Genomic DNA, 104701 nt, shown 5'->3' with positions numbered 1-104701 from the left:
CCCGGCCAACGCGAGCGGCCCGCCGCTCATCACCTACATCCACGCCGATCACCTGAATGCACCGAGGGTGGTGGTGGACACCAGCAACCGGGTGCGTTGGCACTGGCTGGCCGAGCCCTTCGGCACCACGGCGCCGGCGAACAATCCGAGCGGGCTGGGGGTCTTCACGCAGAACCTGCGCTTGCCGGGACAGTATGCGGATGCAGAGTCGGGGCTCTGGTACAACTACTTTCGCTATTACGCTCCAGACGGCGGCGCCTATAGGCAAAGTGATCCAATCGGGCTGGCTGGTGCCTCCTTCTCTACATATGCGTATGCCAATAATCAGCCGATAAACATGATTGACTCATCAGGCTTGATGGGGGGCGGTGGCAACCACGCCAAACCCGGAGTTGAATACGCTCCGGATCGCGAATGCATGCAATTTTTGATGAATCAAGACCTTGGCTGGCTTTCAGGCATAGCGAAAGAGTTTAGCGTATTTAGTTTGTACCCCAATGAATACAACGTTGACGATCATTGGATCGAATCTGTTGCTTTGACAGGAGGTGGGGTTGGATCCAAAGTTGCTGCTTATAGGTACATGAGTGCTTCGACGAACATGATTCTTCAGTTTGGCGCGAAGGGTTTGCATTTGTTTGGGGAGACCGCGTCATTGCCAGCAACGGCATTGGCAAGCCTAAAGAATGCAGCGGTCGCCGATCGTTGTGTTTGCCAAGAGAGAAAGAACCCTGGCGCTTGGGCGCGAGCCCGAGAAGAACGGCTCGCTCGCGAGCGCTGGCTCCTAGAGAACTCGCCTGTATATCCAGTAGGTGGCGCAACGCCCATTGGTTTTTGAAAAGGAGATTTATGAAGAATGAAACTCCGCAGAGTAAAAAATTGGAAATGACTTTGTCTTGGCTATTTAGGGGGCTAGCTCTAGGGCTGATGATTAAGGCCGCCTATGCCGGCACTGCAGACGGTTTGAGAATTTTCTTGTTCTGGTTGGCGGCGTCAGCCTTCTTCTTCGGCGCCAGTTTTGACGCGGCAAGTGTTTTCAGGGTGTTGGTGTTGGGGCGGGTCGACTATGCAAATGGCAAGAAGGGTTTGGATTTTCGAGCTCGCATCATATTTTCTTTGGCTGCGATAATTTTATTAATTGCTTGGTTGTCAAAATAGTGTCCGGCCCTGGGAGGGCATGAAGCAGCTCTCGGAACAAGTGAAGTGGTGGTGGCCTCACTGCGCGAAGAATTTGCATCGAATACCTGGAGGCCCTGCTGTCACACCGAATCGCTCAAGAACGTGAAGCTGCTCAAGCGACGGCAGGTGGTCGAGCCGATGATCGGACATATGGAGGCTGACGGATTGCTGGGCAGGAACTTGCACGGCGAACTCGGCGATGCGATGCCCGCGATCCTCTGCGGCGCCGGCCACAACCTGAGAATGATTCAGAGGTACCTGCGGATACTTGGCTGGCCTCTTGCGAGATTAGGAAATGACATCAATTAATATAATATATGGCATATTTCCGCTGGCTTGCGTAGTTTTTGCGCTCGTGTCGAGACGATCGTGGATGCGAACAGCGATTGCTTTGTTGTTGTTCGCGTACCTTTTTCTGACTTGCACATTCGGCCTTGACGCAATCGGCCGTGAGGTGGCCATGCAAGCGCAGAAAAATGGTGAATTTTCATCTGGATTTGTATTGGGTCTAACTAGGCTTAACGATGCTTTTCTAAAGAGTCGGGTGCTGCTGGTGATCATTGGATTTTGCCTGTTGCTATTGGCTCTTTTCCCTCATACGGAAGGGAGAGGCAATAGCCAAAACGAGAGTTCAACCCAGAAATAGCAACAACGGCGAGTTCTTGTCGCAAACGGTTTCGTGGCATCATGGTTAATCGAGTACAACAGCTGACCCGAAGGTGCGTCGCGCCCCAGCGTGATACCGAAGGGCCGAGGGGGCGGGCAGGTCGACGCGCGGTCCAAGCGCCGGCGCGACCCCAGTTGCGCGACCTGAATGGGATGCAACGTCGTCAGGAGGGAACTGCGGATGTGGTTCAGAGTGAAAAGCCCCGCGACGACGGTCCCTTCGGAAGAGGTTGTTCGCCGGCACTCGTTGCGGCATCTGGCCGACGTGTTCGGCGTGCCCGAGGTGTCGCTGTCCCTTGATGCCCGCTTGGGGCAAGAGCTGAAGGCGAACCCGGCTTCCGACTTCAAGGCCAACCAGTTCGACATCGTTGACGGCGACATCAAGGATGTCGCTGACAAGCGCCTTCTCAAAGAGATGGCGCGAGGCAAGTTGGTCATCCAGACCGTCGGCGACTACTGCGAGCACATGGTCCGCTGCAGCCGCATCAATCCCGAAGAGGTCGCTCGCGTTCTTCGGCTGCCAGCGACGGAGTAGCACTGTTCGAGGTGATCCGCCCGGCATCCCGAGCACCTACAACACCGAGGCGACGAGCAACCTGCGACTCGCACAGGACCCTATGGCGGAATCTCGCTGGGTCTTCTTGCAGGCCTCGGCGATGCCCTCGAGAATATCGATCGAGCCGATGCATCGAGTGCAGAGCACGTTCTGAGGAGCAATCGAATGCCAGATCTACCTGACGTTCAACGCACAGAATGCGAGTGCAGAAAATGACGATGCGCAATCCTCAGCGGCAGAACCCATTCGACAACCTCTCCTGGCATTGCCACTTCACATCGTTGCGTCGATCGTCTTCTTCGGCACAGCCTATCTATCTCTTCGGATGAGCACACTGTGGCCTGTTGTAGCGGGGGGAGTCGTGCTCAGTTTCCTGGAGGGTTTGTGGCTCTATTTCCGGCTTCGAAAGTAGATCCGTCGCTGTCTGTGGCCTGAAGTGCTCTGTCGCGCTGAATCAGGAAGGCCGGCGCCCCGCCTTCTTTCGCCCCGGCTTCGGCGCCTCCACCACCGGCCGCACCTTCCCCAGATGACTCGCAATCATCCCCGCCACCGTCCGCGCGACCGCGGTGGCATCGAGCGGCTCGTCGAACAGCATCTCCACCGTCGCATACACCAGCTCCACGACGATCCGGCTGACCAGCTGCAGCTGCGCCGCATCCGCGCCCGGCAGCGCGCTCGCCAGCATCTGCGCCTGCTCGCGCGTCACCGCGGCATGTGACGCCAGCCGCACCTCCTGCAAGGCCGGCACCGCGCGCAGCGCCCGCATGATCCAGACGCCGCCTTCGGTCTGCGCAGTCGCTTCATGCGTCGCGAGGATCAGCCCTTCGAGCGCTCGTTCCAGTTCCTCGGCCGAACCCCCCAGCACCTCCGGCGAAATCCAGTCGCCGATGCGCTCGTTCTGCGCCTGCATCAGCCGCTGTCCCAGCTCGCTCAACAGCGCGTACTTGTTCGGGAAGTAGCGGTACAGCGCCGGCGGCGTCAGCCCGGCGCGTTCGCACACCAGGTTGGTCGACAGCCGCTCGATCCCCACGTCGGCCAGCGTCTGCGCCGTCACCTCGAGGATCCGCTCGTAGGTGTCGGTCGCGCGCTGCTGCGCCGGCTGCTTCTTGGTCGCCAGCGCGGGCTGGTTCTTCCGGGGGGTCGGCATCGTGGGTGGGCTGGTGACTCAGGGATTGTCCGGTGATCGGAGGGCGATCAGGTGGATGACAAAACGATAGTCATCACTATAAACTAGTCATGACTACTGATCAGGAGATCGCGGCATGAAGTTGATGTCTTGCGTGGGCATGGTCTTGGGCCTGATGGCAGTGAGCGCCACGGCCGCCGGCCCGGACGACGCGAAGGGCCTGTGGCAGACCGCCGAGAAAGACGCGGTGATCGAGTTCAAGCCTTGTGCCGACAAGCCCTCCGCGCTGTGCGGCCGCATCGTCTGGGACAAGGACGCCGGCACGCCCGCCGACACCTGCGGCGTGCTGATCGCCCAGCTGGAGCGCTATGACGCCGACGCCTGGCGCGACGGCTGGGTCTACGACCCGCGCGACAAGAAAAAATACAAGGGCGTCGTGCGCGTCAAGTCGGGCGACCTCCACATCCGCGCCTTCGTCGGCGTCGAGGTGCTCGGCCAGACCGAGCAGCTCAAGCGCGTGCCGGCACTGCCCGACACGCCGGTCTGCAAGCTCTGATCCGCCCATCCCGATTCAACCCCCACCCTGGAGACGCCCATGCAACCGACCTTGTTCAGCCGGCCGCCGGTGCCCATCGGCCTGATGCTGCTCGCCATCACCGTGCCGACGTTCGCGGCCGAGAACCAGACGGCCAGCTATGCCGTCGACACCGAGGTGCGCGTCGCCTCCGACCAGCGCACGCGCGGCGTCTCGGATTCGCTCGGCAAGCCGGGCGTCAAGCTCAGCGTGCAGGCCGCGCACGAAAGCGGCGCGATCGGGCTGGTCGAAATCTCGTCGGTCAGCAAAAAGCAATTCCTGCAGGGCGACGGTTTCGGCCTGACGCTGGGTGCGGGTTATCGCGCCGGCGATCCGGAGGGCTGGCACTTCGGCCTCGGCCTCGCCGCCGAGCTGTTCCCCGGTGCGAAGTTCGACGCTCCGCACGGCTTCGACTTCGTCAACTTCGTGCCGACCGACGTTCGCAGCACCAACTACAACTCGCAGTTCGCGGTGCTCGAAATCGGCTGGGGCGCGATCGAAGGCCGCGTGCTGAACGTCATCTCGAAGACCTACCGCGGCGCCGACACCGGCGGCGTCTGCGGCACGATGCTGTCGCTGATGCCCGACCCGACCGCCGGGCTCGAGTGCTACGCCCGCGGCGACCACGATTCGCGCGGCAGCTGGCTCTACGATCTCGACTACAAGCACTCGCTCGACCCGGCCACCACGCTGAACCTGCACGCCGGCTACCAGAAGATCGCCAACTTCAAGGAGGCGAACTTCTCGGACTACCGCGTCGGCATCACGCACAAGCGCTGGGGCTTCGAATGGAGCGCCGACTGGGTCACCACGCACACGCGGGTGCGCGAGCTGTACCTCGCCCAAGATGGCGACGAGCTGAAGGCCACCGACAACAACAAGTTCTTCGTGACGGTCTCGCGCAAGTTCTGAGCACGACCCCGAGATGACTTCCGACGAACGGCTGGTGCTCGCGGTCGACCTCGGCACCTCCGGCTGCAAATGCGCGCTGGTGTCGATCGACGGCACGGTGCAGGCCTGGGCCTTCCGCGCGGTGTCGCTGCACGTGCAGGGCGCCGCGGCCGAACAGGATCCGCACGACTGGTGGACGGCCTTCATCGGCGCTGCCGGCGAACTGCTGGCCGACGAGCGCCTGCGCCGCCGCGTGGTCGCGGTGTGCTGCTCGGCGCAGACCGAGGGCACGGTGTGCGTCGACGGCGCCGGCCAGCCGATCGGCCGCGCGATGACCTGGCTCGATGCGCGCGGCGCCGATGCGATCGCACGCCGGGCGCGCGGCCGCGGGCTCAACATCGAAGGCTACGGCCCGCTGAAACTGTGGCGCTGGCTGCGGCTGAGCGGCGGCGCGCCGTCGCTGTCGGGCCGCGATTCGGCCGGGCACATCGCGTGGCTGCAGGCGCACGATCCCGAGCGCTGCGCGCGCACGCACAAGTTCCTGAACGTGCCCGACTACCTGAACCTGCGCCTGACCGGCCGCTTCTGCGCGACGCAAGACTCCGCGCTGACCAGCTGGGTCACCGACAACCGCGATTCGCACCGGGTGCGCTACGACGCCGGCCTGCTGCGCCTGCTGGGCGTCGATGCCGACAAGCTGCCCGAGATCGTGCGCTCGACCGAGGTGCTGGGCCCGTTGCTGCCCGGCGTGGCGCAAGCGCTCGGGCTGGACCCGCAGACGGTGGTGGTCGGCGGCGCGATCGACACCTCGGCGGTGGCGGTCGGCGCGGCGGTCGGCGACTACCAGGCCCACCTGTACCTCGGCACCTCGTCGTGGCTGGGCGCGCACGTGCCGGCGATGAAGACCGACGTGCGCCACAAGATCGCCGCGGTGCCGTGCGCGGTCGATGGGCGCTACCTCGCGATGGCGCTGCAGTCGACCGCCGGCGCGAACCTGTCGTTCCTGCGCGACCGCATCCTGTACCACCCGGACGAACTCGCCGGCGACGACGAACACCCCGCCGTCTACGAGCTGTTGAACCGCATCGCCGCGCGCGTGCCGCCGGGCGCGCGCGGGCTGCTGTACACGCCGTGGCTGCACGGCGAGCGCACGCCGGTCGACGATCCGCGGCTGCGCGCCGGGCTGCTGAACCTGTCGTTGGAGCATTCGCGCGAGGACATCTTCCGGGCCTTCCTCGAAGGCGTCGCGCTGAACACCCGCTGGATGCTGGAGCCGTTCGCGCGGCTGCTGGGCAGGGACGTGGGTACCGTCACCGCGGTCGGCGGCGGCGCGCAATCGGATGTGTGGTGCCAGATCATCGCCGACGTCACCGGCCAGCCGATCCGCCAGCTCGAAAGCGCGATCCAGGCCAATGCGATCGGCGCCGCGAGCATCGCGTGGGTCGGCATCGGCGCGCTGCAGTTCAGCGACCTGGCCGCGTTGCGCCGCACTCGCCGCACTTACGAGCCGGCCAGCGCGCTGCGCCGGCTGTACGGCGACAAGTTCGAGACCTTCAAGGAGGTGCACAAGCGCCTCGCGCCGCTGTACCACCGGCTGAACGCGCCGCAGGGAGCCGCCGCATGAGCGGCACCGTGGCCGAGCGGCAGCTGGTCGTCGACCTGTGCGTCGCGCTGTCGCGGCGCGGCCACCTGGCCGGCACCGGCGGCAACATCGCGCTGCGCATCGATGCCGAGCGGATCGCGGTGACCCCGTCGGCCACCGACTACCTGACGATGAGCGCCACCGATGTGTGCGTGCTGCGCCTGGCCGACCTCGTGCCGCTCGAAGGAACGCGGCCGCCATCGGTCGAGACCGGCCTGCATGCGCGCGTGCTGCGCGCGCGGCCCGATGTGCAGTGCAGCATCCACACGCACCAGCCGATCGCCAGCGCCTGTGCACTGCTGGGGCAGCCGCTCGACGTGCCCGACGGACCGTGGCGGCATTCGCTCGGTCGCCGCGTGCCGGTCGTCGGCTACGCGCCGTCGGGCACCGCATGGCTCGCGGCGCTGCTCGCGCGCCGCTTGCGCGACGACACCCACGCCTGGCTGATGCTGAACCACGGCGTGCTGTGCTGCGGCCCGAGTGCTGACGCGGCGGTGCGGGCCGTCGAAGACCTGGAGACGCTGGCCTGCATGCACCTGCGGCAGCGCATCGCCGCGCGCGCGGCCCGCGAGCCGGCCCGGCGCGGGGTCTTCGCGCGGCTCGACGCCGAACTGGCCGATGCCATCCATCTCGCGAGCACGAACTCCGCAACCACGAACAGAACGACGCCATGAGCGACCTCGCACCGATCCACTCCGCCGCCGCATCGGCCCCCGCCAGCGCCATCTCGGCCTGGCCAGACGTCGATTCGCTCTACCGTCGCTTCGACGAGCTCGTGAAGCAGCCGATGCGCCCGATCCGCCGCGATGCGATGGCGAGCGTGCTGCGCCACTTCGACGAGCGCTGCGCCGGCTCGCGGCGCCTCGCCGAGCAGGCGCAGGCGGTGATCCCCGGCGGCGTGCAGCACAACCTGGCCTTCAACCATCCGTTCCCGATCGCGGCGGCGAAGGCGCAGGGTGCGCACCTGACCGATGTCGACGGCAACCGCTACATCGATTTCCTGCAGGCCGGCGGCCCGACGCTGCTCGGCTCGAACCACCCGGTGGTGCGCGAGGCCGTCGACCGCGTGCTCGACGACTGCGGCCCGGTCACCGGGCTGCTGCACGAGTACGAGGTGAAGCTTGCCGAGCTGGTGTGCCGCGCGATGCCGGGCGTCGAGATGCTGCGGCTGCTCGGCTCCGGCACCGAGGCGGTGATGGGCGCGGTGCGCCTTGCGCGTGCCTGGACGCGGCGCAAGTGGGTCATCAAGATCGGCGGCGCGTACCACGGCTGGAGCGACCAGCTGGTCTACGGCATGCGGCTGCCCGGCACCGGGCGCATGGAAGCCGTTGGCATCCCGCGCGGCGCGACGGCCCACACGCAGGAATGCCATCCGAACGATCTCGACGCGCTGCGGCGCAAGCTGCAGATCAACCGGCTGCGCGGCGGCACCGCGGCCGTGCTGCTGGAGCCGCTCGGCCCGGAGAGCGGCACCCGCCCGGTGCACCCCGACTACAACCGCCAGGTGCGCGCGCTGTGCGACGAGTTCGGCGCGCTGATGATCTTCGACGAGGTGGTCACCGGGTTCCGTCTCGGCATGGGTGGCGCGCAAGGCTATTTCGGCGTGAAACCCGACCTGACGGTGCTCGGCAAGTGCCTGGCCGGCGGCTACCCGATGGCCGGCGCGATCGGCGGCCGGCGCGACGTGATGATGCTGCTGGTCGGCGGCATCGGCACCACCGCGCGGCGCGCCTTCGTCGGCGGCACGCTGTCGGCCAACCCGCTGTCGTGCGTCGCCGGCTTCCATGCCTTGCAGGAGGCCGAGCGCGTCGATGCGGCGGGCGTGGCGGGCCGCGCCGGCGACCGGCTGCGGCGCGGGCTCGAAGGCCTGATCGCGGCGCGCGGCCTGCCGTACGTCGTCTACAACATCGGCTCGATCGTGCACCTGCAGACCTCGGGCGTGCTGCTGATGGACACCAGCAGCCTCTACAAGCTGTACCGCGCGAAGGACGAGGCCAAGGCGCGCAAGCACATGATGGAAGAGATGGGCGCGGCCTACACCGCGCACGGCCTGATCACGCTGGCCGGCAGCCGCCTGTACACCAGCCTGGCCGACACCGACGAGGTGATCGACGATGCGCTGAACCGCTTCGAAGACGTGTTCAAGCTGGTCTGACATGGCGGCCACGACGCGATGAACACCGACGAGATCCTGTGCACGCAATGGCTGCAATTGCGCGAACGCCTGCAGTTGAAACAGCTGCTGGGCGGCGAGGGCGCGAGCCTGTCGCTGCGCGTGCCGGCGGCGGCGGCGATGTGGTTCGGCGCCGCGCGTGAGGCGGCGCCGCGGCGGCTGCCGCTGAATCAGGACAACGGAGGGAACACCGGAGGGGAAGAGGGCGCCCATGCCGCGGTCTACCGCGCACGCCCTGACGTGGGGGCCATCGGATGGGGTGGCGGGTCGTTCGGCGTTGCGCTCGCCGACTTCGGCGGCACGATGCCGCAGCTGTTCGACGAACAGGCCCGCCACCTCGGCCCGATGGCCCCGGCCACGCCGCCGGGCACGCTGGCACGCTCGCTGCAACATCGCGGCAACGTGCTGATGCTGCAAGGCCGGCCGCTGTGCCTGGGCACCACCGCAACGCGGCTGGCGCTGAACGCCGAGCTGTTCGAGAAATGCGCCAAGGCGCACGTGCTCGCGGTGGCTGCCGGCGGCCGCGTGCAGGCGTTGCCGTGGTGGGTGCGGTGGATCGCCAACGGCCGCATGCGCAAGGATGCAGCGCGGGCCGAAGCCCGCTTCGCGCAAGGCCTGCTGCCCGAAGAGAGCAAGGGATACTGACCGGCCAGAGGCCGTGCAACCGCAACGAGGAGAGCCCCGCATGCCCGCGAACGACGCCCCGCCGATGTCTTCACGCCAGGTCGCCGCGGCGCTGGCCATCGGCACCATCGCGGTGCTGATGATCGGCGTGCAGCCGATCCTGCTCGGCGAGCTGGTCGATGCGAAACAGGTGAGCCTGGAGGGCGTCGGCATCGTCGCGATGGCCGAGATCGTCACGCTCGGCCTCGGTGTCGCGCTCGGCGACGCGCTGCTGCCGGGTGCGCAGTTGCGGCGCATCACGCTGGTCGCCGCACTGCTGGCCGCGTGCCTCGACCTGCTGACGACGCGCGCCTCGGGCGATGCGGCGATGACGGCGGTGCGCGCCGCCGCCGGGCTGGCCGAAGGCGTGCTGGTGTGGGGCACCACCGGCGTCATCGTGCGCCACGCCAACCCGGCGCGCCTCGGCGGCATCTTCTTCGTCGTGCAGACGATCGCGCAGGCGGCGCTCGGCGCGGTGCTGGCCCATGCGGTGATTCCGCGCGCGGGGTGGCAAGGCGGCTTCGCGGCGCTCGCGGTGCTGACGCTGCTGCCCTGCGTGCTGGCCTTCCGGCAGCCGGCGCGGCTCGCGCCGCTGGCAGCGCCGGCGGTGTCGGGCTTCCGCTGGTCGCTGCCGACCGGGCTGCCGCTGGCGGTGGCCTTCCTGCAGCTGGCCACGCTCGGCGCGTTCTGGGCCTACCTGGAGCCGCTCGGCAAGGCCGCCGGCTTCGACGCGCGCGCCGCGCAGACGCTGATCGCCGGCGTGCTGGTGATGCAGGTCATCGGCGGCAGCATCGCCGCGTTCGCGGTCGGACGCTTGCCGGCGCGGGCGACGCTGGTCGCGTGCTCGGCGGTGCTGGCCGCGGTGATGTTCGTGCTGCACGCCTTGCCGGCCGGGCACTCGTTCGATTTCGCGATCGGCTGCGCGCTGTTCGGCTTCGTGTGGATGTTCATGCTGCCGTTCCACATCGGCCTGGCCTTCGGTGCCGACACCAGCGGCCGGCTGGCCGGGCTGGTGCCGGCCGCCCAGCTGCTGGGCAGCGCCTTCGGGCCGCTGATGGCGTCGTTCATCGTCGAAGGTGACGATGCCGGCGCCGTGCCCTGGCTCAGCGCCGCGTTCGCGGTGGCGGCCGCGGCGCTGTTGCTGGCGTTGGCGGCCTTCAGGGCAGCGGCACGACCGCGCCCTGCAGGTAGCGGTTCGCCTTGACAAGCCACCAGCGGTCGTCGGTCAGCGGCTGGTTGCCGAGGCCGATGTTGTCGGTCGAATCGCCGACGCCGGCACCGAACATCAGCGACACCACGCCGGCGTTCTTCGCTTCCTGCAGGTGGCTGCCCCAGGTGATCTGCGTGCCGTTGGACGTCACCTTCGGGTCGCCGGCCGCGTTGGTCTTGTAGTAGCTCGCGGCGAAGATGCTCGGCGTGGCAGTGAAGGTGTCGCCGAAGAAGTAGGTCGGTGCGGTGTCCTCGTAGTGCCGGCTGCTGGCGTTGGTCAGCGTTGCGAATGGCGCGCCGGTGGCCGGGTTGGTGCCCACCGAGCCGTTCACATGGCCGGCCGGCAGCTGCCACAGCACCACCGGCTTCTTCAGCGCGGTGTTCAGCGTCTGCACGTAGTAGAGGTAGTTGTTCCAGTGGTCGGCGTTGAACTGCCACTTCGCGTTGCCGGCCGCGCCGCCGTCGTAGCCGTACTTGTCGAACGAAATGAAGCTCGCGCCATAGCTGGTGATGCCGGCGGCGTTGTAGTAGTTGGCGACGCGTTGCGCGCTGGCGGCGATGTACGGTCGGCCGGCCGCCCAGCCTTTCTCGGCGGTGTCGGTGATGTGCATCAGGCCGTTGGTCGACGCACCGCTCTGCGCGTCGCTCCAGATGTTGATCTGCCAGCCGTACCACGCGTTGCGGCTGCGCTTCTGCACGATGTAGTTGACCGCCTTGACCAAGCCCTCGAGCGTGTTCGGGAACTGCGGGTCGCTCGCGGTCAGCACGCCGGCGGCGTATGCCTGGTCGACGCGCGCGGTGATCTGCGAGGGCTGCAGGCCGGAGTTCTGCATCATGTAGCCGATGAAGTCCGGCTCGATCACGTAGCCCACCGGGTCGTCGCCGGCCTCGGCATTCGCGATGTCGATGGTCCTGACCCAGTCCTTGAAATACGCGCCCATGTAGGTCGCGTCCTGGATGTGGGCGAGGTCGGTCGGGTAGCTCTCGCCGCCATCGGCGATGTTGTAGAACACGAAGACCGGCACCATGCCGAGCTTCTTCGATTCGCGGATGAAGCTGGTCGCGCGGAAGCACGGCACCGTGGTCCAGGTGCACCAGCTGGTGTTGCCCGGCACCGAGGCGCCGCCGTTCAGGTAGATGTAGCGCAGGTCGGCGCGGGTGTTGAGATCGCCGCTGCCGAAGTTCTGCCAGTTCGCGAGCGCGGTGCCGCTGTCGTCCGAGACGGAGCCCACCGACACGTGCGACGGCAGGCCGGGCAGGCTGCCGTCGGCGTTCTTCACTCGCACGCCGACCCAGCGGCCGTTGCCGTTGTTGTCGAGGATGCGGATGCCGGCGCGGCCGGCGCCGAGCGCGGTGACGGTGAGCTTGCTGCCGCTGACCGAGGCGGTCGCGACCTTCGGGTTGTTGGACGCGACGGTGAACGTCGGGTAGGCGACGCCGGCGACGCTGAGGTCGAGCGTGACCGAGCCGGTCGCGAGCGTGCTCTGCAGCGACTGGCCGCCGATGTCCCACTGCTTGATGCCGATCAGCGACGCGTTGCCGACGGTGGTGGACGACGCATCGCTGAGCGTGGCGCCGGCGGCGTTGATCAGCTTCAGCTGGTAGGTGTAGAGGCCGAGCTTCTTGCCGGTGATCTGGAGGGTTGCCGTCTGCGCCGCGTTGCCAACATCGGTCAGCGTGCCGGACTGGACCTTGACGCCGTCCTCGTACAGCTCCCACGTGGTGCCGCTGATGCCCCACCATTTGTTCCAGACGATCGCGAAGTTGCCGGCGTGGTCGTAGTTCTGGATCTGCAGCGTGGGCTTGGCGGGCGCGCCGACGGGGGCGGGAGCCGGTGCTGGCGCTGGCGCGGGAGCCGGTGCAGGAGCTGGTGCCGGCGACGGGGTGGGCGCGGGAGCGGGTGAAGGCGCCGGTGCGGGTGTGGGTGCAGGGGCCGGTGCCGGCGCGGGCACAGGGGCCGGCGCCGGTGCGGGCGGCGTGCCGCTGCTCGACCCGAGGTCCTGCCACAGGCTCGCCGTCGTCGGGTTCCAGCCGGTGCCGGTGTAGTCGGTCTGCGCGACCCAGGCCTTGTAGTCATGCCCGGCGTACGACACGATGGTGCCGGCCGGGTAGAAGGTGTCGGCCTTCCACGCGGGGTAGGCGGCGTGAACCGCTGCGGCGGCCACGGCCAGCGTCAATGCGGCAAGGGTGCGGCGCGCATTGGCGCCCGGCTTCGAAGTGGAATGGACCATTGGAGTTCGCCTTGAAGTTGCAGTCGGGACCCCGAGGGATCCGCGCTTTTACAGCTCTGGCACGAACATAACCAATTAAGTACCAGTCAGGCGATTGTGCCCCCGATCGACAGGCGCCAGCGGCGACTACGGGAACGAGCGAGTAAGCAGGTGTTGGCGGGCCGGACGGCTCACGGCGCCACCGCCAGCTTGCCCGACCCCGCCGATGCCTTGACGGCCGCCTTCACGCTTGCCGCCGGCAGCAAGGCCTTGCCATAGGCGTAGGGCACCGTCCAGCCGACCGCGTTGCTGAAGCTGCAGGCGGACAGGTCGAGTGCCGCCCCGTTCAGCAGCGAACCGCTTTCCTTGATCGCACCGGTCTTGCTCGACGAACCGGGGTTCTTCAGCACGCTGGCGCAGCCACTCGCGCCCTGGATGTCGAAGGCGTTGTTTTCCGAGATGATCTTCGCCTTGTAGGCCACGCCGATGCTGTACTGGTGGGCGTACACCGGGTGCGACTTGCTGCCTTCGTAGTAGTTGTTGTAGACGTGCACGCTGCCGAAGCGCACGCGCGGCGCGCGCTCGGTCACCTGGCTGAACAGGTTGCCGTGGAAGGTGACCGTCAGGTGGGTGTCGTCGCTGGTCGTGCTGTCCGACGAGCCGATCAGGTTGTTCTTGTCGTGCTGGTCGAAGACGTTGTTCGACACCGTCACGTAGTCGGAGCCGTTCTTCACGTCGAGGGCGCCGTCGTGGCACTGCTTGACCTTGCCGTTCTCGACCGGCGACAGGTCGTCGGTCTGCGGCGCGTCGGTGAAGGTGTTGTGGTCGATCCAGACGTGGTTCGAGCCGTCGACCGTGATGCCGTCGTACTCCGAATTCCAGTTGCCGGCGTCGCCGTCGTTCGGGTCCCACACCGGGCCGACGTCGCACGGGTTCACGATGTGCAGGTTGCGGATGATGACGTTCTGGACGCCGCTCACCTGCAGGTAGGCATTGACGAGCCCGGCGTTGCTGCCGGCGCCGATCAGCGTGGTATTGGCCTTCAGCGACAGTCGGGCGCGGGCCTTCTGGTCGCCGGTGCTCTTGAACGCGCCGCCATTGTCGGCCGCGGCCATGTCGATGGTGCCGACCACCTTGACGATCGTGGGCGCGCTGCCGCCGGCCTTCAGCGCGGCCAGCAGCTCGGTGGCGGTCGTCACCTTGTAGACCGCGGTGGACACGGCCGCCGAGCCGCCGCTGGTGCCACCCGCTTCGCTCGCCCAGCCGGTGGCCGGTGCGACGTCGCGGGTGTTGTCGTCGGCAGTCGGGGCGGGTGCAGGAGCGGGCGCCGGCGCTGGGGCCGGAGCCGGCGAGGGTGCTGGCGCGGGAGCGGGAGCGGGTGAAGGCGCCGGTGCTGGCGCAGGCGCGGGAGCCGATGGCGCAGGGGCCGGTGCGGGTGCGGGTGCGGGTGCGGGTGCGGGTGCGGGTGCGGGTGCGGGTGCGGGTGCCGCCGAATTGGGCGCAGCAGCCGCGGTGCTGCCCGAGTCGCTGCTGCCACCGCAGGCAGACAGCAGCAGCGTGCAGAACAGCGCGCTCGCCGCGTGGGTGCGTGAGGAGGAAGGTCGTTGCGTGCTCATCGTGAAAGGTCCCGTCGCGTTGCGCCTGAAATCCGCCGCGATTGTGGGAGTCGCGATTTCGGAAGACTTGACGGAACATTGAAGAAACCGTGATCGCCGCGGCGGCCGTTGGCTCCGCGAGACGCGATGCAACAGGATGCAAGCCGCAGCACATCGCACGACATCGATCCGGCGCGCGCGGGCCGCGAATTGCGCCAAAGCGACAGAAGTTGCAATGGCGCCCGGTTTACCGCGCCGTGGCCTTCGAGGCCGATGCCTCGGCCGCCTGCGCCGACCACCTCGCCATCGTCTGCACGGTCCGCTGGATCGGCTCCGGGCCGATGCTTTCGGAGCCGGCGAACGGCCGGTCCATCGCGGCGATGAAGAAGAACACCAGCCCGAACACGCCCGAAAGCAAGCCCACCGCAGCGAGGTTGAAGGCCGAGCGCGGCAGCACATAGGTGGTCACGAGCGTGAGCATCGTGGCCAGCACGACCACGCTCCACAGCGTGCTCGGCACCTGCGCTTCGCTCGCCTGGGTGCGTTCCCGACGCGCCTTGATCAGTTCGTTGGTGCGGGCCCAGATCTCCGGCATCAACGCCGCTTCGCGCGCGCCGAGCGGGTCGATGCGGCCGACCGCGCGGAACATGTCGTCGAGCAGGTCTCGCGCCTGTTCCGGCAGTTCGCCGCGGCGCATCGCCGACCACTCCTGGTCGACCACCGCCGCGCCGTACTTCTGCAGCAAGTCCCGGGCAACGCGCGACTGCGCGGTGTCGAACACCATCAGGTCGCGGCCCAGCGCCGTCATGATGACCGCCTCGTTGCGCACCGCCTTCTCGGCCGAGCCGAACGACTCCCACACCGAGATCGCCGAGAACGCCAGCAGCAGCGAGTTGATGGTGGCGATCACGCCGAGCAACGCGATCGCGAGGTTGCGGTCGCCCTCGGCGAACGTGACGCGGCAGACGCGCTGGAAGGCCAGGTAGCCGCCGAGCCCGACCAGCACCCAGCCGCCGCTGATCAACAGGCCGAAGAGCCAGTTCGGAAGGTCGTAGAAGGCGAGAGGCATGCCGGCACGATAGCCACGCGTGCCATGGCCGGCCATCAGCGGGATGCTGAGATCGACCTTCGAAAAAACCGCGAGTGGGTCGGCGCGCGGCGGCTCAGCCTAGGCGACCTGCGAGCGCACCCACGAGACGATCTCCTGCGCCGGCAGGGCCCCGCTGCGCCGTGCGATCTCCTTGCCGCCGCGGAACAGCAGCAGCGTGGGGATGCTGCGGATGCCGCAGGCCGCCGCGCTGCGCTGTGCCGCCTCGGTGTCGAGCTTCGCGAAGCGCACCCCGGGCAGCTGCCGCGATGCCGCTTCGAACTGCGGCGCCATCGAACGGCAGGGCCCGCACCACGCGGCCCAGCAATCCACCAGCAGCGGCATCTCGTTGCCGGCCACGTGGCGCTCCAGGCTCGCGTCGTCGACATCGATCGGATGCGCCGGCAGCAGCTTCGCGCCGCACTGGCCGCACAGCGGGTCGTCGGCCAGCCGCGCATCGGGCACGCGGTTGCGGGTCAGGCAGGCGGGGCAGACGAGTTGCATGCGGGACTCCGGGCGGTCCTCAGGCCGCGTAGTTCTCAGGGAAGAAGCGGCGCTCGATCAGTTCGATCAGGATGTGCACCACCTTGATGTGCAGCTCCTGCACGCGGTCGGCATAGCGGCCGCCGGGCGTGCAGACGTAGACGTCGGCGAGCGCCTCGAACGCCGGGTTGCGCTTGCCGGTCAGCGCGATCACCGACAGGCCGTTGTCCTTCGCCGCGCGGGCGGCGCGCAGGATGTTCTTGCTGGTGCCGCTGGTGCTGATCGCCAGCAGGCAGTCGCCCGGCCGGCCGTGCGCCTCGACATAGCGCGAGAACACCTGCTCGTAGCCGAGGTCGTTGCCGACGCAGCTCATGTGGCTGGCGTCGCTGATGGCGGCCGCACCGAGCGGCGGGCGGTCGTCGCGGTAGCGGCCGGTCAGCTCTTCGGCGAAGTGCATCGCGTCGCACATCGAACCGCCGTTGCCGCACGAGTAGACGCGGCCCTTGCGCTCGAAGACCTGGATCAGCAGCTCGGCGGCCTGCTCGACGCTCGCGAGCGCCGGGCCGTCGGACAGCAGCGCGTCGAGCGCGCGCTGGGCTTCGCGCAGGTTGGATTGGATGTGTTCGATCATGGCGGGTGTTCCATCAAGGCATCTGGGGACGGCCAGCCCGTCCGCAATGCCCCGAGGTTAACCCTTGGCCGCACCCAGTCCGACGGCCGCCGGCACCGCACGCCGCAGCCGCGCGGCGTGAACGGCCAGCACGCAGACCGCCCAGCAGGCCCACGCGGTCCACAGCGAGTGGCTCAGGTAGTGCGCGCCGCGCATCACCTGCACCCAGGCGAAGAGGCCGCCGCAGGCCAGCGTGATCGCCAGCCAGCGGCGCGCCGCGATCGGCGCCGCCCGGCGCAGCGCAAACCAGCCGGCGAGGAACGAGAAGGCGGTCGACGCATGCCCCGACGGAAAGCAGCGGCCGGGGCCGCCATCGCGCTTCCAGAACTGCCAGTGCGGCACGTAGTCGAGCACGTCGCCGCCGAAGCGGGCCAGATCCCACGGGCAGCTGGTGGCGCTGTTGCGCTTCAGCAGCGGGATCAGCACCACGCAGGCCAGCGTGGTCGACACCCACCAGACCCGCTCGCGCCGGCTCAGCGCGCGGGCGAACGGCAGCGGCTTCCAGATGCCGACCAGCAGCACGCCGAACAGCGCCCAGGCCGGATAGCGCACGGCGTCGTGGAGCAGCGTGCCGGTGAGCCAGCGGTCGCGCCACGCAAAGCCGTGGGCGTTGCCGAACCAGGCGGTGAGCGTGAAGTCGAGGCCGCTCAGGTCCCACGCGAGCAGCACGGCCAGTGACAGCAGCACGACCCGCAGGTCGGCGCGCAGCAGGTCCGCAGGCCGGGCCGGCGTGTCAGAAAGGACGGGAGACATGGACCGCGATGCTCGCGGGCCAGACTTAGGGCCGCCTTAGCTGCGGCAGTTGCCGACGCGGCGACGCCAACTCCATCACGCCCCTTACGCTGTGCTATGGTCGCGCCGGCACGCTGCGGGGCTCAGCCCACGGCGTGCGGTCCGGTCTCGGCGTACGAAGGAAAGTCGGTCACATCAAGAACCGGCACGGGAGGCGGCGCCTGTCGCAACTCATGGAAACTCCGATGTCGAAAACTTTGGCCCAACTGAAAAAAGAGATTGCCAACCTCACGCGTGAAGCCGAGAAGCTGCAACGCAAGGAAATCGAAGGCGTCGTCGTCCGCATCAAGGAAGCGATCGAGGCCTACGGGCTCACCGCCGCCGACCTGGGCCTCGGCGGCGCGAAGCGCGGCCCGAAGGCGGCCGGCAAGAAGGTGGCCGCGAAGCGCGGTCGCAAGAAGGCGGACGGCGCGGTCAAGTTCCGCGACGAAAACGGCAACGTGTGGGGCGGCCGCGGCCCCCGTCCGAAGTGGCTGCGCGATGCGCTCGCCGCCGGCAAGCAGCTCACGGATTTCGCAGCCTGAGGTAGCAGCCCCTCGGTCGACGGGGACGTCGACCGATCCCCGAAGGGAATGCGGGCCGGCCCGTCGACAGGCTCAGGACAGGCCTGCGGCGACCCGGCGCTCGGCCCGCTTCCGCCGCCACTGCGGGTATTCCCTCTGGCGTCAGTCTCCTGGTGATCCTCAAATAGCAAACGTTCGCGCAAACGTTTGCGTACGGGATGGACCGCCGCAACCAGAACGTGGTGCGAACGCAGTACCGTCCGGGTGTTGATCGTCCCGCCGCCCGGGCAACAATCCACGCTTCGAGGAGACATCGAACATGACGATCGCTTTCAACAGCCGCCAACGCCGCGGCATCGCGGCGGCCGCAGCCGCCCTGGCCGCCGGCTTCTTCCTGACCGCCGCCCATGCCGACGACGCCAAGCCGCGTGTCGGCCTGGTGATGAAATCGCTGGCCAACGAGTTCTTCAAGAACATGACCGAAGGCGCGCTGGCCCACGAGAAGAAGCGTGGCGACTTCTCGCTGAAGGCGGTCGGCATGCAGTCCGAGACCGACTTCGACGCGCAGACCGCGGCGGTCGAGAACTTCGTGACGCAGAAGTACGACGTGATCGTGATCGCGCCGGCCGATTCGCGTGCGATGGTCGCGCCGATCGCGAAGGCGCTGAAGGCCGGCATCACCGTCGTCAACTTCGACGTCGCGCTCGACCCGGCGGCGATGAAGAAGGCCGGCCTCGACCTCGCGTTCGTCGGTCCCGACAACCGCGCCGGCGCGAAGCTCGCCGGCGACGAACTCGCGAAGGCGATCGGCCCGGGCGCCAAGATCGTCATCATCGAAGGCAACCCCGGCGCCGACAACGCGCTGCAGCGCAAGCTCGGCTTCGAGGATGCGGCCAAGGCCGGCAAGCTGAACATCGTCGCATCGCAGACGGCGCACTGGGAGACCGAGGAAGCCAACGCGGTCTTCACGAACATCCTGACGGCCAACCCCGACATCAAGGGCGTGATGGTGGCCAACGACTCGATGGCGCTCGGCGTCTCGAAGGCGCTCGATGCCGCCGGCAAGTCCGGGCAGATCAAGGTGGTCGGCTTCGACAACATCCCGGCCATCCGCCCGCTGATCAAGCAGGGCAAGGTGCTGGCGACGGTCGACCAGTTCGGCACCGACATGGCGGCCAACGCGATCGACTACGGCATCAAGTCGCGCAAGGACAAGCAGCCGCTGAAGGGCTGGGTCAAGACGCCGATCGAGCTGGTCACGGCCAAGAACCTGAAGTAAGCCGCGCTGCCCCCGGAGCCCGCGCGTGGACCACGACGACACCATCCGAACCGGCGCCGGCACGGCCGCCGTCGCCCTCGAGCTGCAGGGGCTGACGCGCCGGCATCCCGGCGTGACGGCGCTCGACGGCGTCGACCTGACGCTGATGCGCGGCGAGGTGCACGCGCTGGCCGGCGAGAACGGCGCCGGCAAGTCCAGCCTGATCAAGATCCTGTGCGGCGCCGACCGCCCCGACGCCGGCCGCATGCGGCTGTTCGGCGAGGCCTACGCGCCGCAGACGCCGCTGGCCGCGATGCGTGCCGGCATCCGCGTCGTGCACCAGGAGCTGCACATGCTGGGCGAGCTGTCGGTCGCCGAGAACCTGCTGTTCGAGCGGCTGCCGCGCACCCGGCTCGGGCTGCTCGACCGCGCTGCGATGGACCGCCGGGCGCGCGAGCTGCTCGCGCTGGTCGGGCTCGACGAGCTGTCGCCGGCGACGCGCGTCGGCACGCTCGGCATGGCGCAGCAGCAACTGCTGGAGATCGCGAAGGCGCTGTCGAACCAGCAGGGAAATCCGCACGAGGGCGCGGCGCGCATCGTCATCATGGACGAGCCGACGGCGACGCTGACCCCGCGCGAGACCGACCGGCTGCTCGCGATCATCCGCAAGCTGCGCGACGACGGCGTCACGGTGGTGTTCGTATCGCACCACCTGCAGGAGCTGTTCGAGGTCTGCGACCGCGTCACGGTGCTGCGCAACGGCCGGCACGTGGCCACGCAGCCGATGGCCGGCACCTCGACCGGCGAGCTGGTCCGGCTGATGGTGGGGCGCGAGCTGGTCGAGCGGCCGGCACGCGTCGCGCCGGTGCTCGATGCGGCGCGCCCGGCCGCGCTGCGCGTCGAGGGCCTGCGCCACGCCGGCCGGCGCGACACCTCGTCCAGCGCGCCAACCATCGATTTCAGCCTGCACTATGGCGAAATCGTCGGGCTGGCCGGCCTGGTCGGCTCCGGCCGCACCGAGACGCTGCGTGCGATCTTCGGTGCCGACCGCGCCGCCGCCGGCCGCATCCTGCGCGACGAGCAGCCGGTGCGCATCGCCAGCCCGCGAGATGCGCTGGCGCACGGCATCTGCCTGGTCACCGAGAACCGCAAGGAAGAAGGCCTGGTGCTCGACATGCCGATCCGCGCCAACCTGAGCCTGGCCCGCCTCGGCGCGGTGTCGCGCGGCGGGCTGCTGCGCGCCGAGGCCGAGAACGTGGCCGCGCGCCGCATGGTCGGCGAGCTGCAGATCCGGCTCGCGTCGATCGCGCAGCCGGTGCGCCAGCTGTCGGGCGGCAACCAGCAGAAGGTGGTGCTCGGCAAGTGGCTGCTGCGCGACCCGAAGGTGCTGCTGCTCGACGAGCCGACGCGCGGTGTCGACGTCGGCGCGAAGGCCGAGATCCACGCGCTGCTCGAACGCATGGCGGCGCAGGGCATGGCGGTGCTGGTGGTTTCGTCCGACCTGCGCGAGCTGATCGGGCTGTGCGACCGCATGCTGGTGATGAGCCGCGGCGTGCTGGTCGGCGAGCTGCCGCGCGCGCAGTTCGATGAAGAGGCCATCCTCGCGATGGCGTACCGCGAATACCTCGTTCGGCCGCAGGAAGCGGCCTGAGCGACAAACGGCACAGGCCTGGATGCAATGCAAGCGATGAACCTGACTTCTTCTTCGACCCCTGCCGCCGCTGCCTCGATGGGCGACCGCGCCGCGCTGGTGCTGCGCGAGGCCGGCATCGGGCTGGCGCTGCTGGTGCTGCTGGGCGTGTTCGCGCTGCTGTCGCCGATCTTCCTGACCGCCGGCAACATCACCAACATCTTCACGCAGATCTCGATCAACGTGATCCTCGCGGTCGGCATGACCTTCGTGATCCTGATCGGTGGCATCGACCTGTCGGTCGGCTCGGTGATGGCGTTCTGCGCGGTGGTCGCCGGCACGGTGCTGAAGCTCGACGGGCTCGACCCGGCGCTGGCGATCGTGCTGGCGCTGGCGGCCAGCATCGCGGTCGGCGCCGCCTGCGGGCTGGTCAACGGCGCGGTGTCGGCCTGGTGGGCCATCCCGTCGTTCATCGTCACGCTGGGCATGCTGAACATCGCCCGCGGCGCCGCGCTGCAATGGACGCAGGCGCGCTCCATCTACGAATTCCCCGATGCCTTCAACAACTTCGGCAGCGCCACGCTGCTGGGCGTGCCGGCGATCTTCCTGGTGGCGCTCGCGCTGGTGCTGGCCGGCTGGTTCGTGCTGAACCGCACCGTGTTCGGCCGCCTGGTCTATGCGATCGGCAACAACGAAGAGGCGGTGCGGCTGGCCGGGCACAGCGTGCGCTTCTACAAGATCGCGGCCTTCGTGATCTGCGGCGCGGCGGTCGGCGTCGGCGCGGTGATCTACATGACGCGGCTGACGATCGCGAGCCCGATCTCGGGCATCGGCTTCGAGCTGAACGCGATCGCGGCGGTGATCATCGGCGGCACCAGCCTGTCGGGCGGGCGCGGCTCGATCATCGGCACGCTGCTCGGCGCGTGCATCATCGGGGTCCTGGCCAACGGCCTGATCCTGATCGGCATGAGCGACTTCCTTCGGCAGATGGTCACCGGTTTCGTCATCATCCTCGCGGTGGTGCTGGACGTGCTGCGCGCACGCCTGGCGCAGCGTGCCGCGCGATGAACGGCCACGAGCGCAGCGGGCGCGAGGCCCGCGTGCCGGCGCGCATCAGCACGATCAAGGACGTCGCGCTGCAGGCCCAGGTGTCGGTGACGACGGTGTCGCACGTGGTCAACGGCACGCGCTTCGTCAGCGACGCGGCGCGCCAGCGGGTGCAGCAGGCCATCGAGGAGCTGCGCTACGTGCCGAGCGCGCTGGCGCGCAGCCTGAAGAGCAACCGGACCCACACCGTCGGGATGATGATCCCGAACAGCTCGAACCCGTATTTCGCCGAGATCATCCGCGGCATCGAGGACACCTGCTACGAGGCCGGCTTCAACGTGATCCTGTGCAATTCCGACGACGACCCGCTGAAGCAGAGCACCTATGTGCGCCTGCTCAGCGAGAAGCAGGTCGACGGGCTGATCGTGATGTCGTCGGGCGCCGACGGCGAGCTGCTCGACACGCTGCGCGACGCCACGATGCCGCAGGTGGTGGTCGACCGCGAGATCGACGACCTGGAGGCCGACCTGGTCGAGGTCAACCACGAGGCGGGCGGCGTGATCGCGACCGAGCACCTGCTGTCGCTCGGGCACCGCCGCATCGCCTGCATCGCCGGGCCGCAGACGCTGTCGTCGGCGCGCCAGCGCGTGCTGGGCTACCACCGCGCGCTGCGCGAGGCCGGCCTCACCGTCGACGACCGGCTGCTGCGCAGCGCCGATTTCACCAGCGCCGGCGGCCATGCCGCGATGGCGTCGCTGCTCGACGGCAACGTGCAGCCGACCGCGGTGTTCGTCTCGAACGACCTGATGGCGATCGGCGCGATCTGCGCGGCCGCGTCGCACGGCTTGCGCATTCCGCAGGACCTGTCGGTGATCGGCTTCGACGACATCGCGCTGTCGGCCTACAGCAACCCGCCGCTGACGACGGTCGCGCAGCCGAAGCACCGCACCGGCGAGCTGGCGGCGCAGCTGCTGATGCAGCGCATCGCCGACCGCGGGCGGGCGCTGCAGCGCGAGATCCTGCAGCCGTCGCTGACGGTGCGGCAGTCGACCGGGCCGGTGGCGCCATGACGGGGCCGATCGTCGTGCTTGGCAGCGTCAATGCCGATCTGGTGCTGCGCTGCGAACGCTTGCCCGGCCCCGGCGAAACGGTGCACGGGCGTGAATTCAAGGTGCTGCCCGGCGGCAAGGGCGCGAACCAGGCGGTGGCCGCGGCGCGCCTCGGCGCGGCGGTCAGCTTCATCGGCTGCGTCGGTGCCGACGACCATGGCCGCGAGGCGCGGCGCCGGCTGGCGGCCGAGGGCATCGAGCTCACGCACCTGGCCGAGGTGGCGCAGCCGACCGGTGTCGCGATGATCCTGGTCGACGACCGCGGGCAGAACAGCATCGCGCTGTCGGCCGGCGCGAACGCGGCGCTCGGCGTCGCGCAGGTCGATGCGGCGGCGGCGCTGATCGGGTCGGCGGCGCTGCTGGTGTGCCAGCTCGAATCGCCGCTCGCGGCGGTGGCGCGGGCGATCGGCATCGCCCATGCGGCCGGCGTGCCGGTGCTGCTGAACCCGGCGCCGGCGCAGGCCTTGCCGGCGGCGTTGCTGCGGCAGGTCGACATCCTGGTGCCGAACGAGAGCGAGGCGGCGGTGCTGCTCGGCGCGGCGCTCGCGCCGGCCGAGGCGGCGGCGCGGCTGCACGAGCGCGGGCCGTCGACGGTGATCGTCACGCTGGGTGCCGAGGGCGTGCAGTGCGCCGACGAGCGCTCCAACCTGCACGCACCGGCGCCGCGCACGCAGGCGGTCGACACGACCGGGGCCGGCGACACCTTCATCGGCGCGTTCGCGGCCGCGCGCTGCGCCGGCGCGCCGCTTCATGCGGCCATCGCGCACGCGCAGCAGGCGGCGGCGTTCAGCGTCGCGCGGCCCGGCACGATCGACGCGATGCCGTACGCGCGCGACCTGCAACCGGCGCTTTCGCCCTCGTGAAGAAGACCGCGCTACTGCACGTCGGCCTGTCGCAGCTGGTGGCGGGGCTGGGCCATGGGGACCTGGTCGTGATCGCCGATGCCGGGTTGCCGGTGCCGGCCGGCACGCCGTGCATCGATCTCGCGCTGACGCGCGGCGTGCCGTCGTTCGACCAGGTGCTGCAGGCGCTGCTCAGCGAGATGCAGGTGGAACGCGCCGCACTGGCCGACGAAGCGGTGCAGCGCAGCCCGGCATTCGTCGCGCTGGCGGGCGAGCGCCTGCCGGGCGTGCCGGTCGAGCGCCTGTCGCACGACGAATTGAAGCGGCGCAGCGCCTCGGCGCGCGCGATCGTGCGCACCGGCGAGTTCACGCCGTACGCGAACCTGCTGCTGTACGCTGGCGTCGTGTTCTGAAGAAATGACCCCCCCACGTCACTGCGTTCCTGCCCCCCGAGGGGGCGCTCAGCCGCCTTGGGGCGGCCCGGCGCCGGCTGAGGTCCCGGCAGGCGCGGTAGAGTCGTGGCCCATGGACATCGCCACCGAACTGTCGAGCCTGCACCAGCCGCTGCTGCGTTTCGCGCAACTGCAGCTGCGCCACGACAGCCTGGCCGAGGACGTGGTGTCCGAAACGCTGCTGGCGATCCTCGAGACGCCGGAGCGCTTCGAGGGCCGCAGCTCGCTGAAGACCTACGCGACCGGCATCCTGAAGTTCAAGATCATCGACGTGCTGCGCCGGCGCGGCCGCGAGATCCATGTGGAGCCGCTGGCCGAGCAGAGCGTCGACGACGCGCTCGATGCGCTGTTCGCGGCGGACGGCCACTGGCGCGAGGCGCCGCCGGCCTGGCAGCACCCGGAGCGGGCGCTGGAGCAGGCGCAGTTCTTCGACACGCTGCAGCTGTGCATCGACAACCTGCCGCCGAAGCTCGCGCGCATCTTCATGATGCGCGAGTGGCTCGAGCTGGAGATCGACGGCATCTGTGGCGAGCTGCAGATCACCAGCAACAACTGCAGCGTGATGCTGTACCGCGCCCGCATGCAGCTGCGCGAGTGCCTGCAACTGCGCTGGTTCGAGGACGCGGCATGAGCGAGACGACCAAGGACGACGACATCGACTGCCGCGTGGCATCGCACCTGCTGAGCGCGGCGCAGGACGCGCCATTGCCGCCGAACGACGAGCGGCGGCTGGTCGAGCACCTGGGCGTCTGCAGCATGTGCCGTCACGTGCAGGGGCAGCTGGGGGTGTTGCGCGACGCGGTGCGCCAACTCGGCAGCTCGTAGATCACGCGAGCATCACATTTCGGAACGGGTGCATCCAACGGGTAAGTGGGCCGGTTTCCCTTCGACGAACCGCAGCGCCAAGGCTTTGGCGCTGCCCACATCACTCGAAGGAAACAACATGCACCACGCCAGGAACCTTTCAAGCCACCGCGTCGCGCTGCTCGCCACCGCGCTCGCCGCCACGCTGCTCGTCGCCGCCTGCGGTGGTGGCGACGACGATGCACCGACGCCGGCCCCGCCGTCGGTGCTGTCGAACCAGCTCTACACCGAGACCAACGAGACGGCGAACGCCGTCGTGCACTTCACCCGCCGGGCCGACGGCACGCTGCTGCGCGGCGAGACCACGCCGACCGGCGGCGCCGGCACCAACGCGGTCAATGCCGCCGGCAACACCGTGCCCGATTCGCTGGTCAGCCAGCACAGCATCATCGCGAGCCCCGACGGCGCGCTGGTGTTCGTCGTCAACGGCGGCGACGATTCGATCTCGGTGATGTCGGTCAACCCCGGCACCGGCGCGCTGACGCTGAAGAAGCGCAGCACGACGGCCGCCGGCCACATTCCGAACAGTCTCGCGCTGAACCACGGCGTGCTGTACGCCACCTTCATCGGCGGCGCGTCGCAGCTGGCGGCCTTCAAGGTCGAGGCGGATGGCGGGCTGACCCAGCTCGGCAGCTACGACCTGGTGGCCCTCGGCGGCCTCGCGAGCGCCGCGCCGACGCAGGTCGTCGTGTCGCCGGACGGCGGCTTCGCGGTCGTCAGCGCCGGCACCGGCAGCAACGCGATCCTGTCGTTCCCCATCGCGGCCGACGGCACGCTCGGCACCCCGGTCACGTCGGCCGGCGTGCTGGCCACGCCGTTCGCCGGTGCCTTCGTGCCGGGCGCCGCGTCGCCGGTCTACCTGTCGACCGGCATCTCGACGCAATCGCTGAACGCGTTCTCGTTCTCGGCGACCGGCGCGCTCGCGGCGCTGGGCCAGGCCAGCGCGCCGGGCACCGCGGCGCCGTGCTGGCTGGTCGTCACGCCCGACGGCAAGACGGCGTTCGTCGGCAACGGCTCGGGGTCGGTCTCGTCGTACGCGATCAGCGGCAACACGCTGACGCTGCTCGACGCCACCGCGGCGCTCGAGCCGCCTGCGCAGGCCGGCGTCAACAGCGTCGCGGCCGATTCGTGGATCAGCCCGGACGGCAAGTTCCTGTACACCGCGTACCTCGGCGACGACAAGGTCGTCGCGTACGCGATCGGGCTGAACGGCTCGCTGGCGAAGCTGGGCGAATCGGTGATCGGCACCGCGACGCACCTGAGCCTTCAGGGCCTGGTCGGGATCTGATCGAACAACGCCCGCAGCGGCACCGCGTCGGCCATCGCGCGGTGTCCGGCGTCGCCCGGGTGCAGGTGGTCGCCGGAGTCGAAGGCCGGCTGCAGGCGCGACGGTTGCGACGGGTCGCGCAGCAGCGCGTCGAAGTCGAGCACCGCATCGAACTCGCCGCTGTCGCGGATCCACGCGTTGAGTTGCTGGCGCAGCGCGTCCTTGGCCGGCTGGAAATAGTCGGCGAGCGGCGTGCCAGCGAGGGCGCCTTCGAACGGCGTCAGCGTCGCGCCGAGCACGCGCACGCCGCGCCGGTGCGCGCGGGCGATCAGCTGGCGGTAGCCGGCGACCAGTTCGGCGAGCTCGGGCGGCCGGCGCTGCGGGTCGAAGGCCGTGCCCGGCCAGCTGATGTCGTTGATGCCGATCAGCACGATCACGCTGCGCACGCCGGGTTGCATCAGCACGTCGCGGTCGAAGCGGGCGAGCGCGCTCGGCCCCATGCCGTCGCTCAGCAGGCGGCCGCCCGAGATGCCGGCGTTCAGCACCGCCACGCGCTGCGGCGCGAGCCGGGCCGCCAGGAAATCGGGCCAGCGGGTGTCGGCGTCCATCGTCGCGCCGTTGCCGTCGGTGATCGAATCGCCGAGCACGACGACGCTGCCGTCCGGCGCGTCGGCTTCGACCGCGATGCCGCTCAGGAACAGCCGCGCGCTGAGCCCTGGCGTGGGCGGCAGCCGTGCGGCCGCCACCTGGTTGCCGGGCACGACCGACGCGGCCTGCCGGCCATCCCAGTGGAAGGTGCGGGTCGGTGTCGGGCCGGGCAGGTAGAGGCTGACGGCCAGGGGGGCGAGCGCGGGCACCGTCAGGGCCACCGGGTCGCTCAGCACCGAGGCGCCCGGCGGCACGACGATGCCGGCCTGTCCGCCGAAGCGGACCACCCGACCGCGACCGGGGTCCGCTGCCAGTGCCACCCGCGCCGCACCGATCACCAGCGGCTCGCGGCCGTACTCGTTCGACAGCTGCAGCCGCACGCGGCGCCCGCCGAGGCTCAGCCGCACGACCTGGCGCAGCGTCTGGCGGTCGAGCAACGGCGGCGTGCCGGTCGGCAGCGCGAATTCCGCGCCCCAGCTGGCCTCGGGGCTGGCGGTCCAGCTGGTGATCCATGCGGGCTCGGCGCGCGTCGGCGTCGCCGCGAGGCAGGCGAGGGCGCTGATGGTGGCGAAGACGGTCGCGGCGAGGCCGCGCCGCAGCGTGCGGCGTGCAGTCATGGGGTCTCCCGGGTCAGGCGTTGGCGGAGGAAGCGATCGGCGCCGGCGCGCGGTCCAGCGCCATCGCCAGCGCGGCGATGGCCAGGCCCGCCAGCGGCAGCAGTGCGGCAACCCACGCGAGCGAGCCCAGCCCCGGCCCGTTCGCGATCACCGCGCCGCCGAGCCACGCGCCGAGCGCGTTGCCCAGGTTGAAGGCCGCGATGTTGAAGCTCGACGCCAGGCTCTGCCCGGCGCCCTGGGCCTTGTCGAGCACCCACATCTGCAGCGGTGCGACGGTTGCGAACGATGCGGCACCGAGCAGCCCGACGAAGAGCACCGCAGCCACCCGGCTGTGCAGGGCCCAGCCGGTCAGCGCGAGCACCACCGCGAGCACCGCCAGCGAGCCGAGCACGGTGCGGGCGAGGTGCCTGTCGGCCAGCTTGCCGCCGGCCAGGTTGCCGATCACCAGACCGCCGCCGAACACCAGCAGGATCGGCGACACCGCCGCGGCGCTGAAGCCGCTGACCTGCGTCAGCAGCGGCGCGATGTAGGTGAACAGCGCGAACAGCCCGGCGAAACCGAGCACCGTGGTTGCGAAGCCGAGCAGCACCGGGCGGCGCAGCAGCGCGTCGAGGTCGGCGCGCAACGAACTGCCGTCGCGGCTGGCAGGCTGGGCCGGTACGAACAGCGCGAGCGCCGCCATCGCGAGCAACCCGACTGCGCCGACGGCCCAGAAGGTGGCCCGCCAGCCGACCTGCTGGCCGAGCCAGGTGCCGAACGGCACGCCGAGGATGTTGGCGACGGTGAGCCCGGTGAACATGATCGCGATCGCCGACGCCCGCTGCTGCGGCGGCACCAGCCCGGTCGCGACGACCGAGCCGACGCCGAAGAAGCTGCCGTGGGCCAGCGCCGTCAGCACGCGCGCCGCCATCAGCAGCTCGTAGCTCGGTGCCAGCGCGCAGCTCAGGTTGCCGAGCGTGAAGATCGCCATCAGCGCCAGCAGCAGCGTCTTGCGCGGCCAGTGCTGCGTCAGCGCGGTCAGCAGCGGGGCGCCGACCACCACGCCGAGCGCATAGCCGGAGATCAGCAGCCCGGCCGCCGACACCGAGACGCCCAGGTCGGTGCCGACGTCGAGCAGCAAGCCCATGATCACGAATTCGGTGACGCCGATGCCGAAAGCGCCGACGGTCAGCGCATACAGCGCCAGTCTGGTGTTCTTCATGTTGTGAATTCAAATGCCATCGAGTGGGGAATGATGAGTTCGAATCCATTCCTGGACTAGACTGCCCGCCGGAAAAACACTTGTGAACCGAGTTCAACATGGCACGGCTGGAGGTGAACCGTTCTGGCGAGATGGAGGTGTTCGTGCGGGTCGTCGAGCTGGGCGGCTTCTCCGCCGCGGCACGGGCCTTCCGGATGACGCCGTCGGCGGTCAGCAAGCTGGTCGGCCGGCTGGAGGCGCGGCTCGCGGTGCGGCTGGTCACCCGCTCGACGCGGCAGGTGCAGCTGACGCCGGAAGGCTGCGTGTTCTACGAGCGCGCGGTGCGCGTGCTGGCCGACCTGGACGAAGCCGAGCGCGGCGCGGCCACCAACGATGCGCCGCGCGGGCGGCTCAGCGTGAATGTCAACGTGCCGTTCGGCGAGCATTTCCTGCTGCCGCTGGTGCCGGCCTTCCTGGCGCTGCATCCCGAGGTCACGCTCGACCTGGTGCTGACCGACGAGGTGATCGACCTGCTCGAACGCCGCACCGACGTTGCGGTGCGCGCCGGGCCGCTGAAGAGCTCGCGGCTGCTGGCCCGCAAGCTCGGCGAGACGCGCAAGCTGATCGTCGGTTCGCCGGCCTACCTGCAGCAGCGCGGCACGCCGATGACGCCGGCCGACCTGGCCTCGCACAACCGGCTGGGTTTCACCTATGCCAGGGCGCTGGAGGGCTGGCCGCTGCTGCACGACGGGCAGGTCGTGCCGGTGCCGCTGAACGGCAATGCGCAGGTGAGCGACGGCGAATCGCTGCGCCGGCTCGCGGTGGCGGGGCTCGGGCTGGCGCGGCTGGCGGCCTTCCAGGTGCGCGACGACCTCGCTGCCGGGCGGCTGGTGGCGGTGCTGGAAGCGTTCAACCCCGGCGATGTCGAAGAGGTGCACGCGGTGTTCGTCGGCCAGGGTGGTCACCTACCGTCACGGGTGCGGGCGCTGCTGGATTTCCTGGTGGAGAACGTGCGGATCGGCTGACCGCGCGGCACCGGGGGGAGCGCCCGGCTGGCCCGGGCCAGGGTGCCTAGAATGCCCAGCCTGTCCGGGTGCTTTCTGTTTTCCCCCGGCGCACGAGAGGAAGGCCGTCATGCAGCAACTTTCCGGCATCTGGGTACCCGTCGTCACGCCGTTCGCGGCCGACGGTCGGGTCGACCATGAACGGCTCGCCGCGCTGGTCGCCGGCCTGGTGGCCGACGGCATCCACGGCCTGGTGGCCTGCGGCACGACCGGCGAAGCGGCCACGCTCGACGAGGCCGAGCAGGCCGCGGTGCTGCGCACCGTGCTGCAGGCGGCCGGCGGACGCAAGGTGCTGATGGGCGTCAGCGGCATCGCGCCGCGCGAGGTCGCCGCCGCCTGCCGGCGCTTCGGCGAGCAGCCGGTCGCGGGCTTCCTGGTGCCGCCGCCGTCGTACGTGCGGCCGTCGCAGCAAGGCATCGTCGAGTTCTACCGCGAGGTCGCGGCCGCCGCACCGAGCGCGATCGTGGTCTACGACATCCCGTACCGCACCGGTACCGAGATGAGCCTGGCGACACTGCGCAGCATTGCGGCGATTCCCGGCGTGCGCGGGCTGAAGGATTGCGGCGGCGACCCGCGCAAGACGCAGGCGCTGATCGCCGACGGCCGGCTCGCGGTGCTGTCCGGCGAAGACCACAACATCTTCACGACGCTGTGCCAGGGCGGGCAGGGCGCCATCGCGGCCAGCGCGCACCTGCATCCGCGGCGCTTCGTCGAGATGTATGACGCGGTGCAGGCGGGCGACCTGCCGCTCGCGCGCCGGCTGCACCATGCGCTGGCGCCGATGGTCGCTGCGCTGTTCGCCGAGCCGAACCCGGGCCCGCTGAAGGCACAGCTCGCGGCGCTCGGCCAGGTCGGCCCGGCGCTGCGCGCGCCGATGACCGCGGCCAGCGCGCCGGTGGCGGCCGCGCTGCGCGAGGCCTGGCAGCAGGCCGGGGTCAGCCTGTCGGGCTGATCGACTTCAGCGCCTGCTGGCAGGCGGCGTCGCGCTCGGCCTGCGGCCTGGCCTTCAGTTCCTCGAACGCGAGGTCGCCGTTCAGGCGCCCCTGCATGAACAGCTTCAGGATGTTGATGTCCAGCTTGGCCAGCAGGTCCTGGCGGCCGCGCGCCTCGGCCTCGAAACGGTCCTTGTAGGCGTCGAGCGCGGCATCGCTCGCGCCGCAATGCTGCGCCAGCTGGTAGCGCTGGCCGGACTGCAGCCCGCCTTCGACGACGTCGTCCTTCGACGCGACGGGTTGCGCCATGGCGGCGCAGGAGAACCACAGCAGGCAGGCGATCGGCAAGAGGCGCATGGGACGGGTCGGAGTTGCAAGGTCCACGAGGTTAACCGAGCCTGCGCCGGGCCCGGGCGACGCGGCCTGCGGTCCGACCGTAACGCGCGTCACCGGCTGTTGCTTTCGACGCTAGCATCCGGCGATGGTCGACGCGTCATTGAGGTTCCTGGAGCGAGGCGGTGAGATGGGCGAGCGCATGCGCGCGTTCGACTGGGCGCGCACGCCGCTCGGCGACCCGCGCGGCTGGCCGCAGAGCCTGAAGACCATCGTGCGGGTGATGCTCGACTCGCGCTTCGCGATGTGGATGGCGTGGGGCAGCGAGGCCACGTTCTTCTGCAACGACGCCTACCTGCCCACCGTCGGCATCAAGCGCGACTGGGTGCTCGGCGCGCGCGCCGACGTGGTCTGGGTCGAGATCTGGCACGACATCGGCCCGCGCATCGGCCAGGTGCTGAGCACCGGCACCGCCACCTGGGACGAAGGCCTGCAGCTGTTCCTGGAACGCAGCGGCTACCTCGAGGAAACCTTCCACACCTTTTCGTACAGCCCGGTCTACGACGATGCCGGCGGCGTGGCCGGCATGCTGTGCGTGGTGGTCGAAGACACCGGGCGAGCGATCGGCGAGCGCCGGCTGCGCCTGCTGCGCGAGCTGGCCGCGCTGCCGATCCGCGAGCTGCCAACGCTCGCGGCCGCCGCGGCGCAGCTCGTCTCGACGCTGGGCAACAGCCCACAAGACCTGCCGTTCGCCGCGCTGTACCTGTCCGATGCGGCCGATGGCCGCGGCCCGGAACTCGCCCGCGTCACGCAGACCGCCAACGTGCCGCCCGACGCGCTGCCGCGCCGGCTGGCGCGCGACGCGACGTCGCCGCTGCCGGTTCGCCAGGCCGAACTGAGCGGGCTGCCCCAGCTGGCCGACGGCATCGCGGCGCACTTCGGCGAGATCCGCGGCGCGTGGACCGAGCCGGTGCTGCAGGCGGTCGTGCTGCCGCTGGTGGTGGCCGGGCAGGCGCCGAACGTCGGCGCGCTGGTGGTCGGCATCAGCCCGCGCCGGCGGCTCGACGACGACTACCGCAGCTTCCTGTCGCTGGTCGCCGCGCAGGTCGCGTCGCGGCTCGGCGAGGTGCGCGCGCGCCTGGAGGAGCGCCAGAAGGCCGAGGCGCTGGCCGAGCTCGACCGCGCGAAGAACCTGTTCTTCAGCAACGTGAGCCACGAGCTGCGCACGCCGCTGACGCTGATGCTCGGGCCGCTGCAGGATGCGCTGCTGCGCCCGGACCTGCCGCCCGACGTGGCCGAGGCGCTGCGGCTCGCCCACCGCAACGGCGAGCGGCTGCGCAAGCTCGTCAATTCGCTGCTGGAGTTCTCGCGCATCGAGGCCGGGCGCGTCGAGGCCAGCTACCAGCCCACCGACCTGGCGGCGCTGACGCGCGATTTCGCGTCGGCCTTCCGCTCGGCGATCGAGCATGCCGGGCTTCGCTTCGTCGTCGACTGCGAAACGCTCGCGAACGAGGTGTTCGTCGATGTCGACATGTGGGAGAAGGTGGTCCTGAACCTGCTGTCGAACGCGTTCAAGTTCACCTTCGACGGCGAGATCGCGCTGTCGCTGCGCACCGAGGCCGGCGAGGCCGTGCTGGAGGTGCGCGACACCGGCATCGGCATGGACGACGACGCGCTCGCCCATGTGTTCGACCGCTTCCACCGCGTCGACGGGGCACGCTCGCGCTCGCACGAGGGCACCGGCATCGGCCTCGCGCTGGTGAAGGAGCTGGTGCGCCTGCACGGCGGCAGCGTGACCGTGACGAGCGCGCCGGGGCGCGGCAGCCGCTTCACGGTGCGCGTGCCGCTCGGCGCGGCGCACCTGCCGGCGCACCGCGTGGGCGTTGCGCCGGCGGCGGTGGGCGCATCGGCGGCACTGGACGCGTTCGTCGAGGACGCACTGCGGGCCGGCCATGCGCCGCCGGTGGCGCAGCGCCCGGAGCAGGCCGCCGACGCGTCGCGGGCGACCGTGCTGATCGTCGACGACAACGCCGACATGCGCAGCTACATCGCCGGCGTGCTGGGCGCGCGCTGGAACGTCGAGGCCGCGGCCGACGGCCTGCAGGCGCTGGCCGCGATCGCCCGGCACCGGCCCGACGTGGTGGTGACCGACATCATGATGCCGGAGCTCGACGGCTTCGGCCTGCTCGAGCGCATCCGCGCCCACGACGCGCTGCGCACGCTGCCGGTGATCCTGCTGTCCGCGCATGCGGGTGAAGAGGCGCGGCTGCAAGGGCTGGCCCGGGGCGCCGACGACTACATCGTGAAGCCATTCTCGTCGCGCGAACTGGCGGCGCGCGTCGAGGTGCTGCTGGTGCGCGAGCAGATGCATGCGGTCCGCGATGCGGCGAACCGCCGGCTGGTCGCGGTGTTCGACAACGCGCCGGTCGCGGTCGCGCTGCTCGACGGGCCGCAGCATGTGTTCAGCTATGCGAACGACGAACAGCGGCGGCTGGTCGGCGACCGTCCGCTGCTCGGACTGCCGCTGATGCAGGCGCTGCCCGAGTTGCAGGGGCTGGGCCTGCAGGAGGTGCTCGCCCGCGTGATGCACACCGGCGAACCGCATTTCGAGAAGGCCTTCGAGGTGCGGCTGCCCGGTCCGCGCTTCTTCGATTTCGTCTACCAGCCGCTGACCGAGCCGGACGGTGCCGAGCCGGTCAAGATCGCCGTCGTCGCCTACGAGGTGACCGAGCAGCTGGGCGCCCGCCAGCAGGCCGAGGACGCGAGCCGCGCGAAGGACGAGTTCCTCGCGATGCTCGGCCACGAGTTGCGCAACCCGTTGGCGCCGATCCTGACCGCGCTGCACCTGATGCGCATGAACTGGCAGGACGCGGCGGTCAAGGAGCGCGGCATCATCGAGCGCCAGGTGCGGCACATGGTGCGGCTGGTCGACGACCTGCTCGATGTCGCGCGCATCACGCGCGGGCGCGTCGAGCTGCAGCGCGCGCCGATCGACCTCGGCACGGTGATCGGCCAGGCGGTCGAGACGGTGAGCCCGCTGTTCGAGCAGAAGCGCCAGCGCCTGCAGGTGCTGGTGGCGCAAGACCTGCCGCTGCAGGGCGATGCGGTGCGGCTGGGGCAGATCGTCGCGAACCTGCTGACCAATGCGACCAAGTTCACCGAGGTCGGCGGCCATGTGACGCTGCACGCGCAGCGCGACGGCGACGATGCGCTGCTGGAGGTCGAGGACGAAGGCATCGGCATGTCGTCCGACGAGCTGGCGGTGGTGTTCGAGCCCTTCGTGCAGGGCAAGCGGCAGGCGCTGAACCGGCCGCATGGCGGGCTCGGCCTGGGCCTCGCGATCGCGCGCAGCCTGGCGGCGCTGCACGGCGGCACGCTCGGTGCGCAGAGCGACGGACCGGGGCGCGGCAGCCGGTTCACGCTGCGGCTGCCGCTGCAGGCCGCCGATGTGCGGGCCGAAGCGCCGGCTGCTGCCGATGCGTGGCGCGTCGCCGCGAACGACAGCGTGCGGCGCGTGCTGGTCGTCGACGACAACCAGGACGCGGCGACCACGATGGCCACCTTGCTGGAGGCACTCGGCCATCGGCCGCTGGTGGCGCACGACGGACCGTCGGCGCTGCAGCTGCTGGAGCAGCATCCGGTCGACATCGCGGTGCTCGACATCGGGTTGCCGGTGATGGACGGCTACGAGCTCGCGCAGCGCATCCGGGCGAAGGCGGGCGGCAGCGCGCTGAAGCTGATCGCGCTGACCGGCTACGGCCAGGCCGAGGACCGGCTCAAGTCGGCCGCGCACGGCTTCGACGAGCACCTGGTGAAGCCGGTCGACATGGAGACGCTGCTGGAACTGCTGCGCTGAGGGCGGTCGGCGAGCCGGCGCAGGGTCAGACGCCCCACGACAGCCACAGCGCCAGCGTGCGCACCTCGCGGTACGCGAACGGCGAGTTGTTCGGCCGGAAATCGGGCAGGCTGTCGTGGTTGAGCTGCTTCAGCGCGACGCCCAGTTCCACCGACTGCGGCAGGCGATGGCGCCAGACCAGGTCGAGCACGCCGCGCCCGGGCGAGGCGCCGAAGTTCAGGTCCGACCGGGCACGCAGGCCCACTTCGACCGACTGTCTTTCGTCGATCTCGTACAGCGCCCGGGCCTTGAACGAATTGCGCGGCGTCGCGCCGAAGTAGCCGGCCTCGGTGGCCAGCGTCGCGGTGCGGTTGTCGGCGATGTCGAAACGGGCCCGCAACGCGGTGAACGATGCATCGAGCTTGACGCGCGGCATCGCCTGCCAGTGCAGGTCGCCCTCGATGCCATGCACGCGCAGCCGGGTGTCCAGCGGCGGCGGGGATCCCGGCCCGGGCGGCGGCTGCCCCGGTCCGCCGGTTGCGACCGGCACCGACAACGACGAGAAGCGCTGCTCGAACACCACGCCGTTGACCTGCAGGCCCGGACTGGCGTGCCAGCGCAGGCCGGTCTCGAACGACGGGATGTCCAGCTTCTGGCCGCCGTTGGGCGAGGTGCCGGAGCGCGACAGGCCGGCCCACAGCGAGAGGTCGGGCGTCGCGGCCCAACGCAGCCGCAGCGTCGTGGCGTAGATGTTGTCGACCTGCGTGTCGGTGAACTCGCGCTGGGCCTGCGCACCGACGATCAGTGCGCCGCGGTCCCCGCCGAAATGCCATTCGTCCTGGGCGTAGACCTGCAGGTCCTGCTCCTGCGTCTCGGTCGTCAGCCCGGTGGCGCCCGCCGTGCGCCTGACCACGGTGGTGTGCACGCTGCCGCCGGCCATCGCGTCGTGGGCGCCCAGGCGCCAGAAGCGTCGTCCGGACAGGTCGTTGTTGCGGCGTGCCGACTGCCCGCCGCCTTCGGTCCGCACCTTGATGTCCTGGACGTAGCCGGCCAGCTCGATCTGGCCGCTGTCGGCCTGCGGCACCGTCAGCCGGGTGCTGGCTTCGCGCTGGGCCGTGCGCTGTTCGCGGCGCACGTTGGCGCGGCCGACGATCGCGCTGCTGCCGCCGGCGTCGTCGTAGGTGTTGATGTTGAAGGCCGCTTCGCTGCCCCCTTCGACCGCCAGGCGGGCGGTCGCGTCGAGCGAGCGGCCGTCGACGTTGTCCCAGTCGTCGCGCCCGGCGAAGGTGTCGGTGCCGGGCTGGTGGTTGCCGGCGATCCAGAACGAGGTGCTCCAGCCGGACGCCGATCGCATTCCCCATTGGGCGGCGGCGGCCCGGCGACCGTTGCTGTCGGCGTCGACCGCGCCGGTGTTGCTGTCGCCCGCGCTGCGGGTGACGATGTTGATCACGCAGTTGGCGGCACTCGATCCCCACAGCGTGTTGCCCGCGCCGCGCTGGATCTCGATGCGCTGCACATGCTCGATCGGCATGTTCAGGAACGCCCAGGGCGGGCCGCCGCCGGCGCTTTCCTGCGCGCGGCCGTCGCGCATGATCAGCGTGTTGTGCGCGATCAGCGAACTCCCGTCGCCGCGCGTGGCCACGCTGGTGGTGCGGCCGTTGAAGGCCGAGACCGACACGCCCGGCATCCAGTCCAGCGCATCGAGCACGGTGCGCGCGCCGCCACGGCGCAGGTCGTCGCCGGAGAGCACGCTGGTGGCGATGGCCAGGTCCTGCTCGGGCTGGACCCGGCGCCCGAGCGTCGTGAGTCGCACGTCCATCAAGGCCTCGAGCGGTTGGTCGAGCAGTGCCTCGGCGCGCAGGCCGCCGCTGCAGGCCAGCGCCGCGAGCAGTGCGACGGCGCTTCGGGAGAATGGAAATCGGCCGCGGGAGGCAACGGACGTCGGGGTGCCGTGGTGGGCTCGCATACAACCTCGCTCACTCCATGTTGTGAAACAAAGTGTAGGAAGGCTTCCTTCGAATCAACTACGGCGAAACCCACAAGGGACGTTTGTCTGACCCCTTGATCAAGGGACAGGGCCGCTCCGGCGTGTGGAGAGTGCGCGCGATTCGTCACCCCGGCCCGGGCACGATGTCTGCATGGACGCAAACCATTGCGCAACCAGATCTTCCGGATGCATCCACATGTGCCAGCTTCTCGGCATGAACTGCAACAGCAAGGCCTCGATCACGTTCTCGTTCACCGGCTTCCGGCAACGAGGCGGGCGCACCTCGCACCATGTGGACGGCTGGGGTGTCGGTTTCTATGAGCCGGGCGGCTGCCGGGTCTTCCACGACGACCAGCCGGCGAGCGAATCGCCGTTGGCCGCCTTTCTCGGCGACTACCCGATTCCGTCGGCGATCGTCATTTCCCATCTGCGCCGCGCGACGCAGGGCGTGCGGTCGCTGGCCAATTGCCATCCGTTCCAGCGCGAGTGGATGGGGCAGCCGTGGCTGTTCTCGCACAACGGCGACCTGCGGGGGTTCGAACCCCCGCTGACCGGCCCCTACCGCCCGATCGGCGGCACCGACAGCGAGCGCGCGTTCTGCTGGCTGCTGCAGGAGCTGCGCGCGCAGTTCGCCGACCGCGTGCGGCCGGTCGGCTGGGCCGAACTGGCGCCGCAGATCGCGCTGCTCACCGAGCGCATCGCGCGCCACGGCAACTTCAACTTCCTGCTGTCGAACGGCGAGGCGCTGTACGCCCACTGCTCGAGCAAGCTCTACCTGCTGCAGCGCCAGCACCCGTTCCCGACCGCGCGGCTGCTCGACTGCGACATCAGCCTCGACCTCGGCCGGCTGAACGGCGTCGACGACCGCATGGCGCTGATCGCGACCGAGCCGCTGACCGATGCCGAGCCGTGGGTGCGGCTCGCGACCGGCGAGATGCGGGTGTTCGTCGGCGGCGAGACCGTCTGGCGGCAGGTCGATCCGCGCACCCAGGCCTTCGCGCCGGCCGACGAACGCGAGGCGGTGGCGACGACCTGACCGGGCTGTTGCATTTCATACAGCGTTTGTATGATGCGCAACATGGCCACCGGCATCCAACCGAAGGACGTCTGGGCAGCGTGCGACGCGCTGCTGCTGGCCGGCGAGCGCCCGACCATCGAGCGCGTGCGGCGCCAGCTGGGCCGTGGATCGCCGAACACCGTCAGTCCCTTGCTCGACGACTGGTACCGCCACCTCGGCGGACGCCTGAAGGATCCCGGCGCGTTCGGCGTGCCGCCCGACGTGCCCGAGCCGCTGATGCAGGCGGCGCGCCATTTCTGGGAGGTCGCGCAGGCGGAGGCCCGGCGCGATGTCGACCAGCGGGTCTTCGAGCAGCGGCTGCGCGAGGCCATGGCTGCCGCGGTCGCCAATGTCGAGGCCGAGAAGGAGCGGGCGGCGATTGCCGACGCGGCCGCGTTCGAGGCCGCCGGCAGGGCGGTTCGGCTGCAGGCCGAACTGGCCCGGCGTGACGCGGCGCTGGCCGAGGCCCACAAGCGCATCGACGAACTGCTTGGTTCTCCCGACGCGCGCCGAGGTACTTGATCCAGCGGCCGCCGCGGAACCGGCTTTGCCGGGCCGCTGGCGGCGCCCCCTTGAGGGGGAGGCGCCGAAGGCGCTTCGGGGGTGGGCCGTTTATTTCCCGAAGAGGCCCTTCACCATCCCGCCGAGGCCCTTGACCATGCCGGACAGGCTGACCCCGAGGCTCTCGGCCATGCCGGACGCGATGCGGGTCGCGAGGTTCTCGTTCAGCGAGAAGGCCGGGTCGTCGAGCCGACCTTCGAGCGTGAACTTCACGTCGATCTTGCCGTCCTTCGACATCGCCGCCAGCACCGCCTGGCGCGGCACGCCGGCGAAGGTCGACAGCGCGCCGTCGCTGGCGAACTCGAGGCCGGTCAGCGTCAGCTTGCCGGGCGCCTTCAACTGGTTGCGCACGACGGTGGCGCGCAGGTCGAGGTCGAGCGTGCCGCGCTTGATGCCCTTGTCGGCCACCTTCAGCAAATAAGGCTGCAGCGCGACCAGGTCGACGTCGTTGAAGCGGGCATGGATGTCGGCATCGCGCGACGCGACCGTGTAGTCGCCGTCGATGCGGATGCGGCCGTCGCGCTGCACGCCCTTGAACACGCCGTCGAGTTGCACCTGCAGCGGCTTGTCGAGCTGCGGCAGCACCAGCGGGCCGACGTCGGCATCGACCGCATCGAGGGTCAGGCGCAGCGCCGGCTGGCGCACCGAGCTGTCGAAGAACTCCACCTGCGCGGCGTCGAGCGCGACACGGTTGATGACGAGCAGTGGCTTCGCCTGCGGGTCGGGCTTCGCGGCAGCGGACGCCGGCCTGGCCTTGTCCTGCGGCCGCTCCAGCAGCGACGGCAGCACGCGGGTCTTGCCGTCGCGGGTGCGCAGCACGGCCAGGTAGGCGCCTTCGACACGCACCTGCGCAATCCGCCACGGCCCGCCGAACAGGCTGCGCGGATCGGGCGTGATGCGCACGCGGCTGGCGCGCAGTTCATCGGCGGCAGGCCAGCCGGACGGGCCCTGGATTCGCAGGTCGAGCACGTCGATGCCTGTCCACCCGGGGCGGATCGCGCCGATGCTGGCGCGTGGGCCGAGCGCCAGCGCCACCTCGGCCTGCAGCTGGCGCGTCGCGATCTGCAGCGCGATGACGGCGAGCACGAGCAGGCCCAGGAAGATCGCGCCGGCGATGGCGACGCGGCGCTGGAGGCGGGTGAGGGTCGGGAGGCGGGCGAGCATCGGGGCAATCATGGGCGGGCGCCATGCTACCCAATGCCGGCGGTCAGCGCGGCGCGGGGGCGACGCTGCCGTCGCTTTCGGTGCCGTCGTCCACGGTTTCGCGGTCGAAACGCCAGGCGCCGTAGAGCGCCGCGCCGGCCGTCAGCACGTTGGCCGCCATCTGCTCCCAGGCCTCGTAGCTCCACGCGTGGTACATCCACAGCGCCGAGATCGCGAGCATCGAGTAGCGCAGCGTGCGCCCGGTCATGTAGAACATCGCATAGGTGGACCACAGCGAGGCGGCGATCAGGAACAGCGTGCCCCAGCCGTTCCAGGTCAGCAGGCCGGTGGCCACCGTCAGCACGCCGAAGGCGGCCAGGCCGAGGCTGCGTGCGCCCGCGCCGTGCTGCAGCGTCGCGGCCGAGGTGGCCGTGCGGCCGGCGCTGACCAGGTTCAGCGCTGCCGCGGTGTGGGCCCCGATCAGCACGTTGTTGAGCGCCCACAGCAGGCCGGCGAAACCGGACTGCACGCGCAGCGATTTCTCGCAGCGTCGCAGCATCGCGAAGGCGTTCATGGCCAGCGCGGCGAGGCCGGTGGCGTGGATGAGCAGGTCGTCGATCAGCATGGCGGGTGACGACAGTCTCCGGCCGCCGCCCGGCCGGCGGTCCGCGGAATCGAACCCGGATGACGGCGCATCTCGCCGCCGGCGCCGGCTGGGTGGGTAGGATGTCGCATGACCCGACCCAGCCCCGCGCAGACCGTGCTCGTCACCGGCTTCGAGCCGTTCGGCGGCGAAACCCTCAACCCGTCGTGGGAGGCCGCCCGCGCGCTCGACGGCGAACGCGTCGGCGATGCGGTGTTCGCGGCGCGCCGGCTGCCGTGCGTGGTCGATGACGCCGGGCCGGCGCTGATCGACGCGATCGAAGCGCTGAATCCGACACTGGTGCTGTGCCTGGGCCTCGCCGGTGGGCGCACCGATGTCTCGATCGAGCGGGTGGCGATCAACATCGTCGATGCGCGCATCCCCGACAACGCCGGCCGGCAGCCGGTCGACGAGCCGGTGGTGGAGGGCGGGCCCACCGCGTACTTGTCGACGCTGCCGATCAAGGCGATGCTGCGCGCGCTGCACGACGACGGCATCCCGGCGTCGATCTCGTCGACGGCCGGCACCTATGTGTGCAATGCGGTGTTCTACGCGCTGTCGCACTACGTCGCGAGCGAACGGCCCGCGCTGCGCGGCGGCTTCATCCACGTGCCGTACCTGCCGGCGATGGCGACGCGCCACGCGGGCGCACCGAGCCTCGCGCTCGAGGCGGTGGTGCAGGCGGTGCGGGTGATGGCAGCGACGGCGCTCGCTGTCGAGCGCGACATCCGGCTGGCCGCCGGGAGCACGCACTGATCAGGGCGGCAGCATGCCCTTGCTGCGCAGCGCCTGCCGGCCTTCCTCGCTCGAGAGGGCCTTCAGGAATTCGGCCGCTGCCGCCCGGTGCGTGCCGGCAGTGCCCAGCGCGCCGGCATAGGTCGTGTAGTTCTGGATCTCCGGCGGCAGCATGCCGACCAGGTCGACGCCGGCCACCGGCAGGATCTCGCTGACCTGCTGGATCGCCAGGTCGGCCTCGCCGCTGACCAGTTTCTCGGCCGACAGCCCACCGGCCACCAGCACCGCCTTCGGCCTCACCACCTGCGCGACGCCGAGCTTCTCGAACAGGCCGTCGAGGTAGATGCCGCTGGTGCCCCCCGACGCGGGGTCGATGTAGGCGATCTTGCGCACGTCGATCAGCGCATGCCTGAATTCCTCGACGGTGCCGATGGCCGGCTTTGGTGCGCCGGCCTTCACCGCGACGCCGATGCCCACCTTCGCGAGCGGCGCGATGCTGTCGGGCAGCACCTTGCCGTCCTTCGCGAGCGGCTGCAGTGCCGCCGGCGTCAGCACCAGCACGTCGAAGGCCTCGCCGCCAGCCACGCGCTTCGCGAGCGCGCCGGCGGTGTCGTTCGCGACCTCGACCTTGTGGCCGGTGCGTGCCTCGAAGGCCGGCACCATCGCGACGACCACCGGCTTGAACGCGCCGCTGGTCAGCACCTTCACGGTGTCGGCCGCGGCCGGGGCGGCGGCCAGCACCAGCCAGGCCAACGCCAGTGACGAGAGGGATCGGTGCATCGCAAGACCTCCTGGAAGCGGCAAGGCCCGCAGTGTGCCCCGACCGGGCGCGGCGTGTGTCAGCGTGTGCGTCGGCTCATGGCGGCCAGTGTCAGCGCGCCGGCCGCTTGACCACCGCGCCCGCCTTGCAGGCCGCAGCATCGAACTGCGTCGTGCCCGGCGCGCCCGGCCCGCCACCGAAGCCGGCGGCCGGCGTCCATTCGTTGACCAGCGGGTAGCCGCCGGTGCCGAGGTCGGCCACGCGGATCGCGGTCAGCTTCGCCTGCCACTTCGAGCCGAACGGCGTGTTGAACAGCTGCAGCTTCGCGAGCCCGCCGTGGCCGGTCGGCAGGTTCACCGCATAGCTCGCGAAGTTGTCGCCGCTCAGCACGTCTTTCGCGCTCGGCCGCACGTCGCCGTCCATCACGTGGTAGCCCATCGACAGCAGGTTGCGCAGCACGGTGCCGTCGGCATAGGTCGCCACCAGCGTGTAGTCGCAGCCGTTGTAGACGCAGTAGTAGCCGCCCCAGGCGCCGGGCGCGCTGCCGAGCGTCAGGTCCAGGTCGGCCTGCACCGTCGGGTCGAGCTGCTTCGGCAGGTTGCCGGTCCACGCGGGCGTCACCACCATGCCGCTGGCGGTCGGCGACAGGTTGAAGTGCGACACCGTGCCGATCACCGTCTGCACCGATTGGCCGGTCTTCACGACGTCGGTGCCGATGCGGGCGCGGTCGCTGGCGGAGAGCTTCTCGAACGCACCGGTGCCGCGGTTCCAGCGCTTGTAGCCGCCGTCGTAGCTGTCGTCGGGGAACACCTTGTCGAGGAAGCCTTCCTGCATCTGCGCCGCCTGGTAGTCGGAGAACGCGTTCCAGCGGTAGGTCTTGCCGTCGCGGTCGTCGTCGCCGCCGGACATCGGCGTGCGCTGGAAGCAGGTGCCGTCGACGGTGCGGCCGTCGCACGACTGGCCGCTGTACTCCAGCGTCGTCAGCAGCTGGTTCTTCAGCGCGTCGTAGCCCCAGGTCGAGCCGCTCTTCGTGCCCATCGGGTACGGGTAGTCGCCGGCATCGGCCGCGGCGTCGGCATGCGGCAGGCCGTAGGCATGGCCCATCTCGTGGTTGAAGATGGCCGAGTAGACCGGGTCGGGCCGGTAGTCGCCGCCCGAGGTGCCGACGCCACCGCCGCCCAGCCCGCCGCCGGTCGACGCGGCGACCTGCCGGCCGCCGTCGACCGTCTGCACGAAGCCGTAGAAGCCGTCGGCGAACGAGCCGTTGCGGTTCGCGCTGTTGCCGCGCATGTCGGACAGCAGCCGGTAGATGCGGGCGTTGGTGTCGCCGCCGGCGGCCTTGAAGTCGGCCCATGAGCCGAAGGTCATCGCCGGGTAGCAGAACTGGTCGTCGTTGCGCGGGCCGACGGCGAGCTGGTCGATCGTGACGGCGCCGGTCGTCACCTGCGCGAGCTTCGCGATCGGCAGCTTCTGCTGGTACTCCTGGTCGAGCGTGTAGCCGTTGGTCGAGGCCGACGACAGGGCCCAGTCGGGCACCACCGACTGCGCGGCGCGCGCGCCGAACAGGTAGACCGGGATCGTGTGGTGCGTCAGCGTGGTGGCGGGCGTGACGCTGAGCGCGACGCTGCGCGGCGACGAGAAATCGCCCTGGCCGACCTCGAGCGACGCGCCGATCTGGATCCATTCGCGCGGCAGCAGCACGCTGTACTTGACGCTGGAATAGGCCGGGCGGCCGCCGTCGGTGGCGGGCAGCTTCGCCGGCGGGTTCATCGCCAGCGGGCCGAGCGTGCGGCCGTCGGCGAGCTTCGCGCGCACCAGCAGCGAGCTGACGCTGGCGGCCGGCTGCACCATCAGCAGCGCGGCCCGGTCGGCCACCAGCAGCAGGCGCTTCGTGACCTTGTTCTTCACGTCGTTCGGCGACTGCATGCTGCGGCCGGTGGCCGGGAGCGCATGGGTCTGCGCGAGCTCGACGCTGGTGAGCGCGGGGGTCGGGGCCGGGGCGGGGGCGGGTGCCGGAGCAGGCGAGGGTGCGGGCGCGGGCGAAGGCGCCGGGGAAGGTGCCGGAGAAGGTGCGGGCGCTGGTGCGGGCGTTGGTGCTGGTGCTGGTGCGGGAGACGGTGCCGGCGATGGAGCCGGCGCAGGCGCGGGGGCCGGAGCCGGCGCAGGGGCCGGCGAGGGCGTCGACACCGGCGGCGGCGCGGAGGTGTCGCCATCGTCCTTGCCGCCGCACGCGGCGAGCGCGACGGCAGTGAACAGCAGGGCGATGCGGGTCGTCGTGGGCAGGGGCAGGCGCTTCATGCTTCGGGGTCCGGGTTGGCAGCGCCGCGATGATCCGCGAAGAATCGTGAAAGCGCATTCACGACGCCTTCCCCTTTTCTGCTTTTACACCCGCTTGCAACTGAAGGCGCGTGTCATCAAGCCGTGTTCTCATCGCGGGCTGCCGCGCATGCATCACAGGAGGAGCCCCCATGCCCATCACCTACGGAGCCCAGCAGAACGGCCTGCTGTGCGGCTACCGCTTTTCGCCCAGCGCCTGCGGCGAGCCGATCGACCTGGCCCAGGCCGTCGAATGGCTGAAGACGCCGCCGGCCGTCCGGCCGGGTGACGGTGCCTTCATCTGGCTGCATTTCGACCTGACCTCGGCGACGTCGCAGGCCTGGATGCAGGCCAACCTGCCGCTCGCGCCGGAGTTCTTCGAGGCGTTGCAGCAGGGCTCGCGCTCGACGCGCATCGAGGACGCGCAGGACAACCTGGTCGCCGTCGTCAACGACGTGGCCTATGAATTCGCGTTCGACCCGTCGGAGATCGCGACGCTGTGGATGAGCGTCGATGCGCGGCTGGCCGTCAGCGCGCGGGCGCATCCGCTGCGCTCGATCGACCGGCTGCGCGAGGCGGTGAAGCAGGGCGTGCGCTTCGGCTCGTCGGTCGACCTGCTGAACCACCTGCTGAAGGACCAGGGCGACGTGCTGGTGCGCATCGTGCGCGAGGCCACGCTGAAGGTCGACGGCATCGAGGACAGCCTGCTGCGCGGCCGCCTCGACCGCCGCCGCGCCGAGCTCGGCCAGCTGCGCCGCGTGCTGGTGCGGCTGCAGCGCCTGCTGGCGCCGGAGCCGGGCGCGCTGTTCCGGCTGCTGCGCCAGCCGCCGCCGTGGGTGGCGGCCGACGACCTCGACGAGCTGCGCCAGGCCACCGAGGAGTTCTCGCTGGTGATCCGCGACCTGGCGGCGCTGCAGGAGCGCATCAAGCTGCTGCAGGAAGAGATCGCCGCCGAGGTCGGCGAGCAGACCAACCGCAGCCTGTTCACGTTGACGATGGTCACGGTGCTCGCGTTGCCGATCAACATCACGACCGGCTTCTTCGGCATGAACGTCGGCGGCATCCCGTTCGGCGAGCACAAGCACGGCTTCCTGGTGGTGGTGCTGCTGGTCGTGGTGTTCACCGCGCTGGCGGGCTGGCTGGCCTTTCGCAAGAAGGACTGAACTCAGCGCCAGAGGCGCACCGCCAGCGCCAGGGCTGCCGCGCCCGCCGACAGCGCCGTGACTGCCATCCACCCCCAGTGCGCGAGCGCCACGCTGCCCAGCGCCGAGCCGGTCGCCATGCCGATGAAGACGGTGGTGAACAGCACCGCGTTCAGGCGGCTGCGGGCGCCGGGGTCGATGCCGTAGACGATGGTCTGGTGCGCGATCAGCGCGACCTGGAGGCCGAGGTCGAAGCCGACCGCGCTCGCGACCAGCAGGCCGAGCTGCGCCTGCGGCGCAACGAACGGCATCAGCCCCATCACCGCGAACGACACCAGCACCAGGGCCGCGCCGACGCGCGTCACCAGCTCCGGCCCGCGGCGGTCGGCCATGCGGCCGGCGATCGGTGCCGCGAGTGCGCCCGCCGCGCCGGCCAGCCCGAATGCACCGGCCGCCGAGCTGCCGAGGTGGAAGGGCTCGCCGTGCAGCATCACCGCCAGCGTCGACCAGAACGCGCTGAAGCCGACCGACAGCAGCCCTTGCGCCAGCGCCGCGCGGCGCAGCGCACCGTGCTTCAGCCACAGCTTGCCGAGCGAGCCGAGCAGCGCGCGGTAGGCCAGGTGCGTGGTCGGCTTCAGCCGCGGCAGGCCGCGCCACAGCGCGACGCCGAGCAGCGCGATGGCGGCCGCGGCGGCGATGAACATCGTGCGCCAGCCGAAATGCTCGGCGACGAAGCCGCTGACCACCCGCGACAGCAGGATGCCGAGCAACAGCCCGGTCATCACGCTGCCGACCACCTTGCCGCGGTGCGCGTCGGGTGCGAGCGTCGCGGCGGCCGGCACGATGTCCTGCGCCATCGTCGCGGCCAGCCCGATCGCGAGGCTGGCGACCAGCAGCACGCCGACCGACGGCGACGCGCCGGCCAGCAGCAGCGCTGCGCACAGCACGGCTGCCTTCGCGAGGATGATGCGGCGCCGGTCGTAGCGGTCGCCGAGCGGCGCGAGGAACAGGATGCCGAGCGCATAGCCGAGCTGCGTCATCGTCGGCACGAAGCCGATGGCCTGGCCGCCGCTCGCGCTACCGCCGATCTCGGCGCCGAGCACGCCGAGCATCGGCTGGCTGTAGTAGAGCGACGCCACGCCGAGCCCGGTGCCGGTGGCCAGCAGCAGCACCATCGGCAGCGGCACATTGCCGGACGGCGTCAAGGCGATCGGTGCGGCATGCGTTGAAGGAATGGTGGACATCTCGCGTAAACCCTGAGTGCTTGAACGAAGGGCTGCAGTGTCTCCAGGACGACCGCGTCTGGGTAGCCCGGTGGTCCGCAGAATTGCTATACGCTCAGCGCATGAGCAAGCACAGCACCGCGAGCCCCCCGGCCGACCGCATCGAGCTGATGGAAACCTTCGTTCGCATCGTCGAGGCCGGCAGCCTGTCGGCCGCGGCGGCGCAGATGGGCACCACCCAGCCGACGGTGAGCCGGCGCCTGCAGGCGCTGGAGCGATCGCTCGGGCTGCGGCTGCTGCAGCGCTCGACCCACGCCATGACGCTGACCGCCGACGGCGAGCGCTGCTACGAAGGCGCGAAGGAGCTGATCGCGAGCTGGCGGGTCTTCGCGTCCGAACTGCGCGGCGCGGAGGACGAGCCCGAGGGCCTGCTGCGCGTGGTGGCGCCGCATGCGTTCGGCCAGCAGCTGCTGGTCGGCCCGCTGTCCGACTACATGCGCGACCACCCGCGCGTCACGGTCGAGTGGCTGCTGTACGACAGCACCCCGGACCGCACGCCGGACTTCGTCGGCGACGGCATCGACTGCGCGATCCAGGTCGGCGAGGTGACCGATCCGTCGGTGGTCGCGATCAAGCTGTCGGAGGTGCCGCGCATCGTGGTCGCCGCACCGTCGCAGATGGCCGGGCGCCCGATGCCGGTGCATGCACGCGAACTCGCCGCGCTGCCCTGGTTGAGTGCGCGCAACTTCTACCGCACCGAGGTGCTGCTGAGCCACGTCGACACCGGCGAGGCGCATCGCGTGACCTTCCGCCCGCGCTTCACCACCGACAGCTTCTACGCGCTGCGCAGTGCCGCGGTGCGCGGCATCGGCATCGGGCTGATGTCGACCTGGATGCTCGCCGACGAGATCGCGGCCGGGCGGCTGCTGCACCTCGCACCGCAATGGCGCGCCGCAGCGCTGCCGGTGCACCTGATCTATCCGCCGTCGCGCTTCCATCCGGCGCGCCTGCGCCGCTTCATCGAAGCGATGCGGGCGAAGTTGCCCGCTGCGCTGGCCGAGGTGACGCGGCCGGTCTGATTCCCCTGACGCAAAAAGGGGATGGACAGCGGTCGGCCGGAGCCGCGAAAGTCGGTCCCGCGGCACCGCGTGGATGCCGTCTCAAGGAGGATCATGAAAAACATCAAGCGACTCAAGCTGTCCGACCGGTTCCGACGAACCACGCGGCGCGCTGCGACAGCGGCCACGGTGCTGGCCCTGGTGGGCGCGTTCGGCGCGGCCCACGGCACCACCGTGCAACCCGGCCTCGGGCAGTGGGTGGCCTTCGACGTCGACGAGCAGACGGCCGCATCGTCCGGCCTCGAATGGATGGACATCAGTGACGGCTCCCTGCTGTCGTTCAGCTTCTCGATCACGACACCGACCTGGCTGCGCGTGGTCGATGCGGGCTATGCCGGCGACAGCTTCAACGTGCAGGTGAACGGCCGGAACTGGTCGACCAGCGACGTGCCGGCCGGCAGCGTCGGCAGTTCGCCGAACGTCGGCCTGAACTTCGATGCGGCCTGGGCCAACCCGGCCTACAGCCATGGCGCGTGGCTGCTGAGCGCGCCCGGCGACTACACCGTCACCGGTTCGCTGCTGCACAGCGTCGGGCTCGACGGCACGCCGCTGAACGCGACCGTCGGCGCGGTGATGCTGACGCCGGTGCCCGAGCCGGCCGCGTGGGCGCTGATGCTCGCGGGGCTGGCCGCGGTCGGCCTCTTCGCGCGCCGTCGCACCTGAAAAACGCACCTGAAAAACGCGCGTCCCGGATGGGCATCCGGGCTGCGAGCCGTGCGTCCCCGGACGCCCATCCGGGATCGCATCATCCAACAAGGACCTTCATGCATTTCCTTCGCAACCTGATGGCGGCCGCCGCCGTCGCGCTGTGCGCCTGCGCGCCGGTCACCGCGACGCAGAGCAGCGCGCCCGTCCACGTCAAGATCATCGGCTTCAACGATTTCCACGGCAACCTGCAATCGCCCGGCAACTTCAGCCCGGCCACGCAGAGCTCGACCAGCGGCGCCGGCCTGGTGCCCGCCGGCGGCGCCGACATGCTGGCCGGCTTCGTCGCGCGGCTGAAGGCGCAGAACCCGCTGAACGCGGTCGTCGGCGCCGGCGACATCGTCGGCGCATCGCCGCTGGTGTCGGCGCTGTTCCACGACGAGCCGACCGTCGAGGCGATGAACCGCATCGGCCTCGAATTCAACGCGGTCGGCAACCACGAGTTCGACCACGGCTCGCCCGACCTGCTGCGCCTGCAGCGCGGCGGCTGCGCGACGCTGCCCGGCGGTGCGGCCGACCCCAACAGCTGCCGCGGCGCGCAGGTCGGCACGCCGGTGCCGTTCGAAGGCGCGACGTTCAAGTGGCTGTCGGCCAACGTCTACGTCAGCGCGACCGGCAAGACGCTGTTGCCGGCCTACGGCATCAAGAGCTTCGACGGCGTGCGTGTCGCCTTCATCGGCATGACGCTGCGCGACACGCCGACCATCGTGACGCCCAGCGGCGTCGCAGGGCTCGAATTCCGCAACGAAGCCGACACCGTCAACGCGCTGGTGCCGCGGCTGCGCGCGCTCGGCGTCGAGGCGATCGTCGTGCTGGCGCACCAGGGCGGCTCGCAGGTCGGCAGCAACGACATCAACGGCTGTGCCGGCGGCCTGGCCGGCTCGGCCATCGCCGACGTGGTGCGCCACCTCGACAACGCGGTCGACCTGGTGGTCAGCGGCCACACCCACACCGCCTACAACTGCCAGCTGCCGAACGCGACCGGGCGGATGATTCCGGTGACGCAGGCGGGTGCGTTCGGCCGCGTCGTCAGCGACATCGACCTGACGATCAACCCGGGCAACGGCGACGTGACGGCGGTCAGCGCGACCAACCGCGTCGTCGACCGCAGCGATGCGGCGACCACGCCGAATGCGGCGGTGGCGGCGCTGGTGTCGGCCTACGGCACGCTGGTCGCGCCGATCGCCAACCAGGTGATCGGCAGCATCACGCAGGCGCTGCCGGTGACGGCCGATGCGGCCTGCAACACGCCGGCCGGCGAGCTGGTGGCCGATGCGCAGCTCGCGGCGACCGCGGCACCGCAGTTCGGTGGCGCGCAGTTCGCGTTGATGAACCGCGGCGGCGTGCGCAGCCCGGGCTTCAACTTCGCGTCGAGCGCGGTCGGCGAGGGCGACGGCAACATCACCTACGGCGAGGCCTTCACGGTGCAGCCGTTCGGCAACAGCCTGGTGACGCTGACGCTGACGACGCAGAACGTCAAGGACGTGCTCGAACAGCAGTTCGCCGGCTGCCGCGGCCAGCTCGCGACGGCGACGCGGCTGATGGTGCCGAGCGCCGGGCTGCGCTACAGCTGGGACGGCAGCGCGGCCTGCGATGCGCGCGTGCGCGGCGTGACACTGACGACGGCGGCCGGCACCGAGACGCTGGTCGATGCGGCCGGCACGGTGCTGAACCCGCAGAAGACCTGGCGCGTGACGATCAACAACTTCATGGCGACCGGCGGCGACGGCTTCTCGACCTTCCTGCAAGGCAGCTCGCTGCTCGGCGGCGCGCAGGACATCGATGCGCTGACGGCCTACCTGGCGGCGTACAAGGCCCCGAACGCGGCCTACGATCCCGGTGCGCCGGCGCTGGGCAAGCCGCGCGTGCTGCGCGTCAATGCGCCGGCCGGGGGCGGCACCTGTCCGCTGGGGGCCGATGTGAATCCATGAGCCGATCCTTGATGCAGCGCAAGCCAATCCCGACCCGCGAGGGTGGAATGGCCGGTGTACGAAGCCGGCGGGTTTTTATAATTTTTGCTGCTGCATCGCAGCAACCCACCCCGCACCACCTGCACAAGGAGCCGAGATGGAAGTCGACAAGCTGGTCACCGTCTATGGGTATTCGCTGTTCGACGTCGAGTCGGGCCAGCAGCTGCCGTCCACGTTCAAGGCGCCGCGGTCGGTGATCGAACACGACTTCCTTGGTGTCGTGATGGAAGGCACCGCCGAACTCGTCAATGCGGAGGCGCTCGACGAACAGGGCCGCTTCCGCCGGGTCGCGACGGCGTGGGGCGAACTGAGCTGACCTGAGCCCGGTTCGGGCTCAGGTCCGGTTCACGTCAGGCCTTCGAGGCGCTGCCGTCTGCCTTCGGGCGGCCGGTCTTCAGGCTGGGCACCTTGGTCAGCGCCTCGAGCAGGGGCTTGTCGGCCATCGCGTTCAGGGCCGCGATGCCGGCACGCAGCAGCTCGCTCTTCTTGGTCGGGCGCTTCAGCGCGGCGGCGCGCAGCTTCAGCGCGTCGAGCAGCTGGTATTCGGACTTCGGGATCGTGAAGCTGTCGCGCACCAGCTTGTGCTTGGGCTTCTCGGCCACCGGCGCCGGTGCTGCGGGCTTCGTCGGCTTGCGGGCGACAGCTTTCCCGGCGGTGGCTTTCTCCGGGGCGGCCTTCTTGGCTGCCGGCTTCCTGGCCGGCACCTTCTTCGCTGCCACGGCAGCCTTCTTCGCCGGTGCGGTGGCGGTCTTGGCAGCGGCCTTCGTGGCGGTCTTGCGTGCGGTCGGTGTCGTGGTCATCGGCTTGACTTCAATGGTTTATACGATATATACCGTTTATATCAGATCTCGGCGTCGCGCCAGGTCGGGGTGCCCCGAGATCCGGTGGACGGGAGCAGACCATGGAGACAAGACGGCTTCGCGCGCGGCTCGGCCTGATGTCGATCGGCGCGTTGATGATGGACCCGCAGTTCGTCCGGCGAGCGGCGCAAGACCGCGGCGACGAGCTCGCCTCGTCTGACAGCGAGGCCGGCAGTGCAACGCCGGGCGATGATCCGCCGACGCTTCGCGCGCGCTGGCACACCGGTTGGGACCGCTGGCGCACGCGCCTGACACGAGAGAAACCTTGATTCCCCATGCATGAGATCGAACTGAAGTTCCAGATTCCCGAGACCCGATTTGCGCCGTTGCGCCGGCAGTTCCTGCAAGGACCCACCGAGGCCGTGCGGATGCAGGCGCACTATTTCGACACGGCCGACGGGCTTCTGGCCCGCCACGAGATCGCGTTGCGCCTGCGGCTCGAAGGCACGCAATGGGTGCAGACGCTGAAGGCCAGCGGCGCGCATGGCGTGTCGCGGCTCGAACACAACGCACCGCTGCCGGCCGACGCGGCCACCACCGGCGCGCCGGCCCTCGACATCGACCGCCACCGCGGCTCGCCGGCCCACCAGCGGCTGGTCGACGTGCTCGGCGATGCTGCGCTGCACGAGGTGTTCCGCACCGAGGTCGACCGCCTCGTGCACGTCTTCACGCTGCCCGGTGGCGTCGAGATCGAAGCGGCGCTCGACACCGGGCGGGTCGTCGCCGGCAGTGCAACCCATCTGCTGCGCGAGATCGAATTCGAATGGAAGGCCGGCCCGCTGCACGGCCTGTTTGCGCTGGCCTCGGAATGGATCGACGCACACGGCCTGTGGCTGGACATCGTCTCGAAGGCCGAACGCGGCACCTTGCTGTCGCGCGGCCAGGCGCATCCGGCGGCGGCGCGCGCGAAGCCGTTGCAGCTGTCCGTCGATGCCGACGGCCCGGCCCTGGCGCGCGCCGCCATGGGATCGTGCCTGGCCCAGGTGCTGCGCAATGCGAGCGCCATGGCTGCCGGCAGCCGCCAGCCGGAGCATGTGCACCAGCTGCGCATCGGCCTGCGGCGCCTGCGCGTCGTGCTGCGCGAGATGGCGCCGCTCGACTGCGGGCTCGACCCCGGTTGGGAGGCGCCGATCGCGGACCTTTTCCGCGCGCTCGGCGTCGACCGCGACCAGCAGATCCTCGAAGACGAGACCGCCGATGCGCTGGTCGCCGCCGGCTCGCCGCCGTTGACGCGCCCACGGCCGTCTTCCGATGTCGAAGCGTTGGCCGCGAGGGTGCAGCATGCCGACGTGCAACAGGTGCTGCTGGCCGTGCAGGCCTACGCGATGCAAGCCTCCGACGTCGGCGGCGGCGCGCACGACGGGCCCGCGGTGGACGCGATGGCCGAACGTCTCGATGCGCTGTTGCACCGCCTGGTCGCCCATTCGCGCGGGTTCGTCGAGGCGTCGGTCGACGACCAGCATGCGGTGCGCAAGGAACTGAAGCGCCTGCGCTACCTTGCGGAATTCATTGCGCCGCTGTACCGCGACAAGCCGGTTGCGCGCTTCTTCGACGCGCTGGCGCCGGCGCAGGATGCGCTCGGCCGCCACAACGACCTGGCGGTGGCACGGGCGGCCTACCGCGAGCGGGCCGAGTCCGAACCCGAAGCCTGGTTCGCGGTGGGCTGGCTGGCCGCGCAGCAGGCGCGTTCGGCCCGCGCGGCGCGCAAGGCGTTGAAGCAGGCCGGCGCGGCGAGGCCGTTCTGGCACGGCACGCCGCGGCGCTGAACTTCAGCCGGCGAGCGCGCCGTCGACCACCCGCTGCGCCTCGTCGAGCAGCCGCTGCAGATGCGCCGCATCGCGGAAGCTCTCGGCGTAGATCTTGTAGATCTCTTCGGTGCCCGACGGCCGCGCCGCGAACCAGCCGTTTGCGGTGACCACCTTGATGCCGCCGATTGCCGCGTCGTTGCCCGGCGCGTGGCTCAGCACCTGCACGACCGGATCGCCGGCCAGTTCGGTCGAGCGGATCTGCTGCGGCGACAAGGCCGCGAGCTGCCGCTTCTGCGCCGCGGTGGCGGCGGCCGACACCCGGCCGGCGACCGGCCGGCCGAGCGCGCCGGCCAGCTCGTCGTAGACGGCGCCCAGGTCCCGGTGCTGCGTCGCGGTGATCTCGGCCGACAGCAGCGCGGCGGCGATGCCGTCCTTGTCGGTGCTCCACGCCGCGCCGTCGCGGCGCAGGAAGCTCGCGCCGGCGCTTTCTTCGCCGGCGAAGCCGAGGCTGCCCTTCAGCAGGCCGTCGGCGAACCACTTGAAGCCGACCGGCGCATCGAACAGCGGGCGGCCGAGGCGCGCGGCGATGCGCTCGATCAGTTGGGTCGTCACGACGGTCTTCGCGATGCCGACCTCGCGGCCCCACGCCGGGCGCTGCCGGAACAGGTGCTCGATCATCAGCGACAGGTAGTCGTTCGGCGGCAGCAGCCCGGCGCCGGGCGTCACGATGCCGTGGCGGTCGTGGTCGGTGTCGCAGGAGAACGCGATGTCGAAGCGATTCTTCAGCGCGACCAGCCGGTGCATCGCATGCGGTGACGACGGGTCCATGCGGATCTGGCCGTCCCAGTCGAGCGACATGAAGCGGAAGGTCGGGTCGACCTCTTCGCTGACGACGGTGAGGTCGAGGCGGTAGTGCTCGGCGATCGCGCGCCAGTAGTGCACGCCGGCACCGCCCAGCGGGTCGACGCCCATGCGCACGCCGGCGGCGCGCACCGCGTCGAGGTCGACCACCTGGCCCAGTTCGCCGACGTAGTGGTGCAGGTAGTCGTGGCGGCGCGTGGTGTCGGCGCGCAGCGCGCGCGCGGCCGGCATGCGCTTCACCTCCTTCAGTGCGGTCTCGAGGTGGCGGTTCGCCGCGGCCTGGATCCAGCCGGTGACTTTTTCGTCGGCCGGGCCACCGTGCGATGGGTTGTACTTGAAGCCGCCATCGCGCGGCGGGTTGTGCGACGGCGTCATCACGATGCCGTCGGCCAGGCCCGAGGTGGTCTCCGAGCCCCGATGCCGACGGTTGTGTACCAGGATCGCATGCGACACCGCCGGCGTCGGCGTGAATTCGTCGCCTTCGGCCAGCATCACGGTGACGCCGTTGGCCGCCAGCACCTCGAGCGCGGTGAGCGCGGCGGGTGCCGACAGCGCGTGGGTGTCGACGCCGAGGAACAGCGGCCCGTCGATGCCGGCCTGCCGCCGGTGGTCGCAGATGCCTTGCGCGATCGCGAGCACATGCCATTCGTTGAACGAGCGGTCGAGCGACGAGCCGCGGTGGCCGGAGGTGCCGAACGCGACGCGCTGTGCCGGCACCGAGGGATCGGGCCGGTCGTCGGCGTACGCGGCGAGCAGCCGGCCGACGTCGACCAGCACCGAGGCGGGTGCCGGCTGCCCGGCGAGTTCGTGCGTTGTGCTCATCGGTCGATGATAGGGAGCGAGCTTGCGGCGCGGGTGTCGCCGTGTGGCGGGCAGGGGCTTTTCGGATTCCAGGCGGCAGCTTCGGATCGCGCGCGGGGGTGGCCGCAGGCCCGCTCCTAAGGTACCGAACCGTTCGCCGGGTTTCCATCGCTGCGCCGCAGCGTGCCTGGGCGATGCGTCGAAAGCGTCTCGATCATGAAGATTCCGTTCACCCAACTGCTTCAGGCCGGCGCCCATTTCGCACCGGCCCACGGTGTCGCCGGGTTGCCGGCCGAAGGCATGCCGGGCATGCCCGGACAGCAGGGCCTGGCCCTGCACGGCGGCCAGTCGCACGGCGCCTTCATCGACCAGGTGATGGGCGGCCTGCAGCTTCCCGGGCTGTCCGAGGGGCTGGGCGCGGAGCCGCAACAGGCCTTGGCCTTGCACGGTGGCGGTCGACCGCCGTGCGGCGCGCAGATGCAGGGCGGTGCCCAAGGCGCCGCGATGGGCGGCCTGCAGATGCCGAGCTTCGCGGTCAGCAACGACGACGAGGGCGGCGACCCCGGCATGAGCTCCGCGTCGCTGTCGGCGATCACGAAGCTGCCGTTGATGCCGCAGTCGCAGCAGGCGCTGGCCGTGCCGCAGGGCGGCCAGGGCGCTGCCGCGCAGGGTGCGCAGGGCGGTCAGGCGTCAGGCGGGCCGGCGATGCCGTCAGCCAACGACAAGGCGGCGCCGGGCGCCTCGGCGCAAAGCATCGTCGATGGCAACCCGACGCTGAAGAACCTGGGCAACCAGAGCGGCGTGAAGGACAACCTGAAGAAGCAGTGCGGCGACTGGGACGATCCGTCGAAGAGCCCGCAGGAGCGCGCCGACGCGGCGCAGCGCGCGTCCAACGTCGTCGACTGGGTCAAGAACGCGAAGGACCGCGACGGCGACGTGCGCGACCCGGGGCTGGTCAAGAACGGCAAGATCGAAGGCTTCACGAAGGACGGCGATGCCCGCCACGGCACCGAGGCCGGCCTGCTGCAGGACTTCGGCAAGTACGGCTACGGCCACCTGAAGGCGGACCAGCGGCTCGACCAGACCAACGACGGCCATGTGAAGAAGAACGGCACGAACATGGACAACGCCGAGTACATCGGCCACAAGATCCTCGACGGGCTGTCGAAGGCCTTCAACTTCATCGGCGACCTGATCAAGAACACGATCGGCAAGATCCCGGGCCTCGGCAAGGTGTTCTCGGCGCTGGCCGAACTCGGCACGAAAGCGATCGGCGGCGCGCTGCACGTGGCCGACACCGCGGTGATCGGCGGCGACGTGAAGAAGGCCGGCGTCGAGATGGGCGCGAGCCTGACCGAAACCGCAGTCGGCTTCGTGGACCCGACCGGGCTCGGCGCGAACGCGGCGGGCGACGCGGTGCGCGGCAGCTACAAAGGCTGACGCTGCAGATACTGTGCTTGCACACAGCACTGTATGAAGATACAGTTTGCGCCTCGGAGGTCACTCATGTACGCACAACTTCGCCAGAACTATCGTCCCCGAGGCCAGCGCGTGCCGGCCTGGCTGGTCCGCGTGTGGCGCTGGCTGTGATCAGCGGTTCAAGGCGTCGACCTGCCGTTTCGCTTCATCCACATCCTTGCTGAGCTCGGCGAGGTAGCGGCTTCGCTCCTCGCTGCTCCATTCGGCATCTGAAAAACTGTCGAGCGCATAGGCCTGGCTGGTGTGCACGGCGCCGGCCTGCCGCGGCAGCATCGCGCGGTCCGGAAAGCGGTCGGGCAGCAACAGGAATCCCTGCACGTCACGCAGCGTCAGCGGAAATGCCGGCCGGCCGTCGCGCACCAGCTTGCCGAACAGCCGCAGCCTGAATTCCTGCTCGCCGACCGCCACCTCGTCGTTGAAGCTCAGCAGCGCGAACGGCTTGCCGGTCGCATCGTCGACGCGCGCGCTGACGACATAGCGGCCGGGCTGCGCGACCCTCGCCTTCAGGAAGAAGTCGAGCGAGCCGGCCTGCAGCGCCTCGCGCACGCCGGCCCATTCGGCGGGCACCAGCGGGTTGTAGACCACATCAAAGTTGACGTTGCCCAGCTGGCCCGCCTGGTTCAGGTAGGCCTGGATGCGGATCGTGCCGGCGAAATCCGAGAAGCCCTGGGTCGACGGCTGCAGCACCGCGGCGAGGCTGCCGTCCGCTGCCTCGGTGAAATTCACCGGCACCTGCGGCCGACCGGCCGGCCGGCGTGCGTCGGGCAGGTCGAATGCGACCGCGCGCGTCACCAGCAGCGGCAGTGGGCGATCGTCGTCATCGACGGCGCGCACCGTGACCCGCACCGATTCGGCACCGCTCGCGAACACGCGGTCCTGCGTGCTGCGCACATGCACGCCCTTGGCCGGCTGGCCGCCCGGCGTGCGCAGCGGCATTTCCTCGGCCACCGGGTCGAACGGGCGCAGCTGGTCGGGATGCTCGGCCAGCGGCCGCGCCTCGTGCGGGTAACGTGTCGACGTCTTGTATTTGGTGAGCGTGTCTTCGGAGCGCGCGAGCCGCTGTTGCCACAGTTCAAGTTGAGCGCGTCGCGCCTGCACCGCGCTCGCACTGAACGACACCGCGGGCGGTGCGATCGGTGCTTCGACCGCGGCCGTGACCACCGGAGCAGGCAAGGGCGCCGGCACCCCCGCCGGCGCATCGCGGCCGAAGCTCAACGCCACCATCAGCGCGACCCCGATCGCGCACGCGGCAGCGACCAGCGCCGGCTTGCCCATTCGTCGTTGCCTCTTGAAGCCGTCAGCGGGCGTTCGTCATCATGTCGGCGCGCACCTTCGACACCACGCCTTCCCAGTTCTTGTTCGTGTAGTGGTTGAAGGCCTCGGCGTCGTCGCGGAACACCACCGAATGGTTGCTCCACTTCGCGCGGCCGCCTTCGTTGTTCGCGGTGCCCAGCGTCAGGTCGTTGCAGAACCAGTCGCCCGGGTTGCAGTAGCTGCCGCCCGAGCTGCCCGACACGCCGCCGCTGGAGTGGTAGGCCACGACCTCGTCGTCCTGCCCCGGCAGCACGAAGGAATACAGCGTGCCCTTCGAGCCGGCGTGCATGTAGAACCAGGTCGAGCGGGTGTTGTTGTGGTCATACAGCGCGCGGGCGGTGCTGGTCTTCAGGTCGGACACCAGCGGCTCCGAGACCGCCCAGTCGCCCGCATCGGCAAGCTCGCTGCCGCCGCCGGCACCGGCCGCGATGTCGACCCACTTGATGTTCCAGCCGACCTGGGGCGTGCCGTCGCTGTTGCCGCATTCGCCGGTCGAACCCGGGATCGCGTTCTTCTTCGAGCGCGCGGTGCCGCCGTACAGCGACAGCGCGTAGCCGATCATCAGGTCGCCGGCGCTGTGGGCGGCGACATAGCACCAGTTCGGGCCGGTGCAGTAGCAGTCGAGCGCATTGCGAACGAGGTAGTTCTGGTCCGAGACGTGGTTGAAGCCGTCCCAGTTGACCGACTTCTTGTTCACGCCGGCCTCGACGGTCGACGGTCCCCAGTAGGTGAAGTCGGCGTAGTTGCCGAGGATGCCGCCGCCGGTGCGGCCATTGATCCACAGCGAGTAGTTGGTGGCGAACGCTGCCGTCGCCAGGCCGACGAGTCCAGCAACGATCCCGGCCAGGCGCAGCCGCGTGAGGTGTCGCATCGGGTTGTCTCCCTGTGTGTTGTGGAAACCGGTTGATGTGAAACCGATCTCGCGAGGCCCGAAAAGTACGCTCGTGCGGAAAAGACCAGAAGCCCGAAGTTCCCCTCTTGACGCGGCGAGGGCGCGGCGCGATACGCGCGCCGGTCAGCCCGGCGGCGGCGTCGTTGCTGCTTCCGGGTAAAGATTCGGAAAGAGGATGCTCAGCGAGTCCAGAGGGAATCCGATTCCGACCTCCCCCTTCGGGTTGTCGGCGACCAGCAATCCATCCGCGAGCAGCCGGCTCATCAGCTTGCGTGCCGTGCGCTCTGCCAGTCCCGACATCTGCGTGAAGTCGGCGCGCGAGACGGGCCCCGCCGCGAGCACATGGTGCAGTGGCAGGATCGCCTCGCGCCGGTAGTCCGAATGGGCCGTGCTCTGGCTGCGGATCAACACCAGCGCGGCGATGCGCTCACGCAGCAGGCGCAGGTCGAGCATGTCTCCCATGAACCGCGCCTGATCGCCGCAGAGCTCGATGAAGAAGCGGCACCATGCGCGCAGCATTCGTTCGCTGAGATCGCCGCGACCGTCAAGATCGCCTTGGCGTGGCATGTCGGCGTTCGACAACAACTCGTAGTACCGCGCCCGTTGGCGCGCAAGGCCTCGGCTGACGGACCACAGTCCCCCGCTCAACGGCAGCAGCGCGCAGTGCGTCTGCAATCGGCATGCGCGGCCGTTGCCATCGCCAAACGGATGTACCCACGTCATGCGGTGATGCACGGCGGCAACGGTGTAGATGCGTGCGTCGAGTGCGACACGGCGCGCGTAGATCGTGTCGGCGCGCTCCAGGAACTTCGGAAGCGAGCACCAGGTGGGTGGTTGGTGCCTGCCGACCGCAACGTCTTGTTGGCGAAGCAGGCCGGGTTCGACGACGTTCCCGTCGGTCGTCCGGCGGTCGTCGGCCGACAGGCGGCCATAGAGGCTGGCATGCGCGCGCAGCAGGAACGACGCACTCAGCGTCATCGTTTCATCGGTCGCCTGCGCTTCGAGTTCTTTCTCCGCGTCGATGTGGGCCAGTGCGATGCGCTGCCGCTGCGCAATGTCGGGGGTTGCCGAGAAGTCGTGGCGGAGTGCGCGATCGATGTAGGCCGGGTGAGTGCCTTGGCCCTCGATCAGGTTCGAGTAGTACGAATTCATTGCCCTGAGCAATTCATGCAGGCGAGCGCGGCTGGCCGGATGAATGGCTGCCTGCAGCGCCAGGGCTCGCTCGGTGACGGCGCGGGTCTCGAGCGCAAGTTCACCGAGATCGTGGGCGGCATGGATTGCCGATTTTGAGACCGGACGCCATTTATCTGAAATCCTTTCTAAAACATGGAGTTGCCATGCTTTTTCTGCGCGACGCATCCTCAATGTTGCCGATCATTCTTCCGGTGTTTCTGCCCACCATGTCCACGTCGACCGGCAGGTGCGTCGGATAATCGCGCCGCGCTCTTTCCTCTCTCTTCCACCCAAGGATTCCCATGTTCCAACGTCCGACAGCCCTTCTCGCGGCTGCATGCGCCTTGCTGATCGCCGGTTGCGCCACCGAAAGCTCCCGCACGCTGGAGGTCGCGAAGACGCAGGCGGCCGCGGCGCCGTTCAACGGTACGCGCCTGCCGGTCTCGGTCGGCAAGTTCGACAACCGCTCCAGCTTCATGCGCGGCGTGTTCTCCGATGGCGTCGACCGCCTCGGCAGCCAGGCCAAGACGACGCTGGTCGCGCACCTGCAGCAGTCGCAGCGCTTCTCGGTGCTCGACCGCGACAACCTGTCCGAGACCGGCCAGGAAGCCAAGCTGCAGGGCGCGGCGCAACAGCTGCGCGGCGCGTCGTACGTGGTGACCGGCGACATCTCCGAGTTCGGCCGCAAGGAGGTCGGCGACCACCAGCTGTTCGGCCTGTTCGGCCGCGGCAAGACGCAGATCGCCTACGCGAAGATCACGCTCAACATCGTCAACAGCCTGACCGCCGAGGTCGTCTACTCGGCCCGCGGCGCCGGCGAGTACGAGTTGTCGAACCGCGAGGTGCTCGGCTTCGGCGGTACCGCCAGCTACGACGCGACGCTGAACGGCAAGGTGCTCGACCTCGCGATGCGCCAGGCTGTCGACGACCTCGTCGCCGCGAAGGACGCCGGCCAGTGGGGCAAGGAGGGCGCCAAGTGAGGCTGGGCCTGTGGGTCGCCGCCTGCGCGGTGGCGATGCTCGCCGGTTGTGCCAAGCCGCGCCCGCCGCTGTACCTGTGGGAGTCCTTCCCGCGCCAGCAGTACGACGCGCTGCAGCGCGGTGGTGCCGGCGCGCAGGAGCAGATCGCCGCGCTGGAAGAGCATGTCGTGAAGGCGCGGGCGCAGAACGCCGCGCTGCCGCCCGGCCTGCGCGCGCACCTCGGCATGCTGAAGCTGTCGATCGGCGACCCCGGCGAGGCGCGCCAGCTGTGGCAGGCCGAGAAGCTGGCGTTTCCGGAATCGGCGCCCTACATGGACCAGTTGCTGAAGCGCCTGGACGGCCCGGTGACCAAGGCGGAGAAGCCGGCATGACGACCCTTCGATCGATCTGTCTGTGGGCATGCGTGGCCGCCGCGGCGCTGCTCGGTGGCTGCGCCACCTCGCCGGGCTACGACTACACCGCGTTCAACCGCGCCAGGCCGGCCTCGCTGCTGGTGCTGCCGCCGCTGAACGAATCGCCCGAGATCAGCGCGACCGCGTCCGTCTGGAGCCACGCGACCCGGCCGCTGGCCGAAGCCGGCTACTACGTGCTGCCGGTCACGCTGATCGACGAGACCTTGCGCCAGAACGGTGTCGACACCGCGCACGACGCCCAGGAGATCTCCGCCCGCAAGCTGCGCGAGTTCTTCGGTGCCGACGCGGCGGTCTACATCAAGGTGCGCAAGTACGGCGCCAGCTATGCGGTGCTGTCCAGCGAGACGCGCGTCGAGGTCGAGGCGCGCATCGTCGACCTGCGCAGCGGCGAGCTGCTGTGGAACGGATCGGCCGTGGCCAGCTCGTCCGAGGAGCAGCAGCAGTCGCAGGGCGGCCTGATCGGCGCCCTGGTGGGGGCGCTGGTGCGGCACGTCATGAGCAACGCGACCGACGAGTCGTACCGCTGGGCGGGCGTGGCCGACGACCGCATGCTGGGCGGGCCTCGCCGCAACGGCGTGCCGCCGGGGCCGCGTTCTCCGCTGCACGGGCAGCCGATGCCGGTGCAGTAGCCGCACCCGTCGACCCGCTCGGCTGCGCCCGCAGGCCCCAGGCCTGCGTGGCCAGCCGGAACGCCAGCAGCGCCACCGTCGTGCCGGCGAAGACCCAGGCCGACACGTGGCCCAGCTTCGCCTGCAGCACGCCGTGCAGCGCCGCGAGCACGGCGGCGGCATACACCAGCCGGTGCAGCCGCAGCCAGTGCCGCTTCAGCCGGCGGATCGCCGCGCGGGTCGACGTCAACGCCAGCGGCAGCAGCAACAGCAGCGCCGCCGAGCCGAGCGCGATGAACGGCCGCTCGGCCAGGTCCTGCGCATACGCGTGCAGCGTGCGGGCATCGACGCCGATGTCGAAGCCGATATACAGCGCGAGGTGCAGCACGGCATAAGCGAAGCTCCACAGCCCGAGCTGCCGGCGCTGGCGGATCAGTGCGTTCCAGTCGCCGATGCGCCGGCCGAAGCGCAGCGCCACCGCCCGCGACAGCCACACCGACATGCGGCGCAGCGGCGTGACCGCGAGCGTGGCCAGCAGCAGGCTCATCGCCCACCAGCCGCTCGCATGCGTCAGCGCGGCGATCGGGTCGGGGCCGAGCGCGCCCGCCGCGAACCCGATCGACCCGCGCAGCGCCGGCACTGCGCACAGCACGAAGGTCAGTGGCGTCAGCACGCCGGCCTGCAGCAGTCGGCGCAGCAACGCTGCCCTAGAACTGCCGCGCGAGGTCCATGCCGGCATACAGCGACGCGACCTCGGCCGCGTACCCGTTGAAGGGCAGGGTGGGGCGCTTGGCGAGTTCGCCCAGCCGCAGCTCGCGGCGTTGCGACCAGCGCGGGTGCGGCACCTCGGGGTTCACGTTGCCGAAGAAGCCGTACTCCGATGGCGCGGCCTGCATCCAGGTGGTGACCGGCGGCTGCTCGACCAGCCGGATGTGCGTGATGGTCTTCGGGCTCTTGAAGCCGTACTTCCATGGCACTGCCAGCCGCAGCGGTGCGCCGTTCTGCGGCGGCAGCGCGCTGCCGTACAGGCCGGTGGCCACCAGCGCCAGCGGGTGCAGGGCCTCGTCGATGCGCAGCGCCTCGGTGTAGGGCCAGTCGAGCGTCGACCGGCGCTGCCCGACCATCTCCGACGGCCGCAGCGCCGAGGTGAACTGCACATGGCGTGCGCGCGAGGTCGGGGCGACGAGCTTCAGCAGCGCGGCGAGCGGGAAGCCGCGCCACGGCACCACCATCGACCAGCCCTCGACGCAGCGCAGCCGGTAGATGCGGTCTTCCTGCGGGAAGCGGCGCAGCAGGTCGTCGAGGTCGAAACGGCGTGGGCGCTCGACCTCGCCGTCGACGGTGACGGTCCACGGCGTCGTGCTGAACTCTTCCGCGAGCTTCCAGACGGCGGCCTTGTCGGGCGAGAACTCGTAGTAGTTGTTGTGCCGGGTCGCGGCTTCGCGCGGGGTGATGTCGTCGGCGGTGAGGTCCGGGGCCGGAGCCGCGGCGACCGGGTCGGCCAGCGCCGCGCCGCTCAGCGCGAGCATCTGGCGGCGGTCGAGCCACAGGCGCTGCGGCGTGATCTCACTCGGGGACGGGTTCATGCGGGGCGCTCGTCGAAGGTGGCGGACCTCCGGGTCTTCGACCGGCGGCTGGCATCGGTGCAGGGGACATTTGTCCCGAATCGCGTGGCCGATCGCCCCTTCCCGGGGAAAGGTGGCTACAGTGCGGGAAGCTTCTCGTTGTTCTCCTCCATAAGCCATTTAAAAAGCTTTTAAACGCTGAGAAACTTGATAATGGACATTTCACTGTCCATTGTTGAGCTCTCATGATCGACATGAAATTCGCCACCCCCGACGAGCTGGTCCGCGAGCTCGGCAGCCGCCTTCGCACCCAGCGCCTCGCATCGCGCGTCACCCAGCAGGAGCTGTCGCTGCGAGCCGGCGTCGCGTTGGGTGCCGTCAAGAAGCTGGAGTCCGACGGCAACACCACGCTGCAGACCTTCGTGCGCGTGGTGCAGGCGCTGTCGCTGAGCGGTGACCTCGAGCACATCCTCGAGCTCAAGCCGCACACCAGCATCGCCGAGATGGAACGCGCCGCCGCGGCACCTCGCCAGCGCGCCCGCCGGCCCGCGCTGCCGCGATGAAGGCACTCGACGTCCTGTTCCGCGGCTGGGGCCACGACTGGCTGCTCGGCCGGCTGGCCGACAACAGCGCGCAGCTGCTGTTCGAGTACTCGCCCGAAGCGCTGCGGCGCGGCGTCGAGTTCTCGGCGATGCAGCTGCCGCTGCGCGCCGAGGCCTACGGCGGTTTCCCCGGCTTCCAGTCGCAGCTGCCGGGGCTGCTGGCCGATGCGCTGCCCGACGGCTGGGGCCTGTTGCTGATGGACAAGCTGTTCCTGAAGAGCGGCCGCGATCCGGCGCGGCTGTCGCCGCTCGACCGGCTGGCGTTCATCGGCGAGCGTGCGATGGGGGCGCTGGCGTTCCGTCCGGCCGACGCCTTGGAGCCGGCTGAACTCGACCTCTCGCTGCTGCAACTGGCCACGGCGGCGCAGACGGTGGTCGAAGGCGACGACGTGGCGGCCTTGAATGCGCTGGTGATGATGGGCGGCTCGCCGCAGGGCGCGCGACCGAAGGTGCTGCTGCGCTTCGACCCCGACACCCGCCGGGTCAGCACCGACGAGCGCGCCGGCGCGGGCACGCCGTGGCTCGTCAAGTTCCCGGCGCGCGGCGAGCACCCGGAGGTGTGCGCCGTCGAATACGCCTACTCGCTCGCGGCGCGCGCCTGCGGCATCGCGATGCCGCGCACCGAGCACTTCCGTCTTGGCCGCGCGATGTCGGCATTCGGCGTCGAGCGATTCGACCGCGCCGGCCCGATGCGCGTGCCGGTGCATTCGTTCGCCGGCGCCTTGCAGGCCGATTTCCGGCTGCCGTCGCTCGACTACCAGACCGTGCTGCGCGCGACCCGCTTCTTCACCCGCGACGAGGTCGAGGTGAGCCGGGCCTTCCTGCGCTGCGTCTTCAACGTCGTGTTCCACAACCGCGACGATCACGCGAAGAACTTCGCGTTGCGCATGAACGAACGCCTGATGTGGCAGTTGTCGCCGGCCTACGACCTCGTTTTCAGCCACGGTCCGCGCGGCCATCACCAGACCTCGGTGATGGGCGAGGGCCTGGCGCCGGGGCGCTCGCAGTTGCTGGCGCTGGCGCGCGCGGCGCAGGTGCCGCAGCGCCTGGCGCTCGATGCGCTGGAGCGTGTCTGCACCGAGGCCGCGCTGCTGCCGCAGCGTCTCGACGAGGCCGGCGTGCGCCGCGCGACGCGCCAGGCCATCGCCGCCGCGGTGCGCGCGAACCTGCACCGCTGCGCCGCCTGAAGCGTGCTGAAAACTGCTGAACCGTGTCAGGGCATCTGCTGACACGGGCGATGTCGCGTGTCCATAATCGTCTCGTCGTCCGACAACAGGACGACCGCCTGCGGGCGCCAACAAATCGCCAGGGAGCGAAAAATGAGAGCACGAGTCGAGCCGACGGTCCGGTTGCTGCCGGGGACCGGGTGTCGAGGCCGCCTGCCGGCACGCGGCCACGTGTCGCCCCGGCTGCTGCCGCGGCAACTCGCCAGGCCTGCGCGGGGTCACCTGCGCACGCTGGCCTACGAGATCACCGTCGCCGAGGCGCGAGAGCGCGAGCGCATCGCGCTCGGCCTGCACGACGAGATCGGCCAGTTCCTGACGCTCGCGCGTCTCAAGCTCGGTGCGTTGCGGGACAGCCCGCCGGGTGCCGACGCGAGCGGACTGCTCGACGAGATCGCCTCGCTGCTGGCGCAGGCCTCGCGCGCCACCCGTTCGGCCACCTTCGACCTCAGCAGCCCGGTGCTGCGCCTCGGCCTGGAGCAGGCCTTGCGCAGCCTGGCCGACCGGCTCGCCGCCGACAGCCGCCTGCAGGTGACCTTCGATGGCGCGCTGCCGCCGCTCCGCTTGCCCGAGGCGGTGCTGGCGGTCGTGTTCCGCGGCGTGCGCGAGCTGTGCCTGAACGTGCAGAAGCATGCGCATGCGGCATGCGTCAGCATCAGCGCGTGGAGCGACGGCCGCAGCCTGAAGCTGTGCGTTGCCGATGACGGCGTCGGCTTTCGCACCGATGCGTCGCGCGACGTGTTCAGCCGCACCGGCGGCTTCGGGCTGGCCAGCACGCAGGCGCAGATCCAGGCGATCGGCGGGCGGCTCGAGATCTCGTCCAGCGCCAGCCTGGGCACGCGCATCACCATCCTGCTGCCGAATGCCGTCAACGCGGCAGTGAAAGCCGCTGGCTGAACGCATCTGGTCGCGCGCCGCGCGGCCTCAGACGACCCCGAGAGGACGGACCATGGGCATTCGCATCGTGCTGGCCGACGACCACCGCATCGTGCGCGACGGGCTGTGCGCCCTGCTGTCGCGCGAGAAAGACATCGAACTGATCGGCCAGGCCGACGACGGCCTCGGTGCCGTGCGGCTGGCGCGCGAGCTGCGGCCCGACATCGTCGTCACCGACGTGTCGATGCCGGGGCTGAACGGCGTCGAGGCGACGCGGCGCATCCGGGCCGACGAGCCGTCGGTGCGCGTGCTGTGCCTGTCGGTGCATGCCGAGAGCCGCATGGTGCTCGCGGTCCTCGAGGCGGGGGCGTCGGGCTATGTGCTGAAGGACTGTTCGTACGACGAGCTGGCGCTGGCGATCCGCAAGGCGATGTCCGACCAGATCCACCTGAGCGCCGAGCTGGTCGGCCTGGTCGTCAAGGAGGTGCGCAGCCGCGGCCAGCCGCCGTCGGCCGGCAGCACCGCGGCGTTGACGCCGCGCGAACGCGAGATGGTGCAGCTGTTGTCGGAGGGCTTGTCGACGCAGCAGATCGCCGACCGGTTGCACGTCAGCATCAAGACCGTCGCGACGCACCGCGAGCACGTGATGCAGAAGCTCGACATCTCCAGCCTGGCGGAGCTGACGCGCTACGCGCTGTGCGAAGGCCTGAGTTCGCTCGACCAGCCGTGGCGCAACGCCGCACGTGCGCCGGCCTGAGGGCGGCAGGCTTGCGGAACGGACCTTTCCCTGCGAGGCCCCGAACAGAGTGGGGCTTCTCAGATTCCGCGCACGCCCGTATCAGCCGTTTCCTGATGGCGCAGCGCCTCGCAGCGGTTCACGCTGCGCTCCACGATGGCCGTTGTTGCGCCCCCCCTGACCCTGTTGCTGGCCGACGACCACGCGGCCTACCGCGCCTGCGTGGCCGATCTGCTGCGCCCGCACGGCTTCGTGGTCGCCGGCGAAGCGCCTGACGTGCCCGCGCTGCAGGCGTGGCTCGCGCAGGCGCCCACGCTCCCCGACGTGCTGCTGATGGACGTGCAGATGCCCGGCGGCGGCCCGGCCGCGCTGGCCGCGCTGCTCGCGCAACACCCCCGGCTGCGCGTGCTGGTGCTGTCGATGCACGACGAGCCCGCGATCGTCGACGCGATGCGGGCCGCCGGCGCCTGCGGCTACGTGTTGAAGGACGACCCCATCGCCGAGTTGGCGCAGGCGATCCGCGCCGTCGCCGCCGGCGCGCGCGATGTCGGCCGCATCAGCCGGCCGCCACCGCCGTCTCAGCAATGAGGAGGCGCAAGTTCAGAGATTGACCGATGGGCGCGGGCGGCCCGCGTCCCTATCGTTGGCGCATTCCTTCACCGCCATCACCAAGGTCCCCATGATCGACGCGGCCATCGCGCACGTTGCCAACCAGCTGAACAACGCCTTGCGGCGTTCGTTCCAGCTGGGCGAAGAGCTGGTCGTGGTGTCGAGCCCATACGAGCCGGACGGCAGCGTCGCCGCCAACATCGGCAACAAGCTGGCGGTGTTCCTCGTCAACATCGAGCGCGACACGATGCCCGGCCACCGCGCGCGGTCCGAGGCCGGCGTGGGCCGCCTGGCGCGGCTGCCGGTGCCGGTGTCGCTGAACCTGATGGTGATGTTCGCCGCCAACTTCAGCGCGGCCAACTACCCCGAGGCGCTGAAGTTCATCTCCAGCACGATCGCGCATTTCCAGTCGTGGCCGGTGCTCGACCACCAGAACACGCCCGACCTCGACCCGCGCATCGAGAAGCTGACGCTCGACATCGAGAACCTCAGCGTCAGCGACCTGAGCAACCTGTGGGGCCTGTTCAGCGGCCGCTACCTGCCGTCGGTGCTGTACCGCCTGCGCATGGTCACCTTCGACGCCGGCCAGCTCGACGCGCAGCTGCCGGTGATCCGCCGCGCACAGGCCGGGGTGGGGGCCTGAGCATGATCGACCTAGGCCCCTACGTCCCGCTGTTGCGCGTCGACTTCGCGCACGGCTTCTTCGCCGACGGCCGCTGCCCCGGGCTGCGCTTCGTGCCGGTGGGCGATACCGCGGCGTGGCTGCGCGCCACCGATGCGATCGAGCGCCACACCGGCAGCGCGCTCGCGCTGTTCGGCCCGGCGCAGGCGCTGACGACGGAGCCGGGCGCCGTGCTCGCGTGGCAGGTGCATGCCACCGACGAGGCCTTTCCGACCTGCACCGACAACCCGGCGCAGTGGCCCGCCGAACTGCTGTGGCTCGATGCCGGCGACGCGGTGCGGGACGGGGTCGGCACGCCGCTGCGCCTGCACGCGGGCGAGACCGTCTCGCGGGCCGACGTGCGTCCGCTGACCTGGCCGCTGGTGTCGCAATCCCTCGGCGCGCAGGCACCGAACGGCGCCCGCCTGATGCCGCCGCTCGCGCTGCTGCGCGTGCCGCCGGCCGCCATGCCGCCGGCCCCGCTCCTGTGCACGGTGCGGTTCGCGCCGCGCGAGACGGTGTGGAAATACTGCCTGCACGGCGACTGGCCCGAGCCGCAACTGCAGGTCGTCGACCTGGCCAGCGGCATCGAGTTCGGCGAGCCCGAGCCCGGTTGCCTCGACAACGGCGCGCCGCTGCTGGCCATCCGTTCGCGCTCGCCGATCGCGCTCGCGCAGCGCAGCGAACGTCGATTCCAGTTGCGCAGCCGCCAGCGCGGCGGCGACAAGGTGCTGGTCAAGCGCCTGCCGGTGGCGGCAGCGCAGTTCCTGGCGCGGGAGCAGGTCGGCAGCGAGAGCCGCCTGGTCTCCGAGATCCATGTGCATCGCTAGGCCCCGTCAACACTAACCGCAGAGGAGGCCGCCATGGCCATGAAGACCCCCGGCGTCTATATCGTCGAGAAGAATGCCTTTCCGAACTCGGTGGTCGAGGTGGCCACCGCGGTCCCGGCCTTCATCGGCTACACGGATCGCGCCGAGAACGCCGGCAAGTCGCTGAACATGAAGCCGTGGCGGATCGGTTCGATGGCCGAGTACCACCAGTACTTCGGCTTCGGTCCGGCCCCCAAGTTCGGCATCGTCGAGAAGACCGATGCGAACGCGGTTGCCGCCTTCAAGGCCGGCGACAAGGAATACCTGCTGACGCAGGCCGACGGCCAGGCGGGCGGCCGCTTCCTGCTGTATTACGGCATGCTGCACTTCTTCCAGAACGGCGGCGGCCCGTGCTATGTGGTGTCGGTCGGCGAGTACGGCAAGTCGGCGCTGATCGAGCCCGACAAGCTGATGGCCGGCATCGAGCCGCTGGTCAAGGAGCAGGAGCCGACGATGGTCGTCGTGCCCGATGCGGTGCTGTTGTCGGCCAGGGACTGCATCTCGGTGCAGCAGGCGATGCTGCAGCACTGCGGCGGGCGCATGCGCAGCCGGGTGGCGATCCTCGACGTGTGGGGCGGCCACCTCGACCGCAAGAACCCGACCGGCGTCGATCCGATCGAAGGCTTTCGCGGCGCGCTCGGCGTCAACTTCCTCGATTTCGCGACCGCCTACTACCCGTGGGTCAACACCACGGTGGTGCAGGACAAGGACCTGGACTACACCCGCGTGGCCAACCCCGACGTGCTGATCCAGCTGCTGATGGCGGAGCTCGCGCTGCCGGCCCAGCTCGACCCGAAGACGCCGGCGCGCACCGCGCAGCAGTGGCAGGCGGTGCAGGACGTCGCGAAGACCGACGACCAGTGGGCGGCCGGCATCACCGCCGACGTCAACGCATCGGACAAGACCGACGACGAGAAGCAGAAGCTGCTCGCACCGGCGGCGCTGAAGCTGGCGGTCGAGACGCACAAGGCCTTGCTGAACAAGAGCCTGGGCGCGTCCAGCACCTTGTTCAACACCATCATGGCCGAGGCGCGCAACCGGCTGAACCTGATGCCGCCGTCGCCGGCGATGGCAGGCATCTACACGATGGTCGACAACACCCGCGGCGTCTGGAAGGCGCCGGCCAACGTCAGCCTGAACGGCGTGGTGTCGCCGGCGGTGACGATCTCGCACGAGGACCAGGAGGACCTGAACGTCACGACGCAGGGCAAGTCGATCAACGCGATCCGCTCGTTCATCGGCGAGGGCGTGCTGGTGTGGGGGGCGCGCACGCTGGACGGCAACAGCCTGGACTGGCGCTACATCAACGTGCGGCGCACGATGATCATGCTCGAGGAGTCGTGCCGCCTGGCGGCCAAGGCGATGGTGTTCGAGCCGAACGTGTCGAGCACCTGGGTGACCATCAAGAGCATGGTCACCAACTTCCTGACCGGCATCTGGAAGCGCGGCGGGCTGGCCGGCGCAGTGCCGGACGATGCGTTCAGCGTGCACGTGGGGCTGGGCGAGACGATGACGCCCGAGGACATCCTCGAGGGGATCCTGCGCGTGACGGTGCTGGTGGCGATCAGCCGGCCGGCCGAGTTCATCGAGATCACCTTCCAGCAGCAGATGCAGAAGTCGTGACCCATCCCCGCAATCCGCACGAATCAATTGACCCTTCAGGAGGCAGACCATGGCAGACGACGGATCCGCGCAATCGACCACGGTGTGGCCGCTTCCCAAGTTCCGCTTCTCGGTGAAGTGGGACTCGACGGAGATGCACTTCCAGGAGGTCTCCGGCCTCGACGTGGAGGCGCAGCCGATCGAGTACCGGCACGGCGACAGCCCGGCCTTCTCGGTGATCAAGATGCCCGGCTTGAAGAAGTACAGCGACGTGACGATGAAGAAGGGCGTCTTCAAGTCCGACAACAAGCTGTGGGACTGGTTCAACGAGATCAAGATGAACGTGATCAAGCGCAAGTCGGTGACGATCAGCCTGCTCGATGAAGCCGGTGGCGTGACGATGGTGTGGACGCTGGCGAACGCCTGGCCGACCAAGATCACGGGCACCGACCTGAAGGCGCAGGGCAACGAGGTGGCGGTGGAGACCATCGTGATCGCCCACGAGGGTCTGACGATCGCCAATGCCTGATGGCGACCGCGATCCCGCCCGCCCCGCCGCTGCCGCCGCCGAAGGCCCCGCCCAGGCCGGCACCGCCGCCCCCTGCGCCGGTGGCGGTCGGGCTGAACCCGCCATCGCTGCAGGCGGCCAAGGCGAAGCTGCGGGTCACGAAGCCGCTGGAGTTCTACCCGCCGCCCGCATTTCATTTCGCAGTGAGCTTCGGCACGCAGCCGAAGGATGCGGACGGCGCGTTCCGCGAGGTCAGCGGGATCGGTCCCGAGGTCGAGACCGAGACGGTGAACGAAGGCGGGTTGAACGGGTTCGCGCATGTGTTGCCGAAGTCGATCAAGCACCCGCGGCTGGTGTTGAAGCGCGGCATCGCGGTCAGCGATTCGCGGCTGGTGCAGTGGTGCCAGGCGGTGCTGGACGGCGGGTTCGTGAAGCCGATCTTTCCGAAGCTGGTGCACGTGTTCCTGCTCGACCACGGCGGTGATCCGTTGCGTTGCTGGTCGATCGAGAACGCCTGGCCGGTGAAGTGGGAGATCGACGGGTTCCAGTCCACCCGCAACGAGGTGGCGATGGAGAAGATCGAGCTGGCGTATGCCCGCTCGAACCGCATCTACTGAACGCTTTTGCAAAGGATTCAGATGAGCATCGAGGTGCGTCAATTGCTGATCCGCTCGCAGGTCCAGGCGGCGCCTGTCGTTCCCCAGCGGCAGGGGCTGGCGTCGGCCGAGCTCCAGCGTTTGCGGGAGCAACTGCTGGCCGAGTGCAAGGCCTGGCTGGTTCAGCAGCTGCGGTCGCAGCGGGAGCGATGAGATGTCGTTCTGCGGCGTTTTGAGCGGCAAAGGCGCGTGGGGGGAGGCCATGGCGCGCCGTCGGGGGCGGTCCTCGGCCCGTGGGGGCCGAGGACTTCCCTGCGCTGACTGGCTTCGTGGCCCGTCGCCGAAACTCCCTCCACTCACTTCGTTCGTTGTGGTCAAACAGTCGGCGACAGTCAGTTCACGAAGCGTGCTGCGCACGCGGGCCACGAAGCCAGCCAGCTCCGGCGCCCCCNTGTGGTCAAACAGTCGGCGACAGTCAGTTCACGAAGCGTGCTGCGCACGCGGGCCACGAAGCCAGCCAGCTCCGGCGCCCCCTCCTTATTGGCGCGCCATGGCCTCCCCCCACGCGCCTTTGCAGCCACACCGAGCCCATCGTCGAACACGCACACCCAGCCCCCCAACACACTCGGTTCGGGGGCGGTGCGGGCGGGGACAGGCTGGGGGGCGATTTCTGGGGCGACGAAGAAGGTCGGCTTCGGGGGTGGCGTGCGCAGCACGCTTCGTGGACTGACTCATCGGCACTGTTTGACCACAGCGAACGCAGTGAGCGGAGGGAGTTTGCCGATGCACCCCCGAAGCCGAGCTTCTTCGTGGAGTCGGCCCGCCAGGGCCGACCGCCCCGGCATGAGTCCCCCAGCCTGTCCCCGCCCGCACCGCCCCCGCGCCCCGAGCCAGAGCACCACACCATGCCCACCGACCGCCTAGGCCAACTCACGCACCTGGTGATGACGCGCTTCACGCGGGTGGACGGCACAGTCAAGCTCGACGATTCGGCGACGTTCACCGTGCAGATCAACCCGGCCGACTTCAAGCACACCAGCGGCATCACCTACGACAAGAAAAAGACCCAGGCCGATGCGCAGGGCAGCCCGAAGTTCAGCTCGGTCGGCGACGAGCATGTCTCGTTCTCGCTCGTGCTCGACGGCACCGGCGTCGTGCCGCCCGGCGCCAACGGCCAGCGCGAAGACGTGCGCACGCAGATGAAGAAGCTCAACGCCGTGGCTTACCAGTACCAGGCCGACACGCAGGAGCCGCCGTACGTTCGCCTGCTGTGGGGCAGCCTGATCTTCTTCGGCCGGCTCGAATCGCTGAACACGCAGTACACGCTCTTCAAGCCCAGCGGCGAACCGCTGCGTGCCCGCGTCGAGCTCAACTTCCTCGGCGCGATGAGCAAGGAGGAGTCGAAGCTGGTTTCCAACCGCACGCCGCCCGGCGGCGCCAGGAGCGTCACCGTGATCGACGGCGACACGCTGCCGCAGATCTGTGCCGAGCACTGCGGCGATGCCGACATGGCGGCCGAGGTCGCGCGCGCGAACAACCTGCCCACGCTGATGTCCGTCGCACCCGGCTCCCAGCTGCTGGTGCCGGCGTCGAGGTAAGCCGTGCCTGCCGTCTCCCCCCTCGACGACACGGATGGCGTCGTCCGCCTGTTGCTCAGCGCCGATGGCGTCGCGCTCGACGAGACCGTCGAGGTCATCTCGGTGTCGGTGCGGCGCGGCGTCAACAGCGTGCCGTCGGCCCGCATCGAACTCGCCGATGGCGACATCCCCAGCCGCACCTTCCCGCTCAGCGACTCCGCGCATTTCAAGCCCGGCGTGCTGCTGTCGATCAAGGCCGGCTACCAGTCCGACCCCACGGCCGTGCTGTTCGAAGGCCTCATCGTTCGCCATGGGCTGCAGGTGCGCGGCGACAACGACGCACGCCTGATCGTCGAATGCCGCGACAAGGCCGTGCTGATGACGGTCGGCCGCCGCAATGCCAATTTCATCGACCAGACCGACAGCGCCGTCATCGAGGCGCTGGCCGGCGAGCACGGCCTGGCGATCGACGTCGACGCCACCGAGCTCAGCCACACCGAACTCGTCCAGCACTACTGCAGCGACTGGGACTTCATGCTGTCGCGCGCCGAGGTCAACGGCCTGCTGGTGGTCGCAACAGACGGCAAGCTTGCCGTCAAGGCGCCCGAAGTCGATGCCGAAGCCGCGCTGAAGGTCGCGTACGGCGACGAACTGATCGAATTCCAGGCCGACCTCGACGCGCGCAGCCAGTTCGCCAGCGCCCAGGCCTTCTCGTGGGACATCAAGGGCCAGGCGGCGCTCGAAGGCAGCGCGAGCGCACCGGTCACGCTGCCGGCGCAGGGCGACCTCGATTCGGCGACGCTCGCCGGCGTGATCGGCCTGCCGACCTGGCGGCTGCAATCCGGCGCGCCGCAGCCGCTCGCCGCGCTGACGAGCTGGGCCAAGGCGCAGCAGCTGAAGTCGGGCCTCGCACGGCTGCGCGGGCGCCTGAGCTTCCAGGGCTCGGCGCTCGCGAAGGTCGGCGGCCTGATCGAGCTGAGTGGCGTCGGAGCGCGTTTCAGCGGCAAGCTGCTGGTCACCGGGCTGCACCACGAGATCGCCGACGGCAACTGGGTCACCGAAGCCGAGTTCGGCCTCGCGCCCGACTGGTTCGTCGAGCGCGCCGACGTGATCGCGCCGCCCGGCGCCGGCCTGCTGCCCGGCGTGCACGGCCTGCAGGTCGGCATCGTGATGAAGCTCGACGCCGACCCCGCCGGCGAGCAGCGCGTGCAGGTCAAGCTGCCGATGCTGCAGGCGGCCACCGAAGGCATCTGGGCGCGGCTGGTGCAGTTCCATGCCAGCAACGCCTTCGGCGCGTTCTTCCTGCCGGAGGTCGGCGACGAGGTCGTGCTCGGCTACTTCGCCGACGACCCGTCGCACCCGGTCGTGCTCGGCAGCCTGTACAGCAGCAAGCAGGCCCCGCCGTACCCGCTCGAAGCGGCCAACGACATCAAGGCCATCGTCACCCGCTGCAAGTCGAAGCTCGAGTTCAACGAGGCCGACAAGGTCATCACCATCACCACGCCGGGCAACAACAAGATCGTGCTGAGCGACAAGGACCAGTCGATCCTGCTGCAGGACCAGAACGGCAACAAGGTCGAACTCGCGCCCGGCGGCATCACGCTCGACAGCCCGGCCGACATCAAGATCACCGCCAAGGGCACGATCACGCTCGATGCGGTCGGCGCCATCAGCGTCACGTCCAAGGCCGACGTCAAGCTCGCCGGACTGAACATCGCCGCGCAGGCCCAGGTCGGCTTCACCGCGAAGGGCAATGCGAGCGCCGAACTCTCGGCCGCCGGCCAGACGGTGGTCAAGGGCGCGATGGTGATGATCAATTGACCCCCGGCTCACCCGAAAGACGCCTCATGCCGCCCGCCGCCCGCCTCACCGACATGCACGTGTGCCCGATGGTCACGCCGGGCCTGCCGCCGATCCCGCACGTCGGCGGACCGGTGGTCGGCCCGGGCGTGCCCACCGTGCTGATCGGCAGCCTGCCGGCCGCGGTGCTCGGCGACAGCGCGGTCTGCGTCGGCCCGCCCGACACCATCATCCAGGGCTCGACGACGGTGCTGATCGGCAGCCGGCCGGCCGCGCGCATCGGCGACCCGACCGCGCACGGCGGCAGCATCGCGATGGGCTGGCCCACCGTGCTGATCGGTGGCTGAGCGGCAGGCACCCATGGGCATCGACAAGCGCTTCCTCGGCACCGGCTGGGCCTTCCCGCCAGCCTTCGACGGCCGCACGCTGCATGCGGTGACGGTGTCGGAAGACCAGGACGTGCGCGAGAGCCTGCGCATCCTGCTGTCCACCGCACCCGGCGAGCGCGTGATGCACCCGACCTACGGCTGCGGCCTGCGGCGCATGGTGTTCGAGAACATCACCGAAAGCACGCTGACCGAGATCCGCAGCCTGGTCGAGAAGGCGGTGCTGTTCTTCGAGCAGCGCGTCACGCTGGAGCAGGTCGACATCGACACCACCGACCTGTACGACGGCCTGCTGCGGCTGCAGCTGGACTACACGATCCGCAGCACCAACGCCCGCGGCAACATGGTGTACCCGCTGTACCTGCGCGACGGCGCGCTGCAGGAGGGGCCGCAATGAGCCGTGGCACCTCGCAGCGCGAGCGTTTCCCGGCCGCCTTGGCCGACGGGTATTTCCGCGTCGACGAGTTGCCGTTCGAGCAGCGTGTCGCGATGACCGCGACGCTCGCGCGGCAGCTGCGCTTCATCGACCTCGACAACCGCGAGGCCGGCGACTGGCGCGCGATGTTCGCCAGCGACATCACGATGGTGCTGGCGCGCATCGCGAGCATCGACCTGGGGGCGCTGCAGGACGCGTTCCTCGCCGATGTCGACTCGGCGCCGTTGGCGCGGCTCGCGCAGCAGGTGGTCGACCTGGCGCAGTGGATCGACCTGTGGTTCAAGTCGCTCGACGGCCGCGGCGAGCCGCAGGCGCATGCGTTCCGCGAGCGCATCCGCCAGCTCGTCGACCAGCAGCTCGGCGAAGACCTGCGCTGGGTGCACGGCAGCTTCGGGCAGCACCGCTGGCAAGGCCGTGCGGTGGCCCATGCGCAAGCCCGGCTCGACGCCATCTGGGACAGCGACCGGCCGCTGCTCGCGACGCTGGCGGCCGGCCGCAGCCCGCGCGAGCTGCTGCGCGAGCGCTACTTCGCGTTCCTGAGCGCGATCGACGGGCTGCAGGGCCTGGCGCGCGAGCTGCTGCCGGCCACGCTGCACACCGGCACCCACGAGGCGGCGGTCGGGCTGCTGATCGCATTCCTGAAGGTCTGCGAATCGGCGCAGCGCGAGGTCAATCGCTTCACCGCGCGGCATGTCGACTTCTACTACCGCGACTGCCTCGGCTTCGGCCCGGCCGGGCCCGAGGCCGACGAGGTGCACCTGGCCTGCGCCCGCGATGCGCGCGGCGAACGCCTGCTGAACGTGCCGCAGGACACGCTGTTCGACGCCGGCAAGGACGCGGCCGGCCAGCCGCTGCGCTTCCACAGCGCGGCGCCGCTGGTGGTGACCGATGCGCGCGTCGCGGCGCTGTGCACGTTGCGGCTGGAGCGCGACGCGCTGATCTCGCCGGAGCGCGAGTTCGGCTTCGTGACCCGTGCGAAGGCGGCCCGCCTGGTGCCCGACGGCAGCAGCGCGTGGCCGCTGTTCGGCGGCGGCCGCGGTGCCGACGACGCGCGGCTCGGCCTGGCCATCGTGTCGCCCTTGCTGCTGCTGCGCGAAGGCGAGCGGCAGGTCCGGCTCGAACTCAGCGTGGCCGGGGCCGCGACGCCGGTCGACGACGAGAAGGCGCTGGACCTGCGCGTCGACGAGGTCACCTTCGCGACCGATGCACGCACGCTGCGCGAGGCCTTCGGCCGGCTGCTCAGCCAGTGGCTGCTCGGCGGGCGCGCCGATTTCACCGACGCGCAGCTGCGCCGGCTGCGGCTCGCGGCGCGCCGCGTGCTGCGCGAGCGGCTGCCGCAACCCGGCAGCCTGGGCGACCCGCTGACGCTGCTGGCCGGCACGCAGGCGCCGCAGCGCGAGCTGGTGTTCGAGCAGCTGTTCCACGGCCTGCTGAAGCTGCACCTGAGCGCGGCCCACGGCTGGCTGGAGGTGACCGATTCCGACATCGACCGCGCGGCCGACGGCGGCGTCGCGATCACGCTGCGGCTGCGCGCCGAGGCGCCGGCCATCGTCGGCTGCGACCCGCTGCTGCATGGCGCCGACTGGGGCACGCGGCTGCCGATGCTGCGCATCGAGCTGGGCACGCAGGGGCGGCTCTACCCGTACTCGCTGCTGGCCGACCTGCCGCTGGCCGAGGCGCGGCTGAACGTGCGCGCGAGCGGCGTGCGCGACGTGGTGCTGCACAACAACCTCGGCCGGCTCGACCCGACCAAGGCCTTCCACCCATTCGGGCCGCTGCCGACGCTGTCGTCGTACCTGGTGGTCGGCGCGCGCGAGATCGCGTGCAAGAACATCCAGCGCCTGTCGATGCAGCTCGAATGGGGCGGCCTGCCGGCGGATGCCGGCGGCTTCGCGACGCACTACCGCGGCTACCCGGTGGAGCAGCGCGACGGCGATTTCCGCGCCGCGCTGGCCATCCTGCGCGACGGGCTGTGGCAGCCGTGCGCCGGGCTGTCGGCGCAGCAGCCGCTGTTCGCGCCGCTGGACGCCGCCGGCTGCCTGCAGCCGATGCTGGACATCGAGGTCGACCCCGGTTCGGTGCGCAAGCACAGCCGCGCCGGCGACCCGGCCGAATGGGACGGCGCGATGCCGCGCAACGGGCTGGTCCGGCTCCACCTCACCCACCCGCGCGGCGCGTTCGGCCATGCCGCGTACCCGATGGTGCTGGCCGACACCGTCACCGCGAACGCCCGCAAGAACCTGCGTGCTCGCTGGCGCCAGCCGCTGCCGAACCCGCCGTACACGCCGCTGATCGAACGGCTGACGCTGAGCTACGAGGCCAGCGGCGTGATCCGGCCCGCGGCGATGCAGGCGGCAGGGCAGGGGGAGACGCACGCGAATGCGGACGTCGAGCGCCTGCTGCACCTGCACCCGTTCGGCGTCGAGACGCTGCATTCGGCCGCCGCCGGTTCGGGCCACGGGCTGCTGGCCCGCGCCGACGACGACGGCAACCTCTACATCGGCCTGTCGGCCAGCGACCCGGGCGGCACGCTGACGCTGCTGTTCTCGCTGCGCGAATCGGCCGCCGACGCGACCCGGCCCGACGCAGTGCGCGCGCGCGTGCGCTGGGCAACGCTGGCCGACGACCACTGGCGCGCGCTGCCTCCGGCGCGCGTGCTGGCCGACAGCACCGAGGGTTTCCTGACCTCGGGCATCGTCACGCTCGACCTGCCGGTCGACCTGACGCGCGACAACCAGGTGATGCCGGCCGGCCTGTACTGGCTGCGCGCTTCGGCCGCCGAAGGCTTCGCGGGTTTCGCGGCGCTGCAGTCGGTGCAGGCGCATGCGCTGCGCGCGCGGCGCGTGCTGCCGGAGTCGCAAGGGGCGCCGCTGGCAATCGTGCCGCACGGCCGCATCACGCGGTCGCTGGCGTCGGTGCCGGGGCTGGCCGGCGTGCAGCAGGTCGGCCCGTCGTTCGGGCTGCGCAGCGCCGAAGACGCCGGCCTGCTGTACACCCGTGCCGGCGAGCGGCTGCGGCACAAGCAGCGGGCCTGCGTCGCCTGGGATGCGGAGCGGCTGCTGCTGGCCCGCTTCCCCGAGGTGTTCAAGGTGCGCTGCCTGTCCGGCGACGAGATCGCGATGACCGGCCAGCCGCGCCCGCAGGCCGGGCAGGTGGTGGTGGTCGTCGTGCCGCAGGTGCCGCGCAACGACCCCGACTTCGCCTGCGCCGCGCCGCGTTTCAACGCGATCCAGCTGAGCCGCATGGCCGAGCACCTGCGCGAGCGCGCGTCGCCGTTCGCGAAGATCGTCGTGCGCAACCCGGCCTACGACCGGCTGCAGCTGCGCTGCACCGTCGGGCTGGTGCGCGGCGCGCATGAAGGCGCGTCGCTGCAGCGCATCAACCGCAGCGTGGTCGAGACGCTGTCGCCGTGGTTCGACGACGGCTGCGGCGCCGAGTTCGACTGGGTCGTGCGCGGCGAAGACCTCGAGGCCCGGCTGCGCGCGCTCGACTGCGTCGACTACGTGACCCAGCTGTCGCTGCTGCACGTGGCCTGCAGCGACGACGGCGTCTACACGCTGGGCGACACCGCGCGCCGCGCGCCGGCCCCTCCCGGCGCCAACACCGAAGGCCGCGGCCATGCGACCTCGCTCGCGCCGTGGAGCCTGGCGCTGCCGATGGCCACGCACATCGTCAGCGCGGCCACCGCGTTTCCCGACCCGGCGCCGCAGCCGACGGGCATCGCGCGGCTGTCGGTCGGCAGCACCTTCGTGATCGGCACGCTCGACGGAGGCGGCGCATGACGATCCGCAACCGAGAGACGCTGCGCCACTTCTTCGACGAAGGGAAGCTGCCGACGCGCGACCACTTCGGCGACCTGATCGACTCGATGCTCAACATGAGCGACGAGGGCTTCCGCAAGTCGGCCGAGAACGGCATCGAGGTGTCGACGCCGGCCGGCTACGACGCGCTGGTCAGCTTCTACCGCGAGCAGAGCGCGCGCACCGCGCTGTGGTCGATCAGCCATGGCGGCGACCGCGACCAGCTGCTGTTCCACCGCGCCGGCGTCACCGCGTCGCGCGGCCGCGCGCCGGTGCTGGCGCTCGATCCGCGCGAGCGCGTGGGCATCGGCACGGCCGAGCCGAGCCAGGCGCTCGACGTGGCCGGCGTGGTCGCGTCGCAGGGCCGCGTCGGCTCGTGCCGCTGGCCGGGCCTGGCGCCGGCGCTGGCCGACGGCGAATGGCACGACCTGACCGGCCCGCTCGCCGGCTGCCAGGCCTTCGAGGTGATGGCCGGTGCCGGGCACCCGGGCGGCGGCCGCTTCGCGCTGATGCATGCGATCGCGATGAACACCTACAACCCGGCGGCGGGCTGGCTGGACCTGCTGTCGCGGCGCAAGCGCATCCGCTGCGACAACGCCTGGTATGGCCGGCGCTGCGACAAGCTCGAACTGCGCTGGGACGGCAGCAGCGGGCGCGATGCCAGCTACCGGCTGCAGGTGCGCTCGAAGTGCGACTACGGCAGCGGCGTGAGCATCCGCGCGACGCTGACGCGGCTGTGGTTCGACGAGACGATGGAAGGCTCGGCGCCATGATCTCGAACCCATTGCCCCAACCTCAACCCCAGCCCCAGCCCGGACCCGCCCGGCCGCGCGCCAGGGAGCGCGGCGAGGCGAGCTTCGCGCGGCTGCGCGAGCAGGGCCTCGAATGGCTGCAGGCCGTCAGCGGCCAGACCTGGACCGACCACAACCTGCACGACCCCGGCATCACGCTGCTGGAACAGCTCTGCTACGCGCTGACCGACCTGGTGTACCGCGCCGATTTCCCGGTCGCCGACCACCTGACCGGGCCCGACGGCACGATCGACTACGCGGGGCTGTCGCTGCACCCGCCGGCCGACATCTTCCCGTGCCGCGCGACCACTCCCGCCGACATGCGCCGCGTGCTGCTCGACGCCGTGCCCGGCCTCGACGACGCGACGCTGCAGCCGCGCGCCGACGGCGTGCTGCGCCTGGTGCTGCAGCTGTCGCAGGGCGCGGCCGACGGCACGGCGCAGCGCATCGCGGCCGCGCGCGAGGCCTTCCATGCGCAGCGCAACCTCGGCGAAGACCTCGACCTGGTCGTGACCTGCGTGCGCGACGTGGCCTGCGAGCTGCATGCGCAGATCGAGATCGACGGCCCGCGCGACGCCGCCGACGTGCTGGCCGAGGTGTACGACCGCTGCGACCGCTTCATCGCCCGCGCCGCCACCTGCCGCAGCCTCGACGAGCGCCGGCGCGCCGGCGCGTCGCTGGAGGACATCTACACCGGCCCGGCGTTGAAGCACGGCTTCATCGACGACCTGCCCGAGGGCCAGGACGGCACGCAGCGGCTGTTCCTGTCGGACCTGGCCGCGGTGGTGCAGGCGGTGCCGGGGGTCGCGCTCGCGCGCCTGTCGGAACTGCGGCCGGCCAACGACGTGGCCAGCAACGGCTCGGTCGCGTGGCGCGGCGACGGCTGGGCGCTGCGGCTCGCGATGCCCACCGACGGCGCGCCGGCCACCATCGCGGTCACGCGGCGCGGCAACCGGGTCGCGGTGACGCCCGACGACCTGCGCCGCAAGCTCGACGACCTGCACGCCGCCGGCCGCTCGAACCGCTCGCGCCAGCAGGCCGACCAGGCCGGCCGCGCCGCCGCCGCGCTGCCGCGCGGCCAGCACCGCGACCTGCAGCGCTACCACTCGGTGCAGCGGCTGCTGCCGGCCATCTACGGCGTCGGCCGGCATGGCGTGCCGCGCTCGGCGCCGCCGCAGGCGCGCGCCCGTGCGCAGCAGCTGCAGGCCTACCTGCTGATGATGGAGCAGGTGATCGCGCAGGGCCTGGCCCAGGTGCAGCACCTGCGCGAGCTGTTCTCGGTGAACGGCGGCTCGCGGCAGACGCTGTGGTCGCAGATGATCGGGCCCGACAGCGTGCCCGGCGTCGAGCGGCTGCTGCTCGCGCCGGCCGCGCAGGTCGAGCGGGCGATGTACCCGCCGTTCGACCGCTCGGCGCGGCGCAAGAGCCGCGCGCTCGACCACCTGCTGGCGCTGTACGGCGACACCTATGCGCAGAGCTCGATGCGCCAGTTCTGCGGCCACCATTCGCCGCAGGAGCTGGAATCGCTGCTGCTGGAGAACAAGGCGGCCTGGCTGCGCGACGTGGTCGGCCTGACGCGCGACCGCGCCGGCGGCTTCGACCTGGGCCGCGACGCCTGGGACACGCCGGACAACGGCAGCGGGCTGCAGCGGCGCGTGGCGCTGCTGCTCGGCCTGCGCATCGGCCACCCGCGGCCGCTGACGAAGGCGCTGCAGCAGCAGCGGCTGCGGCTGGTGCCGCAACCGCTGCCGCAGCATGCGTCGCTGCAGCTCGCGCCGCAGCAGGCGCAGGCCGCCGGCGCGGCCGGCCAGGCGACGGCGCCGCCGACCCGCGCCGAGCTGCAGGCCGACCTGCAGCGCATGGCCGTGCTGCGCGGCGCGCTGCCGGCGGGCGTGTTCCACGCCGGGCTGTGGCGCGACCGGTACCGGCTGCTGGCCGGCGGCGATGCCTCGCCCGACGCACCGCACCGGCTGCTGCTCGGCCCCGACGACGACGGCCGCTGGTGGGACCTCGGCGAACACGCCGATGCCGCGAGCGCGCGCCGCGCCGCCGGCAGCCTGCGGCTCTTCCTGCTGCACCTGCACCAGGAGAGCGAAGGCCTGCACGTCGTCGAGCACGTGCTGCTGCGGCCGCTCGCCGACGGCGGCCGCGCGCATGCGGCGCTGGAGCTGCCGGCCGATTTCCATGCACTGCGCATCAGCGTGCTGATGCCGGGCTGGACGGCGCGCACCCGGCAGCCGGCGTTCCGCCGCTTCGCGCAGGAGACGCTGCGCATCAACTGCCCGGCCCACCTGTCGCTGCGCTGCCTGTGGCTGGAGGTCGATGCGATGCAGCGCTTCGAGGGGTGCTGGGTGCCGTGGCTGACGGCGCGCAGGAACCTCGCGGCCGCGCCCGGCAACGCGCAGCTGGCAGCACTGGCCGACGAAGCGGCGTGCCGCGTCATCCAATGCCTGCGCCAGCCCGGCGACGACGATGGCGACGCTCGGGACGGCGAGGGCGACGAGCCCTGGCTGCAAGGCCATGCCTGACGCCCACCTGGTCGAGCACCTGCACGTCGAGGTCGGCTTCGGCGGCGGGCTGGAGGTGCCTGAGGCCGAGGCGCGGCTCGCCGCCTTCGTGCAAGGCCCGGCGCTGCGCATCATCGATGCGCTGTTCGACGCCGCCTGCGGCCCTGACGAGGTGTGGCGCATCGACGAGCTGGCGATCGACCTCGGCGAGGTCGCGCTCGACGGCCTGGAGGAGACCTGGGCCGAGCGGCTGCGCGAGCGGCTGCAGGAGCGGCTGGCCGACCTGCGCGGGCCGGGCGGAGCGGCCGCGGCGCGCACCGGCCCCGGCGGCGTGCGGCGCAGCCTGCCGCAGGCGCGGCTCGAGGCCTTGCTGCATTTCCTGCGGCACGGGCACCTGCCGTGGCAGGGCCGTGGCGAAGACCCGGCCACGCTCGCCGCCGAGGTGCTGCGCCACGGCGCGGCCGCGCTGGCCGACGCGCTGCGCGCGATGGACGACCGGCCGCGCCTGCTGCGCCGGCTGGTGACGCAGTTCGACGCCGGCTGGCTGGGCGCGCTGGTGCATGCGCTGATGCCCGGCGAACCGGCCGCGGCCGACCGGCTGCTGAAGGCCGCGGCGCTCGGCACCGCGGCGCTGTGGGAGGCGGTGCTCGGACAGGCGCTCGCCCATGCGGCCGCGCCGCAGGCGACCGGGCGGGCGCTGCTGCGCGCGCAGCTGCTGGCGGCGCTCGAAGCGGATTCGGCGTATTCAGCCAGCAGCGATCCGCTGCAGTCGGTCGCGTCCGCCTGGGCGCCGCTGCTGAGGGACGACCGCGACTGGCTGAAGGCCACGCTGCAGCGGCTGGGCGACCGCGCATCGTTGCGCCAGCGCATCGTGCGCGCGCTGCCGGCGGCGTTGCTGCACCAGGTGCTCGGGCTGTGGCTGGGCAGCGGCGTGACGGCGGCGGTCGACGACTGGATCGCGGCGGTGGCGTCGGGGGGGCCGGCGTCCGCCGACGAACGCGCCGAGCGCCGGCAACTGCTGTGGCAGGCGACGCTGCAGCATGCCTGGCAACGCGGCGCGGCGCCGTTCGACGCGTGGCGCTACGTCGACCATGTGCGCTCGCAGGTCGCCGCGGCCAGCGTGCCGGCGCTGCCGCCGTCGTGGTTCGAGCGGGTGGTGCGCGCGGCCACGTCGGTGCTGGCCTCGGCGGTCGCCGCGCTGGCCTCGGCGGTCGCCGCGCTGGGCTTCGGGCGGCGTGCAGCGGTCGAGCCGCCGCACGAGCCGGTCGCCGGGGCGGTGCGGGAGCCCGAGGTCGATGCGCCGCCGCCGCCGGTCGAGCTGCTGCCGGTCGGCAATGCCGGCCTGGTGCTGGCCGCGCCCTACCTGCCGCGGCTCTTCATGATGCTGGGCCTGTCCGACGAACGCGCCTTCGCCGGCCCCGAAGCCGCCGAGCGCGCCGCGCTGCTGCTGCAGCTGGTGGCCACCGGCGAGGCCGCGGCGCCCGAGCCGGCGCTGGTGCTGAACAAGCTGCTGTGCGGCATCGACCTCGCGGCGCCGGTGATGCGCGCGCTGCAGCCGACCGATGCCGAGCGCAGCGCGGTCGACGGGCTGCTGGCCGCGATGATCCTGCACTGGAAGGTGCTGGGCAGCACCTCGGTGGCCGGGTTGCGCGAGACCTTCCTGCAGCGCGACGGCCGGCTGCAGCATGCCGACGAGCACTGGCAGCTGCATGTCGCGCCGCGGCCGTTCGACATGCTGATCGACCAGCTGCCGTGGGGGTATGCGACGGTGCGCCACCCGTGGATGAAGGAGGTGCTGCATGTCGAGTGGCGCTGACCTGCGGCAGCTGCGCGTCGAGCTGAACGCGCGCGTGGTCGGGCGCGAGCTGGCGTGGCTGGAGCGCGTGCTGCAGGCGCGCATCGGCCTGCATTTCGGCCAGGCCGATGCGCCGGCGGCCGCGTCGATCGCCGCGCCCGCGCTGGCGCGCGACGACGGCGACTATGCCGAGCTGGTGCATACCGCCGGCCTCGGCCATGACGAGCGGCTGGTGCTCGCGCTCGCGCTGGCGCCGCACCTGAAGCCGCAGCTGCTCGACATGCTGTTCGTGCGCAACCGCAACCTCGACCGCGGCTTCAGCGAATTCGGCGGCTGGAAGGGGCGCTCGCACGGCGGCTTCCTGCCGACGTGCGAGACCGCGGCCTTCCTGGTCGCCGGCGAAGACCTGGCGCGCCGTTTCGCGCTGCAGCGCCTGCTCGACGAAGAGCGTCCGCTGCGCCGCCACGGCCTGTTGCGGCTGCAGCACGACGGCCCCGGCGAGCCGTGGCTGAGCGCTGCGCTGCACGTGAGCGGCGACGCGCTGGAGCGGCTCGCGACCGGCGAGGCCCGCAAGCCCGACTACGGCATCGGCTTCCCGGCGCGGCTGATCACCACGCGCCTGGGCTGGAGCGACCTGGTGCTCGACGCCGAGGTGATGGACGAGGTGCAGGCGATCGTCACCTGGTTCCGCCACGGCCAGCGGCTGCTGCGCGACTGGCGGCTCGACAAGGCGCTGAAGCCCGGCTACCGCAGCCTGTTCTACGGCCCGCCCGGCACCGGCAAGACGCTGACCGCGACGCTGATCGGCCAGGAGGTCGGCAGCGACGTCTACCGCATCGACCTGTCGATGGTGGTCTCGAAGTTCATCGGCGAGACCGAGAAGAACCTGGCCCAGGTGTTCGACCAGGCGCAGAGCCGGCAGTGGATCCTGTTCTTCGACGAGGCCGATGCGCTGTTCGGCAAACGGACCGCGACCTCCAGCTCGAACGACCGCTATGCGAACCAGGAGGTGTCGTACCTGCTGCAGCGGGTCGAGGACTTCCCCGGCACGGTGATCCTCGCGACCAACCTGAAGGCCAACATCGACGATGCGTTCGCGCGGCGCTTCCAGTCGCTGGTGCACTTCCCGATGCCGGACGCCGAGCAGCGGCGCCTGCTGTGGGAGGGCATGGTGCGCCACACCGGCCGGCTGGCCGACGACGTCGACCTGCCCGGGCTCGCCGAGCGGCACGAGCTGTCGGGCGGGGCGATCGCGAACGTCGTGCGCTTCGGCGCGCTCGGTGCGCTGCAGGCGGGCCGCGAGCGCATCGATGCGTCGGACCTGCGGCGTGGCGTCGCGAAGGAACTGCGCAAGGAAGGGCGGACTGCCTAGCTGCCATGGACACGCATCGAGATCAAGCCTTCCCACGCGCCGCACCGTGCGCGCGCTGCCGGCGGCTGCGCATCGCGCTGGCCGGTGCGGTGCTGGTGATGGCCGCGAGCCTCGGGTTGCGCGCCGCGACGGTGCCGCCGGCGGCGCCTGCGTCAGCGCCTGCTGGCGCGCCCCACACCGCGCCCCACACCGCGCCCGACACCGCGATGGTCCCGCTGGCCGCGTGGCCGGCGGCGTCGGCGATCGACATGCGCCTGGTCTACAAGACCGTCACGTTGCCGTCGGCACGCCGCGGCGCGCCCTACGGCCCGCGCGAGGTCGTGAAGGGCGGCACGCCGCCGTACCGCTTCACGGTCGACGGCAAGCTGCCACCGGGGCTGGTGCTGACCGAAGACGGCCGGCTCGGCGGCCTGCCGGCCGAGAACGGCAGCTTCCGCTTCGTGCTCGGCGTGCAGGACGCCGAATCGCCGCCGCGCGCGGCACAACAGGCCTATGTGCTGAACGTCTACACCGCCGCGAGCAAGCCGGCCGCGGCGGCATCGGCCGCGTCGGTGCCGGCGGCACCGCGTGCGATGACGACGCTCGGAACCGCCGATGCCGAGGCCACCGCGAACACCCGCGCCGGCCAGCCCGCGACCTACAAGCTGACACCGGCCGACCAGGCCGGCCTGGTGCCCGAGGCGGCACCGCCCGCCCCGGGGCTGGTGCCGGCCCCGGAGACCGGGCCGGTGCCGGCCGACGGCCCGGCGCCGCCCGCGGCGGTGGCCCCCGGCGACCCTGCGCCGGTGGTGCCGAGCGCCGAGCAACTGCAGGCCGTGCTGCTGCCGCTGACCGACGTGGAGTACCCGACGCGCGCGCTGTTCGTCGATGCGCTGGAGCAGAGCCGCTGCGACTACTACCGCGTGCATGTGAACGAGATGGCGCTGAAGAAGCAGCTGAGCGTCGACACCCGTTGCCCGCCGCAACCCGCGCCGGCGCCCGCATCGGCCCCATCGCGCAAGCCCGCGGCCACCGGCCTGAGCCTGCGCGAGTTCTACGACGACCTGCTGCCGGCGGCGCTGCGCGACGACATCGTCAAGGTGGCCGAGAAGCGGCATCCGTTCACCGACGTGAAACCGCTGCGCCTGACCGGTGCCGGCTGCGGCTGCACGCCGCAGCGCACCGACAACGAGGTGATCGGCTTCGTGCCGTACTGGCTCGCGACCGAGGCACCGCTGGCGGTCGACTTCAGCCTGTTCACCCGCCTCGAGTACATGGGCGTGGTGCTGGGCGACAGCGGCAACTGGGTGCTGCCGCCGGGATGGGACGGCCAGTCGGGCGGCTTCGCGCGCGAGACGCGGCGCCACGGCACGCGCGTCGACCTGGTGCTGTACCGGCGCGATTGGGCGTCGCTGCTGGCACTGCCCGAGGCGCAGGCCGATGCGGTCGCGCGCAACGCGGCACGCAATGCGGTGGTGCTGGCCGACACGCACCACACCGACCTGCAGTCGCGCTTCGACGGGCTGCTGCTGCCGCAGTGGCGCGAATCGGCCTACGTGTACGACGGCATCACCGTGTTCTTCGAGGATTCGCCGACCGAGGGGCCGCAGCAGAAGGCCTTCGCGCGCTTCCTGAAGCTGTTCCTGCAGCGGCTGGTGGCCGAGATGCAGGCGTCGGGCCGCAGCTACCAGGCCAACATCGTCGTGCCCGACCACCTGCTGGGCGACACCGGCGCCTACAACTTCTCGGACCTGATGGACGTGCTCGAAAGCGCCGAGCCGCGGCGCAGCAGCAAGGGCGTCGAAGAGGGCGCCAAGGTGCGCTACCGCGGCACCACCGACCTGACGGTCGACTTCCTGGTGCTGCTGAGCGAGCCGACCGGCGCCAGCACGATGGCGCTGCGCGCGCAGATCGACGCCACGCCGAACCTGGCCGGGCACCGCCGCATCGCCTTCCTCGAGAGCGTGGTGCCGATCGAGTTCCACCAGCGCGGCGACAAGCCGGTGCTGCTGGCCCCGCCGGAGCGCGACCAGCTGGACCGCGACCTGGCCTACATCAAGTGGACCTACGGCGGCATCGGCTTGTGGCCGCTGCCGACCACCGGACTCGGCAGCGGCGAGACCGTCAGCGGCCTGCTGGCGCACAACTACACGGTGCCGCGCGGCGCGCTGGCCGGGCTGTGCGAGTTCGCGTGCCCGAACCGGCTGCCGCTGCGCCTGCTGTTCGAGGCGCTGGTGCTGGCGGAGTGCCTCGGCATCGCGCTGTACGCATGGAACTGCCGCGTGCGGCGCATCGGCCGGCGCTACCTGCTGATGCTGTGGGCCGGCGCGCTCGCGACACTGGCGCTCGCCTTCGTCGTGTTCAGCTGCGACCCGGCGCTGCAGCACTGGCGCGAGCAGAATTACCTGCTGTACGGACTGATCCTGCTGCTGTTCGCCGCAGGCGTTTACGTGACGTTCAAGCCGAGAGTGGAGGCCCCATGAAGGTTCAACTGCATGCCAATGACCGGGACGCCGACGGTCCCTCGACCGCCGCGCACCGCCCGACGGCCGATCCGTTCCACGACAGCCCGCGGATGATCGCGCAGCGCGCGCAGATCGACGCGGCCTTCGGCGAGGCCGCGCAGCGTGCCGAAGACCTGGGCGCATTCGAGGAGGAAGAAGAACCGATGCAGGCCAAGGCCGACCCCGGCCATGGCGGCCTGCCCGCCGGGCTGCAGGCCGGCATCCAGGCGCTGTCGGGCATGGACGTGTCCGACGTGCAGGTGCACCGCAACTCGTCGCAGCCGGCACAGCTGAATGCGCTGGCCTACGCGCAGGGTAACGACATCCACCTCGCGCCGGGCCAGGAGCAGCACCTGCCGCACGAGGCCTGGCACGTGGTGCAGCAGCGCCAGGGCCGGGTCGAGCCGACGATGCAGATGGCGGGGGTTGCGGTCAACGATGACGCCGGGCTCGAAGAGGAGGCCGACCGGATGGGCGCGCAGGCCCTGCAGGGCGCGGGGCTGGAGACGGACGGGCTCTGAGCGCCCCGGCCGGCGGCCGAGCCAGGCGCCTCGCCGTCAGATAGCTTGCGCCGCGATGGATGCGTCGCGGCCGATGCGCATTCGGTCACGCCTGGGGCGCCCAGCCATCTCCAGTTCGACGCGGCGATGCCGAAAGCCCGGGGGAGTGGACGTGGAAAAGGCCAAGCCCTGCTGTGGCCACCGCGATCCGCGCTGTACCTCCCTCTCACTCCGCTCCTGCATCACATGACCACCTTCCTCCGTTCGCTCGCCGCTGGTTTCACCGTCATCGCCGCCGTGGCCCCCGTCGCCGCCCAGGCGCAATCCAATCCCGACAAGATCACGCTGTGCCACTCGCACGAAGAAGCCTATCCGTGGCTGATCAACGGCAAGCCCGGCTACAGCGCGCTGATGATGCAATCGATCGAGAAGCAGCTCGGCGTGGCCATCAAGCTCGCGCCGATGCCGTGGAAGCAATGCATGGCCGAGGTCAAGAGCGGCGCGATGGACGGTGCCATCAACGCCAGCTTCGCGGCCGACCGCGCCGAATTCGCGGTGTACCCGGTCAAGCTCGACGGCGAATCCGACGCCACCAAGCGCATGTACCGCGCCACCTACGCGCTGTACCGCATCAAGGGCTCGGCGGCAGGCTGGGACGGCCAGAAGCTGAACGGCGTCGACGGCACCATCGGTGCGCCGACCGGCTACTCGGTCATTGCGCAGCTCACCAAGCTGGGCGCCAAGGTCGATGACAGCGCCAACGCCACCGGCGAGATCCTGAAGCGCCTGGCGGCCGGCCGCTACCAGCTGGTCGCACTGCAGACCACCGAAGCCGACGACACGCTGCATGCCGAGGCCGACCTGCGTGCCAAGGTCGAGCGCATCAACCCGCCGCTGGCCGAGAAGCCGTACTTCACGATCTTCTCGAAGGTGTTCTATGCGAAGTACGGCCCCACCGCGAAGGAGGTGTGGAAGCTCGAAGGCAAGACGCGCGACTCGGCCGAATTCAAGAGCGCCGTCGCCCACCTCGTGAAGTCGGTCGACTGATCCGCGGAGGCCGCCGTGAAAGTCAAGAGCACCATCTGGCTGTTGCCGGTGTTGTCGGCCCTCGTGTTCGCGCTCGGGGTGATGGTCGTGTTCGCATTCTCGACCCGCACCTCGCAGGCGCTGGATGCGGTCGGCCAGACGCACTACCCTTATCTCAGCGCGAGCCAGCAGCTGGGCAGCCGCTTCGATGCGCTGGTCGTCAGCCTGCAGGGCGCCGCGTCCGACGGCGACAAGAAGCACCTCGAAGCCACCGGCGTCCAGGCCGAGCAGATCCGCGCGCTGCTGAAGGCCACGCAGGCGATCCCGGCGCGTGCCGCGGCGGCGCAGCGCCTGCATGCCGAGTTCGATGCGTACTACGGCTCGGCGGTGCAGGCGATCGGCATCGTGATCGGCAGCCAGCAGGGCGACGAAGCGGCCGCGCTGTCGAAGATGCAGGCGGCGCAGAAGCTGTTCGCCGCGTCGGTGCAGCAGGCGCATGCCGAAGCCCAGGAAGGCTTCGACACCGCGCTCGCGGGCGCGAAGAAGAGCACCGGCGCGACGCTGGTGGCGATTCTGGCGAGCGCGGGCCTGGTGCTCGTCGGCCTGGGCATCGGCTCGCGCTGGGTGGTCCGCCAGGTGTGGCGCCAGCTCGGCGGCGAGCCCGAGTACGCCCGCGATGCGGTGCTGCGCGTGGCGCAAGGCGACCTGTCGCACGACATCGCGGTGCAGCCGGGGGCCGACGGCAGCCTGCTGCATGCGGTGCGCGACATGGTGCAGCAGCTGCGCAGCCTGGTCGGCGACGTGCAGAACGGCGCGCAGTCGATCAGCCATGCCACCACCGAGATCGCGAGCGGCAATGCCGACCTGTCGAACCGCACCGAGCAGCAGGCGAGTGCGCTGCAGCAGACGGCGGCGTCGATGCAGCAGATGACCGATTCGGTGCAGCTGAATGCGGGCAATGCGCAGCAGGCGAACCAGTTCGCGGTGTCGGCGACGCAGGTGGCCGATCGCGGCGGCGTGGTGGTGACCCAGGTCGTCACGACGATGACCGAGATCAGCGCGAGCTCGCGCAAGATCAGCGACATCATCGGCGTGATCGACGGCATCGCGTTCCAGACCAACATCCTGGCGCTGAACGCCGCGGTGGAAGCCGCACGTGCCGGCGAGCAGGGCCGCGGCTTCGCGGTGGTCGCGAGCGAGGTGCGGTCGCTGGCCCAGCGCAGCGCGCAGGCGGCGCGCGAGATCAAGACCTTGATCAATGCGTCGGTCGAGAAGGTCGACAGCGGCACGCGGCTGGTCGGCGAGGCCGGCAAGACCATGACCGAGATCGTCCAGCAGGTGCGCCGCGTGACCGACCTGATCGCCGAGATCAATGCGTCGACCACCGAGCAGACCGGCGGCATCGCGCAGGTCAACCAGGCGGTGACGTCGCTGGACCAGGGCACGCAGCAGAACGCTGCGCTGGTCGAGCAGAGCGCCGCTGCGGCCGAGAGCCTGGAGCAACAGGCCGGTGACCTGATGCGACTGGTCTCGGTGTTCAAGATCGCCCCGGCGCACCGAAGCATCCACGCCGTCTGAGCCGTATCCGATGTGACGTCCCTGGGTGAGGACGGCGCAGGCCTTGCTGCAGCAGGCGCGCGCCGCCTGCGCGCCGCACGCCCAGCGTCAGCTCGTCAGTCGCGCATCGTGAAGTTGATGCGGAACGGGTACTGCATCGCGCAGGGCGCGCCGTCGCAGCGGGCCGGCTTGTACTTCGCATTCATCAGCACGCCCGCGGCATATTTCGTGAGGAGAGGATCCGGTGAGACCAGCACCGAGACCGACTGCGCCTCGCCGCGGCTGTCGACATCGACGAGAAGCGAGAGGTGGCCGCGCGCACGCAGGTGGTCCTGCCCGGCCGCCATCGCCTTGTAGAGGCTCTGTGGCCCCTTCAGCGGGTAGGGTGGCTCGTCGTTCGTCCCCATCGCCTCGTATTGCGACTTCACGATGGCCTGCTGTTGCGGCGACAGCTCGCCGTAGGGCTTGTCGAACGGCACATGGCTGCCGGTGACGACATCCCGAAGGATGTGCGAGCCGGTGTCCGGCCGGTCCTGCTTGATGGTGTAGCGCGGCGGCGTTGCGGGGTCGGCGGCGCAGGCGATCCACGGCGTGGACAGCAGCAGCGCAGCGGCCAGGGGCGTCAGGAGGTGTCGCATTTGCAGAGCATAGACCATGCACCCGGTGCGACGCGTCATCAAGCGGGCGGATGCGTGCGGCGGCGCGGCGCGCTATCAATGCGCACCCGTTCGACGAAGGATCCGAGCCATGTTCGATCTGCACGACCCGGGCGGCAAGCGGCCGTCGGAACACTTCAGCGGTGCGGTCGGCGCCGGCCTGGTGCTGGTGTTTCTTCCGAGCATGACGCTGGTCTGGAAGCTGGAGGTCTTTCGCCACAACCCGACCTTCGGCTACCCGATCCTCGCGATCTTCGGGATCATGATCCTGCTCGGTGCGCTGGCGCTGGTGTCGACGCTGTTCAATCGACTCGGGCTGTCGGCAGCTGGCGAGGCGCTCGCGCTGCCGCCGGGCTCGATCCGCGCGACGATTGCGCTGTCGCTGATCGTGCTGTTCGCGCTGCTCGCGGTGATGCTCTACCAATCGCTGAGCAGCCCCGAGCCGATCGTCTTGCGCGGCCTGAACGAGGCCGCGAAACAGCAACTGGTGTCGGATCCGGCGAATGGCTCGGTGCAGGTGACGCCGGTGGCCTGCCCGACGGCCACCGCGGCATCGGGCGCCGCGAGCGCGGCAGCCGCCGTCGCATCGGCGGCGAGCACGCCCCGCAGCCTGCCCGACCCGTGCGCGGGTGGCGCGTTGTTCAAGTACGACGTGCAGATCGGCCACGTCGTCTCGAATGCCGCGGTCGATTTCGCCAAGCAGCTGCTGACGCTGATCGGCACGCTGATGACCTCGGTCGTCAGCTTCTACTTCGCGGCCAAGAGCACCGAGACCGTCGCGACCAAGGCGATCGAAACGATGAAGGCGCAGGTGGCCGACGCGAAGGCCGCGGATGGCGCGGATGCCGCAGCGGCTTCGACCACGGCACCGGACGGTGACGCCGAGCATGAGCACGGTGGCGTGAACTCACCGACCGACGACATGGACTTGCCGGCGGCGCAAGGTGGCGTGGCCAAGGACGGGCCGGCCGCGCCGGCGGCCGGCTGACCGGGGAGCGCGACATGAGCTTTTCACTCACCTGGATGCCCGACGTGCTGCTGCACGCGGGCCTGAAAGTGGCGCCCGATCCCGGATGGGAGAACCGCGGTCGGCGCGAGATGGGTTCGGTGCAGGGCGTGCTGTGCCACCACACCGCCGGGCCGAAGACCGGCAACATGCCGACGCTGCGGCTGCTGAGGGAAGGCCGCTCCGACCTGGCCGGGCCGCTTGCGCAGCTCGGGCTGGGACGCGACGGCACCTTCTACATCGTGGCGGCCGGCCAGGCCAACCATGCGGGCAAGGGCAGCTTCCGCGGCATCGGCGACGGCAATGCGCACCTGATCGGAATCGAGGCCGAGCACACCGGGCTGAAGGGCGATCCGTGGCCCGACGTCCAGCTGCGCGCCTACCAGCACGGCGTGGCGGCGCTGCTGGCACACGTCGGCGTGTCGTCGGATTTCTGCATCGGCCACAAGGAATGGGAACCCGGCCGCAAGCCCGATCCGACCTTCGACATGGATGAATTCCGCATGCAGGTTCGGGCCGTGATGTCGGGTGCGGCGCCGGCGCTGGCGCCGATCCCGCTGCAGGAGCCGCAGCCGGCAGCGGGCCAGCCGCAAACGCGGCCGACCTTGCGCCGCGGCATGGTCGACGACTGGGTCAAGGTGATCCAGGCGAAGTGCCGGCTGAAGGAAGACGGCTGGTTCGGCGCGGCCACCGAGGCGGCCGTGCGCGAACTGCAGCGGGCCGCCCGGTTGGTGCCGGACGGCATCGTCGGGCCGCGCACCTGGGTGGCGGTGGATGCGAAGTGAATCGTTGATCCGCGCATCCCGCGCGGGTACTCCTTCCTGGCCTGTTTCGTGGCTTTGGTGAATATTCACATGGCCTGTTGAAAAGACCCGGCGCATCGCTAACATGCGTCGCGTTGCGGTGGATCCCGATGCGGATCCATCGCAGCACCGGGGCCCGGCAGGGCCAGCGCTGCAGACCTAGCGGCGCGGACTGACCGACTGCCCCCCGAGGAGGATTTCTTGCAGCATTTCACCCCCATCGCCGCGTGGGCGATCAGCCGCGTGCGCGTCGCGCTTTTCTTCGTGCCCCTGGTTGGCGCACTCACACCGTTGGCATCGGCCCAGACCGCCGTCACGATCCAGCCGCCGAACCTGTCGGGTGCGGTGTCCGGCAGCCTCGCCGGGCGGGCCTCGGTGGGCGCCGGTGCGGCGACGTACTCGGTGTCGATCGCGGTACCGCCGGGCACGGCGGGCATGGCGCCTGGCGTGTCGCTGAACTACTCGAGCCAGTCCGGCACGAGCACGCTCGGGCGCGGCTGGGCGCTCGGTGGCCAGTCGAGCATTGCGCGCTGCGGCAAGACGCTGGCGATCGATGGCGTGCGCACCGCGGTGTCGCTCGATGCGAACGACCAGTTCTGCCTCGACGGCCAGCGGCTGCTGCCCGCGACCGGCTCGAACGGCAGCGAGTACCGCACGCGCATCGACGGCTTCAGCAAGATCGTGCCGACCATCACCGACGTGGCGAAGGGCCCCGACGCGTGGACGGTCTACCTGAAGTCCGGGCAGGTGATGACCTACGGCGGCACGGCCGACGCCACATTTGACGTGCAAGGCGGCACGCGCAACCTGCGCTGGGCGCTGTCGCGCTCGCAGGACCGGCGCGGCAGCTACTCCACCATCAGCTACGCGAAGAACAGCACGCTCGGCGAGATGGTGCCGACACGCATCCGCTACACCGGCAACGACAACACCGGGCTGGTGCCGTACAACGCGGTCAACTTCGTCTACGAGACCCGGCCCGACCCGTGGCAAGGCCATGTGGCCGGCAACCTGCTGAGCCGCGCGCTGCGGCTGACGGCGATCCAGACGCGCATCGACACCGCGGCCGACGGCAGCGGCGGCACGCTGGTGCGCGACTACCGCGTCGCCTACAAGACGAATCCGATCAACGGGCGCAGCCTGGTCGATGCGATCAGCGATTGCGATGGTGCGGGCAACTGCCTGCCGGCGACGCGCTTCGGCTGGACGGTGCGCGACGCCGCGGCAGAGACTTTCGCGGCGGCCAGCAGCGGCAACTGGGGCGGCCCGGTGCCGCAGCTGCAGGAGCTGATTCCGTCGAACCAGAAGCTCGGCAGCAAGACGCAGCAGGTGCAGACACAGGTGCTGATGGGTGACTTCGACGGGGACGGCGCGGCCGACCTGGCTCGCTCGGACGGTACCGGCAACTGGCAGGTGTGCCTGTCGCGACGCACGACCTTCGCTTGCCAGTCGTGGGCCGGACCGGCCAACGGCGATCGAGGGGTGGCGCAGGGCGACTTCAACGGCGACGGTCGCATGGACATCGCGTGGAGTTCCGTCGTGGGTTCGTCCACCTGGAGCGTGTGCCTGTCGACCGGCAGCGGCTTCTCGTGCAGCGACTGAGCGGGCCCGAGCTTCGGCGGCCCGGTGGCCGACTTCAATGGCGACGGGCGCGACGACATCCTTGCCGTCGACAAGAACGGCAGCAAAGGCGGCTCCAGGTTGTGCACCGGCGTGGCCACGGGCGGCGGCTGCATCGCCTACGACACGAGCGAGTTCGTGCTGGCCACGCTGACGGATTGGGAGAGCGGCCCCAACATCAAGAAGGTGACCGGGGACTTCAACGGTGACGGGCGCGCCGACTTCCTCATCACCGAGAAGTCGGGCGCATGGAGCGACGCGAGCGTGTTCCTGTCGACCGACCAGGGTCTGGTGAGGTCCACGCCGATGGGGCAGACCAACTTCTTCCTGCCGGTGATTCCCGATCCGGGCACCACGGTTCTGTCGGACCAGAACGGCGATCCGTACGACAGCTACAGCGACGTGCTCGAATCGCATGTCCTCAATGGCGTTGCGTCCGGCAAGGTGTGCCGCTCCACCGGCGTGTCGCTGTCGTGCTCTCCGATCCAGGGCTTGACCAGCGGCATCGGGTTCTCGAACGTCGGTGACTTCGATGCCGACGGCCGCGCCGATGCGTACCGCGGTGGGGCGGTGTGCCAAGTGGGCGACAGCGCGCCGTACCAGCTCGGCGACACCTACGGCGGCAGCGTCAACATCGCCTGCCGTGCGTGGACGCCGGCCAGCCCTGGCACTGCAACCGCCAGCTACGTCGGTGACTTCAACGGCGACGGCATCCCCGACCGGGCGTACTACATCGCCGCCAGCAACTCCGCCGGCAGCTGGTACGTGGCCTTGACCGGCAACGGCGGCAGCAGCGACCTGCTCGAATCGGTGACCGACGGCGAGGGCCACCAGACGCAGTTCAGCTACAAGCGCATGGACGACGCCAGCGTCTACACGCGCGGGGCCGACGTGGCTTGGCCGCTGCGCAACGTCGTCAGCGGCCCGCCGCTGGTCGCGCAGCGCCGTGTCGCCAACGGCCAGGGCGGCTGGCTGAGCACCGATTACCGCTACCAGGGCCTGCGCAGCAACCAGCAGGGCTTGGGGTCGGTGGGATTCGAGACGATCCAGTCGACCGACGCCTCCACCGGCGTGACCACACTGAGCCGTTTCAAGCAGGACGACCCGTTCATCGGCATGCCGGTGCAGACCAGGGCGACTCAGGCCAACGGCGTCGTGCTGAGCCAGGTCGACATCACCCCGGCGTCGTTCGCGACCACCGGCGGCGCGCTGTTCACCTACACGAGCAGCAGCACCAGCGCCACGCGCGACCTGGACAACTCGGCGATGACGACCCGCACGACGCAGGTCAACCCGAACGGTATCGACGCCTTTGGCAACATCACGTCAAGCAGCGAGACGGTGAGCGGCGGCGACAGCTTCACGACCACCACGACGAACAGCTACGACAACCTCCAGGGCAGCTGGCTGATCGGGCTGCTGCGCAAGACGGTGGTGGCCAAATCGGCGCAGCAAGCGGGCGACGTGGCCGCGACGCCGTCCGCATTGACCTTCTCGGCCTGCAACACCTCGAGCCCGGCCGCCCTCCCGGCGCTGGCGTGGATGAGCTGCACGCTGGGCAACACCGGCCAGACGGTGGCCGCGTCGATCGCCTACGCGGCACCTGCGGGCATGACGGTGACCGGCCCCGTCAACTGCTCGGCCAACACTGCCGACTGCGGCGCGGTGGTGCTGACCTCGGGCGCGGCCGCCGGCACCTACAGCGGCACGCTGAGCGCGACGCCGTCGCCGGCGGGCGGTGTGGCATCGAAGGCGGTGTCGCTGACGGTGGCGCCGCCGCCGTTGGTCTTCGTGCCGGCGGCGACGCAGTGGGGCACGATCGGTGCCGCGTCCGACTCGGGCGACTGGCCGACGATCAAGAACAACAGCAGCGTGTCGCTGCTGATCACGGCGCACACGACCGCCGCAGGGCCGGCGGGCATGTGGTCGTGGCAGGGCCAGGCTGGCTACTGCGTGCCGGGCAGCACGGTGCTCGCGCCCGGCGCGTCGTGCCAGACCTTCTTCGGCACCGGTGGCCTGGCCACGCCGGGCAGCTACGCGGCGACCGACCAGATCGGCTACCAGGTGGTGGGTGCCACCGGCACGACCTACACCGTGCAGCAGAACTACGCGTTCTCGCTGGCGAGCACCACGCCCAGCGTGGGCAGCCTGTCGTTCGGCAACGTGCCGGTGAACACGACGAGCACCGCGCAGAGTTTGACGCTGACCAACAACGCGACGAACGGCGGCACGCTCGCGAACCTGTCGATCGCGCTGAGCGGCACGAAGCCGGGCGACTTCGCGCTGACGCACACCTGCGGCACGGCTCTCGCGGCAGGTGCCGCCTGCACGGTGACGGTGAGCTTCAAGCCGACGGCGATTGCCAACGGCATTGGCGCGAGCGTACAGGTGCTGGGTTCATATCCGCGAATGCAGGGCGGCGCCGATGGAGGGATCCAGCGTGCGAACGGCGTCAACTTGTCCATCTCGGTGAGCGGCAATGGCACCGGCACGATCGCGACGCTGACCTCGGCCGCCAGCCTCACCATGCCCGCGACCTGGTACGGCGGCGGAACGCAGACGGTGACGGCCACCTACCGCAACGATGGCAACCTGCCGATGAGCCTCGGCTCGCCGGCGCTGGCCGCGCCGCTGAGCGTGGCAAGCAACGGCTGCAGCGCCGTGGCGGCGGGCGCGAGCTGCAATCTGGTGATCGCAGCAACGACCAATGTGCCGGGGATCAACCAGAGCCAGGCCTTTGCACCGAGCGGCGCCACGACGGCACCGGTTGCCACGACGGTGACGTGGACCACGCAATCGGCGGTGCCGCGCTGGAACCCGACGAGCCTGGCCTTCGGCAACGTGGGCGTGGGGGCCTCGGCTTCGCAGAACCTGACGCTCGTCAACGATGGCAACGTGGCCTACAACTGGGCCGCCAATTCGGGCATCGCGAACCTGCCTGCCGGGTTCAGCGTGAACACCGGCGGCTGCGGCAACGTGGCGCCGGGTGGCAGTTGCACCGCGACGGTGAGCTTCACGCCGAGTGCGGCGACGAGCTACGGCGGCAGCGGCATTTCGATGAGCGCGGTTTCGTACAACAGCAACACCTTCAGCGTCTCGGGCACCGGCTACGTCATTCCGGTTCTCACGGCTCCGAGCACCTCGGTCAGCGCCACGTCGACGGCACCCACGCCGGCGGTCGGCTACGCGATCTACATCAACAGCACGCCGACGCCGACGACCCTGAACCTGTCGTTTAGCAGCAGCAGCCTGACGCTGGGCAGCACGACCATGACCTGTCCCGCCTGGTCGGCCCTTGGCGGCGGGTACTGCAGCGGCGTGCGGATCGACTCGCCAGCCACCGCCGGCACCTACACCGGCACGATCACCGGCACCTCGTCGATGGGCGGCAGCGTGCCGCCGATCTCGGTGACGCTGACGGTGCTGCCGGCGCCGAGCAACACGACGATCACGTTGAGCCCTACGGCGCTGGACTACGGCGCGCAGGGGCTGGATCGCACGTCGGTGGCGAAGACGGTGACGGTGTCGAACACGGGATCGGCGCCCGCACCGATGACGACAGTGTTCCCGTCGGGCTCGGGCGGCTGGTCGTTCGAGCGGCAAGGCGGCACCTGCCCGGTCGACGGGCAGCAGCTCGCGGCGGGGGCGTCGTGCACGCTGGGGGTGGTCTTCGTGACGGGATGCACCTCGGGCAGCGCGGCGGGTGACCTGAAGGTGCAGGGCGCGAATTTCACGACTGCGACCGCGCGCCTGACCGGCACGATCAAGACGGGGAAGTGCACATGAGCACGACGAACAACAAGATGATTCGCGCCGCGTTCTCGGTTGCGTTGCTCGGGTTGAGCGTTGCAACGCAAGCCCAGACGGCCGGCCAGACGGTCACGCGCACGGTGACTTACGAGTACGACGCGTACGGCACGCCGATCAAGCAGACGGTGGAGCCGGACGACGCGCGCTACACGGTGAGCACCGCGATGGAGCCGGACGCGAACTACGGCGTGACGCGCAAGCGCACGGTGACCTGGCGCGACCCGGTGACCGGCGAGACAAAGACCCGCACCGACGGCACCGACTACGACAGCCGCTACCGCTACGTCGAGAAGAGCACGAACGCGAAGGGCCACCCGACGACGAGCACGCACGATGCCGGCACCGGCAACGTGCTGAGCGCCACCGATGCCGACCTGTTGACCACCCGCTGGCAGTACGACGGCTGGGGCCGCAAGCTGCGCGAGAGCCGCCCCGACGGCAGTGCCACCAGCACCGCCTACCGCCAATGCGTGGACAGCTGCGCGAACGGCGCGGCGTCGGTGACGATCACCCAGCAATGGGGCGGCCCGGGTGAAGCCAGCCAGACGGCGAGCCCTACCGAAGCCTTCGAGGACACCGCAGGGCACGAGGTGCTGACGCGCCACTGGGGCTTCGACGGCGCAGCGGTGTTCAGCCAGAAGGTCTTCGACGCCCGGGGCCGCGTGCAGTTCCTCTCCCGTCCCTATGCGGCCGGACAGAGCCCGGTGTGGACGAGCTACGACCGCGACGCGCTCGGCCGGGTCTGGCAGATCAACACGCCGAACAAGGCCGGCAGCGGGGTCGACAGCGCCACCTTCAGCTACAACGGCCTGAGCCGCACCAGCCGCAACGCGAAGGGGCAGCTGCGCACCGAAGTGCGCAACGCGGCCGGCCAGCTGGCCGCGGTGACCGACGCGTACGGCGCGACGACGCGCTACGTGTACGAGGCGTTCGGCAGCCTGGCCCGCACGATCGACCCGAAGGGCAACCGCATCGAGATCGGCTACGACCGGCTGGGCCGCAAGACCACGCTGGACGACCCGAACCTCGGGCACTGGACCTACGTGGTCGACCCGCTCGGGCAGACCCGCCAGCAGACCGATTCGAAGCAGCAGACCACCAGCTTCGAGTTCGACGTGCTCGGGCGCATGACGCGCCGGCTGGAGCCGGACCTGGACAGCCGCTGGGAGTACGACACCGCCGCCAAGGGCACCGGCGAGCTGGCCGAGACGTACACATGGGCCGCCAATGCGAAAGACTACCGGCGCGTGCACAGCTACGACGCGCTCGGCCGCCCGAGCACGACGGTGACGAGCCTGGACGCGGACTACGCGAGCACGGTGACGTACGACGCCTTCGGCCGCCCCGACCGCACGACCCACAGCCGCTCGGCCAGAGGGGCCGGTGCCACGGGTGCGGTGGCCGCGTCGAACACCTTCCAGCAGCACTACAACGCGGTCGGCTACGCGGACCGCATCGACCGCTACGAGGGCGCGGCGACGACGCCGATCACGCTGTGGACGGCGCAGGCGATGGACGCCGAAGGCCGGCTGACTCAGGAGCAGCTGGGCAACGGCGCGGTGACGCGCCGGGGCTACAACGCGTACACCGGGCGCCTGAACAGCATCCGCAGCGGGGTGTCGGCGGCCGATGCGCAGTTCCAGAACGACAGCTACGACTACGACGTGCTGGGGAACCTGGAGAGCCGCAGCCAGTTGATGGCCAATGGCGGTGCGGCGTTGAACGAGAGCTTCACGTACGACGCGCTGAACCGGCTGTACACCAGCACGATCGGCGGGGTCACCAAGACGACCACCTACGACGAGCTGGGCAACCTGACGAGCAAGACCGGCGTCGGGCTGTACCGCTACCCGCCGTCGGGCGCGGGCAGCACGGCACCGAATGCGGTGGTGTCGGTGCTGGGCACGGTGGCCGGGCTGGCGAACCCGGAGTTCAACTACGAGGTCAATGGCAACCTGAAGAAGGGCATGGGCCGCCGCTATGCGTGGACGGCGTACGACATGCCATCGAGCATCGACAAGCTCGATGGTGCGAACCCGGTGCAGCGCACGGCGTTCCTGTACGGCCCGGACCATGCAAGAACCCGACAGACCATCAGCCCGATGAGCGGTGAGGTGGCGGGAAGCCCGACCACGACGATCTGGTACGGCGGCGCCATTGAAAAGGAGATCGACGCCGCGGCCAACACGACGACGATCCGCACGGTGCTGCCGGCGCAGCTCGGCTTCATCGAGGAGAAGTTCAGCGGCACGGCCATCGCACCAACGGCGGACGGTGCGCGCAACCTGCGCTACTTCCTGACGGACCACCTCGGCTCCACGCTCGCCGAGATGGACCAAGCCCAAGCCGTGCTGCAGCGCATGAGCTACGACGCGTGGGGGCGCCGGCGCAACGCGGACGGCAGCGACGACGGCGGCCCGCAATGGGGCAGCCTGAAGAACGCGCAGGACCACAGCGGCTACACCGGGCACGAGCACCTGGACCAACTGGGTCTGGTGAACATGAACGCGCGGATGTACGACCCGCTGCTCGGACGCCACACCAGCGCCGATCCAACCGTGCCGGATCCGACGAATGCGCAGGCGTTCAATCGGTACAGCTACGTGCTGAACAACGCGCTGTTCTTCACCGACCCGACGGGGCTGGCACCGAACGAGACGCCGGGTTTTCTGGACAAACCGTGCGCCGGGGGGTTCTTTTGCAGCGTGAATGGCAATCCGGTGGGCATCGAGCAGAAAAACCCGGCAGGATCCGGACTGCGCCTGTCAGGTCAGGACAAGGGTGTGCGGCTTGGGCAGGGCAGCGGCGCAATGTCTCAGAGCGGGCAGGATTCGTCGAGCTTGGGCAGTGCATTGCTCGACACGGCAAAGGCGGTCGGCAACGTTGGAATCGAAGCGAATCCGCTGGTCGGCGCAGCCAGCGCATTTGCCACGGCATTCAATGTCGGCTTGCAGATAGGCGGGCAATCCGGCGGCGCGATGCCTGTGCTGTCAGACTACATCCGTTTCACATACGACTCGCCGGTCTTCGGCACGACCGTTGAGATCGGATTTGGGCTGTTGGCCGGCAGAGGAGCCGGCGGCATCGGTTCGGCGACTCGCGCAACGGAGTCATTGGTGTTGCGAGAAACCTTCGCGCTGTGCTTCGTGGCCGGTACGCTGATTCACACTGCCGATGGTCTGAAACCGATCGAAGACATTCGTGTCGGAGATCTCGTGGCCGCGCGCGATGAACTCACAGGCGTGACGCGGTGGCAGCCCGTCGTGCGACTCTTCCATCACAAAGACCAGCAGACGTTGGCGATCAGCTATGTCGATTCACAGGGCGACTTGGAGACCTTGGGCGTGACTGACGAGCACCCGTTCCGCGTCGAAGGTCGAGGGTGGGTCGCTGCGGCAGCGTTGGTGGCGGGAGATAAGATCCACCGGATCAGCGGCGGCTGGTTGACGGTCACCGCCGTGAGACGGAACACCGTACCGCAGGACACGTACAACTTCGAGGTGGCGGAGTTTCATACGTACTTCGTTGGCGCGCTCGGGGCGTGGGTGCACAACGCTTGTCAATTGAATTTTGGAACCGCAAAGGGACTTGGCCCAGCTTTGGACAAGGCTGGAAACCAGATTGGTCGGATCGTCGTGGACTCCAAGGGCAACGCGTTGATTGAACCTCTTGGAGGACGTACGGTTGCTGCTGGAAAGGGGGGCGTTGACACACACACGCTCTATCCCAATGGTTCGAACTATCAAAGGCTGAACCCGCAAGGTCACGCGAATGACCCTACCCCCCACGGGCACGGGCACGCGCTTGGCACTGCTTCCGGAATGAAAGGTCAAGGTTCTTCGCTAGACGTGAACGGGAGTGTCGTCCCCTGGAACAGTCCCGCTGCTCATTGGCCTATCAATTGATCATCATGGACATCATTGAATTTTTGAAGACGATTTACATCGGCGATCGTGGTTGCAAAACAATCTTGATTGACGGCTGGAACTCCGAAGTCAAGGTGCAGGCGACTTGCATCTCTCGTGTGCGATCAGCCACCTGGGACTACTACACAGCTGAAGACTTGCCCGATGGATTCATCGTCTTCGAAGGTGTGACCAGTGTGGTCTTCGAGCCCAGCGGTGCGATTCCCAACGATTCGATCAACGACATCAGAGCGGAACGGCTGGCAGGTGAGAGTGCCAAGTATTTGATTGTCATGAGTATCGATGCCGTCGATTCGGCCGGCAATCACGTGGAAGTCGAGATGCAAATCCATGCGAACTCGATGGCGCTGGAGGACCATCGCAAGCCGGGGCAAAGGATCACGCGATGATGAAGGCAATGCTCGGGACCGACGCGATGAAGAGTCTCGACCTTCCTGCTGAAGAGAAGCGGCCGCTTCCGCTGGCTGGGAACATCGAAGCCGCTTTGCCAGCCTCTATGACTGGTTACGGCGTGCAGTCGACGATTTCATCGAGTTCGATTGTTGAGCCTCAGGCCCACAAGAACTCCGCCGGAACCTGATCGGTCAGCCACACGCCGTTGTCCGCCATGAAGAACGTGAATCCCTGCGCCTGCATCCGAAGCGCATCGACTTTGAGGACGAGTGGCGTGCCATGACGCTGGCCAACACGCTGCGCCGTGGCTTCGTCGATGGACAGATGCACATGCTGACGCTCCTGCGGCTTCAAGCCTTCCGACATGATCGATTCGACGAAGCGCGTCGCGGTCCCGTGGTAGAGCACCGGTGGCGGTACCTGCGGTGAGAGGCCAAGCTCCACCGACACCGAGTGCCCCTGTGCGGCACGCACACGCAGTTCGTCGGGCGACACTGAGAACCGCTTCTTGTCGCTGGTCTTGACGACCTGCAACAGGTCCTCACGGCCAAACGGCGTCCCGGCTGCGTTGGCTTTCTCGATCAGTTCGTCAATGCTGGCCCAGCCTTGCGCGTCCAATACCAAGCCGATGGCATCAGGCTTGTGTCGCAGGACGAAGCTCAAGAACTTGCTGAGTTGAAGGGAATCGACTGGCATGCAGAGTTACAACCAACCCGGGAAAATGCGGTGGAGGGCGAACCACGCGAGTCCCACCGCTGGCACAGCGATCGCATAGACATTGAGCACCTGCTTCCAGTGGAGTGGCACTCGATCCGCCTGGAACCCTTGGCTGGTTCTGGAGGCGTCGCCGATGATGTAGTCGACCTGACCTTCGCCCGTCGGGTAAACACGCCAGGAGCTCAGTGGAATGATGGGCACCCAAAGAATGAGAGCCTGTCAGTAATTTTGTGTGCGAGGCATAGCATGACGACCAGGAGCATGTATGCCAAGCAAGACGAAGACGAAGAACGAGGCGATCGCTGCG

93 protein-coding genes and 2 pseudogenes are annotated in these 104701 nt (G+C 70.0%); 70 read left to right on the top strand and 25 right to left on the bottom strand.

The window, feature by feature from the left end; translation table 11 throughout:
- The 4 genes and pseudogenes from ASC98_RS29500 to ASC98_RS15230 all read left to right on the top strand — a co-directional run.
- A partial coding sequence (locus ASC98_RS29500; protein WP_162252894.1) for an RHS repeat domain-containing protein occupies positions 1–838 on the top strand: 838 nt, incomplete at its 5' end.
- A gap of 11 nt (positions 839–849) precedes the next feature.
- Complete coding sequence (locus ASC98_RS30445) at positions 850–1158, top strand: hypothetical protein (RefSeq protein ID WP_157597941.1); 309 nt, start codon at positions 850–852, stop codon at positions 1156–1158.
- A 138-nt stretch (positions 1159–1296) separates the two neighbouring features.
- Positions 1297–1488, top strand: a pseudogene (locus ASC98_RS15235) (hypothetical protein); the annotation flags it as partial.
- 538 nt (positions 1489–2026) lie between these two features.
- Complete coding sequence (locus ASC98_RS15230) at positions 2027–2380, top strand: hypothetical protein (protein ID WP_056809944.1); 354 nt, start codon at positions 2027–2029, stop codon at positions 2378–2380.
- Positions 2381–2855: 475 nt separating this feature from the next.
- On the opposite strand, the gene ASC98_RS15225 is transcribed toward ASC98_RS15230, so the two are convergent.
- Positions 2856–3548 (bottom strand): TetR/AcrR family transcriptional regulator, encoded by a 693-nt coding sequence (locus ASC98_RS15225; protein ID WP_056809942.1) that lies wholly within the window; start codon positions 3546–3548, stop codon positions 2856–2858.
- A 115-nt stretch (positions 3549–3663) separates the two neighbouring features.
- On the opposite strand from ASC98_RS15225, the gene ASC98_RS15220 reads away from it, so the two are divergent.
- From ASC98_RS15220 to ASC98_RS15190, 7 genes are read left to right on the top strand one after another with little or no spacing between them, the layout of a single operon-like run.
- Entirely contained in the window at positions 3664–4083 is a 420-nt protein-coding gene (locus tag ASC98_RS15220; RefSeq protein WP_056809940.1) for a DUF2147 domain-containing protein, read from the top strand.
- 39 nt (positions 4084–4122) lie between these two features.
- A complete protein-coding gene (locus ASC98_RS15215; RefSeq protein ID WP_082541932.1) occupies positions 4123–5013 on the top strand; it encodes a TorF family putative porin in 891 nt (296 codons plus the stop codon).
- A gap of 13 nt (positions 5014–5026) precedes the next feature.
- The gene (locus ASC98_RS15210) at positions 5027–6616 is read left to right on the top strand and encodes an FGGY-family carbohydrate kinase (protein ID WP_056809938.1); all 1590 of its coding nucleotides are present in this window, start codon (positions 5027–5029) and stop codon (positions 6614–6616) included.
- Entirely contained in the window at positions 6613–7308 is a 696-nt protein-coding gene (locus ASC98_RS15205; protein ID WP_056809936.1) for a class II aldolase/adducin family protein, read from the top strand. The genes ASC98_RS15210 and ASC98_RS15205 overlap by 4 nt, the downstream gene beginning before the upstream one ends.
- Positions 7305–8789, top strand: coding sequence for an aspartate aminotransferase family protein (locus ASC98_RS15200; RefSeq protein WP_056809934.1), 1485 nt, complete (start codon positions 7305–7307; stop codon positions 8787–8789). The genes ASC98_RS15205 and ASC98_RS15200 overlap by 4 nt, the downstream gene beginning before the upstream one ends.
- 18 nt (positions 8790–8807) lie before the next feature.
- On the top strand, positions 8808–9452 hold the full coding sequence (locus ASC98_RS15195) for a class II aldolase/adducin family protein (protein WP_056809931.1): 645 nt from the start codon (positions 8808–8810) through the stop codon (positions 9450–9452).
- A gap of 40 nt (positions 9453–9492) precedes the next feature.
- A complete protein-coding gene (locus ASC98_RS15190; protein WP_056809929.1) occupies positions 9493–10674 on the top strand; it encodes a hypothetical protein in 1182 nt (393 codons plus the stop codon).
- Here the strand turns inward: ASC98_RS15190 and ASC98_RS15185 are convergent.
- The 6 genes from ASC98_RS15185 to ASC98_RS15160 all read right to left on the bottom strand — a co-directional run bounded on the left by ASC98_RS15185 (position 10628) and on the right by ASC98_RS15160 (position 17477).
- Positions 10628–12910 carry a carbohydrate-binding protein gene (locus ASC98_RS15185; protein WP_056809927.1) on the bottom strand — a complete coding sequence of 761 codons (2283 nt, stop codon included), beginning with the start codon at positions 12908–12910 and terminating at the stop codon, positions 10628–10630. The two genes, ASC98_RS15190 and ASC98_RS15185, sit on opposite strands and share 47 nt — an antisense overlap.
- A gap of 170 nt (positions 12911–13080) precedes the next feature.
- A complete protein-coding gene (locus ASC98_RS15180) occupies positions 13081–14505 on the bottom strand; it encodes a polysaccharide lyase family 1 protein (protein WP_082541933.1) in 1425 nt (474 codons plus the stop codon).
- A 226-nt stretch (positions 14506–14731) separates the two neighbouring features.
- Positions 14732–15553 carry a DUF4239 domain-containing protein gene (locus ASC98_RS15175; protein ID WP_162249281.1) on the bottom strand — a complete coding sequence of 274 codons (822 nt, stop codon included), beginning with the start codon at positions 15551–15553 and terminating at the stop codon, positions 14732–14734.
- 99 nt (positions 15554–15652) lie between these two features.
- Entirely contained in the window at positions 15653–16075 is a 423-nt protein-coding gene (trxC, locus tag ASC98_RS15170) for a thioredoxin TrxC (RefSeq protein WP_056809923.1), read from the bottom strand.
- A 19-nt stretch (positions 16076–16094) separates the two neighbouring features.
- On the bottom strand, positions 16095–16685 hold the full coding sequence (locus tag ASC98_RS15165; protein WP_056809921.1) for an SIS domain-containing protein: 591 nt from the start codon (positions 16683–16685) through the stop codon (positions 16095–16097).
- 57 nt (positions 16686–16742) lie between these two features.
- Positions 16743–17477 carry a phosphatase PAP2 family protein gene (locus tag ASC98_RS15160; protein ID WP_082541934.1) on the bottom strand — a complete coding sequence of 245 codons (735 nt, stop codon included), beginning with the start codon at positions 17475–17477 and terminating at the stop codon, positions 16743–16745.
- Between the two features lie 134 nt (positions 17478–17611).
- Here ASC98_RS15160 and ASC98_RS15155 point away from each other — a divergent pair, with 134 nt between their 5' ends.
- From ASC98_RS15155 to ASC98_RS15110, 10 genes are all read left to right on the top strand, one after another.
- On the top strand, positions 17612–18040 hold the full coding sequence (locus tag ASC98_RS15155) for an H-NS family nucleoid-associated regulatory protein (RefSeq protein ID WP_235581281.1): 429 nt from the start codon (positions 17612–17614) through the stop codon (positions 18038–18040).
- Between the two features lie 298 nt (positions 18041–18338).
- On the top strand, positions 18339–19298 hold the full coding sequence (locus tag ASC98_RS15150) for a sugar ABC transporter substrate-binding protein (RefSeq protein ID WP_056809917.1): 960 nt from the start codon (positions 18339–18341) through the stop codon (positions 19296–19298).
- Between the two features lie 25 nt (positions 19299–19323).
- Positions 19324–20928: a sugar ABC transporter ATP-binding protein gene (locus ASC98_RS15145; RefSeq protein ID WP_082541935.1), complete on the top strand. Its 1605-nt coding sequence runs from the start codon at positions 19324–19326 to the stop codon at positions 20926–20928.
- Between the two features lie 36 nt (positions 20929–20964).
- The gene (locus ASC98_RS15140) at positions 20965–21975 is read left to right on the top strand and encodes an ABC transporter permease (protein WP_200953021.1); all 1011 of its coding nucleotides are present in this window, start codon (positions 20965–20967) and stop codon (positions 21973–21975) included.
- A complete protein-coding gene (locus ASC98_RS15135) occupies positions 21972–23024 on the top strand; it encodes a LacI family DNA-binding transcriptional regulator (RefSeq protein WP_235581280.1) in 1053 nt (350 codons plus the stop codon). Before ASC98_RS15140 ends, ASC98_RS15135 begins: the two co-directional genes overlap by 4 nt.
- A complete protein-coding gene (gene rbsK, locus ASC98_RS15130) occupies positions 23021–23926 on the top strand; it encodes a ribokinase (RefSeq protein WP_200953022.1) in 906 nt (301 codons plus the stop codon). Before ASC98_RS15135 ends, rbsK begins: the two co-directional genes overlap by 4 nt.
- Complete coding sequence (gene rbsD / locus ASC98_RS15125) at positions 23923–24318, top strand: D-ribose pyranase (RefSeq protein ID WP_056809913.1); 396 nt, start codon at positions 23923–23925, stop codon at positions 24316–24318. Before rbsK ends, rbsD begins: the two co-directional genes overlap by 4 nt.
- 112 nt (positions 24319–24430) lie before the next feature.
- Positions 24431–24988: a sigma-70 family RNA polymerase sigma factor gene (locus tag ASC98_RS15120; RefSeq protein ID WP_056809911.1), complete on the top strand. Its 558-nt coding sequence runs from the start codon at positions 24431–24433 to the stop codon at positions 24986–24988.
- Positions 24985–25182 carry a zf-HC2 domain-containing protein gene (locus tag ASC98_RS15115; protein WP_056809909.1) on the top strand — a complete coding sequence of 66 codons (198 nt, stop codon included), beginning with the start codon at positions 24985–24987 and terminating at the stop codon, positions 25180–25182. Before ASC98_RS15120 ends, ASC98_RS15115 begins: the two co-directional genes overlap by 4 nt.
- Before the next feature lie 118 nt (positions 25183–25300).
- Positions 25301–26509 carry a beta-propeller fold lactonase family protein gene (locus tag ASC98_RS15110; RefSeq protein ID WP_056809907.1) on the top strand — a complete coding sequence of 403 codons (1209 nt, stop codon included), beginning with the start codon at positions 25301–25303 and terminating at the stop codon, positions 26507–26509.
- On the opposite strand, the gene ASC98_RS15105 is transcribed toward ASC98_RS15110, so the two are convergent.
- Positions 26488–27753, bottom strand: coding sequence for an SGNH/GDSL hydrolase family protein (locus ASC98_RS15105; RefSeq protein ID WP_082541937.1), 1266 nt, complete (start codon positions 27751–27753; stop codon positions 26488–26490). The genes ASC98_RS15110 and ASC98_RS15105 overlap by 22 nt on opposite strands.
- A gap of 13 nt (positions 27754–27766) precedes the next feature.
- Positions 27767–28954 carry an MFS transporter gene (locus ASC98_RS15100; protein ID WP_056809905.1) on the bottom strand — a complete coding sequence of 396 codons (1188 nt, stop codon included), beginning with the start codon at positions 28952–28954 and terminating at the stop codon, positions 27767–27769.
- Positions 28955–29052: 98 nt separating this feature from the next.
- Here ASC98_RS15100 and ASC98_RS15095 point away from each other — a divergent pair, with 98 nt between their 5' ends.
- Together ASC98_RS15095 and dapA are read left to right on the top strand one after the other, a co-directional pair.
- Complete coding sequence (locus ASC98_RS15095) at positions 29053–29958, top strand: LysR family transcriptional regulator (protein ID WP_056809904.1); 906 nt, start codon at positions 29053–29055, stop codon at positions 29956–29958.
- Positions 29959–30067: 109 nt separating this feature from the next.
- The gene (dapA, locus tag ASC98_RS15090; RefSeq protein WP_056809902.1) at positions 30068–30949 is read left to right on the top strand and encodes a 4-hydroxy-tetrahydrodipicolinate synthase; all 882 of its coding nucleotides are present in this window, start codon (positions 30068–30070) and stop codon (positions 30947–30949) included.
- On the opposite strand, the gene ASC98_RS15085 is transcribed toward dapA, so the two are convergent.
- A complete protein-coding gene (locus ASC98_RS15085; protein ID WP_056809901.1) occupies positions 30933–31286 on the bottom strand; it encodes a hypothetical protein in 354 nt (117 codons plus the stop codon). The genes dapA and ASC98_RS15085 overlap by 17 nt on opposite strands.
- Before the next feature lie 166 nt (positions 31287–31452).
- On the opposite strand from ASC98_RS15085, the gene ASC98_RS15080 reads away from it, so the two are divergent.
- Positions 31453–35118 (top strand): ATP-binding protein, encoded by a 3666-nt coding sequence (locus tag ASC98_RS15080; RefSeq protein WP_200953023.1) that lies wholly within the window; start codon positions 31453–31455, stop codon positions 35116–35118.
- A 25-nt stretch (positions 35119–35143) separates the two neighbouring features.
- On the opposite strand, the gene ASC98_RS15075 is transcribed toward ASC98_RS15080, so the two are convergent.
- Positions 35144–36916 carry a TonB-dependent siderophore receptor gene (locus tag ASC98_RS15075; protein WP_162249282.1) on the bottom strand — a complete coding sequence of 591 codons (1773 nt, stop codon included), beginning with the start codon at positions 36914–36916 and terminating at the stop codon, positions 35144–35146.
- Between the two features lie 364 nt (positions 36917–37280).
- Here ASC98_RS15075 and ASC98_RS15070 point away from each other — a divergent pair, with 364 nt between their 5' ends.
- Together ASC98_RS15070 and ASC98_RS15065 are read left to right on the top strand one after the other, a co-directional pair.
- Positions 37281–38120: a class II glutamine amidotransferase gene (locus ASC98_RS15070; protein ID WP_056809894.1), complete on the top strand. Its 840-nt coding sequence runs from the start codon at positions 37281–37283 to the stop codon at positions 38118–38120.
- A gap of 42 nt (positions 38121–38162) precedes the next feature.
- Positions 38163–38663: a DNA-binding protein gene (locus tag ASC98_RS15065; protein ID WP_082541948.1), complete on the top strand. Its 501-nt coding sequence runs from the start codon at positions 38163–38165 to the stop codon at positions 38661–38663.
- Between the two features lie 90 nt (positions 38664–38753).
- On the opposite strand, the gene ASC98_RS15060 is transcribed toward ASC98_RS15065, so the two are convergent.
- Positions 38754–39866 carry a DUF748 domain-containing protein gene (locus ASC98_RS15060; protein ID WP_056809890.1) on the bottom strand — a complete coding sequence of 371 codons (1113 nt, stop codon included), beginning with the start codon at positions 39864–39866 and terminating at the stop codon, positions 38754–38756.
- Between the two features lie 43 nt (positions 39867–39909).
- Positions 39910–40470 (bottom strand): YgjV family protein, encoded by a 561-nt coding sequence (locus ASC98_RS15055; protein WP_056809889.1) that lies wholly within the window; start codon positions 40468–40470, stop codon positions 39910–39912.
- Between the two features lie 108 nt (positions 40471–40578).
- On the opposite strand from ASC98_RS15055, the gene pcp reads away from it, so the two are divergent.
- Complete coding sequence (gene pcp, locus ASC98_RS15050; protein ID WP_056809887.1) at positions 40579–41244, top strand: pyroglutamyl-peptidase I; 666 nt, start codon at positions 40579–40581, stop codon at positions 41242–41244.
- On the opposite strand, the gene ASC98_RS15045 is transcribed toward pcp, so the two are convergent.
- Positions 41245–42003, bottom strand: a complete 759-nt coding sequence (locus ASC98_RS15045; protein ID WP_162249283.1) for an extracellular solute-binding protein — start codon at positions 42001–42003, stop codon at positions 41245–41247.
- A gap of 91 nt (positions 42004–42094) precedes the next feature.
- A complete protein-coding gene (locus ASC98_RS15040; RefSeq protein WP_082541940.1) occupies positions 42095–44281 on the bottom strand; it encodes a M66 family metalloprotease in 2187 nt (728 codons plus the stop codon).
- A gap of 170 nt (positions 44282–44451) precedes the next feature.
- Between ASC98_RS15040 and ASC98_RS15035 the strand changes: the two genes are divergently transcribed.
- Positions 44452–45462, top strand: a complete 1011-nt coding sequence (locus tag ASC98_RS15035; RefSeq protein ID WP_056809881.1) for a transporter — start codon at positions 44452–44454, stop codon at positions 45460–45462.
- Between the two features lie 2 nt (positions 45463–45464).
- Here ASC98_RS15035 and ASC98_RS15030 read toward each other — a convergent pair whose 3' ends face one another.
- A complete protein-coding gene (locus ASC98_RS15030; RefSeq protein WP_056820096.1) occupies positions 45465–46685 on the bottom strand; it encodes an MFS transporter in 1221 nt (406 codons plus the stop codon).
- A 101-nt stretch (positions 46686–46786) separates the two neighbouring features.
- Here ASC98_RS15030 and ASC98_RS15025 point away from each other — a divergent pair, with 101 nt between their 5' ends.
- The 4 genes from ASC98_RS15025 (at position 46787) to ASC98_RS15010 (ending at position 50773) form a co-directional block, all read left to right on the top strand.
- Positions 46787–47743, top strand: coding sequence for a LysR family transcriptional regulator (locus tag ASC98_RS15025; protein ID WP_200953024.1), 957 nt, complete (start codon positions 46787–46789; stop codon positions 47741–47743).
- 93 nt (positions 47744–47836) lie between these two features.
- Complete coding sequence (locus ASC98_RS30440) at positions 47837–48445, top strand: PEPxxWA-CTERM sorting domain-containing protein (RefSeq protein WP_056809878.1); 609 nt, start codon at positions 47837–47839, stop codon at positions 48443–48445.
- Between the two features lie 101 nt (positions 48446–48546).
- Positions 48547–50418, top strand: coding sequence for a bifunctional UDP-sugar hydrolase/5'-nucleotidase (locus tag ASC98_RS15015; RefSeq protein WP_056809877.1), 1872 nt, complete (start codon positions 48547–48549; stop codon positions 50416–50418).
- Between the two features lie 136 nt (positions 50419–50554).
- Positions 50555–50773, top strand: coding sequence for a hypothetical protein (locus ASC98_RS15010; protein WP_056809875.1), 219 nt, complete (start codon positions 50555–50557; stop codon positions 50771–50773).
- 34 nt (positions 50774–50807) lie between these two features.
- Here the strand turns inward: ASC98_RS15010 and ASC98_RS15005 are convergent, their stop codons facing one another.
- Complete coding sequence (locus ASC98_RS15005) at positions 50808–51257, bottom strand: hypothetical protein (RefSeq protein ID WP_056809873.1); 450 nt, start codon at positions 51255–51257, stop codon at positions 50808–50810.
- A 101-nt stretch (positions 51258–51358) separates the two neighbouring features.
- On the opposite strand from ASC98_RS15005, the gene ASC98_RS15000 reads away from it, so the two are divergent.
- Together ASC98_RS15000 and ASC98_RS14995 are read left to right on the top strand one after the other, a co-directional pair.
- Positions 51359–51586, top strand: a complete 228-nt coding sequence (locus ASC98_RS15000) for a hypothetical protein (protein ID WP_157604814.1) — start codon at positions 51359–51361, stop codon at positions 51584–51586.
- A 6-nt stretch (positions 51587–51592) separates the two neighbouring features.
- A complete protein-coding gene (locus tag ASC98_RS14995) occupies positions 51593–53083 on the top strand; it encodes a CYTH and CHAD domain-containing protein (protein WP_056809870.1) in 1491 nt (496 codons plus the stop codon).
- 3 nt (positions 53084–53086) lie between these two features.
- Here the strand turns inward: ASC98_RS14995 and pgm are convergent, their stop codons facing one another.
- Positions 53087–54748, bottom strand: coding sequence for a phosphoglucomutase (alpha-D-glucose-1,6-bisphosphate-dependent) (gene pgm, locus ASC98_RS14990; protein ID WP_056809868.1), 1662 nt, complete (start codon positions 54746–54748; stop codon positions 53087–53089).
- A gap of 195 nt (positions 54749–54943) precedes the next feature.
- Here pgm and ASC98_RS14985 point away from each other — a divergent pair, with 195 nt between their 5' ends.
- Positions 54944–56167: an HrpF/NolX family T3SS translocon protein gene (locus tag ASC98_RS14985; protein ID WP_056809866.1), complete on the top strand. Its 1224-nt coding sequence runs from the start codon at positions 54944–54946 to the stop codon at positions 56165–56167.
- 150 nt (positions 56168–56317) lie between these two features.
- On the opposite strand, the gene ASC98_RS14980 is transcribed toward ASC98_RS14985, so the two are convergent.
- From ASC98_RS14980 to ASC98_RS14970, 3 genes are all read right to left on the bottom strand, one after another.
- Entirely contained in the window at positions 56318–57481 is a 1164-nt protein-coding gene (locus tag ASC98_RS14980) for a hypothetical protein (RefSeq protein WP_056809864.1), read from the bottom strand.
- Positions 57482–57503: 22 nt separating this feature from the next.
- Entirely contained in the window at positions 57504–58391 is an 888-nt protein-coding gene (locus ASC98_RS14975) for a hypothetical protein (protein WP_056809862.1), read from the bottom strand.
- Positions 58392–58535: 144 nt separating this feature from the next.
- Positions 58536–59771, bottom strand: a complete 1236-nt coding sequence (locus ASC98_RS14970) for a Fic family protein (protein WP_082541941.1) — start codon at positions 59769–59771, stop codon at positions 58536–58538.
- Positions 59772–59887: 116 nt separating this feature from the next.
- On the opposite strand from ASC98_RS14970, the gene ASC98_RS14965 reads away from it, so the two are divergent.
- The 3 genes from ASC98_RS14965 to ASC98_RS14955 are packed head-to-tail and all read left to right on the top strand — an operon-like array spanning position 59888 to position 61607.
- Positions 59888–60565, top strand: a complete 678-nt coding sequence (locus tag ASC98_RS14965; RefSeq protein ID WP_056809858.1) for a CsgG/HfaB family protein — start codon at positions 59888–59890, stop codon at positions 60563–60565.
- Positions 60562–60936 carry a DUF4810 domain-containing protein gene (locus ASC98_RS14960; protein WP_056809856.1) on the top strand — a complete coding sequence of 125 codons (375 nt, stop codon included), beginning with the start codon at positions 60562–60564 and terminating at the stop codon, positions 60934–60936. The genes ASC98_RS14965 and ASC98_RS14960 overlap by 4 nt, the downstream gene beginning before the upstream one ends.
- Entirely contained in the window at positions 60933–61607 is a 675-nt protein-coding gene (locus ASC98_RS14955) for a GNA1162 family protein (RefSeq protein ID WP_056809854.1), read from the top strand. The genes ASC98_RS14960 and ASC98_RS14955 overlap by 4 nt, the downstream gene beginning before the upstream one ends.
- A gap of 154 nt (positions 61608–61761) precedes the next feature.
- Here ASC98_RS14955 and ASC98_RS32055 read toward each other — a convergent pair.
- Both ASC98_RS32055 and msrP read right to left on the bottom strand, forming a co-directional pair.
- Positions 61762–62325 (bottom strand): annotated as a pseudogene (locus ASC98_RS32055) (sulfite oxidase heme-binding subunit YedZ); the annotation flags it as partial.
- Entirely contained in the window at positions 62294–63172 is an 879-nt protein-coding gene (msrP, locus tag ASC98_RS14950; RefSeq protein ID WP_056809852.1) for a protein-methionine-sulfoxide reductase catalytic subunit MsrP, read from the bottom strand. The pseudogene ASC98_RS32055 and the gene msrP, both read right to left, overlap by 32 nt.
- A 233-nt stretch (positions 63173–63405) precedes the next feature.
- On the opposite strand from msrP, the gene ASC98_RS14945 reads away from it, so the two are divergent.
- The 24 genes from ASC98_RS14945 (at position 63406) to ASC98_RS32125 (ending at position 91484) form a co-directional block, all read left to right on the top strand.
- The gene (locus ASC98_RS14945) at positions 63406–63714 is read left to right on the top strand and encodes a helix-turn-helix domain-containing protein (RefSeq protein ID WP_056809951.1); all 309 of its coding nucleotides are present in this window, start codon (positions 63406–63408) and stop codon (positions 63712–63714) included.
- Complete coding sequence (locus ASC98_RS14940; protein ID WP_056809851.1) at positions 63711–64940, top strand: type II toxin-antitoxin system HipA family toxin; 1230 nt, start codon at positions 63711–63713, stop codon at positions 64938–64940. The genes ASC98_RS14945 and ASC98_RS14940 overlap by 4 nt, the downstream gene beginning before the upstream one ends.
- A 132-nt stretch (positions 64941–65072) precedes the next feature.
- Positions 65073–65873: a sensor histidine kinase gene (locus ASC98_RS14935; protein WP_082541942.1), complete on the top strand. Its 801-nt coding sequence runs from the start codon at positions 65073–65075 to the stop codon at positions 65871–65873.
- A gap of 52 nt (positions 65874–65925) precedes the next feature.
- The gene (locus ASC98_RS14930) at positions 65926–66609 is read left to right on the top strand and encodes a response regulator transcription factor (RefSeq protein WP_056809847.1); all 684 of its coding nucleotides are present in this window, start codon (positions 65926–65928) and stop codon (positions 66607–66609) included.
- Positions 66610–66744: 135 nt separating this feature from the next.
- Positions 66745–67176 (top strand): response regulator transcription factor, encoded by a 432-nt coding sequence (locus ASC98_RS14925; protein ID WP_082541943.1) that lies wholly within the window; start codon positions 66745–66747, stop codon positions 67174–67176.
- Between the two features lie 91 nt (positions 67177–67267).
- Complete coding sequence (locus tag ASC98_RS14920; RefSeq protein ID WP_056809948.1) at positions 67268–67840, top strand: DUF4255 domain-containing protein; 573 nt, start codon at positions 67268–67270, stop codon at positions 67838–67840.
- A 2-nt stretch (positions 67841–67842) separates the two neighbouring features.
- Positions 67843–68688 (top strand): hypothetical protein, encoded by an 846-nt coding sequence (locus tag ASC98_RS14915; protein ID WP_056809843.1) that lies wholly within the window; start codon positions 67843–67845, stop codon positions 68686–68688.
- A gap of 33 nt (positions 68689–68721) precedes the next feature.
- Complete coding sequence (locus tag ASC98_RS14910) at positions 68722–70350, top strand: phage tail sheath C-terminal domain-containing protein (RefSeq protein WP_056809841.1); 1629 nt, start codon at positions 68722–68724, stop codon at positions 70348–70350.
- 49 nt (positions 70351–70399) lie between these two features.
- The gene (locus ASC98_RS14905; protein WP_056809839.1) at positions 70400–70858 is read left to right on the top strand and encodes a phage tail protein; all 459 of its coding nucleotides are present in this window, start codon (positions 70400–70402) and stop codon (positions 70856–70858) included.
- Entirely contained in the window at positions 70858–71454 is a 597-nt protein-coding gene (locus tag ASC98_RS14900) for a phage tail protein (RefSeq protein WP_082541944.1), read from the top strand. Before ASC98_RS14905 ends, ASC98_RS14900 begins: the two co-directional genes overlap by 1 nt.
- Before the next feature lie 21 nt (positions 71455–71475).
- Positions 71476–71646, top strand: coding sequence for a DUF5908 family protein (locus tag ASC98_RS30435; RefSeq protein ID WP_157597946.1), 171 nt, complete (start codon positions 71476–71478; stop codon positions 71644–71646).
- A gap of 692 nt (positions 71647–72338) precedes the next feature.
- Positions 72339–73031, top strand: a complete 693-nt coding sequence (locus ASC98_RS14895; RefSeq protein WP_157597947.1) for a peptidoglycan-binding protein — start codon at positions 72339–72341, stop codon at positions 73029–73031.
- Positions 73032–73034: 3 nt separating this feature from the next.
- Positions 73035–74831, top strand: a complete 1797-nt coding sequence (gene vgrG, locus ASC98_RS14890) for a type VI secretion system tip protein VgrG (protein ID WP_056809836.1) — start codon at positions 73035–73037, stop codon at positions 74829–74831.
- Positions 74832–74857: 26 nt separating this feature from the next.
- Positions 74858–75157: a PAAR domain-containing protein gene (locus tag ASC98_RS14885; protein WP_056809833.1), complete on the top strand. Its 300-nt coding sequence runs from the start codon at positions 74858–74860 to the stop codon at positions 75155–75157.
- 13 nt (positions 75158–75170) lie between these two features.
- Complete coding sequence (locus ASC98_RS14880) at positions 75171–75593, top strand: GPW/gp25 family protein (RefSeq protein ID WP_056809831.1); 423 nt, start codon at positions 75171–75173, stop codon at positions 75591–75593.
- A complete protein-coding gene (locus ASC98_RS14875) occupies positions 75590–79414 on the top strand; it encodes a hypothetical protein (protein ID WP_056809829.1) in 3825 nt (1274 codons plus the stop codon). The genes ASC98_RS14880 and ASC98_RS14875 overlap by 4 nt, the downstream gene beginning before the upstream one ends.
- The gene (locus tag ASC98_RS14870; protein WP_056809827.1) at positions 79411–80205 is read left to right on the top strand and encodes a hypothetical protein; all 795 of its coding nucleotides are present in this window, start codon (positions 79411–79413) and stop codon (positions 80203–80205) included. Before ASC98_RS14875 ends, ASC98_RS14870 begins: the two co-directional genes overlap by 4 nt.
- A complete protein-coding gene (locus tag ASC98_RS14865; protein ID WP_056809824.1) occupies positions 80202–82751 on the top strand; it encodes a hypothetical protein in 2550 nt (849 codons plus the stop codon). The genes ASC98_RS14870 and ASC98_RS14865 overlap by 4 nt, the downstream gene beginning before the upstream one ends.
- Complete coding sequence (locus tag ASC98_RS14860) at positions 82744–84546, top strand: contractile injection system tape measure protein (RefSeq protein WP_157597948.1); 1803 nt, start codon at positions 82744–82746, stop codon at positions 84544–84546. Before ASC98_RS14865 ends, ASC98_RS14860 begins: the two co-directional genes overlap by 8 nt.
- Complete coding sequence (locus ASC98_RS14855; protein WP_056809819.1) at positions 84530–85897, top strand: ATP-binding protein; 1368 nt, start codon at positions 84530–84532, stop codon at positions 85895–85897. Before ASC98_RS14860 ends, ASC98_RS14855 begins: the two co-directional genes overlap by 17 nt.
- Positions 85898–85902: 5 nt before the next feature.
- Positions 85903–88359, top strand: coding sequence for a hypothetical protein (locus ASC98_RS14850; protein WP_056809818.1), 2457 nt, complete (start codon positions 85903–85905; stop codon positions 88357–88359).
- A complete protein-coding gene (locus tag ASC98_RS14845) occupies positions 88356–88901 on the top strand; it encodes a DUF4157 domain-containing protein (protein WP_157597949.1) in 546 nt (181 codons plus the stop codon). The genes ASC98_RS14850 and ASC98_RS14845 overlap by 4 nt, the downstream gene beginning before the upstream one ends.
- A 225-nt stretch (positions 88902–89126) precedes the next feature.
- Positions 89127–89927 (top strand): ABC transporter substrate-binding protein, encoded by an 801-nt coding sequence (locus ASC98_RS14840; RefSeq protein WP_056809816.1) that lies wholly within the window; start codon positions 89127–89129, stop codon positions 89925–89927.
- Positions 89928–89942: 15 nt separating this feature from the next.
- On the top strand, positions 89943–91484 hold the full coding sequence (locus tag ASC98_RS32125; protein WP_056809814.1) for a methyl-accepting chemotaxis protein: 1542 nt from the start codon (positions 89943–89945) through the stop codon (positions 91482–91484).
- A 95-nt stretch (positions 91485–91579) separates the two neighbouring features.
- On the opposite strand, the gene ASC98_RS14830 is transcribed toward ASC98_RS32125, so the two are convergent.
- Positions 91580–92101, bottom strand: a complete 522-nt coding sequence (locus ASC98_RS14830; RefSeq protein ID WP_056809812.1) for an energy transducer TonB — start codon at positions 92099–92101, stop codon at positions 91580–91582.
- A gap of 109 nt (positions 92102–92210) precedes the next feature.
- Between ASC98_RS14830 and ASC98_RS14825 the strand changes: the two genes are divergently transcribed.
- From ASC98_RS14825 to ASC98_RS30430, 7 genes are all read left to right on the top strand, one after another.
- Entirely contained in the window at positions 92211–93107 is an 897-nt protein-coding gene (locus tag ASC98_RS14825; RefSeq protein WP_056809810.1) for a hypothetical protein, read from the top strand.
- Positions 93108–93121: 14 nt separating this feature from the next.
- Positions 93122–93910, top strand: a complete 789-nt coding sequence (locus tag ASC98_RS14820) for an N-acetylmuramoyl-L-alanine amidase (RefSeq protein WP_056809808.1) — start codon at positions 93122–93124, stop codon at positions 93908–93910.
- Positions 93911–94129: 219 nt separating this feature from the next.
- Positions 94130–95530, top strand: coding sequence for a SpvB/TcaC N-terminal domain-containing protein (locus ASC98_RS14815; protein WP_056809806.1), 1401 nt, complete (start codon positions 94130–94132; stop codon positions 95528–95530).
- Positions 95531–95554: 24 nt separating this feature from the next.
- Positions 95555–99334, top strand: coding sequence for a choice-of-anchor D domain-containing protein (locus ASC98_RS14810; RefSeq protein WP_056809804.1), 3780 nt, complete (start codon positions 95555–95557; stop codon positions 99332–99334).
- Positions 99331–103263, top strand: coding sequence for a polymorphic toxin-type HINT domain-containing protein (locus ASC98_RS14805; protein ID WP_056809802.1), 3933 nt, complete (start codon positions 99331–99333; stop codon positions 103261–103263). Before ASC98_RS14810 ends, ASC98_RS14805 begins: the two co-directional genes overlap by 4 nt.
- 5 nt (positions 103264–103268) lie before the next feature.
- On the top strand, positions 103269–103673 hold the full coding sequence (locus ASC98_RS14800) for a DUF6258 family protein (RefSeq protein WP_157597950.1): 405 nt from the start codon (positions 103269–103271) through the stop codon (positions 103671–103673).
- Positions 103670–103864 (top strand): hypothetical protein, encoded by a 195-nt coding sequence (locus ASC98_RS30430; protein ID WP_157597951.1) that lies wholly within the window; start codon positions 103670–103672, stop codon positions 103862–103864. Before ASC98_RS14800 ends, ASC98_RS30430 begins: the two co-directional genes overlap by 4 nt.
- Here the strand turns inward: ASC98_RS30430 and ASC98_RS14795 are convergent.
- Complete coding sequence (locus tag ASC98_RS14795) at positions 103834–104373, bottom strand: RNA 2'-phosphotransferase (protein WP_056809797.1); 540 nt, start codon at positions 104371–104373, stop codon at positions 103834–103836. The two genes, ASC98_RS30430 and ASC98_RS14795, sit on opposite strands and share 31 nt — an antisense overlap.
- Between ASC98_RS14795 and ASC98_RS31710 the strand changes: the two genes are divergently transcribed.
- Positions 104353–104701, top strand: a 349-nt coding sequence (locus ASC98_RS31710) for a hypothetical protein (protein WP_235581279.1), incomplete at its 3' end; no start/stop codon positions are given. The two genes, ASC98_RS14795 and ASC98_RS31710, sit on opposite strands and share 21 nt — an antisense overlap.

The sequence above is a fragment of the Rhizobacter sp. Root1238 genome, from assembly GCF_001425825.1.
In the GTDB taxonomy this organism is placed as follows: Bacteria; Pseudomonadota; Gammaproteobacteria; order Burkholderiales; family Burkholderiaceae_C; genus Rhizobacter.
This window is presented reverse-complemented; position numbering and strand designations above follow the sequence as displayed.

Bases quoted from the DNA above. Each gene is read 5' to 3' on its own strand.
- ASC98_RS15030 (WP_056820096.1), bottom strand. From the start codon at position 46,685: ATGTCCACCATTCCTTCAACGCATGCCGCACCGATCGCCTTGACGCCG.
- ASC98_RS15175 (WP_162249281.1), bottom strand. From the start codon at position 15,553: ATGCCTCTCGCCTTCTACGACCTTCCGAACTGGCTCTTCGGCCTGTTG.
- ASC98_RS14820 (WP_056809808.1), top strand. From the start codon at position 93,122: ATGAGCTTTTCACTCACCTGGATGCCCGACGTGCTGCTGCACGCGGGC.
- ASC98_RS14930 (WP_056809847.1), top strand. From the start codon at position 65,926: ATGGGCATTCGCATCGTGCTGGCCGACGACCACCGCATCGTGCGCGAC.
- ASC98_RS15160 (WP_082541934.1), bottom strand. From the start codon at position 17,477: ATGTCTCCCGTCCTTTCTGACACGCCGGCCCGGCCTGCGGACCTGCTG.
- ASC98_RS14850 (WP_056809818.1), top strand. From the start codon at position 85,903: ATGGACACGCATCGAGATCAAGCCTTCCCACGCGCCGCACCGTGCGCG.
- ASC98_RS14795 (WP_056809797.1), bottom strand. From the start codon at position 104,373: ATGCCAGTCGATTCCCTTCAACTCAGCAAGTTCTTGAGCTTCGTCCTG.
- ASC98_RS15115 (WP_056809909.1), top strand. From the start codon at position 24,985: ATGAGCGAGACGACCAAGGACGACGACATCGACTGCCGCGTGGCATCG.
- ASC98_RS14900 (WP_082541944.1), top strand. From the start codon at position 70,858: ATGGCGACCGCGATCCCGCCCGCCCCGCCGCTGCCGCCGCCGAAGGCC.
- rbsK (WP_200953022.1), top strand. From the start codon at position 23,021: ATGACGGGGCCGATCGTCGTGCTTGGCAGCGTCAATGCCGATCTGGTG.
- ASC98_RS15110 (WP_056809907.1), top strand. From the start codon at position 25,301: ATGCACCACGCCAGGAACCTTTCAAGCCACCGCGTCGCGCTGCTCGCC.
- ASC98_RS14840 (WP_056809816.1), top strand. From the start codon at position 89,127: ATGACCACCTTCCTCCGTTCGCTCGCCGCTGGTTTCACCGTCATCGCC.
- pcp (WP_056809887.1), top strand. From the start codon at position 40,579: ATGACCCGACCCAGCCCCGCGCAGACCGTGCTCGTCACCGGCTTCGAG.
- ASC98_RS14855 (WP_056809819.1), top strand. From the start codon at position 84,530: ATGTCGAGTGGCGCTGACCTGCGGCAGCTGCGCGTCGAGCTGAACGCG.
- ASC98_RS14805 (WP_056809802.1), top strand. From the start codon at position 99,331: ATGAGCACGACGAACAACAAGATGATTCGCGCCGCGTTCTCGGTTGCG.
- ASC98_RS15205 (WP_056809936.1), top strand. From the start codon at position 6,613: ATGAGCGGCACCGTGGCCGAGCGGCAGCTGGTCGTCGACCTGTGCGTC.
- ASC98_RS15100 (WP_056809905.1), bottom strand. From the start codon at position 28,954: ATGAAGAACACCAGACTGGCGCTGTATGCGCTGACCGTCGGCGCTTTC.
- ASC98_RS14865 (WP_056809824.1), top strand. From the start codon at position 80,202: ATGATCTCGAACCCATTGCCCCAACCTCAACCCCAGCCCCAGCCCGGA.
- ASC98_RS14970 (WP_082541941.1), bottom strand. From the start codon at position 59,771: ATGCGTCGCGCAGAAAAAGCATGGCAACTCCATGTTTTAGAAAGGATT.
- ASC98_RS14995 (WP_056809870.1), top strand. From the start codon at position 51,593: ATGCATGAGATCGAACTGAAGTTCCAGATTCCCGAGACCCGATTTGCG.
- ASC98_RS15215 (WP_082541932.1), top strand. From the start codon at position 4,123: ATGCAACCGACCTTGTTCAGCCGGCCGCCGGTGCCCATCGGCCTGATG.
- ASC98_RS14940 (WP_056809851.1), top strand. From the start codon at position 63,711: ATGAAGGCACTCGACGTCCTGTTCCGCGGCTGGGGCCACGACTGGCTG.
- ASC98_RS30435 (WP_157597946.1), top strand. From the start codon at position 71,476: ATGAGCATCGAGGTGCGTCAATTGCTGATCCGCTCGCAGGTCCAGGCG.
- ASC98_RS14845 (WP_157597949.1), top strand. From the start codon at position 88,356: ATGAAGGTTCAACTGCATGCCAATGACCGGGACGCCGACGGTCCCTCG.
- ASC98_RS14870 (WP_056809827.1), top strand. From the start codon at position 79,411: ATGACGATCCGCAACCGAGAGACGCTGCGCCACTTCTTCGACGAAGGG.
- ASC98_RS15070 (WP_056809894.1), top strand. From the start codon at position 37,281: ATGTGCCAGCTTCTCGGCATGAACTGCAACAGCAAGGCCTCGATCACG.
- ASC98_RS14825 (WP_056809810.1), top strand. From the start codon at position 92,211: ATGTTCGATCTGCACGACCCGGGCGGCAAGCGGCCGTCGGAACACTTC.
- ASC98_RS14895 (WP_157597947.1), top strand. From the start codon at position 72,339: ATGCCCACCGACCGCCTAGGCCAACTCACGCACCTGGTGATGACGCGC.
- ASC98_RS15005 (WP_056809873.1), bottom strand. From the start codon at position 51,257: ATGACCACGACACCGACCGCACGCAAGACCGCCACGAAGGCCGCTGCC.
- pgm (WP_056809868.1), bottom strand. From the start codon at position 54,748: ATGAGCACAACGCACGAACTCGCCGGGCAGCCGGCACCCGCCTCGGTG.
- ASC98_RS15190 (WP_056809929.1), top strand. From the start codon at position 9,493: ATGCCCGCGAACGACGCCCCGCCGATGTCTTCACGCCAGGTCGCCGCG.
- ASC98_RS14945 (WP_056809951.1), top strand. From the start codon at position 63,406: ATGAAATTCGCCACCCCCGACGAGCTGGTCCGCGAGCTCGGCAGCCGC.
- ASC98_RS15225 (WP_056809942.1), bottom strand. From the start codon at position 3,548: ATGCCGACCCCCCGGAAGAACCAGCCCGCGCTGGCGACCAAGAAGCAG.
- ASC98_RS15135 (WP_235581280.1), top strand. From the start codon at position 21,972: ATGAACGGCCACGAGCGCAGCGGGCGCGAGGCCCGCGTGCCGGCGCGC.
- ASC98_RS14935 (WP_082541942.1), top strand. From the start codon at position 65,073: ATGAGAGCACGAGTCGAGCCGACGGTCCGGTTGCTGCCGGGGACCGGG.
- ASC98_RS15195 (WP_056809931.1), top strand. From the start codon at position 8,808: ATGAACACCGACGAGATCCTGTGCACGCAATGGCTGCAATTGCGCGAA.
- ASC98_RS14985 (WP_056809866.1), top strand. From the start codon at position 54,944: ATGAAGATTCCGTTCACCCAACTGCTTCAGGCCGGCGCCCATTTCGCA.
- ASC98_RS14965 (WP_056809858.1), top strand. From the start codon at position 59,888: ATGTTCCAACGTCCGACAGCCCTTCTCGCGGCTGCATGCGCCTTGCTG.
- ASC98_RS14955 (WP_056809854.1), top strand. From the start codon at position 60,933: ATGACGACCCTTCGATCGATCTGTCTGTGGGCATGCGTGGCCGCCGCG.
- ASC98_RS14885 (WP_056809833.1), top strand. From the start codon at position 74,858: ATGCCGCCCGCCGCCCGCCTCACCGACATGCACGTGTGCCCGATGGTC.
- ASC98_RS14920 (WP_056809948.1), top strand. From the start codon at position 67,268: ATGATCGACGCGGCCATCGCGCACGTTGCCAACCAGCTGAACAACGCC.
- ASC98_RS14875 (WP_056809829.1), top strand. From the start codon at position 75,590: ATGAGCCGTGGCACCTCGCAGCGCGAGCGTTTCCCGGCCGCCTTGGCC.
- ASC98_RS15025 (WP_200953024.1), top strand. From the start codon at position 46,787: ATGAGCAAGCACAGCACCGCGAGCCCCCCGGCCGACCGCATCGAGCTG.
- ASC98_RS15150 (WP_056809917.1), top strand. From the start codon at position 18,339: ATGACGATCGCTTTCAACAGCCGCCAACGCCGCGGCATCGCGGCGGCC.
- ASC98_RS14905 (WP_056809839.1), top strand. From the start codon at position 70,400: ATGGCAGACGACGGATCCGCGCAATCGACCACGGTGTGGCCGCTTCCC.
- ASC98_RS15105 (WP_082541937.1), bottom strand. From the start codon at position 27,753: ATGACTGCACGCCGCACGCTGCGGCGCGGCCTCGCCGCGACCGTCTTC.
- ASC98_RS15220 (WP_056809940.1), top strand. From the start codon at position 3,664: ATGAAGTTGATGTCTTGCGTGGGCATGGTCTTGGGCCTGATGGCAGTG.
- ASC98_RS15060 (WP_056809890.1), bottom strand. From the start codon at position 39,866: ATGCTCGCCCGCCTCCCGACCCTCACCCGCCTCCAGCGCCGCGTCGCC.
- ASC98_RS14925 (WP_082541943.1), top strand. From the start codon at position 66,745: ATGGCCGTTGTTGCGCCCCCCCTGACCCTGTTGCTGGCCGACGACCAC.
- ASC98_RS15095 (WP_056809904.1), top strand. From the start codon at position 29,053: ATGGCACGGCTGGAGGTGAACCGTTCTGGCGAGATGGAGGTGTTCGTG.
- ASC98_RS15180 (WP_082541933.1), bottom strand. From the start codon at position 14,505: ATGAGCACGCAACGACCTTCCTCCTCACGCACCCACGCGGCGAGCGCG.
- ASC98_RS14880 (WP_056809831.1), top strand. From the start codon at position 75,171: ATGGGCATCGACAAGCGCTTCCTCGGCACCGGCTGGGCCTTCCCGCCA.
- ASC98_RS30445 (WP_157597941.1), top strand. From the start codon at position 850: ATGAAGAATGAAACTCCGCAGAGTAAAAAATTGGAAATGACTTTGTCT.
- trxC (WP_056809923.1), bottom strand. From the start codon at position 16,075: ATGCAACTCGTCTGCCCCGCCTGCCTGACCCGCAACCGCGTGCCCGAT.
- ASC98_RS15010 (WP_056809875.1), top strand. From the start codon at position 50,555: ATGGAAGTCGACAAGCTGGTCACCGTCTATGGGTATTCGCTGTTCGAC.
- ASC98_RS15085 (WP_056809901.1), bottom strand. From the start codon at position 31,286: ATGCGCCTCTTGCCGATCGCCTGCCTGCTGTGGTTCTCCTGCGCCGCC.
- ASC98_RS15210 (WP_056809938.1), top strand. From the start codon at position 5,027: ATGACTTCCGACGAACGGCTGGTGCTCGCGGTCGACCTCGGCACCTCC.
- ASC98_RS15015 (WP_056809877.1), top strand. From the start codon at position 48,547: ATGCATTTCCTTCGCAACCTGATGGCGGCCGCCGCCGTCGCGCTGTGC.
- ASC98_RS15185 (WP_056809927.1), bottom strand. From the start codon at position 12,910: ATGGTCCATTCCACTTCGAAGCCGGGCGCCAATGCGCGCCGCACCCTT.
- ASC98_RS15075 (WP_162249282.1), bottom strand. From the start codon at position 36,916: ATGGACGTGCGACTCACGACGCTCGGGCGCCGGGTCCAGCCCGAGCAG.
- ASC98_RS15165 (WP_056809921.1), bottom strand. From the start codon at position 16,685: ATGATCGAACACATCCAATCCAACCTGCGCGAAGCCCAGCGCGCGCTC.
- ASC98_RS15230 (WP_056809944.1), top strand. From the start codon at position 2,027: ATGTGGTTCAGAGTGAAAAGCCCCGCGACGACGGTCCCTTCGGAAGAG.
- ASC98_RS15035 (WP_056809881.1), top strand. From the start codon at position 44,452: ATGCCCATCACCTACGGAGCCCAGCAGAACGGCCTGCTGTGCGGCTAC.
- ASC98_RS15080 (WP_200953023.1), top strand. From the start codon at position 31,453: ATGGGCGAGCGCATGCGCGCGTTCGACTGGGCGCGCACGCCGCTCGGC.
- ASC98_RS15120 (WP_056809911.1), top strand. From the start codon at position 24,431: ATGGACATCGCCACCGAACTGTCGAGCCTGCACCAGCCGCTGCTGCGT.
- ASC98_RS14915 (WP_056809843.1), top strand. From the start codon at position 67,843: ATGATCGACCTAGGCCCCTACGTCCCGCTGTTGCGCGTCGACTTCGCG.
- ASC98_RS14975 (WP_056809862.1), bottom strand. From the start codon at position 58,391: ATGCGACACCTCACGCGGCTGCGCCTGGCCGGGATCGTTGCTGGACTC.
- ASC98_RS15065 (WP_082541948.1), top strand. From the start codon at position 38,163: ATGGCCACCGGCATCCAACCGAAGGACGTCTGGGCAGCGTGCGACGCG.
- ASC98_RS15200 (WP_056809934.1), top strand. From the start codon at position 7,305: ATGAGCGACCTCGCACCGATCCACTCCGCCGCCGCATCGGCCCCCGCC.
- ASC98_RS30440 (WP_056809878.1), top strand. From the start codon at position 47,837: ATGAAAAACATCAAGCGACTCAAGCTGTCCGACCGGTTCCGACGAACC.
- ASC98_RS14860 (WP_157597948.1), top strand. From the start codon at position 82,744: ATGCCTGACGCCCACCTGGTCGAGCACCTGCACGTCGAGGTCGGCTTC.
- ASC98_RS15055 (WP_056809889.1), bottom strand. From the start codon at position 40,470: ATGCTGATCGACGACCTGCTCATCCACGCCACCGGCCTCGCCGCGCTG.
- ASC98_RS30430 (WP_157597951.1), top strand. From the start codon at position 103,670: ATGATGAAGGCAATGCTCGGGACCGACGCGATGAAGAGTCTCGACCTT.
- ASC98_RS15000 (WP_157604814.1), top strand. From the start codon at position 51,359: ATGGAGACAAGACGGCTTCGCGCGCGGCTCGGCCTGATGTCGATCGGC.
- ASC98_RS14830 (WP_056809812.1), bottom strand. From the start codon at position 92,101: ATGCGACACCTCCTGACGCCCCTGGCCGCTGCGCTGCTGCTGTCCACG.
- ASC98_RS15040 (WP_082541940.1), bottom strand. From the start codon at position 44,281: ATGAAGCGCCTGCCCCTGCCCACGACGACCCGCATCGCCCTGCTGTTC.
- ASC98_RS15045 (WP_162249283.1), bottom strand. From the start codon at position 42,003: ATGCACCGATCCCTCTCGTCACTGGCGTTGGCCTGGCTGGTGCTGGCC.
- msrP (WP_056809852.1), bottom strand. From the start codon at position 63,172: ATGAACCCGTCCCCGAGTGAGATCACGCCGCAGCGCCTGTGGCTCGAC.
- dapA (WP_056809902.1), top strand. From the start codon at position 30,068: ATGCAGCAACTTTCCGGCATCTGGGTACCCGTCGTCACGCCGTTCGCG.
- ASC98_RS14980 (WP_056809864.1), bottom strand. From the start codon at position 57,481: ATGGGCAAGCCGGCGCTGGTCGCTGCCGCGTGCGCGATCGGGGTCGCG.
- ASC98_RS15140 (WP_200953021.1), top strand. From the start codon at position 20,965: ATGAACCTGACTTCTTCTTCGACCCCTGCCGCCGCTGCCTCGATGGGC.
- ASC98_RS14800 (WP_157597950.1), top strand. From the start codon at position 103,269: ATGGACATCATTGAATTTTTGAAGACGATTTACATCGGCGATCGTGGT.
- ASC98_RS14910 (WP_056809841.1), top strand. From the start codon at position 68,722: ATGGCCATGAAGACCCCCGGCGTCTATATCGTCGAGAAGAATGCCTTT.